General features: G+C 38.9%; 116 protein-coding genes and 1 riboswitch (1 of these 117 running past the window's edge). Of the genes, 75 read left to right on the top strand and 41 right to left on the bottom strand.

Annotation, left to right across the window (positions count from 1 at the left end):
- Nucleotides 1-175 precede the first annotated feature (175 nt).
- The 6 genes from C7B89_RS13345 to C7B89_RS13370 all read left to right on the top strand — a co-directional run bounded on the left by C7B89_RS13345 (nucleotide 176) and on the right by C7B89_RS13370 (nucleotide 6731).
- Nucleotides 176-556, top strand: coding sequence for a sigma-70 family RNA polymerase sigma factor (locus tag C7B89_RS13345; protein ID WP_115673893.1), 381 nt, complete (start codon nucleotides 176-178; stop codon nucleotides 554-556).
- Nucleotides 557-583: 27 nt separating this feature from the next.
- The gene (locus C7B89_RS23265; RefSeq protein WP_244205666.1) at nucleotides 584-1702 is read left to right on the top strand and encodes a hypothetical protein; all 1119 of its coding nucleotides are present in this window, start codon (nucleotides 584-586) and stop codon (nucleotides 1700-1702) included.
- Entirely contained in the window at nucleotides 1695-2249 is a 555-nt protein-coding gene (locus tag C7B89_RS13355) for a hypothetical protein (protein ID WP_115673894.1), read from the top strand. Before C7B89_RS23265 ends, C7B89_RS13355 begins: the two co-directional genes overlap by 8 nt.
- A 54-nt stretch (nucleotides 2250-2303) precedes the next feature.
- Nucleotides 2304-3134 (top strand): MBL fold metallo-hydrolase, encoded by an 831-nt coding sequence (locus C7B89_RS13360; protein WP_054550793.1) that lies wholly within the window; start codon nucleotides 2304-2306, stop codon nucleotides 3132-3134.
- A 407-nt stretch (nucleotides 3135-3541) separates the two neighbouring features.
- Nucleotides 3542-4744, top strand: a complete 1203-nt coding sequence (locus C7B89_RS13365) for an NAD(P)-dependent malic enzyme (protein WP_048390037.1) — start codon at nucleotides 3542-3544, stop codon at nucleotides 4742-4744.
- 238 nt (nucleotides 4745-4982) lie between these two features.
- Nucleotides 4983-6731, top strand: coding sequence for a methyl-accepting chemotaxis protein (locus C7B89_RS13370; protein ID WP_115673895.1), 1749 nt, complete (start codon nucleotides 4983-4985; stop codon nucleotides 6729-6731).
- A gap of 40 nt (nucleotides 6732-6771) precedes the next feature.
- On the opposite strand, the gene C7B89_RS13375 is transcribed toward C7B89_RS13370, so the two are convergent.
- The 3 genes from C7B89_RS13375 to gdhA form a co-directional block, all read right to left on the bottom strand.
- On the bottom strand, nucleotides 6772-7425 hold the full coding sequence (locus C7B89_RS13375) for a Yip1 family protein (protein ID WP_115673896.1): 654 nt from the start codon (nucleotides 7423-7425) through the stop codon (nucleotides 6772-6774).
- Between the two features lie 146 nt (nucleotides 7426-7571).
- Nucleotides 7572-8258 (bottom strand): phosphoribosylaminoimidazolesuccinocarboxamide synthase, encoded by a 687-nt coding sequence (locus C7B89_RS13380; RefSeq protein WP_004269355.1) that lies wholly within the window; start codon nucleotides 8256-8258, stop codon nucleotides 7572-7574.
- A 217-nt stretch (nucleotides 8259-8475) separates the two neighbouring features.
- Nucleotides 8476-9849 (bottom strand): NADP-specific glutamate dehydrogenase, encoded by a 1374-nt coding sequence (gene gdhA / locus C7B89_RS13385; RefSeq protein WP_004269356.1) that lies wholly within the window; start codon nucleotides 9847-9849, stop codon nucleotides 8476-8478.
- Between the two features lie 175 nt (nucleotides 9850-10024).
- On the opposite strand from gdhA, the gene C7B89_RS13390 reads away from it, so the two are divergent.
- A complete protein-coding gene (locus C7B89_RS13390; RefSeq protein ID WP_004269357.1) occupies nucleotides 10025-10498 on the top strand; it encodes a YaiI/YqxD family protein in 474 nt (157 codons plus the stop codon).
- Entirely contained in the window at nucleotides 10488-11816 is a 1329-nt protein-coding gene (locus C7B89_RS13395) for a D-serine ammonia-lyase (RefSeq protein WP_048390044.1), read from the top strand. Before C7B89_RS13390 ends, C7B89_RS13395 begins: the two co-directional genes overlap by 11 nt.
- A 326-nt stretch (nucleotides 11817-12142) precedes the next feature.
- On the opposite strand, the gene C7B89_RS13400 is transcribed toward C7B89_RS13395, so the two are convergent.
- The gene (locus tag C7B89_RS13400) at nucleotides 12143-13312 is read right to left on the bottom strand and encodes a pyridoxal-phosphate-dependent aminotransferase family protein (RefSeq protein ID WP_053075666.1); all 1170 of its coding nucleotides are present in this window, start codon (nucleotides 13310-13312) and stop codon (nucleotides 12143-12145) included.
- A gap of 141 nt (nucleotides 13313-13453) precedes the next feature.
- Here C7B89_RS13400 and C7B89_RS13405 point away from each other — a divergent pair, with 141 nt between their 5' ends.
- Nucleotides 13454-14503: a DUF1835 domain-containing protein gene (locus C7B89_RS13405; protein ID WP_048390048.1), complete on the top strand. Its 1050-nt coding sequence runs from the start codon at nucleotides 13454-13456 to the stop codon at nucleotides 14501-14503.
- Between the two features lie 28 nt (nucleotides 14504-14531).
- Here C7B89_RS13405 and C7B89_RS13410 read toward each other — a convergent pair whose 3' ends face one another.
- Together C7B89_RS13410 and C7B89_RS13415 are read right to left on the bottom strand one after the other, a co-directional pair.
- Nucleotides 14532-15029 (bottom strand): hypothetical protein, encoded by a 498-nt coding sequence (locus C7B89_RS13410; RefSeq protein WP_004269361.1) that lies wholly within the window; start codon nucleotides 15027-15029, stop codon nucleotides 14532-14534.
- A 350-nt stretch (nucleotides 15030-15379) separates the two neighbouring features.
- Nucleotides 15380-16006, bottom strand: coding sequence for a nitroreductase family protein (locus tag C7B89_RS13415; protein WP_016992492.1), 627 nt, complete (start codon nucleotides 16004-16006; stop codon nucleotides 15380-15382).
- A gap of 194 nt (nucleotides 16007-16200) precedes the next feature.
- Between C7B89_RS13415 and C7B89_RS13420 the strand changes: the two genes are divergently transcribed.
- Nucleotides 16201-18231 (top strand): methyl-accepting chemotaxis protein, encoded by a 2031-nt coding sequence (locus tag C7B89_RS13420; protein ID WP_115673897.1) that lies wholly within the window; start codon nucleotides 16201-16203, stop codon nucleotides 18229-18231.
- A 36-nt stretch (nucleotides 18232-18267) separates the two neighbouring features.
- Here the strand turns inward: C7B89_RS13420 and C7B89_RS13425 are convergent, their stop codons facing one another.
- Nucleotides 18268-19500: a ferredoxin reductase family protein gene (locus C7B89_RS13425; protein ID WP_115673898.1), complete on the bottom strand. Its 1233-nt coding sequence runs from the start codon at nucleotides 19498-19500 to the stop codon at nucleotides 18268-18270.
- A 156-nt stretch (nucleotides 19501-19656) separates the two neighbouring features.
- Between C7B89_RS13425 and C7B89_RS13430 the strand changes: the two genes are divergently transcribed.
- Entirely contained in the window at nucleotides 19657-20145 is a 489-nt protein-coding gene (locus tag C7B89_RS13430; RefSeq protein WP_115673899.1) for a metal-dependent hydrolase, read from the top strand.
- A 41-nt stretch (nucleotides 20146-20186) separates the two neighbouring features.
- Here the strand turns inward: C7B89_RS13430 and C7B89_RS13435 are convergent, their stop codons facing one another.
- Nucleotides 20187-21008 carry a squalene/phytoene synthase family protein gene (locus tag C7B89_RS13435; protein WP_082148098.1) on the bottom strand — a complete coding sequence of 274 codons (822 nt, stop codon included), beginning with the start codon at nucleotides 21006-21008 and terminating at the stop codon, nucleotides 20187-20189.
- Nucleotides 21009-21222: 214 nt separating this feature from the next.
- On the opposite strand from C7B89_RS13435, the gene C7B89_RS13440 reads away from it, so the two are divergent.
- The 5 genes from C7B89_RS13440 to C7B89_RS13460 all read left to right on the top strand — a co-directional run bounded on the left by C7B89_RS13440 (nucleotide 21223) and on the right by C7B89_RS13460 (nucleotide 24311).
- Nucleotides 21223-21957, top strand: coding sequence for an SDR family NAD(P)-dependent oxidoreductase (locus tag C7B89_RS13440; RefSeq protein ID WP_004269367.1), 735 nt, complete (start codon nucleotides 21223-21225; stop codon nucleotides 21955-21957).
- Between the two features lie 636 nt (nucleotides 21958-22593).
- Complete coding sequence (gene coaW / locus C7B89_RS13450) at nucleotides 22594-23430, top strand: type II pantothenate kinase (protein ID WP_036076313.1); 837 nt, start codon at nucleotides 22594-22596, stop codon at nucleotides 23428-23430.
- A gap of 125 nt (nucleotides 23431-23555) precedes the next feature.
- Nucleotides 23556-23780: a hypothetical protein gene (locus tag C7B89_RS13455; protein WP_004269369.1), complete on the top strand. Its 225-nt coding sequence runs from the start codon at nucleotides 23556-23558 to the stop codon at nucleotides 23778-23780.
- A gap of 14 nt (nucleotides 23781-23794) precedes the next feature.
- Nucleotides 23795-23926, top strand: coding sequence for a hypothetical protein (locus tag C7B89_RS23440; protein ID WP_004269370.1), 132 nt, complete (start codon nucleotides 23795-23797; stop codon nucleotides 23924-23926).
- A gap of 55 nt (nucleotides 23927-23981) precedes the next feature.
- Nucleotides 23982-24311 (top strand): DUF3889 domain-containing protein, encoded by a 330-nt coding sequence (locus C7B89_RS13460; RefSeq protein ID WP_054550802.1) that lies wholly within the window; start codon nucleotides 23982-23984, stop codon nucleotides 24309-24311.
- A 35-nt stretch (nucleotides 24312-24346) separates the two neighbouring features.
- Here C7B89_RS13460 and C7B89_RS13465 read toward each other — a convergent pair whose 3' ends face one another.
- Entirely contained in the window at nucleotides 24347-24901 is a 555-nt protein-coding gene (locus C7B89_RS13465; RefSeq protein WP_054550803.1) for a DJ-1/PfpI family protein, read from the bottom strand.
- A 167-nt stretch (nucleotides 24902-25068) separates the two neighbouring features.
- On the opposite strand from C7B89_RS13465, the gene C7B89_RS13470 reads away from it, so the two are divergent.
- From C7B89_RS13470 to C7B89_RS13480, 3 genes are all read left to right on the top strand, one after another.
- On the top strand, nucleotides 25069-25467 hold the full coding sequence (locus C7B89_RS13470; RefSeq protein ID WP_004269373.1) for a MarR family winged helix-turn-helix transcriptional regulator: 399 nt from the start codon (nucleotides 25069-25071) through the stop codon (nucleotides 25465-25467).
- 5 nt (nucleotides 25468-25472) lie between these two features.
- A complete protein-coding gene (locus C7B89_RS13475) occupies nucleotides 25473-26663 on the top strand; it encodes an MFS transporter (RefSeq protein WP_421926419.1) in 1191 nt (396 codons plus the stop codon).
- A gap of 938 nt (nucleotides 26664-27601) precedes the next feature.
- The gene (locus C7B89_RS13480) at nucleotides 27602-28855 is read left to right on the top strand and encodes an S-layer homology domain-containing protein (RefSeq protein WP_115673900.1); all 1254 of its coding nucleotides are present in this window, start codon (nucleotides 27602-27604) and stop codon (nucleotides 28853-28855) included.
- Between the two features lie 183 nt (nucleotides 28856-29038).
- Here C7B89_RS13480 and C7B89_RS13485 read toward each other — a convergent pair whose 3' ends face one another.
- The 4 genes from C7B89_RS13485 to C7B89_RS13500 form a co-directional block, all read right to left on the bottom strand.
- Complete coding sequence (locus C7B89_RS13485; RefSeq protein ID WP_115673901.1) at nucleotides 29039-29782, bottom strand: amino acid ABC transporter ATP-binding protein; 744 nt, start codon at nucleotides 29780-29782, stop codon at nucleotides 29039-29041.
- An 11-nt stretch (nucleotides 29783-29793) separates the two neighbouring features.
- Complete coding sequence (locus C7B89_RS13490; RefSeq protein ID WP_004269380.1) at nucleotides 29794-30450, bottom strand: amino acid ABC transporter permease; 657 nt, start codon at nucleotides 30448-30450, stop codon at nucleotides 29794-29796.
- Between the two features lie 67 nt (nucleotides 30451-30517).
- Nucleotides 30518-31315 (bottom strand): amino acid ABC transporter substrate-binding protein, encoded by a 798-nt coding sequence (locus tag C7B89_RS13495; protein ID WP_054550807.1) that lies wholly within the window; start codon nucleotides 31313-31315, stop codon nucleotides 30518-30520.
- A 232-nt stretch (nucleotides 31316-31547) separates the two neighbouring features.
- Nucleotides 31548-31940: a ribonuclease HI family protein gene (locus C7B89_RS13500; RefSeq protein ID WP_054550808.1), complete on the bottom strand. Its 393-nt coding sequence runs from the start codon at nucleotides 31938-31940 to the stop codon at nucleotides 31548-31550.
- Nucleotides 31941-32127: 187 nt separating this feature from the next.
- On the opposite strand from C7B89_RS13500, the gene C7B89_RS13505 reads away from it, so the two are divergent.
- Nucleotides 32128-32319: a zinc-finger domain-containing protein gene (locus C7B89_RS13505; RefSeq protein WP_004269383.1), complete on the top strand. Its 192-nt coding sequence runs from the start codon at nucleotides 32128-32130 to the stop codon at nucleotides 32317-32319.
- A 66-nt stretch (nucleotides 32320-32385) separates the two neighbouring features.
- Here C7B89_RS13505 and C7B89_RS13510 read toward each other — a convergent pair whose 3' ends face one another.
- Entirely contained in the window at nucleotides 32386-33369 is a 984-nt protein-coding gene (locus C7B89_RS13510; RefSeq protein ID WP_004269384.1) for an SEC-C domain-containing protein, read from the bottom strand.
- 227 nt (nucleotides 33370-33596) lie between these two features.
- Complete coding sequence (gene pepF, locus C7B89_RS13515) at nucleotides 33597-35411, bottom strand: oligoendopeptidase F (protein WP_066037705.1); 1815 nt, start codon at nucleotides 35409-35411, stop codon at nucleotides 33597-33599.
- Nucleotides 35412-35628: 217 nt separating this feature from the next.
- On the opposite strand from pepF, the gene C7B89_RS13520 reads away from it, so the two are divergent.
- Nucleotides 35629-36069, top strand: a complete 441-nt coding sequence (locus C7B89_RS13520) for a Dps family protein (protein ID WP_054550810.1) — start codon at nucleotides 35629-35631, stop codon at nucleotides 36067-36069.
- Nucleotides 36070-36259: 190 nt separating this feature from the next.
- Nucleotides 36260-36697, top strand: a complete 438-nt coding sequence (locus C7B89_RS13525; protein WP_115673902.1) for a general stress protein — start codon at nucleotides 36260-36262, stop codon at nucleotides 36695-36697.
- Nucleotides 36698-36812: 115 nt separating this feature from the next.
- On the opposite strand, the gene C7B89_RS13530 is transcribed toward C7B89_RS13525, so the two are convergent.
- Both C7B89_RS13530 and C7B89_RS13535 read right to left on the bottom strand, forming a co-directional pair.
- On the bottom strand, nucleotides 36813-37169 hold the full coding sequence (locus C7B89_RS13530; protein ID WP_115673903.1) for a hypothetical protein: 357 nt from the start codon (nucleotides 37167-37169) through the stop codon (nucleotides 36813-36815).
- Nucleotides 37170-37305: 136 nt separating this feature from the next.
- On the bottom strand, nucleotides 37306-38205 hold the full coding sequence (locus C7B89_RS13535; RefSeq protein ID WP_004269389.1) for a DMT family transporter: 900 nt from the start codon (nucleotides 38203-38205) through the stop codon (nucleotides 37306-37308).
- Between the two features lie 133 nt (nucleotides 38206-38338).
- On the opposite strand from C7B89_RS13535, the gene C7B89_RS13540 reads away from it, so the two are divergent.
- From C7B89_RS13540 to C7B89_RS13560, 5 genes are all read left to right on the top strand, one after another.
- On the top strand, nucleotides 38339-39220 hold the full coding sequence (locus tag C7B89_RS13540) for a LysR family transcriptional regulator (protein ID WP_048390089.1): 882 nt from the start codon (nucleotides 38339-38341) through the stop codon (nucleotides 39218-39220).
- 71 nt (nucleotides 39221-39291) lie between these two features.
- Nucleotides 39292-39966 carry a phosphopantothenoylcysteine decarboxylase domain-containing protein gene (locus C7B89_RS13545; protein ID WP_048390090.1) on the top strand — a complete coding sequence of 225 codons (675 nt, stop codon included), beginning with the start codon at nucleotides 39292-39294 and terminating at the stop codon, nucleotides 39964-39966.
- Nucleotides 39967-40068: 102 nt separating this feature from the next.
- A complete protein-coding gene (locus C7B89_RS13550; protein WP_066037708.1) occupies nucleotides 40069-40671 on the top strand; it encodes a TetR/AcrR family transcriptional regulator in 603 nt (200 codons plus the stop codon).
- The gene (locus C7B89_RS13555) at nucleotides 40655-41749 is read left to right on the top strand and encodes a DUF418 domain-containing protein (RefSeq protein WP_115673904.1); all 1095 of its coding nucleotides are present in this window, start codon (nucleotides 40655-40657) and stop codon (nucleotides 41747-41749) included. The genes C7B89_RS13550 and C7B89_RS13555 overlap by 17 nt, the downstream gene beginning before the upstream one ends.
- 170 nt (nucleotides 41750-41919) lie before the next feature.
- A riboswitch (SAM riboswitch) is annotated at nucleotides 41920-42015 on the top strand.
- Nucleotides 42016-42085: 70 nt separating this feature from the next.
- A complete protein-coding gene (locus C7B89_RS13560) occupies nucleotides 42086-42241 on the top strand; it encodes a YezD family protein (RefSeq protein WP_004269393.1) in 156 nt (51 codons plus the stop codon).
- Between the two features lie 90 nt (nucleotides 42242-42331).
- Here C7B89_RS13560 and C7B89_RS13565 read toward each other — a convergent pair whose 3' ends face one another.
- Nucleotides 42332-42817 carry a flavin reductase family protein gene (locus C7B89_RS13565; protein ID WP_115673905.1) on the bottom strand — a complete coding sequence of 162 codons (486 nt, stop codon included), beginning with the start codon at nucleotides 42815-42817 and terminating at the stop codon, nucleotides 42332-42334.
- 149 nt (nucleotides 42818-42966) lie between these two features.
- On the opposite strand from C7B89_RS13565, the gene C7B89_RS13570 reads away from it, so the two are divergent.
- Complete coding sequence (locus C7B89_RS13570; RefSeq protein ID WP_115673906.1) at nucleotides 42967-43752, top strand: VOC family protein; 786 nt, start codon at nucleotides 42967-42969, stop codon at nucleotides 43750-43752.
- Between the two features lie 367 nt (nucleotides 43753-44119).
- Here C7B89_RS13570 and C7B89_RS13575 read toward each other — a convergent pair whose 3' ends face one another.
- Nucleotides 44120-44398: an amphi-Trp domain-containing protein gene (locus C7B89_RS13575; protein WP_048390101.1), complete on the bottom strand. Its 279-nt coding sequence runs from the start codon at nucleotides 44396-44398 to the stop codon at nucleotides 44120-44122.
- Between the two features lie 145 nt (nucleotides 44399-44543).
- Complete coding sequence (locus tag C7B89_RS13580; RefSeq protein WP_004269397.1) at nucleotides 44544-44744, bottom strand: cold-shock protein; 201 nt, start codon at nucleotides 44742-44744, stop codon at nucleotides 44544-44546.
- 213 nt (nucleotides 44745-44957) lie between these two features.
- Between C7B89_RS13580 and C7B89_RS13585 the strand changes: the two genes are divergently transcribed.
- From C7B89_RS13585 to C7B89_RS13615, 7 genes are all read left to right on the top strand, one after another.
- A complete protein-coding gene (locus C7B89_RS13585; protein ID WP_048390103.1) occupies nucleotides 44958-46637 on the top strand; it encodes a formate--tetrahydrofolate ligase in 1680 nt (559 codons plus the stop codon).
- A 450-nt stretch (nucleotides 46638-47087) separates the two neighbouring features.
- Entirely contained in the window at nucleotides 47088-49124 is a 2037-nt protein-coding gene (locus C7B89_RS13590; protein ID WP_115673907.1) for a hydantoinase/oxoprolinase family protein, read from the top strand.
- A gap of 3 nt (nucleotides 49125-49127) precedes the next feature.
- Nucleotides 49128-50807 (top strand): hydantoinase B/oxoprolinase family protein, encoded by a 1680-nt coding sequence (locus C7B89_RS13595; protein ID WP_115673908.1) that lies wholly within the window; start codon nucleotides 49128-49130, stop codon nucleotides 50805-50807.
- A 12-nt stretch (nucleotides 50808-50819) separates the two neighbouring features.
- Nucleotides 50820-51572, top strand: coding sequence for an IclR family transcriptional regulator (locus C7B89_RS13600; protein WP_115673909.1), 753 nt, complete (start codon nucleotides 50820-50822; stop codon nucleotides 51570-51572).
- A gap of 22 nt (nucleotides 51573-51594) precedes the next feature.
- Complete coding sequence (locus C7B89_RS13605) at nucleotides 51595-53169, top strand: OPT/YSL family transporter (RefSeq protein ID WP_048390111.1); 1575 nt, start codon at nucleotides 51595-51597, stop codon at nucleotides 53167-53169.
- A 16-nt stretch (nucleotides 53170-53185) separates the two neighbouring features.
- On the top strand, nucleotides 53186-54229 hold the full coding sequence (locus C7B89_RS13610) for an S-methyl thiohydantoin desulfurase domain-containing protein (protein WP_115673910.1): 1044 nt from the start codon (nucleotides 53186-53188) through the stop codon (nucleotides 54227-54229).
- Nucleotides 54230-54932: 703 nt separating this feature from the next.
- Nucleotides 54933-55547 (top strand): HD domain-containing protein, encoded by a 615-nt coding sequence (locus C7B89_RS13615; protein ID WP_054550819.1) that lies wholly within the window; start codon nucleotides 54933-54935, stop codon nucleotides 55545-55547.
- A 186-nt stretch (nucleotides 55548-55733) separates the two neighbouring features.
- On the opposite strand, the gene C7B89_RS13620 is transcribed toward C7B89_RS13615, so the two are convergent.
- Nucleotides 55734-57137, bottom strand: a complete 1404-nt coding sequence (locus C7B89_RS13620) for a pyridoxal phosphate-dependent decarboxylase family protein (RefSeq protein WP_244205667.1) — start codon at nucleotides 57135-57137, stop codon at nucleotides 55734-55736.
- 104 nt (nucleotides 57138-57241) lie between these two features.
- On the opposite strand from C7B89_RS13620, the gene pdxR reads away from it, so the two are divergent.
- The 13 genes from pdxR (at nucleotide 57242) to C7B89_RS13685 (ending at nucleotide 73269) form a co-directional block, all read left to right on the top strand.
- On the top strand, nucleotides 57242-58705 hold the full coding sequence (gene pdxR, locus C7B89_RS13625; RefSeq protein ID WP_115673912.1) for a MocR-like pyridoxine biosynthesis transcription factor PdxR: 1464 nt from the start codon (nucleotides 57242-57244) through the stop codon (nucleotides 58703-58705).
- Between the two features lie 124 nt (nucleotides 58706-58829).
- Nucleotides 58830-60716 (top strand): ABC-F family ATP-binding cassette domain-containing protein, encoded by a 1887-nt coding sequence (locus C7B89_RS13630; protein ID WP_115673913.1) that lies wholly within the window; start codon nucleotides 58830-58832, stop codon nucleotides 60714-60716.
- A gap of 12 nt (nucleotides 60717-60728) precedes the next feature.
- Complete coding sequence (locus tag C7B89_RS13635) at nucleotides 60729-61856, top strand: conserved virulence factor C family protein (RefSeq protein WP_115673914.1); 1128 nt, start codon at nucleotides 60729-60731, stop codon at nucleotides 61854-61856.
- Between the two features lie 503 nt (nucleotides 61857-62359).
- Nucleotides 62360-63592 (top strand): M20 family metallopeptidase, encoded by a 1233-nt coding sequence (locus C7B89_RS13640; RefSeq protein ID WP_009374236.1) that lies wholly within the window; start codon nucleotides 62360-62362, stop codon nucleotides 63590-63592.
- Nucleotides 63589-64677: a tartrate dehydrogenase gene (locus C7B89_RS13645; RefSeq protein WP_115673915.1), complete on the top strand. Its 1089-nt coding sequence runs from the start codon at nucleotides 63589-63591 to the stop codon at nucleotides 64675-64677. Before C7B89_RS13640 ends, C7B89_RS13645 begins: the two co-directional genes overlap by 4 nt.
- A gap of 1 nt (nucleotide 64678) precedes the next feature.
- Nucleotides 64679-65425, top strand: coding sequence for an SDR family NAD(P)-dependent oxidoreductase (locus C7B89_RS13650; protein WP_115673916.1), 747 nt, complete (start codon nucleotides 64679-64681; stop codon nucleotides 65423-65425).
- A gap of 10 nt (nucleotides 65426-65435) precedes the next feature.
- Nucleotides 65436-66890, top strand: coding sequence for an aldehyde dehydrogenase family protein (locus tag C7B89_RS13655; RefSeq protein ID WP_115673917.1), 1455 nt, complete (start codon nucleotides 65436-65438; stop codon nucleotides 66888-66890).
- Between the two features lie 15 nt (nucleotides 66891-66905).
- On the top strand, nucleotides 66906-67940 hold the full coding sequence (locus C7B89_RS13660; protein WP_054550827.1) for an ABC transporter ATP-binding protein: 1035 nt from the start codon (nucleotides 66906-66908) through the stop codon (nucleotides 67938-67940).
- Complete coding sequence (locus tag C7B89_RS13665; RefSeq protein WP_048390129.1) at nucleotides 67909-68922, top strand: ABC transporter ATP-binding protein; 1014 nt, start codon at nucleotides 67909-67911, stop codon at nucleotides 68920-68922. Before C7B89_RS13660 ends, C7B89_RS13665 begins: the two co-directional genes overlap by 32 nt.
- A gap of 3 nt (nucleotides 68923-68925) precedes the next feature.
- A complete protein-coding gene (locus C7B89_RS13670; RefSeq protein WP_103117798.1) occupies nucleotides 68926-69897 on the top strand; it encodes a P1 family peptidase in 972 nt (323 codons plus the stop codon).
- Nucleotides 69898-69914: 17 nt separating this feature from the next.
- A complete protein-coding gene (locus C7B89_RS13675; RefSeq protein WP_103117799.1) occupies nucleotides 69915-71471 on the top strand; it encodes an ABC transporter substrate-binding protein in 1557 nt (518 codons plus the stop codon).
- 16 nt (nucleotides 71472-71487) lie between these two features.
- Nucleotides 71488-72429: an ABC transporter permease gene (locus C7B89_RS13680; RefSeq protein ID WP_009374228.1), complete on the top strand. Its 942-nt coding sequence runs from the start codon at nucleotides 71488-71490 to the stop codon at nucleotides 72427-72429.
- 12 nt (nucleotides 72430-72441) lie between these two features.
- Nucleotides 72442-73269 (top strand): ABC transporter permease, encoded by an 828-nt coding sequence (locus C7B89_RS13685; protein ID WP_004229583.1) that lies wholly within the window; start codon nucleotides 72442-72444, stop codon nucleotides 73267-73269.
- Here C7B89_RS13685 and C7B89_RS13690 read toward each other — a convergent pair.
- Nucleotides 73258-74895, bottom strand: a complete 1638-nt coding sequence (locus C7B89_RS13690; protein WP_004229580.1) for a PucR family transcriptional regulator — start codon at nucleotides 74893-74895, stop codon at nucleotides 73258-73260. The two genes, C7B89_RS13685 and C7B89_RS13690, sit on opposite strands and share 12 nt — an antisense overlap.
- Nucleotides 74896-75035: 140 nt before the next feature.
- On the opposite strand from C7B89_RS13690, the gene C7B89_RS13695 reads away from it, so the two are divergent.
- Nucleotides 75036-76391 carry an aspartate aminotransferase family protein gene (locus C7B89_RS13695; protein WP_115673918.1) on the top strand — a complete coding sequence of 452 codons (1356 nt, stop codon included), beginning with the start codon at nucleotides 75036-75038 and terminating at the stop codon, nucleotides 76389-76391.
- Between the two features lie 43 nt (nucleotides 76392-76434).
- On the opposite strand, the gene C7B89_RS13700 is transcribed toward C7B89_RS13695, so the two are convergent.
- The gene (locus C7B89_RS13700) at nucleotides 76435-76887 is read right to left on the bottom strand and encodes a MarR family winged helix-turn-helix transcriptional regulator (protein WP_004229576.1); all 453 of its coding nucleotides are present in this window, start codon (nucleotides 76885-76887) and stop codon (nucleotides 76435-76437) included.
- Nucleotides 76888-77012: 125 nt separating this feature from the next.
- Here C7B89_RS13700 and C7B89_RS13705 point away from each other — a divergent pair, with 125 nt between their 5' ends.
- Both C7B89_RS13705 and C7B89_RS13710 read left to right on the top strand, forming a co-directional pair.
- A complete protein-coding gene (locus C7B89_RS13705; RefSeq protein WP_115673919.1) occupies nucleotides 77013-77444 on the top strand; it encodes a GNAT family N-acetyltransferase in 432 nt (143 codons plus the stop codon).
- A 94-nt stretch (nucleotides 77445-77538) separates the two neighbouring features.
- Nucleotides 77539-78222 (top strand): hypothetical protein, encoded by a 684-nt coding sequence (locus C7B89_RS13710; protein WP_244205669.1) that lies wholly within the window; start codon nucleotides 77539-77541, stop codon nucleotides 78220-78222.
- Between the two features lie 121 nt (nucleotides 78223-78343).
- Here the strand turns inward: C7B89_RS13710 and C7B89_RS13715 are convergent, their stop codons facing one another.
- The 6 genes from C7B89_RS13715 to C7B89_RS13740 all read right to left on the bottom strand — a co-directional run bounded on the left by C7B89_RS13715 (nucleotide 78344) and on the right by C7B89_RS13740 (nucleotide 83815).
- The gene (locus tag C7B89_RS13715; RefSeq protein WP_048390139.1) at nucleotides 78344-78733 is read right to left on the bottom strand and encodes an RDD family protein; all 390 of its coding nucleotides are present in this window, start codon (nucleotides 78731-78733) and stop codon (nucleotides 78344-78346) included.
- 63 nt (nucleotides 78734-78796) lie between these two features.
- The gene (locus tag C7B89_RS13720; RefSeq protein WP_115673921.1) at nucleotides 78797-79759 is read right to left on the bottom strand and encodes a carbohydrate kinase family protein; all 963 of its coding nucleotides are present in this window, start codon (nucleotides 79757-79759) and stop codon (nucleotides 78797-78799) included.
- On the bottom strand, nucleotides 79759-80643 hold the full coding sequence (locus tag C7B89_RS13725) for a DMT family transporter (protein WP_004229564.1): 885 nt from the start codon (nucleotides 80641-80643) through the stop codon (nucleotides 79759-79761). Before C7B89_RS13725 ends, C7B89_RS13720 begins: the two co-directional genes overlap by 1 nt.
- 39 nt (nucleotides 80644-80682) lie before the next feature.
- A complete protein-coding gene (locus C7B89_RS13730) occupies nucleotides 80683-81933 on the bottom strand; it encodes a glutamate-5-semialdehyde dehydrogenase (RefSeq protein WP_112117782.1) in 1251 nt (416 codons plus the stop codon).
- A gap of 13 nt (nucleotides 81934-81946) precedes the next feature.
- Nucleotides 81947-83041 carry a glutamate 5-kinase gene (gene proB / locus C7B89_RS13735; protein WP_048390146.1) on the bottom strand — a complete coding sequence of 365 codons (1095 nt, stop codon included), beginning with the start codon at nucleotides 83039-83041 and terminating at the stop codon, nucleotides 81947-81949.
- 390 nt (nucleotides 83042-83431) lie between these two features.
- A complete protein-coding gene (locus C7B89_RS13740) occupies nucleotides 83432-83815 on the bottom strand; it encodes a hypothetical protein (RefSeq protein ID WP_004229554.1) in 384 nt (127 codons plus the stop codon).
- A gap of 215 nt (nucleotides 83816-84030) precedes the next feature.
- Here C7B89_RS13740 and C7B89_RS13745 point away from each other — a divergent pair, with 215 nt between their 5' ends.
- Both C7B89_RS13745 and C7B89_RS13750 read left to right on the top strand, forming a co-directional pair.
- Nucleotides 84031-84654: a LysE family translocator gene (locus tag C7B89_RS13745; RefSeq protein WP_115673922.1), complete on the top strand. Its 624-nt coding sequence runs from the start codon at nucleotides 84031-84033 to the stop codon at nucleotides 84652-84654.
- A gap of 12 nt (nucleotides 84655-84666) precedes the next feature.
- Nucleotides 84667-85455, top strand: a complete 789-nt coding sequence (locus C7B89_RS13750) for a DUF1835 domain-containing protein (RefSeq protein WP_115673923.1) — start codon at nucleotides 84667-84669, stop codon at nucleotides 85453-85455.
- A 142-nt stretch (nucleotides 85456-85597) separates the two neighbouring features.
- Here C7B89_RS13750 and C7B89_RS13755 read toward each other — a convergent pair whose 3' ends face one another.
- Together C7B89_RS13755 and C7B89_RS13760 are read right to left on the bottom strand one after the other, a co-directional pair.
- The gene (locus tag C7B89_RS13755; RefSeq protein WP_054550836.1) at nucleotides 85598-86164 is read right to left on the bottom strand and encodes a DUF5412 family protein; all 567 of its coding nucleotides are present in this window, start codon (nucleotides 86162-86164) and stop codon (nucleotides 85598-85600) included.
- Between the two features lie 90 nt (nucleotides 86165-86254).
- Nucleotides 86255-87136 (bottom strand): LysR family transcriptional regulator, encoded by an 882-nt coding sequence (locus tag C7B89_RS13760; protein WP_048390154.1) that lies wholly within the window; start codon nucleotides 87134-87136, stop codon nucleotides 86255-86257.
- 285 nt (nucleotides 87137-87421) lie between these two features.
- Between C7B89_RS13760 and C7B89_RS13765 the strand changes: the two genes are divergently transcribed.
- Nucleotides 87422-88174: an alpha/beta hydrolase gene (locus C7B89_RS13765; protein WP_048390156.1), complete on the top strand. Its 753-nt coding sequence runs from the start codon at nucleotides 87422-87424 to the stop codon at nucleotides 88172-88174.
- 167 nt (nucleotides 88175-88341) lie between these two features.
- Nucleotides 88342-89682 (top strand): branched-chain amino acid transport system II carrier protein, encoded by a 1341-nt coding sequence (brnQ, locus tag C7B89_RS13770; protein WP_115673924.1) that lies wholly within the window; start codon nucleotides 88342-88344, stop codon nucleotides 89680-89682.
- Between the two features lie 48 nt (nucleotides 89683-89730).
- Here brnQ and C7B89_RS13775 read toward each other — a convergent pair whose 3' ends face one another.
- A complete protein-coding gene (locus C7B89_RS13775) occupies nucleotides 89731-90489 on the bottom strand; it encodes an SDR family oxidoreductase (protein WP_048390161.1) in 759 nt (252 codons plus the stop codon).
- Between the two features lie 155 nt (nucleotides 90490-90644).
- Here C7B89_RS13775 and C7B89_RS13780 point away from each other — a divergent pair, with 155 nt between their 5' ends.
- The gene (locus C7B89_RS13780) at nucleotides 90645-91226 is read left to right on the top strand and encodes a TetR/AcrR family transcriptional regulator (protein WP_048390162.1); all 582 of its coding nucleotides are present in this window, start codon (nucleotides 90645-90647) and stop codon (nucleotides 91224-91226) included.
- Nucleotides 91227-91403: 177 nt separating this feature from the next.
- Here the strand turns inward: C7B89_RS13780 and C7B89_RS13785 are convergent, their stop codons facing one another.
- A complete protein-coding gene (locus C7B89_RS13785) occupies nucleotides 91404-92576 on the bottom strand; it encodes a YhgE/Pip domain-containing protein (RefSeq protein WP_115673925.1) in 1173 nt (390 codons plus the stop codon).
- Between the two features lie 58 nt (nucleotides 92577-92634).
- On the bottom strand, nucleotides 92635-93222 hold the full coding sequence (locus C7B89_RS13790; protein WP_244205671.1) for a TetR/AcrR family transcriptional regulator: 588 nt from the start codon (nucleotides 93220-93222) through the stop codon (nucleotides 92635-92637).
- 153 nt (nucleotides 93223-93375) lie between these two features.
- Here C7B89_RS13790 and C7B89_RS13795 point away from each other — a divergent pair, with 153 nt between their 5' ends.
- The 9 genes from C7B89_RS13795 to rarD all read left to right on the top strand — a co-directional run bounded on the left by C7B89_RS13795 (nucleotide 93376) and on the right by rarD (nucleotide 100419).
- Nucleotides 93376-93690 carry a PadR family transcriptional regulator gene (locus C7B89_RS13795; RefSeq protein ID WP_009374222.1) on the top strand — a complete coding sequence of 105 codons (315 nt, stop codon included), beginning with the start codon at nucleotides 93376-93378 and terminating at the stop codon, nucleotides 93688-93690.
- A 1-nt stretch (nucleotide 93691) separates the two neighbouring features.
- Nucleotides 93692-94228, top strand: a complete 537-nt coding sequence (locus C7B89_RS13800) for a DUF2812 domain-containing protein (RefSeq protein ID WP_115673927.1) — start codon at nucleotides 93692-93694, stop codon at nucleotides 94226-94228.
- A gap of 77 nt (nucleotides 94229-94305) precedes the next feature.
- Complete coding sequence (locus tag C7B89_RS13805; RefSeq protein WP_048390174.1) at nucleotides 94306-94836, top strand: DUF2812 domain-containing protein; 531 nt, start codon at nucleotides 94306-94308, stop codon at nucleotides 94834-94836.
- Between the two features lie 13 nt (nucleotides 94837-94849).
- The gene (locus C7B89_RS13810) at nucleotides 94850-95755 is read left to right on the top strand and encodes an ABC transporter ATP-binding protein (protein ID WP_115673928.1); all 906 of its coding nucleotides are present in this window, start codon (nucleotides 94850-94852) and stop codon (nucleotides 95753-95755) included.
- On the top strand, nucleotides 95739-96983 hold the full coding sequence (locus tag C7B89_RS13815) for an ABC transporter permease (protein ID WP_081011063.1): 1245 nt from the start codon (nucleotides 95739-95741) through the stop codon (nucleotides 96981-96983). The genes C7B89_RS13810 and C7B89_RS13815 overlap by 17 nt, the downstream gene beginning before the upstream one ends.
- A 139-nt stretch (nucleotides 96984-97122) precedes the next feature.
- Entirely contained in the window at nucleotides 97123-97380 is a 258-nt protein-coding gene (locus C7B89_RS13820; protein WP_115673929.1) for a hypothetical protein, read from the top strand.
- Nucleotides 97381-97446: 66 nt separating this feature from the next.
- Nucleotides 97447-98616 carry a toxic anion resistance protein gene (locus C7B89_RS13825; protein ID WP_115673930.1) on the top strand — a complete coding sequence of 390 codons (1170 nt, stop codon included), beginning with the start codon at nucleotides 97447-97449 and terminating at the stop codon, nucleotides 98614-98616.
- A 223-nt stretch (nucleotides 98617-98839) separates the two neighbouring features.
- The gene (locus tag C7B89_RS13830) at nucleotides 98840-99376 is read left to right on the top strand and encodes a hypothetical protein (protein ID WP_048390186.1); all 537 of its coding nucleotides are present in this window, start codon (nucleotides 98840-98842) and stop codon (nucleotides 99374-99376) included.
- 134 nt (nucleotides 99377-99510) lie between these two features.
- The gene (gene rarD, locus C7B89_RS13835) at nucleotides 99511-100419 is read left to right on the top strand and encodes an EamA family transporter RarD (RefSeq protein ID WP_048390187.1); all 909 of its coding nucleotides are present in this window, start codon (nucleotides 99511-99513) and stop codon (nucleotides 100417-100419) included.
- Between the two features lie 238 nt (nucleotides 100420-100657).
- Here the strand turns inward: rarD and C7B89_RS13840 are convergent, their stop codons facing one another.
- Nucleotides 100658-100930: a hypothetical protein gene (locus tag C7B89_RS13840; RefSeq protein ID WP_115673931.1), complete on the bottom strand. Its 273-nt coding sequence runs from the start codon at nucleotides 100928-100930 to the stop codon at nucleotides 100658-100660.
- 482 nt (nucleotides 100931-101412) lie between these two features.
- Between C7B89_RS13840 and C7B89_RS13845 the strand changes: the two genes are divergently transcribed.
- Nucleotides 101413-103317 carry an endonuclease MutS2 gene (locus C7B89_RS13845; RefSeq protein ID WP_115673932.1) on the top strand — a complete coding sequence of 635 codons (1905 nt, stop codon included), beginning with the start codon at nucleotides 101413-101415 and terminating at the stop codon, nucleotides 103315-103317.
- 40 nt (nucleotides 103318-103357) lie between these two features.
- On the opposite strand, the gene C7B89_RS13850 is transcribed toward C7B89_RS13845, so the two are convergent.
- Complete coding sequence (locus C7B89_RS13850; RefSeq protein ID WP_066037734.1) at nucleotides 103358-104611, bottom strand: helix-turn-helix domain-containing protein; 1254 nt, start codon at nucleotides 104609-104611, stop codon at nucleotides 103358-103360.
- A gap of 121 nt (nucleotides 104612-104732) precedes the next feature.
- Here C7B89_RS13850 and C7B89_RS13855 point away from each other — a divergent pair, with 121 nt between their 5' ends.
- Entirely contained in the window at nucleotides 104733-106028 is a 1296-nt protein-coding gene (locus C7B89_RS13855; protein WP_112117793.1) for an MFS transporter, read from the top strand.
- A 736-nt stretch (nucleotides 106029-106764) separates the two neighbouring features.
- Here the strand turns inward: C7B89_RS13855 and C7B89_RS13865 are convergent.
- From C7B89_RS13865 to C7B89_RS13880, 4 genes are all read right to left on the bottom strand, one after another.
- Nucleotides 106765-107481 carry a LutC/YkgG family protein gene (locus C7B89_RS13865; RefSeq protein WP_066038257.1) on the bottom strand — a complete coding sequence of 239 codons (717 nt, stop codon included), beginning with the start codon at nucleotides 107479-107481 and terminating at the stop codon, nucleotides 106765-106767.
- Nucleotides 107481-108908 carry a LutB/LldF family L-lactate oxidation iron-sulfur protein gene (locus C7B89_RS13870; RefSeq protein WP_115673933.1) on the bottom strand — a complete coding sequence of 476 codons (1428 nt, stop codon included), beginning with the start codon at nucleotides 108906-108908 and terminating at the stop codon, nucleotides 107481-107483. The genes C7B89_RS13865 and C7B89_RS13870 overlap by 1 nt, the downstream gene beginning before the upstream one ends.
- A 15-nt stretch (nucleotides 108909-108923) precedes the next feature.
- Nucleotides 108924-109640 (bottom strand): (Fe-S)-binding protein, encoded by a 717-nt coding sequence (locus tag C7B89_RS13875; RefSeq protein WP_115673934.1) that lies wholly within the window; start codon nucleotides 109638-109640, stop codon nucleotides 108924-108926.
- Between the two features lie 139 nt (nucleotides 109641-109779).
- Complete coding sequence (locus C7B89_RS13880) at nucleotides 109780-110511, bottom strand: FadR/GntR family transcriptional regulator (protein WP_048390198.1); 732 nt, start codon at nucleotides 110509-110511, stop codon at nucleotides 109780-109782.
- A gap of 512 nt (nucleotides 110512-111023) precedes the next feature.
- Between C7B89_RS13880 and C7B89_RS13885 the strand changes: the two genes are divergently transcribed.
- The 3 genes from C7B89_RS13885 to C7B89_RS13895 are packed head-to-tail and all read left to right on the top strand — an operon-like array spanning nucleotide 111024 to nucleotide 112675.
- Nucleotides 111024-111734 carry a cytochrome c biogenesis CcdA family protein gene (locus C7B89_RS13885; RefSeq protein WP_016995208.1) on the top strand — a complete coding sequence of 237 codons (711 nt, stop codon included), beginning with the start codon at nucleotides 111024-111026 and terminating at the stop codon, nucleotides 111732-111734.
- A gap of 34 nt (nucleotides 111735-111768) precedes the next feature.
- On the top strand, nucleotides 111769-112155 hold the full coding sequence (locus tag C7B89_RS13890; protein ID WP_004229473.1) for a response regulator: 387 nt from the start codon (nucleotides 111769-111771) through the stop codon (nucleotides 112153-112155).
- 25 nt (nucleotides 112156-112180) lie between these two features.
- Entirely contained in the window at nucleotides 112181-112675 is a 495-nt protein-coding gene (locus C7B89_RS13895) for a CcdC family protein (RefSeq protein ID WP_004229470.1), read from the top strand.
- Nucleotides 112676-113185: 510 nt separating this feature from the next.
- Here the strand turns inward: C7B89_RS13895 and C7B89_RS13900 are convergent.
- Nucleotides 113186-113614 carry a DUF2621 domain-containing protein gene (locus tag C7B89_RS13900; protein WP_004229468.1) on the bottom strand — a complete coding sequence of 143 codons (429 nt, stop codon included), beginning with the start codon at nucleotides 113612-113614 and terminating at the stop codon, nucleotides 113186-113188.
- Between the two features lie 121 nt (nucleotides 113615-113735).
- Between C7B89_RS13900 and C7B89_RS13905 the strand changes: the two genes are divergently transcribed.
- The 5 genes from C7B89_RS13905 to C7B89_RS13925 form a co-directional block, all read left to right on the top strand.
- On the top strand, nucleotides 113736-113951 hold the full coding sequence (locus tag C7B89_RS13905) for a DUF1659 domain-containing protein (protein WP_004229465.1): 216 nt from the start codon (nucleotides 113736-113738) through the stop codon (nucleotides 113949-113951).
- Between the two features lie 14 nt (nucleotides 113952-113965).
- Complete coding sequence (locus tag C7B89_RS13910; protein ID WP_066037397.1) at nucleotides 113966-114190, top strand: DUF2922 domain-containing protein; 225 nt, start codon at nucleotides 113966-113968, stop codon at nucleotides 114188-114190.
- Between the two features lie 65 nt (nucleotides 114191-114255).
- A complete protein-coding gene (locus tag C7B89_RS13915) occupies nucleotides 114256-114378 on the top strand; it encodes a YvrJ family protein (RefSeq protein WP_004229459.1) in 123 nt (40 codons plus the stop codon).
- Between the two features lie 104 nt (nucleotides 114379-114482).
- Nucleotides 114483-115091, top strand: coding sequence for an SCO family protein (locus tag C7B89_RS13920; protein ID WP_115673935.1), 609 nt, complete (start codon nucleotides 114483-114485; stop codon nucleotides 115089-115091).
- Nucleotides 115092-115206: 115 nt separating this feature from the next.
- Nucleotides 115207-115343, top strand: the 5' end (the start) of a protein-coding gene (locus C7B89_RS13925; RefSeq protein ID WP_081011064.1) for an RNA polymerase sigma factor. 379 nt of this gene lie beyond the right edge of the window; the window shows 137 of its 516 coding nt (coding positions 1-137); it begins with the start codon at nucleotides 115207-115209; the stop codon falls past the right edge of the window.

A 115343-nucleotide genomic window follows, 5' to 3' on the forward strand; every position in this document is an offset into this window, starting at 1 on the left:
GATAAAATTTAATGTAGCGGCTAACCTGCTCAAAGTGGCGGATAAAAATGAAAAAGTGGAGGATAGAACGTTCAAAGTGACGGATAAAATTTAATGTAGCGGATAACCTGTTCAAAGTGACGGATAAAAATGAAAAAGTGAAGGATACCCCTTTTAAAGTAGGGGATAGAATTTTATACTTGATCAAAAGGTAGATGCACTCGATGTCGTACAGGAAGTCGCTTACCGTAGCTTTAAATACATACATTCTCTTCAAAGTTCATCCTATTTAAAAACATGGTTAATAAGGATGGTCATAAACTGTGCAATAAATTTGCTAAAAAAGCGTGAACCGATCGTCGAGTTTGAGCTGGAGTCAGAACTAGGTGAAGAACCGCATGAAGAACTTCCGGAGAGGTGGGCGTTGGAAGATGTGATGACAAAGCTCACAAAGGAGGAAAAGGATATTATTTTGTTGAGATTCTATCATGATTATACATTGTCTCAGGTGGCTCAGGTATTGCAGCTTAAATCAGGGACGACGAAAACCATTTTGTATCGTGCATTAAAAAATTAAAGCAGGCACTGGAACAGGAGGGGCAGGGTGAACGATCTAAAAAAGCAGATGGATCAAATAGACATTCCAGAATCGTTACATCAGCGTAGTCTACAAGGTATTGAACAAGCAACAAAAGAGCAGCATAAGCCTTTGCACTGGGTACCTAAAGTCTTGACTGTTGCTGTAACACTTGCAACGGGTGGATTTGTGGCATTCATGGTGGGGGAACAACACGTAGATAATGATCGGGCTAGTGCGTTAATGTCACAATTAGATCATTTATCTTCGCCAATATACTGGATTTTGGCTATTTTGTGCGTATGCATCATACTGTACATCTCTAGGAAAAAGCTTAAAGTTGGCGCTGATCAGAAAAAGACGATTGGTGTTGCCATAGTTTTGATTTTACTGATCGGTAACAGTACGATTTTTTTACAACATCAATTCATAAAACCGATAGTGGTTCCTGCTGCAATTGAAGTTACAGATAGCTTACTGAATGCTTTAGAGGTACGCTATATTACAAACAAAGATGACCATCGATATGTGAAATATTTACAGGCAGAAGACGTGCAATTACCAATAGTATATGATCAAACAGAGCAAGCAAATCTAGTCAATGGCTTTTATTATCCATTGGATACTTCTCAAGATTTACGCTATCAAAATATTCGATTAGCTTTTTTTCAGCTTGATTTAAACACGATGAAAAAAGTGATGGCAAGTAAAACTGTTTATCTTGTATTAAATGACGGGGTGAAATTACCTGCCCCAATTCATTTTACGAGGGAAACCTTCATTGATGAAAATCAGATCATGAATCATAGCTATAGTCAGTCACAAAATGATTCGGAACAAATCATATCATTTACCCTTCAGCAGGATGCAGTTTTTGATGCATTTTATGTTCCAGCTACATTAGAGGATAAAATACTGTTGAAAGAATGGCGATTAAACGATCAGCGCTACACAGCAAGTGATTTCCCTTTTTCAGTGACGAAAGGTCAACGCTTGGAGCTGACTATTCAATTGAAGGAAGCTCCTTTAGATATCAATACGTCCATAGGTTTTAGTGGCCCCGATGGTTATTTAACTAAAAGAGTATATTCGCAAGCGTATTTTACGTCGAATTTGGTAGAAAAGGTGCGTGAAAACAATGAGTGAATCTAAACAACAGGTAAAACTTTTACAATGGTTTGCAGTGGCGCTCTTTTTTCAATTTATCTATTTAAATGTTTTTAAATACGCTAATCTTCTACAAGATATCCTTGTTTATGGGGCCTATTTAAAAAGTCTTTCATTCTATAAAGAAAAAACACCTATCAGCAAATATATGGCTTGCGCTATGATTCTTGCCTTGATGAGTACTTTCTTTTCTTCACATCTTCTCTTCTATTGGAGTACGGTTTTAATTCAAGGAATTAAATTGCTGATTATAATGGAATTTGGAAAAATTTTATTAAGCATTGAACAAAAACACGATATACAGGGTTCCACTACAAGAGTGATGAAAAAATATATAGCGATTTCCTTTGCGGTCATTATTAGTTGGACGCTGGTAATGAATGTTACAAATGATTGGCAGATGGGATTATTGTTCCTAGGCGCATTGCTTTTATTGGCTGTAAATATACGATTATTTCTTCATGTGTTAGCACTTCGTAAACATGTAAAAAACAAATCCTTTGTTGTTACCTACTTACAAAAATGACTCACCATTCATTTTATGCTACACTTTTTGTACAAGGGGCAAAGGGGGAGCAGGATGTTTAAACGGGAGAAAAGTATCGAGATTCAGCATCATCGCGGTGTACAATGTGCGCATGGGAAAGTTGCGGTGCAGGGGGTTGGTATGAGTGTGTACAGCTTTTTTGTGGATGGGTTACTGATTGATACAGGTTCCTACTCACTATCGCAGGAATTTCAATCCTTTTTTAAGGATATACCGATAGAGCAATTGGCATTAACGCATTCACATGAGGATCATGCAGGAAATGCAGCGTGGATTCAACATCATAAGAATGTACCTATTTATATTCATCGTGATTCAGTCAATCTTTGTGCTGAAGATGGAGACTATCCACTCTATCGTCAGGCATTGTGGGGGGAACGACCCGCGTTTGTTGCCCAACCATTTGGTCAAACCTTACAAACGAACGCAGCAACATGGGATGTTATTGAAACACCTGGGCATACTACAGATCATCTTTCTTTTTACAATCGGGAAACAGGCGCTATGTTTACAGGTGATTTGTTTATCCAGCCAAAGACAAAGGTTGTGCTTGATGAAGAAAACATTGTCCATACCTTGGCGTCTTTAAGGAAAATAGTAAACTATGATTTCGATGTCGTCTATTGCTGTCATGCAGGCTTTATAGTGGATGGTCGAACGAAAATACAAGAAAAAATTGCTTATTTGGAAGACATGCAAGGAAAAGTGAAGCAATTATTTATGCAAGGTTATTCTGTTGAGGAAATCACCAAAACAATTTTTCCTCGTGATTATCCGATTACAAAAGTTTCGGGAGAGCAATGGTCTTCCAAGCATATCATCACGGCCTTTATTAATCATTTTACTGAAGAGTCCTTTATATAGGGCTCTTTTTTGTTTTGTTAAGAATTTCACAAATACTTTGATCTGTATAATAAAAAACTTTGTGAAAAAATGTGAATAAATTGTGACGAAGTCAATCAGGGCAATGGATGCGCTTACAAAAGTTTGTGAAAAAATTCTCATTTACATAAGAAAAATACTATGTGAAAAGTTGAACAGGCTAAATGGCTCTATGTGTACACTTTATAATGTGTTAACAATCGCATTAATTATCTTAAAATAATTGATTGTGAAATGTTTAATTTGACAGAAAAATGTAATGAAAGTCATTAAACATTGAATTATTGAAGTTAAAAATAAATTGACAGAAAATTCGTTGACTATATTTTCACAAAGTATTATGATTCTGAAATATAATAAAAAAATCAAAGGGAAAAGGATGGGATGGAATGGACGTAATGAAAAAGGCTTTAGAAATGCATGCACACTATAGCGGGAAATTAGAGGTGAGCTCAAAGGTACCTGTACAAGATTCCTATGATCTTAGCTTGGCTTATTCACCAGGGGTAGCAGCGCCATGTGTGGAGATTGAGAAAAATCCTTCGCTTGTGTACGACTATACAATGAAGGGTAATATGGTAGCTGTTGTGTCGGATGGGACAGCGGTTTTAGGGTTAGGAGATATCGGACCGAAAGCGGCATTACCTGTAATGGAAGGGAAGGCGATTTTACTAAAGCGTTTTGCCAATGTTGATGCTTTTCCAATATGCTTAGATACAAAAAATACGGATGAAATCGTCAGCATTGTGAAGGCGCTTGCCCCGACATTTGGTGCGGTAAACTTAGAGGATATTTCAGCACCAAGATGCTTTGAAATTGAAGATCGCCTACGTCAAGAATGTGATATTCCAGTTTTTCATGATGATCAACATGGAACAGCAATTGTTGTAGGAGCAGCGATGATTAATGCCAATCGTATTGTGAAAAAGGATATTGCAACGATGAAGGTTGTGATTAACGGTGCTGGTGCTGCGGGCATTGCGATCTTACGTATACTTGTACAAATGGGCTATAAGAATATTTATATGTGCGATACAAAAGGTATTATTTATGAGGGGCGTACAGAGGGGATGAACCCGATTAAAGAAGCGGTTGCTCATTTGACGAATCCAGAGAAGCAACATGGTACACTAGAGGATGCACTAACAGGTGCAGATGTCTTTATTGGAGTTTCTGTAGCCAATCTATTAACAGAGGCACATATTGCGTCCATGAATGAAAATCCAGTTGTCTTTGCCTTAGCCAATCCAAATCCAGAGATCACGTATGAAAATGCCAAAGCATGGGGGGTACGTGTTATGGGAACTGGCCGTTCAGATTATCCAAATCAAATTAATAATGTTCTTGCATTCCCTGGTATTTTCCGGGGAGCTTTAGATGTGCGTGCTACGGATATTAATGAGTCGATGAAGCTAGCTGCTGTAGAAGCCATTGCCTCCCTTGTGAGTGATAAAGAACTAAAGGAAGAATATATTGTGCCTAAATCTTTGGACGAACGCGTTGTGGCAATCGTCTCACGCGCAGTAAGTGGGGCAGCTGTAGAATCTGGCGTATCTGAGCTATTCCAGCAAAGTACAGCACTATCTGTTTAATAAAATTGAATAGGGAAGTTAGAACAGATAGGGAAAAGTGTATTGCTTTTTCTCTATCTGTTTTTTATCAAATATGCTCGAAATTTGTTGTTTTTTGGTGTTTTATGTAATAAAATGATTAAGTAAAATGGAATGTTTTACATAGTTGATTGAAGAGAAGAAATACTTATTGATGACAGATTTAGGTTAAAAAATAAGTCTTAAGTCCATTTAAAATTGAAAGAAGTGATGAGGGAAAATGACATCAATCGTACAATTTCGATCTATTAAAACGAAGCTAATCGCTTTTTCATTGCTGCTTTTAATGATTCCGTTACTTATCTTAGGTTTTATAAGCTATCAGCAAAGTAAATCAAACCTAGAAACAGTAGGGAAAGAAAATCTAAAAAATAGTGTCGAAATGACGATTGCTATGATTGAGCAATTCAATCAAGAGGTAGAAGCAGGCAATTTATCATTAGAGGAAGCTCAGGAAAAAGTAAAGATTGCTATTTTAGGAGAAAAGGATAGTGAAGGAAAGCGACCGATTAATAAGGACATTAAACTTGGCGACAATGGTTATATTTTTGTTGTTGACCAAAAAGGGATGTCCGTTGCCCATCCAAATATAGAGGGTACGAGTGTTTGGGATGAAGAGGATGATAAAGGCGTTAAGTACATACAAGAAATCATTGCTAAAGGGAATGAAGGTGGTGGATTTGTTTCATATTCGTGGCCGTTACCCAATTCAGGTCAATTAGAGGACAAAGGGGTTTATGCAGAAACAGATCCATATTGGGGTTGGGTCATTGGTGCGAGTACCTATTTAATGGACTTCAATAAACCAGCACAAAGTATTCTTAAGATAACACTTATAGTAATTGGCTTGGCCATTATTGTGGGGATATTAATCATTTGGCAATATGCGAGTAGTATGACGAAGCCTATTAACCAAGCGGCTCAAGCCATGGAGCGTTTTGCAGAGGGAGATTTATCTCAAGAAAGTATGGCTATACGTTCAAAAGATGAAATTGGAAAACTGGCAAACGCCATGAATCAAATGCAAATAAGGTTGAAGGATATGATTCATAATATTGCCCAAGCATCAGACTTAATTAATACATCTAGTAAAGAGCTAACGCATTCAGCAAATGAAGTCAATATGGGAGCGGAGCAAGTTGCGATTACGATGCATGAATTAGCATCGGGTGCTGAGGGACAAGCTCACCATTCTAGTGCATTAACTTCATTAATGGAGCGCTTTACAGCAGATTTACAGGAAACGAATCAGCATGGTGCACATATTCATCAATCTTCAGTAGAAGTTTTAACATTAACGAATGAAGGAAGTCAGCTAATGACATCCTCTAATTCTCAAATGGAAAAGATTGATAGCATCGTGCAAAATGCAGTTGAGAAAGTGAAAAGATTAGATGCTCAAGCACAGGAAATTTCTAAATTAGTCGTGGTCATTAAGGATATTGCAGATCAAACGAACCTGCTGGCTTTAAATGCTGCGATTGAAGCGGCAAGAGCGGGAGAGCATGGCAAAGGATTTGCTGTAGTGGCAGATGAAGTACGTAAGCTTGCCGAACAAGTAGCCTTTTCAGTAAACGATATTACATCCATCGTCACGAATATTCAGCAAGATTTTGATGTGGTCACGAACTCTTTAGAGGATGGTTACCAAGAAGTAAAAGAAGGAACGAATCAAATAAAAGCTACTACTGAAACTTTTAACACGATTAGCCACTCCATTAATGATGTAGTGGAGAGTGTCCAATTAATTTCAACGAATTTATCGAAAGTTACAGAAGATGGCCATAAAATGAACAACTCTATTCAAGAAATTGCTGCGGTGGCAGAGGAATCTGCTGCAGGGGTCGAGCAAACAACAGCTACGACAGAAGAGACAAGTAGCTCAATGGAGAATATGGCTGGAAAGTCTGCTCAACTATCAGAATTAGCATTACAATTGAAAGCTCTCATTGCTCAATTCAAACTATAAAAAACATCTCCCACTCTCTTAAATGAGAGGGGAGATGTTTTTACATCATGCCAACACCAATAATTCCGATGAGTATGACAAAGAAAAGAACAAATAATACGATGAAGATAATAATGGCTGGAATAAAGATGGTGAAGAAAGCCATCCAGTTTGAAATTTGATGTGCTTCAGCGACTACACCTACAGAAATAACAAATGACCAAATCGTCACAATGATGCTTACTAAAATAGTTGGCCAAAAAATCCACGGTAATGAACCCATAAAATTAGGATCCAATAATGAATCGGGTGAAGTCATTAACCAAATAATATAAAGTGGAATCAGTACGATATATGGGATTGCAGTTAAGCTTAACCCCTTAAATAAGTCCGAGTAAGTCCCAGTACCTTTAAATAATTTCCCGAATAGCCAAGAGATGAGTGCAGAAATAGCTGTGCCAATTATACCTGCGATAGGAGCAAAAATGACACATAATAGGACTAAAAGCCATGGCGAAAAATCAGGAAGAAATTCTGAATCAATTAATCCAGACATAAGGGAGCCAATATAACCAATAGACAAAACCAAAATTGCAAAGCCGATAGATTTTTCATTAATCATATAACGAGTCGTTTGCTTTGGATGCATCCAAACCGATAAAAATGGATTTAGTTTTGACCTTTCTTCTTTTGATGTCTCATTCAAGTTTTCCATCAAACTACCTCCAAAATAATAGAATAATTGCTTGTTACATATAGTTAATATACGAGTGAAGTAAAGAAAAGTTTCATGGAAAATAAAAATAAGCCCACACATAAAAAAAGAGTCGTAATTGTCGACTCTTTTTAGGGTTGTTTCTATTATTCAGCTAACATAATTTTCTCAAGTTCTAACGGCTCAATATACTGATCACCTTTGTAAGCACGCATATTACCGCCTGAAATTTCATCGATTAATAAAATTTCATTCGTTTTCGCATCGCGGCCGAATTCTAATTTAATGTCATAAAGCGTTAAGCCTTTTTTAGCAAGCTCTGCCGCTACAAATTTGGAAATTTCAATTGTACGTTGTTTTAAAATGGCGTATTCTTCATGAGTTAACAGGTTTAACATCGCTAAAGCATCTTCAGAAATTGGAGGATCTAAACGATCATCATCTTTGATTGTTACTTCTACAAAGGAGTCTAAATCTTGTCCTTCCTTTACATAGGCACCATAACGGCGTAGGAATGAACCAACTGCCTTAAAGCGGCAAATCACTTCTAAACCGTTACCGAAAACAGTTGCCGGTTTTACTGTCATTGTTGCATCTTCAAAGTTAGCATCAACGAAATGAGTAGGAACCCCTTGTTCGTTTAATTTTGAATAAAAATAAGAAGTTAAACGTAAACCAGCCAAGCCAGCCCCATCAATTGTTAAACCAACAGTATTTGCACCTGGATCAAACACGCCGTTTTCTCCTGTAACATCGTCTTTAAATTTTAATAAATAATGACCATCTTCTAATTTGAACACATTTTTTGTTTTACCTGTATACAATAATTCCACAAAAAACCCTCCAATATTTTTCATAGTACTCTAAAATTATAACACGAATGTTCTAAATATTTAATGATAAAAATGTTCGTTTAAAACGTTTATTTTGATGTTTTATAACGGAATTGCAGATAAAAAATAAGGTGATAACGAATGTTCGTTACCACCTTGGTTGAAATTAAGAATATTCCGAAATCAAATCCTAGGAAACATTGAAAATAGAAGGTTATTAATAGACGCCTTCAGTAAGCATTCCATCTGCTACTTTGATAAAGCCAGCAATGTTTGCACCAACTACTAGGTTACCTGGGAAGCCATATTTTTCTGCTGCCGCTTTGCTGTCTGTATAAATATTTTTCATAATTTGATGAAGTTTCGCATCTACTTCTTCAAATGACCAAAATACGCGACTAGAATCTTGTGCCATTTCAAGAGCAGATACTGCAACTCCACCAGCATTCGCTGCTTTTGCTGGACCAAATAATACGCCTGCCTCTAGGAATTCATTGATTGCTTCAAGGTCTGATGGCATATTAGCACCTTCACCGATTGCTTTCACACCATTCGAAATTAATGTACGAGCTGACTCACCGTTAATTTCATTTTGCGTAGCACATGGTAGGGCAATATCACAAGGAATCGTCCAAATTCCTGTACAACCTTCTGTAAAAGTAGCATTTGGTCGGTAATTAACGTAAGTTGAGATACGGTCACCTTTTACTTCTTTAATTTCTTTGATAGCATCTAAATCTAAGCCCTCTGGATCGTAGATATAGCCTGAAGAGTCCGAGCAAGCAACCACTTTGGCACCATACTGTTGCGCTTTTTCAATCGCATACGTAGACACATTACCAGATCCAGAAACAACTACTGTTTTTCCTTCGAATGAGTCATTTGCATCCTTTAGCATTTCGTTCACAAAGTAAACAGTACCGTAACCAGTTGCTTCTTTACGTGCTAAAGAGCCACCGTAGCCAGGAGTCTTACCAGTTAATACACCTGATTCATTTGCTTTTGTTAAACGCTTATATTGACCCCATAAATAACCTACTTCACGAGCACCTACGCCAATATCACCAGCAGGAACATCGACATCTGGACCAATATGACGGTATAATTCAGTCATGAATGCTTGGCAGAAACGCATAATTTCTGAATCTGATTTACCTTTCGGATCAAAGTTTGAACCACCTTTACCACCACCGATAGGTTGCCCTGTTAAAGCATTTTTAAAGATTTGCTCAAAGCCTAGGAACTTAATGATGGATTCATTTACGGAAGGATGGAAGCGAAGACCGCCTTTATATGGGCCCATGACATTGCTGTATTGTACACGATAGCCACGATTCACTTGCACTTGATTGTTATCATCTTGCCATGCTACACGGAAAGAAATAATACGATCTGGCTCCACAATACGAGATAAAATATTGGCCTTAATATATTCAGGATGTTGCGCGAATACAGGTACTAATGAGATGAAAATTTCTTCAGCTGCTTGTAAAAATTCCGCTTGATGACTATTCTGTTGTTTAAGTTGCTCAAATACGCCATCTACGTATTCTTTTGCTAATTGTTCATTGCTAACAGTTGTAATTGTCATAAATAAAACCCCCATTTAGTTGATAGATGTATCGTATATCTATTTTTCAAACTATTCAATAAAATACTTTTAAAGTTTGTGAAAAATTGAGCAAGAGAGGTTGTTTTAAAATTATATTAAAATAATTTAGTTCTAAGTGATTCATCTAATTACGAGAAAGGAATGATGCCTTATTGTGAAGGTTCTTATAGACGCTGATGCCTGTCCAGTAGTGGATTTAGCGCTATCTATATCATCTGAGTTTGAGATAGAAACTATCTTGTTTTGCGATACATCACATCGTGTTGAACGTGATAATGTAATAACAATTATTGTACCCAAAGGTCCAGATTCGGTTGATTTTACGCTAGTGAACGCGCTTTCAAAACACGATATTGTTATTACACAGGATTACGGATTAGCAGCCATGGTTTTAGCACGAGGAGGGTATCCGATTGATCAAAATGGACGAGAAATGTCTAATGAAAACATCGAACGTTTGCTCGATATGCGGCATGTTGGTCAAAAAATTAGAAGGGCAGGTGGACGAACAAAGGGACCTAAAAAAAGAACACAAGAAAACAATATTTCGTTTGAAATGAAATTTCGACAAATTTGTGAACGAGCAATTTTAGCCCATAAACTGGAGGAATCTACAGGTGAAAAATGAACATAAACACGAACTATTCGAACAATATCCGCAGTTGAACGAACTAGCAAAAAAGGCTACTGTATTGTGGGAAAATACAAATTGGATGAAAAATCCTGAAACAACGCTCTTTACTATGGCTGAAGTGGATGATGCGGAAGCAACATTACAACGTTTTTCTTCTTATTTAAAAGTAGCATTTCCAGAGCTTCTAGAAAGTGATGGTTTGATTGAATCAACGATCAAGGAAATTCCTGCAATGAAAAGTGCTATTGAACAAGCATATGGTGTGGCGATTCCCGGCCAATTGCTTTTAAAATGTGATCATGCATTACCGATCTCTGGCTCGATCAAAGCACGTGGAGGAATTTATGAGGTATTAAAACATGCAGAAAGGCTAGCTTTGGCAAGTGGAAGACTTAAAGAAGTGGATGATTATGCAATTTTAGCAACAGAAGAATTTCAGTCGTTCTTCCAACAATATACGATTGCAGTAGGCTCTACGGGGAATTTAGGATTAAGTATCGGCATTATGGGCAAGAAGCTCGGCTTTAATGTCGTTGTACATATGTCGAGTGATGCCAAGGAGTGGAAAAAAGCCTTACTGCGTGAAAAGGGTGCGACAGTGATTGAATATGAAGCTGATTACAGTGTAGCTGTTGAGCAGGGGCGACAGGAAGCTGAGCAAGATCCAAAATGTCATTTTATTGATGATGAAAATTCTAAGGATTTATTTGCTGGCTATGCCGTAGCTGCCAAGCGTTTAAAGGAACAGCTAGAAAGGACGAATATTTCAGTGGATGAAGCACATCCATTGTTCGTCTATTTACCATGTGGCGTAGGTGGAGGACCCGGTGGTGTTGCCTATGGATTAAAAGAAATTTATGGTGAGCATGTGCATATTTTCTTTGCAGAACCTGTCACTTCGCCTTGTATGACGATCGGGCTGATGACAGGCTTACATGACGCAATTAGTGTAGAAGATATTGGCCTTGACAATCGAACAGAAGCGGATGGGTTAGCTGTTGGTCGTGCCTCCAAATTTGTAGGAAAAGTGATGGAGACGTATATAAGTGGTTGCTATACTGTATCAGATGAAGAGCTGTTTACATCTCTGGGATTAGCGATGGAAAGTGAAGGTTTATTTTTAGAGCCATCTGCACACGCAGGCATGTATGGAGCCATTCGTTTATTACAACAAGGTCAATCCTATCTAGAAAAGAACGCGTTAGTAAACCATCTACCACAAGCCACACATCTTGTATGGGCAACTGGCGGTAGTATGGTCCCACCTACGATGCGAGCTGCTTATTTAGCAAAGGCCAAGGAATTTAATTAAAGACGATGTGAAGCTATGTTTGGATGGAAGCTCGACCTCTACTAGTGATATCCCGCTCGAGCATGCAGCAAAGCATTCGAATAGTGAGATGACCCGCTCCAATAGGAGTCCAAAGCGCTCGCAAAATGTGTGGACCTGCTCAAGCAGGAGTCTCAAGCGCTCACAATATGTATGGACCCGCTCAAACAAGTGACTAAAGCGCTCAAAAAGTGAAGCAACCCGCTTAGATTAGCGTCCACAAACGTGCAACGCAATTTCAAGTTTAGTTGAAACAAAATCAAATTAAAAAACAGGTGGAGTCATTTTTCTCCACCTGTTTTTGCTGTTTAACGTTGTAGTGCTTTACGTTGTGCGGCTAAGTATACTTCTTGTGCGGCAAGGACGCCTGCTCCTGGTTCGAAATCATAGGAGAAGTCTTGTAGGGCAGCCTCGAGTAGGGAAACGGCTTGTAAAATGTCACTTGGGAAACAATAGCCCATATGGCCGAATCTAAAAATTTTACCCTGTAGATGACCTAGACCGCCTGCGAAATCTAAATGATAGTGTTGCTTAAGGTGCGTCAAAAATTCACCAAGATCAATTCCTTGAGGTGTTTTAATTGCTGTAATAGTTGGAGAAGCGTATTGATCTTCAGTTAATAGCTCCATGTGTAATGCTTTCATTGCATTTCGCACCATGTTTTTCATGAGGTCATGGCGGGCAACTGTTTGCGTAAAGCCACCTTCCTGTTCGATTAACTTACACACCTCATGCAGTCCATAAATCAGTGTGATAGCAGGGGTATTAGGAGTCATGCCCTTTTCCGCCCAGCTACGATAGCTTTGAAGATTTAAGTAATAAGCAGGTGTTTGATTTTCTTCAATGACTTCCCAAGCTCTTTCGCTTACGCTGACAAGAGAGAGTCCAGGTGGGAGCATCATGGCTTTTTGAGAGCCTGTCACCAGAATATCAATGCCCCAAGCATCCATTTCAGCAGGAGCGCCACCAATACAGCTTACACCATCAACGATAACGAGGGCATCTGTTTCTTCACGGATCACCTGGGCTAGTTCAGCAACAGGGTTTAAAATACCTGTGGATGTTTCATTGTACGTCACAAAAACGGCTTTAATAGTTTGTAATGGCTGTAAAAATGCTCGAAGCTCTTCGGCTGTACAAGCTTGTCCCCATTCTTTTTCGAGCTTATGTACATGGAAGCCATATTGCTCACAGATTGAAACAAAATAGTCGCCAAAAGCTCCAACTGTGATGACGACAACCTCTTCACCAGCAGATACAGTATTAACAGCTGCAGCCTCAAGCGCGGCTGTCCCACCCGAAGGTAAAAGTAAGATGTCCTGTGTCGTACCGAAAACAGGCTTTACTAATTCAATTGTTTCTCGGTATAATTCTACAAATTCCTGACTACGATGACTAAAAATATCCCGATTCATCGCAAGCTGTACCTTTTTTGGAATCGGTGTTGGCCCCGGATGTCTTAAAATATTTTCATACATATTCATTTATCCCCTTTGCTAGAAATTCAAAATTTTCTAACTATAATAATAGCATATTTATGGTGCTAGCTAACTACTTTTTTGAAAAATGATGGAAGAGATTGTCATTGTGGTACAATTTTTAAAAAGGAGGCAGTGCGAATGGAAACATCCATGCATTATCCATTTATCTATTTCTTCTACGACACAAACCAGGTGCTAGTATATAGAATTCAAGCGTTAGAGTATATCACAATAGCAGAGGTGATGAGGGAGGGGGAATGGCAGGGGTATGAGCTTGAGCCATCTGAATCTTTTACAGCATTTCATCATGAACAAAGCACACCTCAGCAGGGATGGTCTTTCTTTATGGGGCAGGAAGAGCTCTATCAGTTGGTAGAAATTATTAATGATTATATTCAACAGGTCATAACTACTACTTCAGCACAGATGGTACATATTGTTTGCTCGGAATCTGCAGCAGGCTCCTTACGAGCGACACTTGCTCCACCGAAATATGTGATCGGGTTTCCAGAGGATTTGTCGATTGGACCATTGTGGAAACTCGATGAAAAAAGAGGACAGGCATTCCGTGATGAGTGGCTAAGAGAAAATATTAATGATGGAATGGATGATTTTGTAAATCGAAATAAATTAATGAACACAATCAGAGAGATACAGGATATTCCAAGCAACCTGCAGATTTACATTTGGTGTGGGTACAATGCAGAAGAACAGTGTGGTATTAGATTTCTACTCTATTTATTACGTGATAAAACCAATGAAGTTGTTCTTATCAACACAGGTGAACAGCGGGCTATCAACCACCAATGGAACATGGAAATGTATGATATAAAGCGAATGTCCGCAAAGGAGCGTCTAATTTTTCAGCAACAGTGGGAAAGTTTAGCACAGACAAAGGATGTTTGTCGACTATGGCTACATCGACAAATTCAAGCAGTACAAGAGAATTATTATGATAATTTGATTATGTCAACGATTGAACAACTTCATAAGGAGCAAGGGGGTACTGATTTTATACAAACAGGTGAATTCATCTCAGAGCTATTAACAAGAATGGATGCCCCCCCAAATATCTTCTTTTTAGAATATAGAATTCGCTATTTAGTATATAGCGGGGTTTTTGAATTAAAGGGAATTCCTAAATCCATGCACCATTACTCTGTGAAATTACGTAAAAAACCTCTTTAGCCTAAGGGCATAAAGAGGTTTTAAACAATTAAGCAACGAAAGGTCTGTTCATACGCATTAAGCCGTAGATGGCAAAGAACAATCCACCTGTTATTACCATTAAAATTGTGTATAATACTGCCTTACCTGTTTCGCCACACCAGCGGTAGAATAGGCGATACGTGAAATACAGTGTAAAGCCTGCCGCTCCTAAAGAAGCCAGAATACCGATAAATGGAATAAACGAAACAATGATCAAGCCTGCATAAATAAGGGTATTTTTTAAAGCTGTTGCACGTATTGTTTCTCGAGTATCCCCACCAGCTGTCAGCAGGAAGAGACTATATACATTAATAATGGGAATCCAAGCAATATAGGCTACATCTCCAAAACCATTTGTTTTAGATGTCATAAAATAAATAAGTGCACTAATAATGTAGGCAATTAAACCAATAGCAAGAGCGGCTAGTATAAAGATAAAAAATAAACCACCCATGGCTGCATCTAAATCTGAGTAATAATAAGAATCATTATAGTCATAATTCATCAGAAAAACCTCCCTTCATATGAAAATACCTCCTAATCATAACAATCCTCAAGTGTTTAAGCTACAACAATTTAGATGTAATATTTAGTAGAAATCGCACAAATGTACTAGAATGAAGTTGATTATTTAAGACTTTAATGATGATTTTTTGAGTGCCTTGTGATAAAAATGCAAAAAATATCCTTGGGAACATTATTATGCTAGTTTTTGAGAATCATTTTCCGTTTTATTAATTTCAAAAATTACGTACAAAAACATTACTATCCTATGATGGTTGATGCACAAGAAATGCCACAAAAAATAAAAATAGCCATCTTAACTACATTGTAAGATGACTATTTTCACGTGTATTAAATGAATTTGGCGATGTGCTCAAGTTCAATGCGGGAAGAATTGTAAGCAGGTGCGGCTGCCTTACCAATTGCAATTAAAATAACTGGGACGATATGGTCAGCTAATTCAAAGCGTTGAGCAAAGGCTTCTTTATTAAATCCACCCATTGGCACTGTATCATAGCCCATGTCTTTAGCTAGTAGCATAATCTGCATGGAAATTAGACCAGCATCAAATGTAACGATATTTTTTAACACTTCTTGGGGAAGTTGAGAATATAGATTGATTGAGTTGTTAATCATTAAATCTTTTGTTGCCTCATTGATATAGCCAAGATCGAAGTTCTTTGTATAGACAGCCTCGGCATTTTCGTACATCTTTGTATCACCTAAAACGGCAATAATTGCTGAGGAAGTTTCTACTTGTTCTTGGTTATTGGCAATAGCACGTAGCTCTTTTTTGACCGCTTCATCCTGAATTACTAAAAAGCGCCAAGGCTGTAGGTTACTAGACGATGGAGCAGACGTTGCTTCTACAAGTAATTCTTCTAATTGTTGCTGCGGGATTTTAAAGTTTTCATCGTATTTACGAACGGATTTACGCTCGTGCATAACTTTAGTTAAAGAACTTTTTGTCACTGTCATTATTTTGTCTCCTTCATGGTATGATGCGTTTTTTACTATACGATAAATGAATTCATTTTCCAAGTAAATTGCTCGAATTAAAGAGTCTTGAATCTAGGATTTAAAAGTTACAAAAAAAACATATTTTTGTAGGTATAATCCATTTATACTAGAGATGGAATAGAGCAATAATAATAGATATGGAGTGAAGGTGAATGAAAAAGCTATTAGGAAATTTAAATATTATGGCAAAAATCGCAATGCTTATTCCTGTCATCACTGTTTTTTTAGGTGGTATGACCTTCCTTAACTATTTGAACGTATCCAATGAACTTGAAAGCTCTATTGAAAATGAAATGTCTATACTAGCGGATGATGTTGCAGGTTCCGTTGAGAGCAAATTGCATGCACACATTCAGCTCATAAATAGTGCAAAGACAACAATAGAATCGGCTGACAGTATGATGACCAGAGAGCAATTTATTCGCTACGTACAGCAGCTATTGCCTTTCAATAAGGAAACGTATGGTATGGGATTATGGCTAGAGGAGGATGTGGCAAAAGGAGAAATTTTCGGGCCTTATGCCTATAAGGAAGAAGAAAAAATTGTCTCTACGGATGCTTATGAAGATCCTGCCTATCATTTTCACGAGCAAGAATGGTATCGCAATAGTATCCAATCTAGTAAGGTAGTTCATACTGCACCTTATTTTGATGAAGCTCTTGGGGAAATGTTTATCTCATTTGGTACACAAATTGTCAAAGATTCTAAGCCCATTGGCGTTATTACAGGGGATTATGTATTAGATTCAATTCAATCCATTGTTTCTGACGTGAAAATTCGAGAGAGTGGTTATGCATTTTTAATTGATGATAGTGGCAAAATTTTAACGCACCCTGATGTAAATAAAGTGAATAAAGAAACGATCCAGCAGTTATTGAACATGCCTGTGGAGCAGATTTCTGAGCAAAAAAAGTTAATACATACAAGCAGTCAGGGTAGTGATTTTACCTTACAATTTATGCAAATACAAGATATGCCGTGGAAGTTAGTTTTACTGGTTCCGACAACTGAGCTTTACGGCGAAATACAGGCAATGCTTCAACAGCAAATCGTGATCAGTGTCGTTCTAATTTTACTTATCGCAATTAGTATTTATTTCCTTGCTCGTTATATCCGTGGGGAAGTGAAAACAATGAATACTCATTTAGGCTATCTTGCTACAGGTGATTTAACGCAACAAATGGCCGTTCATACGAAGGACGAATTTGGTGAAATGGCGCAGTATTATAATGACTCTGTGGAAGCATTAGGTTCGATGATGCAGCGCATTGTAGCTGAAACCGAGACAGTTGCTTCTACTGCAGAGGAATTAACGGCAAGTGTGCAAGAGGTTAATAAAACTGTCACAGAAGTTGCGATTTCTATGCAAGAGGTGGCAGAAAATACGAGTTCACAACAACAGGTGAGTGGGGAGTTAGAGGGTGTAACAACACAACTAGGTGGGGATATGAAGACCGCCATGGACGATTTACATGAAGCAGTCCAACAATCACAAAAAACCTCTGAACTTGCTACTGGCGGATCACAAAAAATACATGGTTTCGTGAATGATATTGTCCACCTACATGCACAGGTTGACAGTAGTGCCAATCTGGTGAATGGCTTGAAGGAGCATTCGATTCAAATAGAGCAGATGAGTCAGCTCATTTCGGCTATTACCGACCAAACTAATTTACTATCACTTAATGCTGCCATTGAGGCAGCACGAGCAGGGGAAGCAGGGAAAGGCTTTGCCGTTGTTGCAGGAGAGGTTAAAGCACTAGCTGAACAAACTAGCCGTGCTTCGTTAGATATTGCAAAGGTTGTGCAGACGATTCAGGAACAAATGAATGACGCAGTAGAGATGATGGAGCAAAGTCGAAAAATAGCTTATCAAGGCATTGGCTCTGTTCAACAGGCAGGCATGACCTTCGATACAATTGCCAGTGCAACTGAAGGTCTCCAAAACACCATGCAAAAGACAAGCAAAACGACATCTGATGCTTTTGAAAAGTTGCAGGCAGTAACCGAAAAAGTACAGGCAATTAGCAAACAGGCACTTGCAACAAATGATCATACATTAAATGTATCGGCCATCACGGATGAGCAGGCATCGACAATGAATGAGATGTCTGTAGCCTCTGAGCAGTTAGCACAACTTGCTCAAAATCTGCAAGAAGAAGCAACTAAATTCACGATTTAGTGCAAGGTGTACATCTAGATTTAGGTGTACACCTTTTTAAGATCTAAATGAAAAAGCTTCCCATTTTACATTTTTCTTAGGTGCAGCCGATTTGAAATGCTTGATCATTTTTTCTGGTCCACATATATAAATACTAGTTTGTGGAGAAAAGGATAACTCATCAACAGAGAGTCTATTGCGCTGTGTTGTATCAATAAATGTGACAGTAAAATGGTCATTTGCTTGTGCATAATCCTCTAAAAAATCTTTGTAGATGACATTGTCTTGCCCGTGAAAAGAATAATATAAGTCAATTTTCTTATCAGGCTGCGTGTGTAAATAGGCAAGAAATGGGGTGATGCCCATACCACCTGCAATCCATAGCTGCTGTGCATTCCCGTTGCCGAAGTCAAAATGACCATAGGGGCCATCTACAGCAACCTCTGTATGAACCTGAATAAGGTTGTAGACCTGTTTGGTATAATCTCCAATAGCTTTCATTGTAAGATTGATTTGTTGTCCACACCCTCCAGAAATAGAGAAGGGATGTGGTGCTTTTTCGATACCCTCTTGAAAGACTTTCAGAAAGAGAAATTGTCCTGGTCGATAATCCAGCTGTTTTGTAAGCTTCAACTTAATTTCCAATATCTCAGGAGTCAGCCTTTGAATAGATGAAATCTGACCTTTATAGGGAAAGAACATATCCTGATACATTGTCAGCATATAAAGGGCTGACATAAATCCAATTGTAGTTGTTAATGCTGTAAAAATCCCTAAAGCTGAGGGTTGTAATAAATCATAGTGGCTAGAAAAATAAGCATGATAAATACCCAATGTATAGGGTACAAGTAATAAGCGATGAAGCCAGCGCCAATGCTCGTACTTCAGGAATTTTGCAATAAAGGCAAGAATGATTAGGAAGATAAAGCCGTATTGAGCAAGCTCGCCAAGATCTTTTGCGAATTCGTTGAGTGGTGTTTGTTGCGTTAGCTCTTCATCAGGAATCATTTTTTGTAATTGCCCGTGAATAAGGATCAATACAAGTGAAAGGATTGCTAGTAATTTATGATAAAAATAGACATGCTCAAGACCACTAAACCATCGCTCTAACATTTTTATTCGTGTAGCTAATAAGAATACAAGAAATAAACAAGTTATGGCTAAGCCACCAATGACATGACTAAGTGTGTTCAACGGATGAATCGGTGCCATCGGTTTGCTAAAATACCAAAGCAAAGCACTACCACACAAAATGATGAAAATAAAAAGTATTCCTTTATAGGCTCTCATATTTAACCTCCATCACTATGTTTATCCATAATTTAACTAGCTATACAATCAGAGTGGAAAAAGTTTCGAGCGTACGTTCGGAATGTATGTTCCCTTTTGTGTCGAATTATGTTACATTAAGAAGGAAAAATAAGAGAAAAGGAGTGGAAGTAATTTATGCAAGGGAATACCCATATCGTTGGGGGCATTACAGCAAGTCTTGCCTTTGCTCAGTTTTCAAATGATAACCCACTTGTCTTAGTTGGTGCGGGGGTTATTGGTGCATTACTTCCAGATATTTGTCATAGAGGTAGTAAAATAGGTCGAACATTTCCCCTCATCGCGAAGCTAGTGAATACAGTATTTGGACATCGTTCCTTTACACATAGTTTGTTGTTTTTAATAAGCATGATGGTTTTATTACATATGTTGATTCCCTATCGAGCGATATCTATTGGAATAATTATCGGGATGGCTAGTCATATCATACTTGATATGTGTACAAAAAAAGGGGTTAAACTATTTTTCCCTGCGACTGTCTCCATTCGTTTTCCACTTACAACGAAAACTGGTAGCAAGGTAGAAGGTATCGTACTGATGTTGTTATCGATGCTATCCATCTATTTCAGCTATGAATTAATTGTAAGATTTATTGATGCGATATAAATAAGAAAAGCCCCAGTAATCGTTTACTGGGGCTTTTCATGTTAGTCTGCCTGTACCTCTTCAACAGTTTGCTCTACCTCAGCACGAGTCATTTTTTCTCGTCCTTCTTGCATTGCCTTTAGTGTTTTGTGGGCTAAGGCAAGTGGTAGGCGACAGAATAGCAGAATAGTACGTTTATTGATATCCTTCATATATAAATCTGCTTTGGCTAAATTTTCTTCTGCATACGCAAATAAATCCTCGCGTGTCCATCCCTCTGGTACGAAACTTACACCACGTTCATCTAAATCCTCATGCTGATTACGTAAGATGTTGACAGCCTGCAATCCACGGCCATAGCCTATTGCTAGCTCGCGATCCGTTTGAACGCCTGCACCCCATGCCCAAAGCTCAGACAGCATCGTCCCTACAAGCCCAGCCACGTAGTATGTATAATCGTCTAAATCCTCACGTGTGCGGACCTGCCAATTCGCCTTTGCCCATTTTGCCATCCCAAAAGCCATTTCACTTGTGGAAGCCTGTACAATTTTTCTGGATTCCTCAGGGCAAAATGTCAGCCAATCTGCTAAACGAAGGGATACTTCAGGTAATAGCTCTGCATAAGGTGCGAGTAATGACTGATAGGCTTCGTTATTGAAATTGTCCTTTAGTAATTCACTCGTAGCTGACAGTAAATCAAATTTTACATCATTAGAAAGTTCTTCATGGTCTTCAATTTCATCAATAGCACGCATTGCTAAATAGGCTGCAGCCACTGATATCTTTAAATCATTTTTTAAAAATGTAATAGGTATATAAAACGTGCGGCTTGTATCTTTCAAAACCTGCATCGCTTCTTTGTAAAGTCTTTTTTGCTCGTTCACTTGTATTCCTCCGTTCAAATGGTTCCACATCTATAGTATATCGTATCGTAAAAATAGGGAAAGATAAAACAGATTGTTCATATTTAGAGAGATATTCTTTGAAAACGTTTCCTAAAAGTGATATAGTTTAATAGTAAACTATTTAAGCTTATACTTTCTTTGTGGACGAAAGTATAAGTTAAACCACATTACAGAAGAGAGGAAGTTTAGAAAAATGGGACGTTTAGATAACAAAATTGCGATGATTACTGGTGGCGCATCTGGTATGGGTGCAGCAATGGCGAAATTGTTTGCCCAAGAGGGTGCTACGGTAATTGCAGCTGATATTAATGAAGATAACCTAGCAAAAATTTCTGAGCTTGACCATGTAGAGGGGATGAAATTAGATGTTTCCTCTGACGAAAACTGGGCAGAAGTGACGAAAGCCATTGTGGAGAAATATGGTCGCATTGATATTTTAATTAACAATGCTGGTATTTCATCCGAAAAAGGGCCAGATCAAATTACACAAGCGGATTGGTCAATCATGCATAATATCAATGCCTTTGGACCTTTCCTGGGCATTAAACATGCCTCTAACTATATGAAAGAAGCTGGGAAAGGCTCTATCGTTAATACATCCTCTTACACTGCAATTATTGGCGCTGGCTTTAATGCCTATACAGCCTCTAAAGGATCTTTACGTGCGATTGCTCGTGCAGCGGCATCAGAGCTTGGTGCTTTCAATGTTCGTGTCAATACAGTATTCCCTGGTGTCATTGAAACACCAATGACTGCTAAATTATCAGAAGCAAAAGAAGCAATGGATATGTTAGTAAGAGCAACACCAATGGGTCGCCTTGGTCAACCAGAAGAAGTAGCGAATGCTATTTTATTTTTAGCATCTGATGAAGCTTCTTACATTACAGGTGCCGAGCTTGTCATTGATGGTGGCTATTCAGCACGCTAATTAATCGTTTTAGGAAAGTGAAAGTGCCTGTTCAAGCAGTGCATTTTCACTTTTTTTTACATTTCAAGATTTAAATAGTGGAACGTCCGATTTGGACTCTCCCATCACTATTTCATGAACCACCCAAAGCGCCTTAATATGATAGGCATCGTGCATAGCTAATCTCTTCATTTCAAGCACTAATGAGTGCTCTCCTGGAATCTGTTTATATAAATCTTCATATTCCGCTTTAGAATATTCGTTAAATTTCAAAAACAGCATTATGCTTTAACAAAGCTTTATTTTTTTAGTAGAATGATAATAAAGCTTTAGAAATGCATTAAAATTCAGCTATCATATAGAAAAAATTTGATATTTTCCATGATTTTTTCATGAAAGTTTACGAAGTTATTGCACAATCATTTCAACAGCGTTAAAGTTTAGAAAGGGCGAAAATGTCATTACACAATTTGGGGGATTGTACTGAGCGTTTAGCTTTTGTACGAACAAATTAATTGGTCAGGATTTTGGCACACAAAACTCCTTGCAAAATCCTTCGTACCAAAGAGGGCATGTACTTTAATAGTTGCCTTAATCTTCGCGTAAACTGCAATCATTATATGACAAAGTTGCGTAATAAAAACAAAGGAGAATTGTATGCCAAAGGCTATAGGTATTGATGCAGGCGGCACATTGACAAAGGTTGCTTATTTAGATCAACACAATGAACTTGTTTTAACAACCTTTCCGTCTAATGATCTGCAATCTGTAAAAAAATGGATTATCGATCATCCAGATATTGAGGATATTGGTGTTACGGGGGGACGTACAGAGCAATTACTTGATGTCATTAAAACAATGAAATCGATTCATTATATAGTGGAATTTGAAGCAACATTAAAGGGTGTCCGATTTTTACTAAATAAAGAAGGCTACTTTTTTGAGCGTAGCATGATTACCAATATCGGGACAGGCACTTCCATTCATTACATGGAGGGCAATACCCATATTCGCGTTGGCGGGACAGGCGTTGGTGGTGGGACGTTAATTGGATTGTCAGCGCTTACAACAGGGATTACAGATTACAATGAAATACGAGAAATGGCTGACAAGGGCCATCGTGAGAGCATTGATTTATTAGTTAAGGACATTTATCAGGGCATGGATACACCTATTGATGGTCATTTAACTGCAAGTAATTTTGGGAAAGTAGGCATTACCCAGTCCATGAAACATCCTGCAGAGGATATTATAGCGACTGTTCAGGGTCTAGTAGGTGAAGTTATTACCACGCTTAGCATTCAATATGCGGAAGAAAAAAAGGCTCAGCATATTGTCTATATTGGATCAACTCTCAGCAATAATGCTCATCTTGCCCGTGTGATTGCAAATTATACACGCACAAAGAAGCATACACCTGTCTTTATTAACGATCATGGTTTTTCAGGTGCTGTTGGAGCATTGCTGAACATTACAGAATATACAATTGTCTAGGACGGATAAGAATGAACATGACTAATGCACATTAGTCATGTTCATTTTTTTTACAATTAGCGAAGAAACTGATCTACATAGTAACGCCTCTATTTGAACAAATTATGTGCAGGAGGTGATGTTACGTGGGCAAACGTAATAATCGGAATAACAGTAAAACCATGAATATGCGAACGCATAATCCTTTTGGTACCTACAAAAGCAAAGATCTTGATCGAAGTAATAGCAATAATAACAATCCGAATGACAACTTAAACGAAGAATTCGCAGCAGAATTTGATGCGAAAGCTAAAAATAAAAACAATAAAACGAATCATGATAAAAACCAGCAGTCCAATAAAACGAAATAACGGAGGTACAAATCATGGCAAAAAAGAGAAAAACAAGCTTTAAAAAGAAAAAGAAGGAAGATACACATAAAAAGAATGATCGTGAGGAGTACTCAGCAGAGTTTAACCAAGTCATTCATAATAACCCTCAACAGCCAAAGCAATAAAGACAAGCTGCTCCAAATCTTTTTGGAGCGCTTATTTTTTAAAGGAGTGATTCAAGTGAGGAAGTTATATTTACTTGGGATTGTGCTTGTTTGTCTTACTGTGTTCATACAAACAGCAATGGTTGCAAATGCACAACAAGAAGCACCTCCAGCCTATGCCAAATGGGGACAAATGGCCATCAAAGAGGTAAAGGCAAAATATCCTTCAGCCAAAATTATCGATTATTTGCATGAGGGTAAAGAAGTACATGGGGCGTCAACAATCGAAAAGTTTAAGCTCTGGCTCAAGCAACCCGATAAGGAATTTGGTGTCTATGTAAGAATTAGTTATCAAAGTGCAACACAAAAGGTAGAAAAAATTGAATTACAAGAAAGTACGTCATGAAAAAAAGGATGCCCAGAAAAGGCATCCTCATTCATTTAACTTTCAAGCTTTTGAATAAACGCACGCATCAAGCCTGGTAAATCAGGCCAGGCATGTCCACTTACTAAATTGCCATCTGTATGAAGATTGGCATCAATATAAGTAGCGCCAGCCACTTGCACCTCTGGCTTGCAAGCAATATAGGCTGTCAGCTCACGTCCTTTTAGCACTTCAGGAATCGTTGCGAAAATTTGTGCCGCATGACAAACGGCTGCAATCGGTTTATTCGCTTCGAAAAAGTGGGATACGAGTGTTGGCACATGCTCATTTAAACGAATGTATTCTGGCGCACGACCACCAGGAATAATCAATCCATCAAAATGGGTTGGATCAACATCAGCAAAAGAAGCATGTGCCTCTAAACCATAGGCAGGTCGCTCGATGTATGTATCCACGCCATCTACAAAATCGTGTAGTACAGTTTGTAATTTCTTAGCTGATGGTGCTGCAATTGTGACATCATAGCCTGCCTCAAGACAACGATAATAAGGATAAAAAATCTCTAAAGCCTCTACGGCATCTCCTGCAAGTATTAAAACTTTTTTCCCCATGATTCCATCTCCTTTACATTGAAAGTTTATTAACTTTTATTCGACACATGCAAAAAATTTCCTGCTGCTGGTCAAGCCATCTTGGCAAATTACTTCCTTTACAAAGAAAAAAATGAAGCGTATAGTATTTATTTAGCTAGGTAAATAATTTTAGGAGGTTGATAGTGATGAATCCAATTTTCCATGCTTTATTCCAAAAAAATCGCTATTTAACTAATTGCTTAAATGAAGTGCTGAAACAGCATCATTTATATAGTTCTCAGTGGACCATTTTATATTGCTTACATAAAAATGGACCGATGACACTGACGCAAATTTGGAAATATTTAAATGTGGAAGCGCCAAGTATCACCAGAGCGATTACAAGGCTTGAGGCATTGGGCTGGGTACAACGATTAGATGGTGAGGATAAACGAGAAAAGATAGTGACTTTATCCACACAAGCAGAGGAGCGCCTACCAGCCATTACAGCGACTATTCGAGCGTTTGAGGAGGAAATGGTAGGTTCTTTAACTGCCGAAGAACAAGAGCAATTTCTGAAGCTATTGGAAAAAATGAAAGGTTGATGGACATGCAGCAAGAAGAGAATACACAAATATGGACGAAGCGTTTCATTAGTCTATTTTTAACGAATATCTCAGTTTTTTTTGTATTTTATGGACTTGTAACGACTTTGCCGCTTTATGCAATAGGGGAGCTACATCAGACAGATAAGGAGGCAGGGCTTCTATTGTCTGGCTTTTTATTGTCAGCTATCATTGTACGCCCGTTTTCAGGAAAACTGTTAGATGTATTTGGTAAGAAAAAACTGTTAGTCCTCTCAATCGGGGGCTATTTTATATGTACCGTCTTATATTTATTTATTCATCCATTCGGCCTTTTACTTGTTCTACGTTTTATACAAGGGATTTTCTTTAGTATTATTACAACAGCTGCAGGATCTTTAGCGGCTGATATCGTTCCAGCTAAACGAAAAGGAGCAGGCCTTGGCTATTTCACGATGTCTACAAATCTAGCTGTCGTTATTGGTCCATTTATCGGACTATTATTAATACAATATAGTACCTTTAACGTATTGTTCATCGTTATGAGTATCTGTATTCTAGCAGGAGGAATTCTAGCGTTAACGGTCAATACTGATGATTTACCGAAACCTGCACATGAAGGAAAACTAACCTTTAAATTTGATGATTTGTTTGAGCGAAAAGCGTTACCTGTTGCTGCGATTGCTAGTTTAGTAGCCTTTTCGTATGCCAGTGTTTTATCCTTTTTATCGGTCTATGCACAGCAAAAGGATTTAATGGCTGTGGCCAGTCTTTTTTATGCGGTGTTTGCTGCATCCATGTTAATTACGCGTCCGTACACAGGTAAACTTTATGATACGAAGGGACCACAATTTGTTATTATTCCCGGCATTATCTCCTTCGCCATCGGGCTCGTTATGCTCGCTTTTGTAGAGGGGCCCGTATTATTTTTGAGTGCTGCTATTTTTGTAGGTTTCGGCTATGGTGCTGTGACGACAAGCTTGCAAGCATTAGCCGTTCAATCCACAGCCATCCAGCGAAGTGGCTATGCTACAGCAACCTATTTTACGATGTTTGACCTTGGAATCGCACTAGGTTCTTATATTTTAGGAATGGTAGCCGTGCAGGCAGGCTATGCTTCAGTCTACCTGTCAGGTGCAGGCTTACTAGGGGTTGTCTTTATTATTTATCTATTACGACTTGCAAAGATGAAACCGAAAAAAATAGTGAATATATAGTAAAACAGTTGGGCCTGTCCCAACTGTTTTTATGATTATAGGCAATCATGTAGCGTGGCCGTTTTAGACCAAAATATGGTATAATAAGAGAGTAACTAGATAGAGGTTTCATGGGCGGTTGGCACAATATTAACCTATCTCATTCAACTTATGGAAGAGAAAGGAGTTGATGCCTTTGACTATTTTTGAAGCAATAATGGTTGCGATAAGTCTTTCAACACTTATTGTTTCTGTACTTGCATTGTCATTTACTTTTACACAAAAAAAGTAAACCGCCCCTGCCTCGCCAGCATGTGAGATGGTTTACTTTCATCACTTTGCAAATCGCCTTTGAAGCGATTCATCTTGTTACTAGGACCATTGGTGTTCCAGCACCAATGGTCTTATTTACTTATATACATCTTCACTAAGAATTATAACATGGATAAACGGTTTTTTTCAAATAATGTAAATTTAATTGTCATGGATAGAAACCACAAGTAATAGAGTTCAGTTATTTAAGATGTGTATTCAAAAATGCTTATTAGTTAAATGAAATAGGAACCCTCATTGAAATCTAATAACATAGTCAATATAACAATTCTCTTTTAATAGCTTAATTTCAAAGCTTTCAATATCCACTCTGATTACGTTACTTACACTCATCTATAATACCTCCAAAATTATTATGATTTTTCTAATCAAGATTGTTCAATTTTAAAAAACTATGAAACATAATAGTAATTTAATTAATGGGAAGAACCCACTTCAAAAATCACTATTTGTCGTAACTTTTGTGTTATGGCTCATTGATGGTTTTTTGAAGCGGGTTTTTCATTTTATTAAAATCTTTTTCAGGAATAGGGGGACTAACTAATGACCTTGGGGAATTTGATAGATCCTCTAAAAATGGTAAAATTATAGTATAAAAGAATCTAATTCATTTGGAGGTAAAAAATATGAAACGTGGTACTTTTAGAAAGAATTCAAACAAATTATTACTTGCGACTTTAGCTCTAGCTGTGGCGACGCCTGTTTACGCTATTCCTGCTACTTATTCGGTTGCAGAAGCGGCAACAAAAACGACATTTAAAGATGTGCCTAAATCGCATTGGGCTTATGAGTCTATTAAGCAAGTAGCAGAAAAAGGGCTTGTTGCAGGTTACAGCGATGGCACATATAAACCATCTGCTCAAGTAACACGTGCAGAGTTTGCGACATTCCTATCACGCGTATTCGATGGCAACGACCGTACACCATCTAAATTTTCAGATGTTGGAGCTTCACATTGGGCAAATGACGCTATTCAAGAAGGACTAGCTGTTGGTTTCATTAAAGCTAGTGATTTCTCAAATAACAGATTTGAACCAAACAAAGCAATGACTCGCGGTGACATGTCTCGCTGGTTAGCAAATGGTTTAGCACATGCGAATGCTGATTATGGCAAAGCGATTGAGGAAATGGCGAATTCAAGCCTTACACTTATCCCGATTCCTGAGTTTTATGGTGGCGGTGTAAACAAGAAGGATTTACCGTATATTGGGGTAGCACTTGGTACTGGCTTGCTGACAGGCTATGAAGATTTCACATTCAAGCCTAATGGCAATTCAACACGTGCCGAGGTAGCAACTATCCTTATCCGCTTCATGGATGCTATGAAAAAAGCCCCATCTGATTTCACAGGGCTAAAAGAACTTCGTGAAGTTGCTAGCACAGGAACGAACATCTTAACTATTTCCAACTTTAAGAAATCAGAATACGGTGGATATGAAGATGTTCTGGGTAAACCACATACGTATTTAAATAACACTGGTATTGCGACAATTGAACATGCTGTTTTTGTGGATACAACTGGCTCTAAACCAAAAGGTATTTTTAAAGATATGTTTTTTAATGAAAGCAACAATATAGCTTTTCTGAATAAAGGAGTTTACGCTATCTACTATGAATACACATTCAAGCCAAGTAGAGACGTAAGTCTTCTAAGTGTTAGCAATGGTTCTGACATGCACTTTGCTTCAAACTTAGTTGTAGATAAAAGTAAAGTTGCACAGTTTCATATAACATCCCCAACAGGTTCATCAAAAAATGAATTTACGAAGGGTGAAACCTATCGCTTTTGGGCTTTAAATGGAGTAAAGGTTAAATCTGATGAAAAACTAAGAGGAAGAACAGATGATGGAAGTATGTTCATTTATGAAGTAGCGAAATAGGAGTTGATAATTCCATTGAAACTAATAAAAAAGGTACGATTGCGATCGTATCTTTTTATAGGTCTATACATAGCAGTGGGAAATATAGAGATTTTAAAAAAACTTAACGAGTCTATAAAAAATTTATTTCGAAGCACACACAAGTAAGAAAAATAAAAAGTAGAGCAACAAAAAGCCGCTCTACTAAAGATTCTTTTGTAAAAATGCCTTTGTACGGTCGTTTTGAGGGTTTGTAAAGAAGTTGTTTGGATGATCAGATTCGATAATTTGACCACCATCCATAAAGACGACCTTATTTGCTACCTCTCGTGCAAAGCCCATTTCGTGTGTTACCACAATCATCGTCATCTGATCCTCTGCTAGGCTTTTCATAACCTTTAATACTTCGCCTGTCAGCTCAGGATCTAAGGCAGAGGTAGGCTCATCAAATAATAAAATTTGAGGATTCATCATAAGGGCACGTGCAATTGCTACCCGCTGTTTTTGGCCGCCAGAAAGATTAGCTGGATAAGCCTTGGCCTTGTCGGCAAGACCAATTTTTTGTAGTAAATCTTGACAGCGTTTTGTAATGGCTTCTGTCGATTCTGTTTTTAATAAGCTCGGTGCCATTTCAAGGTTTTGCTGAACGGTTAAATGGGGGAACAGGTTAAAGTGTTGAAAGACCATCCCCATTTTAGCTGTGATTGCTTTGATGTCTTGTGGCTTTGTATATCGACCATCTTGCACTAAATAATCGCCATCTACTACAATACTGCCACCATCGATTTCTTCTAAATGTATTAAGCTTCGAAGCATTGTACTTTTCCCAGATCCAGAGGGACCGATAACTGCAATGACATCATTCTTCTCTACTGAAAATGTAATTTGTTTCAGAACCTCCACCTGATCGAAAGATTTCTTCAAATTTGTTACTTCCATTAATGCCATATGTGTCACCTCTATTCGAATTTAAAGCGTTTTTCTAGCCATTTAAAGAACACGGTCAATACAAGGGTCATGACTAAGTAAATTGCTCCAGCAATAAAGAACGGTGTAATTGTGAAGTCACGATTGACAGCTGTTTGCGCAAAATGTAGTAATTCTGGAACAGCAACTGCATAAAGTAGGGCTGTATCCTTAATTAGTGTAACGGATTCATTTGATAATGCGGGTAAGGCGACACGAAACATTTGTGGCAAAATAACACGTGTCGTCGTTTGCCATTTGGATAAACCGAGTACCTGGGCTGCCTCATATTGTCCTTTATCGATGGCAAGAAGACCACCACGGAATATTTCTGCAAAGTAGGCAGCATAATTTAAAATAAAGCCAAGACAAGCGGCCACAAAACGATCGAGTACTAAATATTCACCGATTACTGGCAGCATAGGTAAACCAAAGCAAATTAATAATAATTGTAGTAATAGTGGTGTACCACGCATGATATAAATATACGTATGTGCAAGCCAAGCAAGTGGTTTTATCCGACTTTTTACGGCGAGTGTTAGTAAAAAGCCAAATGGAATCGATACCAGAATGGCAATGAAGAACAGTAAAACTGTCATTTTTGCCCCTTCTAGCATCGGTAATATCATAGTTTGCCAGTAATCCGCCATAACGATGTCCCTCCAAAAAGAGTAAGAGTTCCGCTAAGGAAACTCTTACAGTTGATGTATCCTGTCATTATTTTAATACTTTATCTTCACCGAACCATTTTGTTGAAATGTCAGCCGCAGTACCGTCTTCATTCATTTTGTCTAACGCGGCTTGTAGTTTTTCTAATAAGGCTTCATTTCCTGGTTTCACACCAATACCGTATTGCTCAGGTGCGAGTGATTCCTCTAATAATTTGAATGTGTCAGGCTCTTGTGTCATGTAATATTCTGCAACTACAGCATCAATTACCACAGCATCAACACGGCCTGTTTTTAAGTCTGATAATGCTAAAACATTATCCGCAAATTCTGTAATTTTTTTCACTTCTTTGTGAATTGGATTACCGTTTAATGCATCGGCTGCAGAAGAAAGGGATTGAATACCTACTTCTTGTCCAGCTAAATCACTTAGCTTCGTAATCTTTGAATCTGCCTTTGTTATCACAACTTGAGAGTTTTCAAGATAAGGCTTTGTAAATAAAACCTTTTCCTTACGTTCATCTGTAATGGTATAACCGTTCCAAATTAAATCAATACGTCCACTTAATAATTCAGCCTCTTTTGTTTTCCAATCGATTGGTTGGAATTCTGCTTCAACGCCCATATGCTCTGCTGCAGCGCGAGCTAAATCAATATCGAATCCAACGATGTCGTTTTTATCATCGCGGAAGCCCATTGGTGCAAATTTATCGTCAATTCCGATAATAATTTTTTCTTGATCTGCTGCTGTTTCGTCTTTTTCTGCTGTCTTTTCTTTTGAAGTACCGCATGCTGCTAAAACGATGACAGCTGTCAGCATCATAAATAAAGTCAATACACGTTTCATTTTAGTTTCCCCCTATAATCTAACGCTTTCGTTTGCTAAACTACTAATGTGTTAAAGGATAACATCGTACTCTAACAATGTCAATATCGTTTTCGATTAATCAGAAAATGAGCAGCGTTATCTAGCATTTTTTTGAATATCATAAAATTATGAAATTGGGGGATAGTAAGTAACTAAAGAATAGGGAAAAGAAAAAGGGACTGCTCCTATAGAACAGTCCTGTGAAATGAGGCTAGCCATTTTTGCTTTGGATTGCTTTTCGTGCCAAGGCATCGGCCGCTTTGTTTTGTGAGTCGGGCACCCATTTGATAAAGAATAAATCAAAGCTAGTGGCAAGCGCTAAAGCTTTTTCTAAATAAGGTTTAAATTCCTCATTTTTCACATATTCTTTTTCCATAGAAGCAACAACGATTTTGGAATCTGAACGCACCGAGACAAGAGGGGAGCCTAGCTTTTGTGCTTCTTCAAGACCACGAACCAATGCCGAAAATTCAGCAATATGGTTGTTTGTTTCACCAATATACTCGCTGATTTGGATCTGGTGACCTTCACCTTTAATAAATACTCCTATCCCACTTGGCCCGGGATTTCCTGCACTGGCAGCATCTATATAAACCTCTAACATATCATCCCTACTTTGCGTTTTGACTTCTCTATAATTGTACAACAAGGCTATGGGCAAAGCATCCTTGTGGGGCAATTGGTGTTTGAAAAAAATACGTAGGAAGTAAACAAAATAGTTGCTTGTTGAAATTGAACGCTTCATAATAGTAGGAAGTGAATTTTGGACGTGAAAGGAGCGAGAGTTCAACATGGATAAAGTGACGGTTATGAAGGATATTGATGAACTGCATGATACGTATTGTTCGGATTGCTTAGTGATTAAGCAATTACGTAAAGAACGTGGTAAACCAGGGGCTCATCGTTTCTGCATTGAAGCCTGTTCAGTTGGAGAAAAGCTACAGTTCCTAGGGGAAGAACTTTTAAAAGTTTATAGCAAATAAACACATGAGAAAAAGCTACATGTATTAGCAAAACGCTAGTACATGTAGCTTCTTTAATTGTCAAGATTATTTCGTTTCAGCATAGCTGCTTAGATCTTGGTAATACTTTGTAAGAGAGGAAGCCGAAATATCGAATGTCGCAGCGATTTCTTTTACCGTCATAGAAAGGGACTCAAACAGCTCCTTTTCCTGACCGTAACGAATCGCACCAGCTGCAATGGCCGCTTCTTTACGCGCAGTCGGTTGACCTTCAATTAAATAGTCTTCTAAAAGCTCAAGCATCGGTGCTGTTTCACGCTCATTTTGCTCTAGGAAGTCTTTTACTTGTGTCAGGACATTGCTCTCAAAGTTTGAGAATTCCTCACCCTTATAGCCATTTGATACTAATAACTCCCAAAATGCTAGGTGCTCTTCTTTTAAGAAGGAGCCAACCTTCTTCTCTGAAGCCTCAAAGCGCTTCTTAAATTCTTCAAAGACCTTCGCATGATCCTCTGGGAAGAAAATCAGTGTAGACACAGCTAAATAATGAGCCGATTTCTTCGTGCCATCTGGTAAAATGAAGGCAAATACATGCATACCTTCAGGAATCGGTTTGTTATTTTCACGTCGAATATAAAGCTCATCATTTGTAAGTATATGATTAGCCTTGAAATATTTTTCCTCAACAACAGACACCGTACCAATAAATAAAGTAGGCTGAGACCAATCTTCAAGTACTTTGACTGTAGAAGGTCTTACCGCTTTTTTCTTCGTTTTCTTCAAATAATTTTTCCAAATAGATGGCTCTTGATGGAAGAAAAAGTCGTCTAAAGCGATGGCTTCAATAAGCTCTCGCTGTAAAACGCTCTCTAATTTAGGCTGCCATGTGCCCACATGCTCAATATAGGCACGAACATCTTTACGTTCTGGATATTCTAAGTAAAATGTTTGTAGCACACGCTCTAATTCTTCGATTTGTACTGCTTCCACTGTTACTTGTTGTTTGCCTTCACAACATTTTTTATATTTTTTGCCGCTACCGCATGGGCATGGATCATTACGTTTTACCATAATTAGAACACTTCCTTTAATCATTGTTAATCGTATATTGCTAAATAATTTGCGTACTCTTAATAATAACGGTACTTTTGTATGAAGAAAAATGATTGTCTATTTTGAAATATCTAAAAAATATAGAGGGACGCCCTGATTCTAGTATATGTACGTATTTTTCTACTTAGAACTAAAAAAAGAAAACGATCTATACCTTGAATAGGCAGGACCGTTTTCTAGTTAAATTATTGCTGAACCGCTTCGATTTCCACTGTTAGACGTTCAAGCTCATCAATTAAATGGCCAATGTAGGCAATTGTATCACGAAGTGGTTGGTCAGTCGTAATATCAACACCAGCCATTTGCGCTAACTCCACTGGTGATTTTGTACCGCCAGCCCGAAGAACTGCTAGCCAATCTTCAACAGCTGGAGCGCCCTCTTTTAAAATACGTTGAGACACTTGTGTGGAGATGGTTAACCCTGCACTATATGTGTATGGATAAAGGCCCATATAATAGTGCGGCTGACGCATCCATGTGAGTTCAGCACCTTCAGAAATAGCGACTGTATCGCCCCAGAAATCTTCCAACACGGAACGTTTTAATTGATTGAGGATGGTTGCATTAACTGCTTCTCCAGCATCAATTAATTCATATACTTTGCGTTGATAGGCAGCTTCTAGTAAATGTGTAACAAAGTTATGATAATATGTTTTCGCTACAATATTGGAAATTACCCAACGTTTAAAGCGTAGATCTTCATTATGTGTTAGTAAATAATTTGCTAACAGCATTTCATTCATTGTCGATGGCGCTTCAATAAAGTATAGAGATGGACGACTATTAAGATAAGATTGATGTTCATACGTATTTGCAAAATGCCCAGCATGACCAAGCTCATGAATAAGTGTAAAGACTTCATTCATTTGTTCATTCCATGACATTAAAATATAAGGATGGCTACCATACGGGCTTGAACAAAATGCCCCTGTAGATTTTCCTTTGTTTGGCGCATAGTCAATCCAGCGTTCATTAAAAGCTCTCTCCATTAATTGATTATAGTCTTCACCCATAACGGCTAATGCCTTTTCAACATATTCTTTTGCCTCAGCCATTGATAATCTTGGATCATACTCAGGATCCAGCGCAATTTTTAAATCTGCAAATGTCATTTGGTCGATTCCGTTGGCTTTTTGAATTAACGTTGCATAGCGACGCATATGCGGGGCAAGCTCTTTTGTAATTAAATCAATTTGACGATTATAGAGCGAACGATCGACATCTTGATCAAATAATAAATAATCAATGACAGAATTAAAGCCTCTTAGGTCAGCCATTGTTTTTTCTTGTTGAATATGTGTGTTATATACTTGTGCCGTTGTATGCTGGTAATCGCGTAGCTTGCTTGAAAAGGCTTGAAAGGCAGCACGGCGTACATCTGTATTTGCTTCAAACTCCCAGTCATTTTCGTACAGCACAAAGCTAAGAGGATGCTTTTCGCCATTGGCTTCAAATTCGCCAAAATCCATGTCCACTAATTTTGTCGTATTGTACGTTTTATATGGCGCGTCAAATGTGGCACTGAAGGCTGCCAGCGCTTTTTCCACTTCAGGATGGAGCTGGTGTGGTTTTTGTTTTAATAATTCCTCTAGATATCGTTTGTAAAGAGGGCTTAATGTCGCTGCTTCTTGTAAAACAGCTTCATCCAATGCCAGTAACTCGCTGCGCACGAAGGATAGTGCACTGCTGACTTTTCCGATAGCTGTACCAAACTTTGCTGCACGCATTTGTGCTACATCATTTGTGCGATCTGTCTCAAGATTTAAGCTTGCATATGTGCCAATTGGAACAAACTTTTTTTGTAGCTCTTCAAAGGCTGTTAACACGTCGATTACTTTTTGTGCATTTGTAATCGTACCTTTGTATTGTTGCTCGAAGCTAAGTGCATCTTCCACTAATTGTGCTAAGGTAGGTTCAAAATCAGCCTCATTGCTCAATAAATCTGTTAAATCCCAAGTTTCCTCTACTGCAACATCTTTTCGTAATGGTAAAACTTTCATTTATGGACACCCCTTTACATATAAGTGATTTCATTATAACGAAACTATTTCGGAAAGTGAAATAATTTCGTAGAATAGTTGAAATATTCTTACTCTAAATCGTTTCTCATGAAGGATGTTTGAAATATTGTCGGTCGGGAACAATGAGTGTATAGCCAACATCTTTTATTACTCATACTAATGGCTAGAACAAGACATATTGGAGGAGAAATTAATTATGACACAAAACTTAAACAAACAATTAAATAAGCTAGTGGCGACATGGTCTGTGCTTTATACAAAGCTACACAATTATCATTGGTATGTCACAGGTCCAGCCTTCTTTACACTGCATGCAAAATTTGAAGAGCTATATAATGAAACAACATTGAATTTAGATGAAATAGCAGAGCGTATTTTATCAAAGGATGGCAAGCCAGTGGCAACATTAAAAGAGCATCTAGAGCTATCCTATGTAGATGAAGCAACAGGTGAAGAAACGACAGAGGACATGGTTGCAACGACAATCTCAGATTTCCAAAAGCTGATGAAAGCTTTAAATTCTACAATGGAGCTAGCCGCAGAAGAAGGAGACGACCGTACAGAGGATCTACTCAATGCCATGTATCAGTCTCTTGAAAAGCATACATGGATGTTAAAGGCCTTTCTTGACAAGTAAAAATTGACAATTTGCATGCTGAAGAAGAAATTCTCTCCAGCATGCTTTTTTTCTGCCCTGAACTTATTATGTCAAATCAGCAACGTAGTTTAAGGCAATTTAACAATTATTACAGTTTAGTAAAATGGGTTTGTTTGTGTGTAGTGCGGGTAATTACCTAGTAAGCCATACAACATAGGAGGAATTGAACATGATGAATGAACAAAATCCAAAAATTGAGGTGGCCCATACAAGGGATGAAATGCTTCACATTTTAGAGAATATGCGAATGGAAGGTTATCACCAAGACGATATTCATATTATTGCGAGAGATCCCCAACAGTTTGAGGATGTAAAATGGGATGCCGATGTGCAAACGCATGAGGCTGGAAATTGGGTAGATCAATTTAAATCTTGGTTTACAGGCGACTCAGCCGTTACAGAGGGTTTAAAACGATTTAATCTGACAGAGGGACAAATCGCTTACTATGCGCATCTTGTAGAACAAGGAAGTATTGTCTTATATGCAGAACATGAGGATGATGTCGATACACTCCAAACATATCCAGAGACTGCTGAAGAGCAAGAGGAGCGTTTAAGAAATCAACAGCGTATGGCAGAAGCAGAGCAATATAGAAGATTTTTATAATGAATCAAACTAACGAGATATGACTATTCCTTGCTAGTTTGAATATAGACAAAGTCGATTGTTTCGACTTTGTCTATTATTTTATCTAGCATTTCTTGAAAAGAAGGGCTATTTTTTAAATGCCATCTTTATATTTAGAAATGTTATTTTTCGTATTTAGTATTGAGAGAATAGGATCACTTGTTTTCTTTTTAAAAGGTTGCGAAAGCAGGTCTTGTAAATTAGTAGATTCTCTCATATCAAGGCTTTGTTTGGTTTCCATGAGGAGAACCCTTTGTCCTGTTGGTTTGACAAGGTATTGACGTACATAGCCATTTTCGTATCTGACCTCAATTTTCGATTTGTTCTTTATTTCGTCTTCCTCTTCACGGCCACCGACATGTCTCATTAAATCCAGTAGGTTTTGTGTTTGAATTGGTTGATTATCCTTGGTTGGTAAATAATATGACGTATGTAAGGTTTGAATTTGCATGTATGAATCTCCTTTATTTTCGTCCCTGTAAAAATTATACTATTTTACATGTAATCGTGCTATAAATTCAATACATAGTAGAAAAGGAAGCTTGAGAAATAACTCTCAGCTTCCTTTTTTATTCATATGCACTATATTATTGTATGACTTTTTCCTGTGCATCCTTTTTCATAAAACGTAATACATGGAAATGCTCTAATTGTGCTACTAAATTCCCTATAAGAATGAAGCTGCCACCAATCATTAATTTCATTGTTATGCCTTCTCCGATAAACATCATGGCAAACATAGCGGCAAAAATTGGTTCTAAGGAGAATATAAGACCTGTATGTGTAGCAGAAGTATACTGTTGTGCAACAGTTTGACCAACAAAGCAAAACGCACTACAGATGATGCCAAGCCCTAAAATAGCAATCCAGGATATCGCTGAATTTGGCATTGTTGGTGTTTCGAATAGAAAGGTTAACACAAGTGCATAAATTCCAGCAAAGCCAAGCTGATAAATTCCGTATGAAATGGACTCTACATTTCGTGTGAATGAGCTATTTAAAAGTAAATAAATTGAATAACATAACGCAGCAATTGCTACTAATAAATCACCTTTATGGAATGTGAATGAGCCGTGTGCTGTTAAGACGGTAATACCAATCATGGTACAAATGATCGCAAAGCTAACTGCTCGAGAAGGTAATTTTTTTTCAATAAAGCTGCTGAAAATCGGCACTAACACGACCGTTAGGCTCAAGATGAAGCCAGCATTTGAAACAGAAGTAGATTGTAAACCAAATAAACTTAACGCGAACACAATGAATAATAAAAATCCTTGAATAGCCGCATATTTTAATGTTTTACCATTTACTTTGATCATCCGTTTGTAAAAAATAAGTCCTGCTACAAAAAATGCGATGATACAACGTAATGCCACCACATTATAAACTGCCAACGTTTCTAGCCCCATGACCATAAAGGTATAAGAGAGCCCCCAAAACATTGTGACAATAACCATCAATACATTTGCTTTTCCTTGGATACTCATTATGTTCACCTACCATCTGTGTACTAAAACAGTTTTATACTAAAAATTACTATATATCTTGTATTGTGATTAGTAAAACGAATGTTTATAATGAATAGGATTAAAAAAATTCATGTATATAGAGGGATTGCGGATGAGCTTAGTGAAATATGAGATTTTAACAAAGGTGGCAGAGGTGGCAAGCTTTACAAAAGCAGCTGATGCGCTAGGGTTAACACAATCTGCTGTGAGTCATGCCGTGTCGAGTTTAGAAAAAGAGTTTGGCTTTGCGCTCATTCATCGAAGTCGTGTGGGTGTGACATTAACGAGTGAGGGACAAACAATGCTAAGGGCAATGCGTCAGGTTTTGGATGCTCAGGAATTATTGCAACAGGAAGCAGCTCACATTCATGGCGTGACACGAGGTAAGGTTCGAATTGGTGTGATATCGAGTATTTCTTCCAATTGGATGCCAGAAATTGTTCGAATTATGGATAATCAATTTCCAGGGATACAGGTGGAGTTACGAGAGGGAGATTACTATGAAATTGAACAATGGCTTTTAAGTGGTGAAGTAGAAGCAGGATTTTTGAATGGTCAAAAGTCAGAGCAATATCAGTTCACTGAGCTCCAACAAGACCCATTATTATGTATTGTTTCGGATAAAAGTCCATTGTTTGATAAGACAGAAATTGATATCGTAGATTTAGAGGATATGCCATTTATTATGACTTCCTATAAAGGGACAAATGATGTCAAGGTGCTATTAGAGCAATATCATGTTAAGCCGAATATCCGCTTTGAGCTTTCCGAGGAGGTAGGGATTCTTTCCATGATTTCTCATCATTTAGGGATCAGTATTTTACCTCAGTTGGTTATTCAAAATTTACCGCCAACATTGAGAGCGATTCCGTTAAAGCAAGGTGGCTACCGAACGATTGGTATTGCCATGAAACACCATGCTTCGCCCGTCACAAAGAAATTTGCAGAGATATTAAGTGCTTGGCTAAAAGAACAAAACAGCTCCCTAAAATAGTGGCTATTGAAGCCTATCCTTACATTACGTTAAAATAGTATTTGTATATATTTAAGAAAATAGGTGAGTGTATGGGGACATTACAGGGCAAAACCGTACTCATTACAAGTGGGGGAACACTTGAAAAATGGGATCGTGTACGAGGTCATACGAATTTATCAAAAGGCACAATGGGGTGTTATTTAGCAGAGGCGGCGCTGGCTGCTGGCGCTAACGTAGTATACATGCATGGTTACTTTGCACAGCTTCCAGAAAACCAAAATGATATGACATTGATACAATTTGAAGGCATAGAGGATTTAGGACAAAAGGTGCGTCATGCAGTTCAACAACAACATGTCGATATCGTCATTATGGCGGCTGCGGGCTCTGATTGGGTCATTGACAAAGTATATGATCAATCAGGTAATTTAATGGAGGAAACGGGGAAAATGCCTTCTGACGAACCACCTATTATTCATTTTAAAAAAGCACCAAAAGTATTAGGACAAATTAAGGGATGGCAACCGAATGTAACGTTAGTAGGCTTTAAGCTCGAAGCAACGAATGATGAGGAATTCTTGTTAGCTCGTGCCAGACTGCGTATGGAAACAGCCAATGCACAATTTATGGTAGCAAATAGCTCTCAGTCTTTATATGGGGGGGATGAACCTCATTGGATTGTACCTGCTGATGGACAGCCTCTTAAAGTAATGGGCAAGCAAAAAACAGCAGAAGCTTTAATGATGTATTTACAAAATCAATAAATGTGAACTGTGTAGAGAAATATTTCTACACAGTTTTTTCTTGTCTAAAAGGTTAGCATCCTATAATATTTACTTAACGGTCGGTAAAAAAGGAGGGTAATAATGGGAAATAAAGAACAAACTTTTCACAAGATTATAGAAATTGCTTATGGGATGTTTGCGGAAAATGGATTTGAAAAAACAAGCTTAGCAATGATTGCTACAGAGGTCGGTATTTCAAAACCAGCCATTTACTATTATTTTCAATCAAAAGATCAATTAATCGCTTTCATATTTGATGAATTGTATAAAGAAATTCAACATGATGTTGCTGTGGATTATAAAGAGCTTTCTTCTGCTAATTTTAAGGAGGAATTACTTAAGCTAGGCTATAAATCTATTGAGGCACAGGACAAGGACCCTTATTTTAATAAAATATTTAATCAATATGTACTATTAGCGGCCCGCGATGAAAACTATAAAAGACAATTAGTAGAGCTAGAAACCAGCTTTTTAACGAGCTTTGTTGCTATACTACGATATGGCGTACAGCTAGGCGTGCTAGAAGATACTCCCCATATAGAAGCGAAGGCACAAATGCTAGCCCTCGTCTATGATAATATCGGTAATTTCATGTTAACAGGCAACCAATTGAACTATAGGGCTATTTGGAAGGAGGCTGTACATAGCGTTATCCAAGGGGGCAAAGATGACAAAAAGAAATGATGATCGGCGCATTGAAGGTCTTGATTTTGCAAGAGCTCTCGCCATGCTTGGCATGTTCATTGTCAATTTTGGCGTCATAACAGGTTCTACAACGAATGGTTCAACATGGTTAATTGCCTTCCAACATCTTTTCGAGGGACGTGCTTCGGCCGTATTTGTCATGCTAGCAGGAATAGGGACAGCCTTAATGACTCGTCAGGCTAGAGAGAGTAAGGACCCAATCCTTCTTCGTCAAAATCGACTTACTTTGTGGAAGAGGGCGCTTTTGTTATTTACGATAGGGATAATATTATATGCAATCGGCTGGACAGGAGATATCTTACATTATTATGGCGTGTATATGTTTGTTGCTGCTTGGTTGATTGCCCAATCCAAGAAAATGATAATCTTCATAATTGGTGCCACCCTTATCCTTTCACAATGGCTTCAAATTCAATTTAGTTACCTTGCTGGTTGGCATCCAACATATGTGCTACTAGAGTATCTTGATTTTTGGACACCAGCAGGATTTATAAGAAATTTGATGTTTAATGGCTATCATCCACTATTCCCCTGGATTTGCTTCTTTCTGATAGGTATGGTAGTGGGCACATTAGATTTAACAAATCATACTTTAAGAAAAAACTTACTGGTGATAGGTTTATTGTTAGTCATCATGACTGAGACTTGTTCAACGTTATTCATTAAGATGACAACCATTCATTTATTAGATGTAGAGAGTGCATTGTATTTATTTGATACAGGACCGATTCCACCGAATATGATGTATGTCCTATCTAATTCGGCTTCGGCTATTGTCATCATTGTTGGCTCCATCTATCTTGTAGAGACATGTAAAAATAAAGTTATTCAATCTTTCATATTAACAGGACAAATGTCTTTAACGCATTATGTTGGCCATGTTGTTATAGGCATTGGAATACTAATTATTTGCCAAAAGCTGGAGAACCAAACACTTGCTTTTTCCATGCTGTATGCCTGCTGTTATTTTTTAGGATGTGTCGTTGTTTCTGTATGGTGGAGGACTAAACATCATCGAGGCCCACTTGAATTTATGATGAGGAAATGGAGCTTGTAATAAATTAATGGATTGCCATCTATTTCTCACTGACTAGGCATAAAATACTTTAGGTTTAGGGAGTCTTTTAATCTAAACGACATATTGCATAGTATTCAACTAGGTTTTCTAATATTTTGTATTGACATTCCTATAGCAGAATTATAGAATTATTTTCAAGAAACGCAGTACTCTTATCAAGAGAGGTGGAGGGACTTGGCCCAATGAAGCCTCGGCAACCGAACAACAGGTGCCAAATCCAACAGATGGTGTCTGAGAGATAGGAGGGGCTATCAATCAGTTTGATGCGTTGGCCTCTTTATGAACAATAAGGATAAAAAAGAAGGGGTGTATCGTATGGCTCAGTCAGTAAAAGTAGATGATAAGAAACTAGAGGCAATTGCGAAGGCGATTCAAAATCTTGAATTTGGTGAAGTGCATATTACGATTCAAGATGGTGTGATTGTGCAAATTAATAGGCTTGAAAAGCAGAGATTTCCGCAGAAAAAATAACAATGATTTCAGTAGAACTTATGTCAAACGGCCACCTATAAGCATGAAGGATTTCCTGTGCTTACAAGTGGCCCTTTTTTTGTGTAAAGGCTAGCTATAAAAGCTTTTTGGTATGGGACCGATATGACGGCGATGATAAAGCAAAGGCTCTTTTTGAGCATTTGTAATGTCTACGACCTGCCCAACAAAAATGGTATGGTCGCCAGCATCGATTTGCTGAAATGTTTTACATTGTAAATTAGCTGCTGTATCATGTAAAATCGGTAGTCCTAAAGAGGAAGTTGACCATTTTGCTTGTGCAAAGCGATCAGGGATTTTACTGGCAAATAGTGTACATAAATGCTCTTGATCACTCGCTAAAATATTGACCGCAAAATTTGGCGCAGTCGTGAAATAAGGATGGAGCTGAGATTTTTTATCGAGTGACCACAAAATAAGGAGCGGGTCGATTGAAACAGATGCAAAGGAATTGACGGTTAAGCCAATCGGTTTTGTGTCATGACATGTCGTGACAACTGTTACGCCTGTAGGATAATTACCTAATGCCAATTTAAAAGCAGCTACTAAATCTGTCATTCAAATCACCTCTTTATGAAATTAGTGAACGGAGTTTGTAGGTAAACGAAACTTTTTTTCATATCCTACTAGTAACTCCTTTTCTTGAGTAAATTTTAAACTAATCAAACATACAGGTAAAGGTAATGGGGAAAGAAAGGGGAATGGCCATGACTTTATATTTTGATCATTTGGTTCATCAAGTGGAATCACCAGAAAATATAAAGGTTTTCTTCAATAAACGAAATGTCCATACAGTGAATGGTGGGCAGCACACGATGTGGGGGACTTATAATACGTTAAGCTACTTTGGCTTAAGCTATATTGAACAAATTGCTATCTATGATCGTGATTTATTTGAGCAAGCGGCACAATACCCATATTCCCTACATTATACGTTTAAACGTGATCAAGAGCGCCAGGGATTTTCTCGAATTGCTCTGCGCACAAAAAATATTGAGGAAGAGGGTCGACGCTTGCGAGCATTGGGCTATGAAGTATATGGACCAGATGCATGTAGCAGAACAAGACCAGATGGCACTGTGGTAGAATGGAAGCTACTGCATTTTGGTAAGCCAGATCTGCCAATTGATTTTCCATTTTTGATTGAATGGGCGGAGGAAGATGAAGAGCGTTTGGTTCAATTAAAGGCAAGTGGTGCCATTGATGTCAAACAGGCTATAACGATGGAATCCGTCCAATTCTACGTCAAGGACATGCAGGCAACAGTTAAGCTGTGGCAAGAGGTGTTACAGCTACCAGTGCCTACGCAATATGAGCAGTATATGTCACTACAGCTACCGAATATGCGTTTAGATTTCTATGAGGAAGAGAGCGCGATGACAATGACACTTGGTCATGTCAAAGAGGGACCATTTGGTGTGACATTAAAGGATCCTAAACGAACAAAGGAAACTTTAGTTTGCCCTGGTGCTTTTTATTGGATAAATCGATAATGAGAAAAGGCTGGGCCATAACTAACTGGGACCTTCATAAAGCCGAATAATCTTTAAATTAACAAACATGATAACTAGAAAAACCGAGCTATTCCGAAACACTTCGTAAGCGTTTTAGTGGATAGCTCGGTATTTTTATGGGCTGAAACACTGTTGCTCCAGCCTCTTTACATAAGTATTGAAAAACCATCAATAGAATTTCTGATGCTGGCTACTTGCTTTCCTGTGGATTTAGCGTTACAGAGGAGACCATGGAGCGAAATCACCTCCTCACCTTGCTAGAAAGTTTTAGCTAGTGACATGATCTTTAATTCAACAATATGGAAAAATCCACTTCATCAGAGAAGTGGATTTTCGTTGCCAATTATTATTCAATTGTCATTTTTTTCGGTGTTTCTGTACCTGTATACCAATCAAATTCAATTTCAAATGAATGCTTGTCGCCCTTTTTTGTATAGGAGTATTCGATTTTGAGCTGTTCACTTGGGCTGACAACTGTTGGCTCTGTGTCTTGAACAAAAGTGAATTCACCATTTTCTTTAAGCTTTTTTGCAATCGTTTCCAGTGTTGCTGCAAATTCTGCTACACTTTGTCGTTCTTTATGCTTCAAAATAACTTCAGTCATGGGTTTATTTTGTTTTTGCATCGAAATCCCTCCTTACGTCTTGTTACTTCTATTATAACATGGAGGGGGCATTCAGCTTATAAAACAATACAAAAAGCGGATGAAGGAAACGATGCATTTCCTAATCCGCTGCTAATCTGGAACTACACGGATAGTCCCATTACGCTTATAGTTTTACAACATTTGATGCTTGGGGTCCACGATTGCCTTCCACAACATCAAATGAAACCTTTTGACCTTCTTCAAGTGTACGGAAGCCTTCCTCCTGGATGCCCGTAAAATGAACAAATACATCTTCGCCATCATCACATTCAATAAAGCCATAACCTTTTTCATTATTGAACCACTTTACGATCCCCTGTTGCATAAGCATTCGCCTCCAATGCGCTTGAATGTAAAATAAAGTTAAATAAATGGTGCACTCATTGAGAAAATGTGAAAAAATTGCATTTTCTCTTAGAACATACAGGAATTGAACAAATAAGTCAATTGATTGACGAAATGCTTGCATATCTGGCTTTCTTTTTTTTCACAATTAAGACTATAATGGAAATGAACAACATAGAAAGTAGGATGCCAAATGACAACGAAAAATCAACCATTATCAGATTTAGAAATCGCTAGTCAAGCAGTGATCAAACCTATTACGGAAATTGCCAATGCTGCGGGTATTCCAGAGGATGCTCTTGAGCAGTATGGACGCTACAAAGCAAAGATCGACCCATTAAAAATTACTGCTCAGGGCGAGGATGCAAAGGTAGTATTAGTATCAGCTATTAGTCCAACCCCAGCTGGTGAAGGAAAGTCGACTGTGACTGTTGGACTAGCAGATGCCCTTCATCAATTAGATAAGAAGGTGATGGTCGCATTACGTGAACCATCATTAGGTCCAGTCATGGGCGTAAAAGGTGGCGCAACTGGCGGAGGTTACGCACAAGTTATACCAATGGAGGATATTAATTTACATTTTACTGGCGACCTTCATGCGATTACAACAGCTAACAATGCTTTATCCGCATTTATTGATAATCATATCCACCAAGGAAATACACTTAACATTGATCCACGACGCATTATTTGGAAGCGTGTCATGGACTTAAATGATCGTGCCCTTCGTAAGGTAGTGGTGGGATTAGGTGGTCCTGTTCAAGGCATGCCGCGTGAGGATGGCTTTGATATTACGGTTGCCTCTGAAATTATGGCGGTATTCTGTTTAGCAACAAGCATTGAGGATTTACGTGAGCGTATCGCTAGTATCGTGATTGGCTATACTTTCGAGCGTGAGCCTGTCTTTGTGCGTGATTTACAGGTAGAGGGTGCCTTAACACTATTATTAAAAGATGCCTTCAAGCCAAACCTAGTTCAAACATTAGAGGGAACACCTGCTATTATCCATGGTGGTCCATTTGCGAATATTGCCCACGGCTGTAATTCTATTATGGCGACACAAACCGCTCGTAAGCTAGCTGATATTGTGGTGACAGAAGCGGGCTTCGGCTCTGATTTAGGTGCTGAAAAATTCATGAACATTAAAGCTCGTAAGGGAGGCTTTAAACCAAGCGCAGTTGTCATTGTAGCGACAATTCGTGCATTAAAAATGCATGGTGGTGTACCGAAAACAGCGCTTGTAGGTGAAAATGTGGAAGCACTCCTACAAGGAATTGAAAACTTAGCTAAACATGTAGATACAGTTCGTACATTTGGCGTTGAACCAATTATTGCCTTAAATCGTTTTATCACGGACACAGAGGCTGAACTAGAAGCCGTTCTGAACTGGTGTCAAGAAAATCATGTTCGCATTGCCCGTACGAATGTCTGGGAAGAGGGCGGTAAAGGTGGTCTAGCCTTAGCTGAGCAAGTACTAGCTGTGCTAGAGGAAGAAAACAACTTCTCTCCTTTATATGATGTAACAGAGTCAATTGAAGAAAAGGTACGTACGATTGTGCAAAAGGTATATGGCGGGAAAGATGTACAATTTACAGACCAAGCCAAAAAACAAATTGCCCAAATCGAAAAATTTGGTTGGGACTCCCTTCCAATTTGTATGGCGAAAACCCAGTATTCTTTATCAGACCAACCAAGTTTACTTGGTCGTCCAGAAGGCTTTACCATCACAATTCGCGAAGTTATTCCAAAGCTTGGTGCAGGCTTCTTAGTTTGTCTAACTGGCGATATTATGACAATGCCAGGACTTCCAAAAGCACCAGCTGCGCTACGCATGAATGTCGATAACGAAGGACATGCGGTAGGATTGTTTTAACAGAATATTAAAAGCTGCCTACTTAAATGGGCAGCTTTTTTATTGATAATGGGTAAACATGGTTTGTAGGAGGTGACCCAATTCATCGTCTATCTACAATGCAAATATGGTATAAAAGTAAAATTTCGGATGATTCCTTCATCCACCTCTTGAGTAAAAATTCATAAAAATTAATTTTTTTAAAACGATTTTAAGATTCTAGTGAAAACTAGGATCTTTTTTATGTTGCACAAAAATCACGAGAACCTTCCTTATATAAATGTGTTTGGTATTTTTTATCAATAGTTCTCTGATATTGGAAAGATAGAGCGGGTTTTTACAACGAAGGACAATTGTCAAATGAATTTTTATTTAAAAAATACATTGAATTTTCTTTTTCTTTTAAATATAATTTATTTAATTCTAATTCGGAACACTGTACCGATAATAGGAACACGGAGGGATGAAGTCTTGAAAATCGCAACAGATATTGGCGGTACTTTTACTGACCTAGTTTTCACAGATGAAAAAGGAAATCTTCATTTTGATAAGGGACATACGACACCTGGTCACTTTGAGGATGGCATATTAAATGTATTAGGACGACATGTAACGGAAGATTCTTTCATTGAATCATTTATTCATGGATCGACGGTTATCATCAATACATTAACGGAAAGAAAAGGGGGCGTAGTTGGGTTAATTACAACAAAGGGTTTCCGTGATGTTATAGAAATTGCTCGTGGAAATCGACCAGACTTATATAACTTTAAATATAAAAAGCCAGAACCATTTGTAGAGCGTTATTTACGTCAAGAAATTGATGAGCGAATTGATTTTAAAGGAAATATTATGAAAGCGCTTAATACCGAGGAAGTTGACGAGATCGTTTATAAATTTAAGGAATTAGGTGTTGAGGCGATTGCCATTTCCTTAATACACGGCTATAAAAATCCAATTCATGAACAACAGTTAAAAGAAGCCATTTTAAAAATTTGGCCGGAAGTATATATCACACTTTCAAGTGAAACGATTAAAGAATACCGTGAGTATGAAAGAACAAACACAACAGTCCTTAATTCTTATGTAAAGCCAATTGCACATGCCTACTTAAAAAGCCTAAAAGAGAAATTAAGCACAATTGGCATTACAGACCATTTAAAAATTATGCAATCGAATGGCGGAACTACAAGCTTTGATAAAGCAATGGAGCTACCAATCAACCTCGTTGAATCTGGACCTGTAGCAGGGATGTTTGGGGCAGCTAAATTAGGCCAACTTTTAAATGAATCGAATATCATAGCTTTTGATGTTGGTGGGACGACAGCAAAATGTTCGCTTATTACAGATGGCAAAGTCAATGTCACAACAGATTACTATATTGAAAGAAATGAAAAATTTGCGGGCTATCCAATTAAAACACCTGTAGTGGATATTGTGGAAATCGGAAATGGTGGTGGCTCTATCGCACGTGTAGATCAGTTTGGCTCATTAAAGGTTGGACCAGATTCTGCTGGGGCAAAGCCAGGGCCTGTAGCATATGGCTTAGGGAATACACAGCCAACAATTACAGATGCCAATGTTTATTTAGGAAGATTATCCTTAGCAAACTTTGATAACCCAGTATCCATTGACAAAGTGGAGGAGGCTCTTGTTGAAGCAATTGCGAAACCATTTAATGTGTCAGCAGAAGAAGCAGCACAGGGTATTTTAGATATTGCAAACTCCAATATGTTAAATGCACTGAAGCTGATCTCTATTCGTAAAGGCTATGATCCTGAAGACTTTACAATGGTGGCATTTGGTGGTGGTGGTCCACTACATGCGATTAATTTAGCAGAAGAGCTTGGTATGAAAAAAGTCATTATTCCTTATGGCTCATCCGTCTTCTCAGCATTAGGAATGATGATGACCGAATATCGACAAGATTACATTCAAACAAGTTTAATGAACTTTGACAAAGACCATCTTGCGGCTATTCAAGAAAATATTGATCAAGTCATTGCTAATGCCTATGCAGATGCACCATTATCAAAGGATCATTATTATTTTGAAATTAATTATGATTTACGCTACAAAGGTCAAGAGCATACCGTTAAATTAAATGCATCAGCTATTACGCTTGATGAAGAGGGGCTACTTGCATTAGCAGAAGCCTTCCATATCAAACATAAACAAGAGTTTTCTTTTGATTTACCAGCTACACCAATTGAGTTAGTCAACTTACATCTTACAATCTACGGGAAAGATGAGGCGGTTCAATTTAAAGAGCTAGACTTCTCTCATATCGACAATTCTACATGTATCAAGGCACAACGCAATTTATATGTGAAGGGAACAGGTTGGGTAGAGGTCAATGTCTATGACCAACAAAAATTAGTACCTGGCTATGTCATTACAGGTCCTGCAATTGTGGAAAATCCAACATCTACGGTCGTAATCAATAATAATCAATCAATTGAAATTGATAAATACGGCAATTTGATAGTAGAGATGGAGGGGAAATAAAACATGAAAAAAGATGTTTTTGCAGTAGAAATTATTCAAGATTCATTGCTAGCTATAGGCGATGAGATGTTTATAGCTCTAGCACGCTCTTCTATGAGTCCAGTAATCTATGAAGTATTAGACTATGCTTGTGGTTTAACAGATGCCAAGGGTAATTTAATTAGTCAAGGAAACGGTGTAACGAGCTTTATTGGGATGTTAAGTCCAATGGTACAGCATGTAATAGAGAAGTTTGATAATGGGAAAAAACTACATGAAGGTGATGTCATTATTATCAATGACCCTTATGTTGGAGGTGGCTCGCATTTATCGGATGTGGGCTTAGTTCTCCCAATTTTCTACAACGGTGAAATTATTGCGTACTCTGCCAATAAAGCACACTGGACAGAGGTAGGGGGCATGGACCCTGGTTCGTTTACAAGTAATTCTAATGAAATCTATCAGGAAGGTTTACAGCTACCAGGTGTCAAACTTTATCATCAAGGTGAGTTGAACGATGCAGTCTATGAAATCATTTCTACGAATGTTCGTTTACCAGAGCTTTCAATCGGTGATATGTTTGCACAAGTAGCCGCCTTAAAAACAGGTGAAAAACGAATCGCAGAGCTTTGTCAGAAGTTTGGTGCGGAATCGGTGAAATTGTCCATTCAAAAATTATTGGACAAGGGTGAGAAAATTGTAGAGTATGAGCTTCAACACCTACCTAAAGGTGAATTTTATGCGGAGGACTTTATTGAAGGGGACCCATTAAAGGGTGGACCTTATCCAATAAAAGTAAAAGTCACAATTAGTGATGAGGCGTTTATTTGTGACTTCAGAGGCTCACATCCTGCAGTCAATGTGCCAATGAACTGTTCTCAGTTTGGTTTAATGGCAAGTGTGCGCGTTATGTTCCTAGCATTACTTGGCGATATTGACGTAATTAACGAAGGTGTCTTTAAACGCTTAACGATTATCACAGATGACAATTCGATTGTTTCAGCTAAACGCCCACATCCTGTGTCTATGAATTTTGAGGCACGTATTGGGGCAGCTGATCTAATTTGGAAAGCTCTTGCGCCGCATTTACCAGAACGCTTATCGGCAGGGCATTTACAATCTGTTTGTACGTTTATTCTCACTGGGAAAAATCCTGAAAATGATGAGTCATTCCTAATTGTTGAGCCATCTGTTGGTGGCTGGGGAGCGGCGAATGATGAGGATGGGCAAAGCGGGCAATACTGTATGGGAGATGGTGAAACATATAATCTTCCAGTTGAAATTGCAGAAACAAAATACGGTATTCAAATTGATGAATATAGCTTAAATTGTGACGGTGCTGGTGCTGGTCAATTTAGAGGTGGCTTAGGTGTTCGTCGCGTTTATACAGTCAATCATGATGGTCAAAAGGTTTCTGTGAACTTAGGTAGACATCAATTCGCGCCATTCGGCTTAAATGGTGGAGGAGAAGGCTCTCACAACTATTTAATCATTCATAAAAAGGATGGAACGAAAATTGGACCAGTGGGCGTACTTGCCAATTATGAATTGCAAAAAGGCGACCGTATTGAGCTTGTGACTGCTACTGGCGGTGGTTATGGTCCTCCACACGAACGAAGCTTAGAGGCCATTGAACGTGATCTATTAAATGAATATATTTCTGTAGATGTAGCGAAAGAGCGATACGGTTATCAAAACGCTTAAAGGGAGAAATAGATGACTGTCAAGACATTAAAAAACTCATTGGATATACTAGAATGCTTTGCAACGACAGAAAATGCATTAGGTGTTCGTGAAATTTCACGCATGATGAAACTGCCGACAAGTGTCGTGCAAAGAACCATTAATACATTTACAGAAGCGGGTTATTTAATACAGGATGAACACACGAAAAAATATAAATTAGGTTATAAAATGTACCTTTTTTATGATGTGTTATCGAATTCAAAAGACCCTCACTCGACCATTTATGAATTGATGCAAAATCTTGCCAGTGAAATCAATGAATCAGTATTTCTTACTTATATGGACAATGAATACGGTGTCACAACGAAAATAGCCGAAAGCAATAAAAATGTAAAGTATGCGGTGTCTTTAGGAACAAAGACACCCCTTTACATCGGTGCTTCCTGTAAGGTCATGTTTGCTTATTTAGACGAGGACAGGCAACTGGAATTAATGGCCTTCTTTCATGAGGAACAATCGAAGGAAGAGCATGTTTCTTTCCTAGCGTCATTAAAGGAAGAGCTGCAACAAATTCGCCAAAACAACTGGTGTGTTACCATCGGGGAGTATAATGAACATGCATTTGGCATTAGTGTACCGTTATTTAACTATAAAAAGGAAATCACTGCATCTCTTACAATTTCTGGGTTAGTATATGATTTAGATGATCAAAGGGAGAAAAATATGCTTGAACAGTTAGTGAAAGTAGCTCAGCAAATACAATCACACATTTCAAAATTATAACAACAATAGGGGAGCTGACACTATGAATAATAAAGTATTACATCCAAGGGCTTTAGAGCCTGTAACTCTACTAATGATCGTCTTAACATCTGTTGTGGGGGCAATTATTGGGATACAGCTAATTACGACTTTAGGGATTTCTGCCAATACATCAATCGTTGGGGCAATATTTGCGATGATTCTTGGAAGAATACCGATTGGCAAGCTAATTGCCTTTAAATCTGTACACAGACAAAATATTATTCAAACTGCCATTTCGGCAGCAACGTTCAGTGCAGCAAGTAGTTTAATGTTGCCAATTGGTATTCCATATGTATTAGGCTATGAAAATTTAGTATTACCATTGTTTATCGGTGTTATTTTAGCGATGTTTGTTGATGCTTTATTATTATATAAATTTTTCGATACAAAGATTTTCCCAGCAGCAGGTACTTGGCCACCAGGGATTGCAACAGCTGAAGCCATTAAGGCGGGCGATAAAGGCGGTAAAAATGCAAAGGTATTAATTGGTGGTGTGTTAATTGGTATCGTGGGATCTGTTTTGAAAATTCCAATGTCAGCTTTTGGGGTAGCGTTCATCGGTAATATTTGGGCACTGACGATGTTTGGGATTGGGCTTTTATTAAGAGGCTATTCTGTTCAATTATTTAATGTTGACTTAAATGCTTACTATATTCCACATGGCGTTATGATTGGTGCTGGGATTGTAGCACTTTTCCAAGTAGCTTTTGCCTTATTGAATAAAAAGTCGGCTAAAAAGTCAGAAGAGTTAAGCTATTCAAAAGATGCAAAAGAAATTCGACAAGCATTTGGTGTTGGGTTTATAGCATATTTAGCCATTGCTCTATTAATCGCTATTTTAGGCGGTATAATTTCACACATGTCTTTCGGTATGTTAATAGGATTCATCATCTTTGCAACGATTGCTGCATTTGTCCATGAGCTAATTGTAGGTATCGCAGCGATGCATGCGGGTTGGTTCCCTGCATTTGCAGTGGCATTTATTACACTGATTGTTGGTATTTTAATTGGTTTCCCAGCTCCAGCACTTGCATTACTAGCAGGGTATAGTGCTGCTACAGGGGTAGCATTTGCGGATATGGGCTATGACTTAAAAACTGGTTTCATTTTACGTGGTAATGGTAGTGATGTTGCATTAGAAAAAGAAGGTCGCAAGCAACAATTGATTGCTGGTATGCTAGCTTTTGCAATTTCCGCAGTTGTAGTATTGCTATCCTATAAATCTTATTTTGCACAGGATTTAGTAGCACCTGTTAACCATGTGTATGCAGCAACAATTCAATCAGGCGTTACAGGCGATGTAGCGAAACAATTAATGATTTGGGCGATTCCAGGTGCATTAATTCAGCTAATTGGTGGTTCAAAACGTCAAATGGGTATCTTATTCGCAACAGGTTTGTTACTTGTCAATCCAATTGCTGGCTGGGCTGTATTAGTTGGTATCATACTTCGTGTTATTTTCACATATGTGACGAAAGGTAAGAGAGAATCTGAAATGACGGTCTTTGCAGCAGGTGTCATCGCTGGAGATGCGCTATATAGCTTCTTCTCTTCCATTCTAAAAATAGGGAAATAGAAAGGAGTCATGCTGAATGGCGAAAGGATTATCGTATGAGGATGGGATTGCTGCCGTTTATGGAGGAGCAATCCTTGGCGGAGGCGGCGGTGGTCTCCTAGAGGAAGGACTCAAGCTAGTGGAGGAAATCTTTGCAGCAGGCGAACCTCAAATCGTGGATATTACCGAATTAGACCAAGAAGATTTAGTTGCCTGTGTGGCAATGGTAGGTGCGCCATCAGCGGCCGATCAATATATTTCAAATGAACAGCTTTGTTGGAGCTATCGTAGTATGAACAACTATATCAATCGACGTCTAAAGGGCATCATTACCAATGAAAATGGTGCCATCACGACGATCAATGGCTGGTTGCAGTCAGTCTTATTAAATGTACCTGTTGTGGATGCTCCCTGTAATGGACGAGCACATCCAACGGGAATCATGGGTTCTTTAAATCTCCATGAACAACACGAATATCAATCCGTACAATTTTATGCAGGAGGAAAAGGTGACTTCGCCGTCCAAGGCTTTGTGGAAGGGAATTTACACAGCACCGCAAAGACAGCACGCCAAGCTTCTATTTTAGCAGGCGGGCTAGTCGGGGTCACTCGAAATCCTGTGACGATTGACTATTTACAAAAACATGGCGCACCAAATGCGATTACCATGGCCATAGAGCTTGGCTATTGCTTCTTAAATGGGCAAACCTTTGAAGAAAAGCTAGCCCATGTGTTGCAGTATTTGAATGGCGTGCACATCGTATCAGGCGCTGTCACAAATTATTCGTTAACAAAGGAAAATGGCTTCGATGTAGGGGAATTATCAGTGGGTGATTACCATCTGACGTTCTGGAATGAATATATGACATTATCGAAGGAAGGGCAGGTACAATCCAAATTCCCAGACCTCATTATGACGTTCGATACAGAGAAAATGATGCCAGTTCCAAGTGCAAGTATTGAAGAAGGAATGCATGTTGCAGTGATTCATGTAGACCAATCTAACTTAAAATTAAGTACAACCATGCAAAACGAAGCACTATTGCGGGAAATTGATGAAGTGATCAAAGGCGTTCTATAAATTAAGAAAATAAAACAGTAAAAGCTGCCATCATCTACTTGAATGTAAGATGGGCAGCTTTTATTTGTCCTTCAGCGGGATGGTAATACATTTTATCACAATCGTTCCTACTTCCTTTTTCACTTCATACATTGATGGCTTAAATGAATTTCTTACTGATTTGCACAACTCATCGAACGTGGTATTCACAAGCTGTAAGCAATTATCGTGTACGATTTTCATTAAAGGGAGGAGCTACGTTCATACATAATCAAGGTATTGACTAGAAGAAGGTAACAACCAGTAATGAAAAAACAATGCACTTCTGCTACAACTGGCGAAATCCTTTTGGTCATGCAACAAACTAACTTGTTGTTCACATTTTCGGCATGTACATTTGGCTATGCGGGTTAAACAAAGAATTTCTAAGGGAAAGTGTTCACTTTTATTTGTTTAGATGAATGGTTTTCAATACGCACGTCATCTTTTAAACAGGTTATTCAATTGTAAGCCCGCTGAAGTTAATGTTAAATCTGTTAAACACACAGCTGTTGTACATTGCTGAAAAATATGAGGTACAGAACAAATAGCTGTTCTGTACGTTTATCATACAATATTCTGAAAAATTAGTCAATTGAAATGGATTTGATTTTTAATTTTTCTAGATTACCTCTTATGTAATAAAATACAGTATAATTTTGTAGGAAAGGAATGAGTGAAGACTATGAATCATTTAATGAATAAAGTACGTGAAATATATGATCAATTTGATGCTAGTCATGATTTTCAACATATTGAACGTGTCTATCAAAATGCATTAGCTATCCTACATAGCGAGCCAACAGCAGATGAAGAAGTTGTGAAAATAGCGGTACTTTTACATGATGTCAGTGACAAAAAGTATACCGATAGCAAGGAAAAGGAAGAACAGCTTATTGCGGAATTACCTGTTAGTGAAGGTAAAAAGCAGCATATTCGAGATTGCATTGCTCAAGTGTCATTTAATGGTGGGAATGAGCTAGAAGCAACATCATTGGAAGCAAAAATCGTCCGAGATGCAGATCGTTTAGATGCGATTGGTGCTATTGGCATTGCCAGAACATTTGCTTATGGTGGCGCAAAAGGTCGCAAGCTTTATGATAAGGAAGAAGAAGCACGCACAAATATGTCAGAGTCAGAATATCGTCAGAAAAATACCTCGTCTGTTACTCATTTTTATGAGAAATTATTATTGCTAAAAGATTTAATGGTGACGGAAAAGGGCAAGCAAATGGCACTTGAACGTCATCAATTTATGGAAAGTTTTTTAAAGCAACTCCAGCACGAAATCGGTCAATAGCACATAGCACAAAAACCGCCTTTTCAAATAGAAGGGCGGTTTTTGTGCTTCATTCGGGTATGGTCTTCGTACCACCAAAAGGATGTATGGTAAGCTAGTATTTTAGTTTTGTATTGACTATCAAATAGATTGGAGACGCACAAATGAGGAATCCTTCATCATGCTACTCCATTACCATTTAATAGCTTAGATGGATTCATTAAAATAGGAGGATATCGCTGTTGTTAATGCTTCCCAAATGATTGTCAGGTCTGCTTGGGAAGTACGCCAATTACTGAAAGCCGCACGAATAGCTGGCATATCTTTGTAGACAGTTGGCGTCATGTATACTTTGCCTTGTTGATTTAAAGTAGTTAAAAATTGTTGGTTCATTTCAGCTGTCAGTGCCTCATGATTGACGGCGAAGCACACGATATTCAGTCGAACAGGTGCTAGCAATGTAAAGTAGGGACTGTCATCTATTTTTTGACCAAGCTGTTGTGCGAGTAATACATTTTCTTCTATTAATTGTTGGTAGCCCAATTTACCATAGGCCTGTAAAGAAAACCAAGCAGGTAGCGCACGAAAACGACGTGAATTTTCAGGTGTAAGATCACAGAAATCTGGATTTTCAAGGGAACTACCAAGATAGGCAGCATTATTTTGAAAAACGGTTGCTTGCAACGATTGATGACGGGTAAATTGCATAGCGGCATCATAAGGGACGTTCAGCCATTTATGTGCGTCAATTGTAATAGAATCTGCATAATTCATGCCCTCAACAAAGTGACGATACTTTGGTGAACAGGCTGCAAAGCCACCAAAGGCCGCATCGATATGAAGCCAGAAAGGGTATCGCTTTTTTAGCTCGCCAATTGCTTGCAAATCATCAAAGTCAACCGTATTGACAGTTCCCGCATTTGCTACAACTATACAAGGTTCATGTAGGTTTTCTTCAAGAAACTGCTGTAATTTTGTGATATCAATGGCTTCTCGCTGTTCTAGGCATAGCATAGTATGAATGGAATTTCTCCCCATGCCAAGCATAGAGGTTGCTTTGATTATACTTGAGTGGGGCGTTCCGCTAACAATCTTTATTGGAGGGATACCATATAGACCATCCAGAGCAGTGTTTTTTCCATAGTATTGTGCAATCCATTCCCTTGCTTGAGCAAGTCCTACAAAATTAGCCATCGTAGCCCCACTGACAAATGTTCCTCGATAATCATCGCTTAATAGCAATAACTCCTTTAGCATGTCAATTGTCGCAAGCTCCATTGAACCTGCAATAGAGCCCTTAGAATGGGATAAATTTTGATCGTAAACACTTACTAACCAATCTCCGACAATCGAAGCAGGGGTAGATCCACCTGTGACAAAACCTAAGTACCTTGAGCCTACACTACTATTTAAGCCTTCAGCAAATTGCTTTGTAAAATATTGAAGTGTTGCCTGAGCACCCTCACCCACTTCTGGAAGTGTAGGAGTAGGAACACTAGAGGAATGGTTCGTTACAGCTCTATGCTCCAGATTAGTAAAAAAATTGGCTGCATGGTCAACTACATCCATTAAAAGCGTTTTTATTTTTTCCTGATCTTGCTTCATGTTCATCATGTATCATCATTTCCCTTCATTTTAACTTAGCTATTTCTGCCTCTACACTATATAGTGATATATATAACAGTCAAATGAAGACTATAACAGTTGGAGGTCCAATGGAAATAAAGCTGAATCGTCAGTCCGATCAATCTTTAATTGATCAAATTTCAACTATCCTTGCAGAAAAAATAAGGTCAGAATTTTTACAGGAAGGGAGCCAATTACCTTCTATTCGGAGCTTTTCAAAAGAAAATCAAGTGAGTCCTGTCACAGTCAGTAAGGCATATGCCTTATTAGAAAGAAATGGTTATATTGAAGTGATACATGGCAAGGGGGCGTTTGTTCGAAACAAAGAACAAAGAAGCTCAAATGAGAGCGGTAGTGATTATAATTGGCAACTAACCATTCCTGATTACATTCAACGTTCACAATCTATGTTAAATAAAAGAATGGAATATGCGATGAAATTCTCCAGTGCGACCATCCACCCTGGATTATTACCCTCTGTTTATTTGGTGAATGAAATTGTGGCGATATTACAGGCAGATCCTCAGATTGTGGCTCGTTATGGAACGGTACAGGGGGATGAAGATGCACGAAAGGCAATCCGAGACTATGTCAAAACATATAGTAATATTGCCACAACACCGCAGGAAATTATTGTGACAAACGGTGTACAACAAGGTATAGATTTAGTGGCTAAAACATTTATTGGACCTGGAGATATTGTCATTACCGAAGCCCCTACATATACAGCAGCAATCGATGTCTTTAGAAATCGTGGGGCCCACATTATTCCCATACCAGTAGACGAGGAAGGAATGCAGACAGCTCTTCTAGCGACACTCTGCCTAAGCAAACAGCCAAAGCTTATCTATACAAATCCTACCTTCCATAATCCTACAGGCACAGTTTTAAGTGAAGCAAGAAGGAGAGAATTACTGGATCTTGCCCAACAATATGGCTTTCTTATTGTAGAGGACGATTCATGGAATGAAATTTATTTTGACGATAACCCACCACCACCACCTCTGAAAGCTTTAGATACAAGTGGTCATGTTATTTATATAAAAGGCTTTAGTAAGACGTTGGCCCCAAGCTGTAGAATCGGCGCTATCCTTTCAAAAGGTACCGTTCATCAACGACTTTTATCTGCCAAATCCAGTGCCGATTCGGGTAACCCCTTATTAACACAAAAGGCACTGATTCCATTTTTACGTTCAGACCGAATGCATGCCCATTTAGAAAAACTGCGCATTGCACTTGAGATAAGAAGGGATCAGACCATTGCATTGTTGAATAAGCATGCACCAAAGGGCGTTACGTGGATCGAGCCAAAAGGTGGACTTAATATTTGGGTGTCTTTACCTAGTAATGGCAATACGGATGAGCTGTTATGGAAGGCTCAACAAAACCAAATTACCTTTTTACCAAGCTCAGCTTGTTATCCAGGAGAGCCACAATATCACCATCTAAGAATTAGTTACTCTTATCCTGAACCTCACGACTTAACACAAGGAATCATCAAGCTTTGTCAGCTTATGGAATCCTATTTACAGGACATGCCACCAGTTCGTTGATAGTTTGTTGTTCTTTGTTTACCTGCGGTTTGATGTTATGATGAATAGTGGATATCAATAATCGTCTACATAAAAATCGTGTGGGCATGAACAATACCTAACATGAAAGAGATGGAATAGTGGAATGAGTCATTTAATTGTACAAAATTTAACCAAAACAGTGGGCGATAAAACGCTTTTTCAAAATATTGAATTTACCATTTATGAGGGAGAGCGGGCAGGCTTAATCGGTATAAATGGAACGGGAAAATCAACCCTGTTATCCATTTTAGCTGGGGACATGGAAGCGGATTCGATGACAGTAGATCGCCCGAATAAATACCGTGTCGCTTATTTACCACAGGAGCCTACATTTCAGGCAGGTGAAACAGTTTTACAAGCTGTCTTTTCAGGCGATTCGCCCATTTTACAGCTGAATCGTCAATATGAGGAAACGGTTGCTGCACTAGCAAGTAACCCAACATCCGAAAGTTTACAAAAGACGTTATTTAGTCTGCAACAGCGCATGGATGAAGAGCAGGCATGGGATGTCAATGCCCTTGCAAAGACGGCCTTAACAAAGCTTGGGATTGAAACTTTTGAAAAAGAGGTACTAACGCTATCAGGCGGTCAGCAAAAACGTGTAGCATTAGCGAAGGTGTTAATTGAACCAGCGGATCTTTACTTATTGGATGAGCCCACCAACCATTTAGATGTACAGTCTACAGAATGGCTTCAAGAGATGGTCTTACGATTAAAGGGTGCAGTGATTTTCATCACCCACGATCGTTATTTCTTAGATGAATTATCAACACATATTTACGAGTTAGCAAATCAAACCTTGTATCGTCATACAGGGAATTACGGTGATTATTTAGAGGCCCGAGCTATTCGTGAGGAGATGCAAGCTGCTTCTGCACAGAAGGATCGCAATCGTTATCGTTCAGAATTAAAATGGATACGTCGTGGTGCGAAGGCGCGTTCAACTAAGCAAAAGGCTCGTATTCAACGCTTTGAAAAGCTAGAAGAAAACCTAGAACGCAAAACAGAAGATGTTTCCTTGGATATGGGACTTGCGACAACACGTCTTGGACGTAAAGTGCTGGAGGCTGAGAAAATTTCGAAAGCCTTTGGCCAGCAAAAAATCCTTGAAAACTTCTCATTTCTACTACAGCAAGGTGATCGAATTGGCATTATCGGCGCGAACGGTGTAGGGAAATCAACTTTGTTGAACATGCTAGCAGGAGAGCTGACACCCGATCAAGGTGAAATTCTTGTTGGGTCAACGGTCAAGCTGGCACATTTCAAGCAAACATTGCCGAAAATGAATGAAAATGAGCGCATGATTGAATATATACGTGAGGCTTCAAATGATATTACCGATGCAGAGGGTGTCCGTTACTCAGCTGCTCAAATGCTGGAGCGCTTTTTATTCCCGTTGCATGCTCATGGTACTCCAATTGGAAAATTATCGGGCGGTGAGCGCAAGCGTCTTCATTTATTACGTTTATTGATGGAGCAACCAAACGTCTTATTATTGGACGAGCCAACGAATGATTTAGATATTGAAACATTAGGTGTGCTAGAGGATTTCATCGAGCATTTCCCAGGCGTGGTTATCACGATTTCCCATGATCGTTTCTTCCTCGACCGTATTGCGAAAAAGCTATGGATACTAGATGGTCAGGGACAAGTAGAGGAAACACTGGATCTATACAGTGAGTATCTGGAGAAACGTGAGCAGACAGCTACTGTCAAAGGAGAAACGTCAAAAGTAGAAAAGCCAAAATCAGAAAAGCCAAAATCAGACAAAAAAAAGCTATCGTTTAAAGAGCAAAAAGAATGGGAAACGATTGCAGACGAGATAGAGAAAACAGAAACTGCTATTATGGAGACCGAAGAAGGAATCGCCAATGCAGGTTCAGATTTTACCAAGCTACAGGAATTAACAGCTAAGTTGGATGAGCTAAATGCACAGTATGAGCATCTAATTGAAAGATGGTCGTATTTAGATGAAATAGTTAACGGATAAGGAGCGATAGACATGAAGATTATTACCATTGAACCGACGCCAAGTCCCAATTCTATGAAGATTGTTGTTGATACAGAGCTACCATTCGGGAAGAGCTATAATTTTACAAAGGATAATAAAGACGAAGCAACAGGCGAGGCGGCTGCTATTTTAGCGATTGAGGGAGTAAAGGGCGTTTACCATGTAGCCGATTTCTTTGCTGTTGAGCGCAATGCCAAATATGCATGGGAAGGCATTCTAGCAAGTATTCGTCAAGTGTTAGGGGAAGATGTCCAAACACAAGAAGAAACGGTTGTGGCCAATGAATTTTATGGAGAGGTTTATGTCCATGTACAATTTTACAAGCAGGTGCCTTTACAAGTAAAAGTTTTTGATAACCAACGTGAATATCGTATTAGCTGCGGAGACCGTTTTGTCGATGCTTTTAATCAAATTATTGAGTCAGCAGTAGATGAAAACTATATTTTCCAACGTAAGTGGATTGATTATGGGGTTCGATACGGTGAGCTTGAGGAAATTGCTGAAACAATCAAACAGGAGATTGATGTCACTTATTCTGCAGACCGTTTAGCAGAAATTGTCACAGCTATCAATAATGATGGTGAAAAAGCCGCTGTGAAAACGGACAAACTCAAAGTGACAGTAGAACAGTTCAAGCAACTTGAATGGGAGAAACGCTTCCAACTGCTCGATCAAATGGCTGATCCTGAGCTTGACGATCTACCGCTATTAGATTTAGCCTTACAGGATGAACAAATGTCTATCCGTCGACTAGCGACGGTGTACTTAGGCATGATTGAGGATGTGGCAGTTGTCCCTTATTTAGAAAGAGCCCTACAAGATAAAAGTGCAGCAGTACGTCGAACAGCAGGTGACTGCATGAGTGACCTTGGCTTTGTAGAATTTGAAGAAGCCATGCTGCAAGCCTTACAGGACAAAAACAAATTGGTTCGCTGGCGCGCAGCCATGTATTTATATGAGGTCGGCACAGAACAGTCCTTACCAGCATTGAAGGCTGCCGAAGATGACAAAGAATTCGAAGTGAAGCTACAAGTGAAAATGGCCATTGCCCGTATCGAACAAGGCGAGGAAGCAAAAGGCTCGGTTTGGAAGCAAATGACCGAATCCCGTCAACAATAATCAGGAAAAACCAGCAAATGCTGGTTTTTTTCTATTTTGTAATGGTTGGCATTCGCCCTAATAAATGGGTAAGGTGCTTCTGAATGGTGATAGGTCCTCTCCAAGAGTGAGCGAACCACTCCAAAGAAGTGTGGACCCACTCTTAAAAAGGGTGAATCGTTTCAAAGAAGCGGATACCCGCTCTAAAAAGAGATGAAGGTCGCTCCACAGAACCAAAAACCCTTTCTCCAAATTAAAGAAATCCCGCTCAAAAAAGTGTTCCCTCTTCCAAACTATAATTATCTAACCACCTGAAAATCAAAAACAATACTCTCTTGCATTCGATGAATTGATCGAAAAATCGTGTAAAACAGAAAAAAATGTTGTTTTCTAGTGTTTTATTGCTAAACAAAAAGTTAAAGGCGTTCTTTGAATCATTAACATATTGTCTAGTTTCATAGAGAAAGGACAATGTTAAAATAACATAAATTCAGAATATTCTTTAAAAATAGGAGGTCCTTTGCATGACAGTAACTAGTTTAAAGACAACAAAATCGTATGTGCGAGATCGTGAGACGGTCATTGCCTTAACACAGAAGCTCGTGCGCATTGAAAGCGTTTACCGTGAGAACGATCCGAAGGGCAATGAGCAAGAGGTGGCAACTTTTGTAGCGGCGTATTTACGAGATATTGGCATCGAGACGCATATCGAGGAGGTTGTGCCAGGGCGACCAAATGTCATTGGTATTATTGATTCGGGCAAGCCTGGGAAAACATTACTTTTCGAAGGACATACGGATGTGGTGACAGAGGGCAATCGAGAGGCTTGGGCCTATGATCCATTTGGAGCAGAAATTGTAGATGGGCGTATGTATGGCAGGGGAACGAATGATACAAAAGGGAATCTTGCTTGTATGATTACAGCTTGTCAGTCATTGCTACTAGATCAAGAGGCGTTTACGGGCAAAATTATTTTATGTATTCCATGTGATGAAGAAGGGCTTATGCTAGGCATTAAGCATTTTATTAAGAATGGCTGGGCCGATGGTGTGGATGGTGCGATTATCTGTGAGCCACAGGAAAATAATGTGTGTATTGCACAACGCGGGGCTATTCGTTTACAGGTAGATATTTTCGGTAAAATGGCGCATGGTGCGATTTCGTGGAGTGGCATTAATCCTAACTGGCGTATGGCACGTTTCATCGTAGAGCTTGAAAAATTGGAAAAAGAGGAGCAAGCACGATTAGGGCGTGATCCAATGCTGAATTGGCCATCTATTACACCAACGATTTTACGAGCGCCTGTAAAGGGAGATGCACAAATCAATGTCATTCCTGATCACTGTATGACAACACTCGATATTCGCACGGTGCCTGCGCAGGACCATGATGAACTACTGGGCAAGATTGAAGCGATTATTAAACGATTACAAGCAGATGATCCTGATTTCAAAGTAGAACTGACGGTTCTTGATAACCGACCTGCAACAGCAACAGCGAAGGAAGACCCTGTTGTACAGGCAATATATGAGGCTGTGGCAGAGGTAACAGAGAAGGAACCAAAATATAACGGTGTTCCAGGTGCGACAGATGGGACGTTTCTTCATGTGCATGGTATTCCAATTGTAACGGTTGGAGCAGGAGATCGAGAAATTCCTCATCAAATCAATGAGTATGTGGACATTGAAGAATTGGCAGAAACAACGGCCATTTACCGTTTAGCAGCATTAAAATTTTTGGCGGGTGATGCACAATGACAGCTTTCAAAATAGCAGTAATACCAGGAGATGGCATAGGAAAAGAGGTTATGCAGGAAGCGTTAAAAGTTTTAAATTGTTTGCAAGAACAACATAGCTCCTTACAAATTGAAACAACCATCTTTCCTTGGAGCTCCGATTACTACGTGCAGCATGGCTGTATGATGCCTAATGATGCACTGGCAACACTTCAAACATATGATGCGATTTTATTTGGAGCTATTGGCGATGCTCGTGTGCCTGATGATGTTACCGTTTGGGAATTAATTATGCCCATTCGAAAGCATTTCCAGCAATATGTGAATTTCCGTCCTATTAAATCACTACCTGGGATAGCGTCGCCCTTGGCTAACGGCAAAAAAATTGACTTTGTGATCTTCCGTGAAAATGCAGAGGGTGAATATTCGGACAGCGGTGGTCGACTGTACCAACAGCAGCCGCAGGAAATGACGATTCAAAATACAATCATGACGCGCATTGGGATTGAAAAAATTGTCCATGCTGCCTGCGATTATGCGAAGCAACACGGTAAAACCAAAATAACAAGTGCGACAAAATCGAATGCCATTATTCATTCGATGAAATTCTGGGACGAGCATACAAGCAAAACGGTGAAGCAAAGTTCACCAGCACTACAGCTCGAATCCATTTATATCGATGCACTCGTCGCCTATTTCGTAGAACGACCACAGAATTTTGAAGTGGTAGTAGCGTCCAATTTGTTTGGCGATATTTTATCCGATTTAGGCTCTGCTATTGTCGGAGGACTTGGTCTATCACCATCAGCCAACCTGAACCCCGAAAAGGATTTTCCATCGATGTTTGAGCCTGTTCATGGCTCAGCACCAGATATTGCAGGCAAGGGCATTGCCAATCCAATCGCTCAAATTTGGTCGCTTGCCTTACTGCTTGGCCATCAAGGCAGACCAGATTTAGAACAGCTCATTGTTAAAGCCATTACAGCTGTGCTGCAAGAAGGCGTTGTGAAAACAGCAGATATTGGTGGACAAGCGACAACAGCACAAATGGGCGATGCGATTTGTCAGGAAATTATTAATAGAACTTTAACAGCAGGAGGTGTTTAGCATGGCAGTTGAGCAACAGGTGATTGTGGTTACTGGTGCGGGAGGCGGTATGGGAAAGGCCATTATTCACGAGCAATTAAAGCTGGGCAATCGAGTTATTGGACTTGATCTATCCATAGATGCCTTATCAGATATTGCACAGGATGCCCTTCAATGCTTTGAAGTCAATGTGTTACAGGAGGAACGTGTGCAAGACATCTGCCAGCAGGTTTTTGATAAGTATGGCAGAATAGATGGTCTTGTTAATGCACTGGGAATTGCCCAGTCAGCTACGCCGATTGAAGAGGTCACAATGGATGAATGGAATCGTTTAATGGATGTTAATGTGAAAAGTTTATTTATCACGACAAAGGCAGTTGTACCTTTTATGAAAAAACAGCAAAGGGGTTCTATTATTACAATTGCCTCGATTTCAGCAGTGCGACCAAGACCGGGCTTACAGGCTTATATTGCATCGAAGGGTGCAGCAGAGAGCTTTACGAGAGGACTAGCAATTGAACTAGCATCTAGTCAAATTCGGGTTAATACGATTCATCCAGGACCAGCAGACACACAAATGCTTGGTCAATTTGCCGCACAGGGTGCAGACGTAGAGCAGACGAAGCAAAGTGTCTTTGTGCAATCTGTGCCATTAGGACGATTAGTGAAGCCAGCAGATATAGCAGGAGCTGTTAGTTATTTACTATCAGATGCAGCAAGTATGGTCACAGGAACGACATTACATGTAGATGGTGGCCGTGGATTATAGGAGGGGTACAATGAAAAAAATTCCTATGTTGATAGATGGTGAGTGGGTTCACGGTGATGCTCAGACATACCTCGATGTTAAGAATCCCTCAACGGGTGAAGTGATTGCACAAATTAGCAACGCGAGTAAAGAACATATAGAAGAGGCAGTACGTGCAGCCCGTGTAGCCTTTGAACGTGAGGACTGGCGTCAATGGAAAGCCTATGAACGTGGGCAGTTATTGATCGAATTTGCTCATTATATTCGTAAGCATGCAGAGGAATGGAGTTTGCTAGAATGTCGGGATGTAGGAAAGCCCTTATCACAGGCAAGAGCAGATATTGAAGCAGCGGCACGCTATTTTGAATTTTATGGTGGTGCAGCGGATAAGGTGATGGGAGATACAATTCCGATTGAGGATGGACTTTTAAATGCAGTAGTGCTAGAGCCAGTGGGCATTACGGTACATATTGTGCCATGGAATTATCCGATTCAAATTACGGCAAGAAGTGTAGCAGCCGCTATAGCAACTGGTAATGCAGTCATTGTGAAAAGTGCGGAGGATACACCGCTAACAACACATGCCATTGCAGAATGGTTCGCCGATAAGTTGCCGAAAGGGATTTTCCAGCATATTACGGGCTTGGGACGAGAAGTTGGTCCTTATTTAACTTCACATCCCGATATTAATCATATTACGTTTACAGGTTCTGTTCCCACAGGAATTGCGGTGATGAAGGCGGCTGCTGAAAATGTTGTGCCTGTGACATTAGAGCTTGGTGGTAAATCTCCTAATATTGTTTTTGCGGATGCTAACATGGAGCAGGCATTAGAGGGAGTTGTACGTGCGATTATTCAAAATGCTGGTCAAACTTGTTCAGCAGGGGCACGTTTACTCATTGAGGAACGAATAAAAGAGTCCTTTATTTCCCGATTAGCCCAAAGGTTCCAAGTGATCCAAGTAGGACCAGGTGAGGCAGATATGGAGATGGGACCGTTACTGAATGAACAACAATATACAAAAATCACTGCATTATTACAGCAAGCAAAGGTAGATGGCTATGTTGTGACGGGTGGGGAACCATTGACATTGGCAGGCTATGAGAACGGCTTTTATGTTCAGCCAACTATACTTGATGGTGTTGATCCAAATGATCCATTAGCTCAGGAGGAAATTTTCGGTCCAGTGTTAACCGTCTTGACATTTTCGACTGTAGAGGAGGCCATCGCATTAGCCAATAGTACGGACTATGGCCTAGTGGCGGGCATTTGGTCACAAAATATCGATACGGCTCACTATGTGGCAAGTCGTGTGCAGGCGGGACAAATATTTGTCAATAATTATGGGGCTGCTGGAGGCATTCAAATGCCATTTGGAGGCTATAAAAAAAGCGGAATTGGTCGAGAGAAGGGCTTTGTTGCACTGCGAAACTATACGCAAATGAAAAATATCGCTATACGCTATGCACCACCTAATCAACACTGAGATGGAGGGACGCATATGGAACAGCCAAAAGAAAAAGATGTGCTTTTAGAGGTCAATCACTTATCAATTAAATTCCATTTAAAAAATGGCAAAGAGGCAAAAGTTGTGGAAGATGTGAATTTTACTATTCATAAAGGAGAAACCGTTGCACTGGTTGGTGAATCGGGAAGTGGCAAAAGTATTACATCCTTAGCCATTATGCGGTTGCTGCCTATACCTCCAGGAGAAATTACGTCAGGTTCTATCACTTTAAACGGTAAAAATCTACTTACCTATAAAAATAAAGAAATGAGCCGTATACGAGGCAATGAAATTAGTATGATTTTTCAAGAGCCCATGACCTCTTTAGATCCCGTTTTTACGATTGGCAATCAAATGATTGAAGGCATACGAAGACACCAAAGGGTATCGAAAAAAGAGGCATGGAATAAAGCGCTACAGCTATTAAAAGAAGTCGGGATTGCGAATGCAGAAAAGGTCATCGCTGAATATCCTCACCAACTCTCAGGCGGGATGCGACAACGAGTTATGATTGCCATCGCAATGTCGAATAATCCGCAGCTATTGATTGCGGATGAGCCAACTACTGCACTTGATGTCACGGTTCAGGCACAGATTTTAAAGCTGATGCTAAAAATGAAGGAAGAGCATCGATCAGCCATTTTATTCATTACCCATGATATGAGCGTTGTTGCAGAGACAGCTGACCGCGTTATGGTGATGTATGCGGGACAGATTGTCGAGGAGGCTCCAGTAAGAGAGCTCTTTTTAAATCCACAGCATCCTTATACCACAGCGCTTTTAAAGACGATGCCAAGCCTTGAAACAGATGTCAAAAGGCTACCATCGATTCCTGGTACTGTGCCACCTGCGTATGCATTACCTGACGGCTGTCGCTTTGCGCCACGCTGTCCCCATGCGCTGGCACATTGTCATCAGGAGCAACCTGCTGTTCATCACATTCAGGAGGCACATAAGGTACGCTGTCATTTATTCACGGAGAAAGGAGAGCTGGCTCATGACAGAGAAAGAAGTTTTGCTGGAAATTAATCATTTAAAAGCCTACTTTCCTGTGAAGCGTAAATCGATGAAGGAAGAGAAAAAGGTCATAAAAGCGGTTGATGATATTTCGATTGAGATTTATAGAGGGGAAACACTTGGAATTGTTGGTGAATCAGGCTCAGGAAAATCCACCTTTGGGCGAACAATTTTAAAGCTCGTTGAACCAACAGCAGGCGAAGTGCTATATAAAGGACAACCCATCCAGCATTTAAAGGGGAATAAGCTACAAAGTTACCGCAATCAAATGCAAATGATTTTTCAAGATCCCTTTGCCTCTCTCAATCCTCGGATGCGAATCGGTTCTATAATCGAAGAGCCGATGAAGCTACAATTAACCTTGACGAAGGAGCAACGCAAAGAGCGTGTGAAGGAGCTATTACAAAAGGTAGGGCTACCTGAGGATGCCATGCATAAATTTCCACATGAATTTTCTGGTGGGCAGCGGCAGCGTATTGGGATTGCACGGGCATTAGCGATTCATCCAGAATTCATTATAGCCGATGAGCCCGTTTCAGCATTGGATGTGTCGGTGCAATCGCAAGTGCTCAATCTCATGATGGATTTACAGGATGAATTTCAATTAACCTATTTATTTATCTCACATGATTTAAGCGTTGTGAAGCATATTAGTGACCGTGTGGCAGTGCTGTATTTAGGTAGAGTAGTGGAGATTGGGACAAAGAAGGAGCTATATGCCAATCCGTTGCATCCCTATACACAAGCATTACTATCTGCAATACCAGTTGTTAATTTTGATGAGCCTAAGCAAGAAATACTTTTACAGGGCGAGTTACCAAGTCCGATGAATCCACCTGTTGGCTGTGTCTTTCATACACGTTGCCCGCATGTGATGGAAAGATGCCATCAGGAGAGACCGAAGCTTCACAATGAAAATGATCATCAACGAGTAGCCTGTTTTTTATATGATGAAAAATCAGAAAATTATAATTATTTAAAAAGTGAGGTGTGAAGAATGTTTGGCAATATAACGGATGTGCCAGGTGTTAAGGTAGGACATCGCGAGAACAAGGAGGGCATCACAGGCTGTACGGTGCTAGTAGTGGAAAACGGAGCAGTTTGTGGAGTGGATGTTCGAGGCTCTGCACCAGGTACTCGTGAAACAGATGCGTTAGATCCCATCAATGAAATTGACCGAGTTCATGCTATTTGTTTAGCTGGGGGTAGTGCGTTTGGGTTAGATGCTGCTACAGGCGTCATGCAATTTTTAGAGGAGCAAGGGATTGGGGTAGATGCAGGAGTAGCGAAAATACCGATTGTACCAAGTGCTGTACTCTTTGACTTGTTTATCGGTGATCCACATGCACGACCTACAGCACTAATGGGCTATGAAGCGGCACAAGCGGCACAAGTTGGCTCATTTCCAAATGGCAATGTAGGCGCGGGCTACGGAGCAACTGTAGGCAAATTAGCTGGTCCAGAATTTGCAATGAAGGGTGGGCTTGGTAGTGCTTCCTATGCGGGAAAAGATGGTCTTGTAGCAGGTGCTATCGTGGCTGTCAATGCAGTTGGAGATGTCAAGGACCCTACAACGAGGAAAATTTTAGCTGGAGCAAGAGATACGCATTCTGGTCAATGGGTGGATTGCTGTGCCTATTTAGAGCAACATGCACAATCAGAGGCTTTAGCGGGAACTAATACAACCATTGGTGTTGTGGCAATGAATGCCAAGCTAACGAAGGCTGAGGCTAAAAAGATTGCGCAGCTTACGCAAAATGCCTTAGCACGCACGATTTATCCTGTTCATACGATGCTGGATGGCGATACGATTTTTGTGCTTGGTACAGGGGATCAATCCTATGCACTTGATTATTTAGGCCAGCTAGCGACAAAGGTGATGGAGGAAGCAATTCTGGCTGGTATTAAAGCCGCTGAACGATTGGCGGATGTTGAGAGTTATACAAGCATTCAAAAGTCAAGCACTTAGAAAAAGGGGGAACAGCCATGCAATGGAAAAAAAGCGGATTGATACTACTAACAGTGTTAATGGCAATCGTTATGGCAGCGTGTTCAAGTGATGGAGAGAAAACGACGACTACTTCAGGTACTACAGATGGTCAAGCGGCAACAGATGCTCCACAGGAAATTGTTGTACGTGTGAATGATGATCCAGATTTTTTAGATCCACATAAAGCTACAGCGTCCATTTCTTATCAAATGATTCTAAATATCTTTGAGGGGCTAATGGCTCCTGAAACGGATGGCTCCTTAAAGGAGGGACTTGCTGAAAGCTATGAAATTTCTGAGAACGGCTTAACCTATACGTTTAAAATTCGCCAAGGTGTGAAGTTTCATAATGGTGATGATTTAACGATGGAGGATATTCAATATTCCTTTGACCGTTTAATGGGGAAAAATGGTGGGGAAAAAATGTCCAATAGCTTTGATAATGTAGCATCTACAGAGGCGCCTGATGCAAGTACATTTGTGATTAAGCTAAAAGAGCCAAATTCAAATTTCTTGTATTCATTAACAGGCAGACAATCAGCTATTATTCCAAAGAGCAATGATGGGAAGCATAATGAAAATCCAATTGGTACAGGTCCATTTGCCTTTGTGAAATATGCACCAGGTACAAATTTAGAGCTTAAGAAAAATGAACAGTATTGGCAAGAAGGATTACCTTATTTGAATAAAGTAACCTTTGCCTTCCAATCAGATGATCAGGCAGCCATTATGAGCTTAATGGCAAACGAAGTTGATTTAACGAGTGTTCCTTGGCACCGTGTGAGCGAGGTAGAGGGAAGCTATAATTTATCACACCAAAATAATAACTCTTCTCTTATTGTTACATTTAACGAAACAAAGGCACCATTTGACAATGTGAAGGTTCGTCAAGCAATCAATTACGCAATTAGTAAAGCCGATATTATTGACTCTGTGTTTGCAGGCTATGCTGTGCCACTTGGCTCTAATATGAGTCCAGCGATGGGCGATTTCCAAAAGAAGGGCTTAGAAAGCATGTATGAGCGAGATGTGGAAAAAGCGAAGGCGTTATTAGCAGAAGCAGGATATCCGGATGGCTTTAAAACAAAAATTACAGTGTCTTCACACAATGATATTTACTCAAATATTGCACAAATTGTCGTAGCTAATCTACAAGAAATCGGAATTGATGTAGAAATTGAAGTAGTGGAATGGGGAATTTGGCTAGATCGCGTTTACTTTGGTCGTGACTATGCAATGACAACGATTGACTTAACAGGTCGTGCATCTGCTTTTGAAGTGTTGAATGATTACATTTCTACAAACGATAGTGAAAACTTCTTCTTATTTAAAAATGAAGAATACGACAAAATTATGGCTGATGTTTTAAAGGAAACCGACCAAGCCAAGCAAATAGAGTACTATCATCGTGCACAGGAAATATTAGCTGAGCAGGCAACAGCAGTGTATATTGCGGATTATCAAATCGTTTGGGGATCTGACAAACAGGTGACGGGGCTCAAGAGCTATCCATTCTGGTTCCACGATATGTCAGAGGTCAAGTTTTCAAACTAGAAAGGGATGAGTGCTTATGATGTATATCCTACGTCGAATCATCCTGTTAATAACAACCATCCTTCTAGTATCCATTATTACATTTGGTGTTTTTCAAATTTTACCTGGTGATCCAGTTCGCACAATGCTAGGAACAGAGGCGGATCCCACTCAAATTGAAAATTTACGATCTGAGCTTGGCTTGGATCGTCCTCTTTATGAACAATATGTGGATTGGATGAAGGGCTTATTGACAGGGCAATTAGGGAATTCCATTCGATTTTCCATGCCAGTAAAAGAATTACTATTTGATCGACTTCCTGTCACCATGTCATTAGCAGGACTCACCCTTATCATTGTCTTAATCATCTCATTACCTTTAGGGATGTTTGCAGCAAGAAGACAAAATAAATTAAGTGATGTGTCATTATCGACTGTAACCCAGATCGGTATGGCAGTGCCTTCCTTTTGGCTAGGGATGATGCTTATTCTTTACATTGGCCTACAGTTCAGCTTCTTTAAAATAAGTGGCTATATACCTTGGACACAAAGTGTAGCAGGGGCGCTCAGTACCCTAATACTTCCAGCCTTAACGATTGCGATTCCACAAATTGCGGTGAATTTTCGTTATGTTCGTACAGCCATTTTGGAGCAGGTCCAGCTCGATTATGTCCGTACGATACGCAGTAAAGGGATGTCTGAACAAAATGTAATGTATAAGCATGTTTTGAAAAATTCCATGATTCCGATATTGACGGTTTTTGGGTTGATTATGGCGGAGGTTGTGGCAGGAACGATTATTGTGGAGCAGGTGTTTTCATTGCCAGGGATTGGTCAGTTATTGATTACGGCTATCAGTAATCGTGATTTTCCACTCGTACAAGGGATCGTTATGTATATTACAGTAGCTGTCGTCATGATTAATTTTATCGTCGATGTTTTATATTCTGTGTTGGACCCTAGAATTCGATTACGTTAAGAGGTGACTACCATGAAACAATTACAGCGCTATACTAAAAAAATCAATTTAGTCATTGGTCTCCTCGTCATTGTTGGCTTTCTGCTCGTCATGATTGTTAGCTTTTTTTATACACCCCATGATGTCAACGCGATGAATATACCTGAAAAATTGCGTGGTCCAGGTGGTGCCTATATGTTTGGAACAGATGAATTTGGGCGAGATATTTTTAGTCGCATTATGAAGGGGACACAAACAGCCTTTGCCGTGGGTCTATTAACGGTTGCGATTGGAACGATATTTGGTATTCTCATAGGCGGAATTGCAGGCTATGTTGGTGGCTGGGTCGATGAAATATTTATGCGTACGATGGACGCTTTAATGGCCTTTCCAGGAATCATCTTAGCATTAATGCTTGTAGCAGTATTCGGCCCAGGAATAACGAATACAGCGATAGCGCTGGGGATTATCGCGATACCTGCTATTGCGAGGATTGCCCGCAGTGGCTTTGTGCAACAACGTGACTCGGAATATGTGCTCGCAGCGAAATTAATTGGTGTTAAGCCTTATAGCATCATGTTTCGTCATATTTTGCCAAACATTTCGTCGCAAATTATTGTGGCAGCAACCGTGACTTTTGCAACAGCCATGTTAGCCGAGGCAGCACTGAGCTATTTAGGGCTTGGGGTACAGCCACCAAACCCTAGCTGGGGCAGAATGTTAAAAGATTCACAAGCCTATTTAATCGGTGCCCCTTGGTATACGTATGCCCCTGGAGGAGCCATTACGATTCTTGTTTTAGGCTTATATATGCTCAGTAATGCTTTACGAGATTTTATGGACCCGCGTTCAAAATCGTAATAGATCAGGTGCTGTCTTTTGCAACAGTTCATATGCCTTAACTGCCATCTCAATATTGAGGCGATGGGGAGCTTGTAAAAAATCAGCACCTAGTATACTTTCTAAGCGTTCTATTCGTTTGTAAAGTGTTTGACGGACAATAAACAGCTGTTCTGCTGTATCATTTTTAGCTCCATTACAGGACAGATAAACAGCTAATGTTTGAAATAAATCATGGCTACTTTTTTGATCTAATACTAAAATTTCCTGTAAATAATCTTTTACAAATTGTAAGAGAGCTGTTTGATCCTGCTGTAATAACAATCGATAAACACCTAAATCCTTATAATAGATGGAGCTCGTCAATTGATGATGCTGCATTTGGATGGCTGATTTGGCTTCCTTATAGCCCAGATGAACACTTTCGATCGTTTGATAGACATTGCTAATACCACAGCTAAGGGTAAGTTGCTCAAAAAATTGTGCTGCTTTTCTTGCAATGATTTGTGAAATTGCTTGATCAAAAGCGTCGCGATTGTCTTTCATATAATCTGCGGCAATGAAAAAGGCTAAAATAATTATCTCGTGCTGTCTTACTGAAACAGTAGGGAAAAATCCAAGCTTTTTCAGAATCGAACGAACATACATGGCATTTTGTAACTGGATTTCCTGCCATTCTTCTTCAGGTACAGTATTGGCTTCATCATGTAGATTGAACACGACGACTCGGTAAAATAAATTACGACTTTCGATTGGTAAATAGCTTTGGTAGTATTGAATATCTACTGGCTGACCTTGAATTAAGGCTAGTATGAATTCATCTTCCCGGCTTTGCTGTCGCTCCTGAAGCATGCGGTTACGCATTAAAATATGGGCAATCGACATAGTTGCTCGTTCAAGATTTAACAAGGTGTAATCACTCTGCTTTGGCAGTTCAGAATGCATACATAAATAGCCCCACACTTGTCCAAGTCCATTAACAGGAATAATGACAAAATGGTCTTTACCCAAGGATAGAAGGTGCAAGGGCTCTTGTAGTTCTAACTGCTGACAATGCTCCTCCATGACACGTAAATATTTTTTAGCCTCCATAGGATAATAAAAGCTTTTTGTATCTTCTGAAACAAATAGAAAGGGAGCATTTGTATCTTGATGGAGCACTTGTAATATTTTTAAAATACCATTTGGCATTAATGATAATTCCATAAAAGTTTTGGATAGTGTATCTAGCTGTGTAAGTGCCTGCTGGTGTTGATTAATTATGTACGTGTGCAAATCTTGCGTAATATCAATAAATCGTACAATTTCTTCAAAGATGATGATAGGGAAATGATGGGCATTTGCCATGGCAATCAATTCTACGGGAACATGGTCAAAATAGTCGCCAATTTCTATACAAAGACCAGCTGCCTCATTACGAATAAGGTTTTGTAAGTAGGCTATTTGTGTTTCTCGTTCTAGCTGTAAACCGACACCCGTGGTTAAAATTAATTCACCACCATTGATTAAGGTTTCAAAATCTTTAATTTCTAATATATGTGTCCACAATACTTGGCGATCTAGGCCGTGCTGCCCTGCAATAAGCTTCGCCGATTCAAAATGCTTGCGCTTGAGGACATCACGTACGAGTAGAGGATGTTTCGACATCAATTAGCACCTGCCCTTCGAATGTACAATGTCTATTTCATTATGTTAGAGAAATCAGAAAATTTCAATATTAACTAGCTTAATAGGGAAAATGGTGATAGACAAAAAGACACCGATGATACACGATTGGAGGTCATGATATGGAGCGAAACGATCAGTTTACACATATTTTACAGCAAAAAGATCATGAAAACATTTGGCATCACATGTCTATCTATAACGACAAAGCACCTCCCATTATTGAGCAGGGAGAAGGGGCATGGATTACAGATAGTTTAGGCAATCGCTTTTTAGATGGCATGTCAGGCTTATGGGCAGTGAATGTAGGGTATGGGCGTGAACGTCTTGCTAGGGTTGCGTATGAGCAGCTAAAAAAGCTTTGCTATGCTCCTTTAACACAAAGCCATGAACCTGCCATCAGGCTCGCTGAAAAAATAAACAGCTTACTTGATGATGACTATATGATGTTTTATTCCACTAGTGGCTCAGATGCGAATGAAGTAGCGTTTAAGTTAATACGTCAATACCATCAACAAAATGGGGAAGGGAACCGCTACAAAATCATTGCTCGTTATCGGGGCTATCATGGCAGTTCACTTGGGGCATTAGCAGCTACAGGTCAGGCATTACGTAAATTTAAGTACGAGCCGCTGACACCGGGCTTCTTACATGTTGCTCCACCTGATCACTATCGTCGTCCAAAAGGGCAGTCAATTGAGGCATACAGTCTAGCACTTGCCCGAGAAATGGAAGAAAAAATTATTTGGGAGCAAAAAGAAACCATTGCGGCTGTCATTATGGAGCCACTCATCACGGGTGGTGGAGTGCTTATTCCACATCCAACTTATGTCAAAGAAGTCGAGCGCATTTGTAGAAAGCATGGAGTATTACTCATCATGGATGAAGTCATTTGTGGCTTCGGACGGACAGGTAAGCTATTTGGCCATCAGCATTTTGATATTCGACCAGATGTCATTACCATGGCGAAAGGATTAACGAGTGCCTACCTACCACTATCCATTACAGCTATACGGAAAGACATTTATGAAAAATTTAAAGAGACGGACGGCTATAGTCATTTTCGCCATATCAATACGTTTGGGGGCAATCCAGCAGCTTGTGCAGTGGCCTTAGAAAATATAAAAATCATGGAGGAGGAAGGACTTGTGCAGCGAGCAAGAGATTTGGGTATTCAATTCCTACATGATTTGCAAGACCTATTAGAGCTGCCTTTCGTTGGCGATATTCGTGGGCTTGGGTTACTCATTGGCATCGAGCTGGTCGAAGATAAACAATCTCAAACACCTGCTAAGCCTGAGCTAATCGCGAAAATCATGGCTGATTGTCAAGCAAATGGCTTAATTATTGGAAGAAATGGTGATACAGTTGAAGGCTTCAATAATATCATTACGTTAAGTCCACCGCTGTGCTGTACAGACGAGGACTTTGATTTTATGGTTGCTGTATTAAAACGAGTATTTGCAGCCAATGTCTAGCCTAAGGCGATTCCAAATGTGCGAAAAACACGAGGAATCGCCTTTAATACTGTCGTTTATGCCCTTTCTTCACCTCTTCCCAGTCAATTTCGATGTTATGCAACACACGTGTTAGAAGACTGTGAATGCAGTTAATCTCCTCATTAGAAAACCCCTCAAGCGCACGAGCATTGGAATATTCGCCCTCCCGTTTTAAAAAAGGATAGATGTCCATGCTTTTAGCTGTAGGAAAAAGTAATTTATTTTTCTTATTACCTTGTTCAATTCGTTTTTCAATAAAGCCTTTGGTCTCCAATTTTTGAATAGCTCGTGAAGCCGTTGTACGGTCTACCTTCAATAGCTCTGCGACTTTCTCTTGAATAATACCTGGATGTTCACAAATACGGATGACATATAAATATTGCCCCTTTGTCAAATCCAATTCCTTGAATTCAATATTGCTTATCGAGTCTAATGCCCGTGCTATGGCACCTATTTCACGTAAGATTTCTTTCATGTTCGATCCTCCTGAGATTTTTGTTGTAATTGCAATAAAAATCATTCTATACTAATACTATCATCTTCAAAGTGAAATTGCACCTAGAGAAGATGATAAGGCAGGAGAAACTAGGAGGAATAGTAATGACTATAAAAAAAGTGACAACTGAAGCAGAATTACAAACAGCGTTTGATTTTAGACGAAGCGTTTTTATTGAAGAGCAGCAAGTCCCTGAGGAAGAAGAATATGATGAATTTGATGCACTGGATGCTCCATGCGATCATATTTTGGTGTATTACAATGAGCAACCTGTTGGAACAGGGAGACTTCGAGTTGTAGAGGGCTATGGCAAATTGGAGCGTATTTGTATATTAGAAGAATACCGCAAATATGGCCTTGGTAAGGAAGTTATTGTAGGCCTAGAGCAAATTGCTCGAGATAAAGGGCTAACAAAAGCAAAATTAAATGCTCAGTCCTATGCAGAAGGCTTTTATGAAAAATTAGGCTATCAGCGTGAAGGTGAAGAATTTATGGATTGTGGCATCCCCCATATTTTAATGAAGAAATACTGGTAGCAGACGAAATTCACACGATTATAGAAAATGCCAGACTTAGCGTCATACGTTGTAACTTTTTAATCGTTGCTCGGGTCTACTGCTGAAAGGGGGGATGTTGTTGAAGAAATGGATATGCCTTTGTATCATGTGTTTGTTGTTACTGACTGCTTGCGGTAGTCAATTCATCATCGAATGGGTTGATTTAATCAAATGGGATGGTAAGCAATATGAAGCTGTATATGAAGTAGCGTTAGCCGATCGTTCATTCATTGATAAGGAAATAGGGGAAGTTGATTTTAAAGTGGCAGATCATATCAAAAGAACTTCCTATCGCTTTAAGGATGGCGATGCAGCATTCCATGAGAAGGGAACAAAGCTTTATGCGATAAAGGGTCTTGACGATGCCATTGCGGTAGAGGATCAGTCGGTTATTAATGGCTATCGAATTTATATGATAAGAGCTGAAGCTCCGCCGCGACGGAATTTTGATCAGGTTCCATTAGAAGAAGTGAAGAAAATAGAATTCTACTCATCTACGGAAGAAGGCAATCGGAAAACGGCTAGCTATACAAACCAGTCTGACATGGCAGATATAAAGGCAATTTTAGTCAATAGTAAACCAGCCCCATCCTTTGAGCCAAACGGGGATACGAACCGTTATGATGTACTCCTTTATACAGACGATGCCATTGCTTTTCAATATGGCATACAATTTGATGGTACTACTTATTTTTGGTTTCCGTCAGAAAACGCGATTTTATCGAATGATATACAGCAGTTTATTTCCAAAGATTAGCATACTTCTCTAAAGAGAATTCCATACTACTTTCTGTAATGGTTAGGCGATCAGGAAGATTAACACTTTAGCAAAATGCGCCAATTAAAGAAAGCTGCCCAAACGATAAGGCAGCTTTCCTTTATTTTTTCTTTACAACCGTACCTGCAAAGCTATCATGAGGAAGACGTTGACCATGCTGCTGCTCAAAGGCTTGGCGATCTTTAAGATAATCGAACGTACTGATAGTGTCTCGATAAGCCATGCGTTTAATAATTTGACATTCTGATAATGGACGACCATCTTCATTTTCGAGTGTCAATCCCATTGCTTTGTAGCCAATCGTTTGTCCGTTTTTACGGAGTTGTGCATATTCTAGCGCCCACAATACCACGGTTGGCGTAACGAGTGCATGAACAGCCTCATTTTTTACTTTTTTTCGTAGGAAGTATTCAACCCCAAACGTGACAGCTGTTGAAACAGCTGTATCGATTAAAAATGCAGCTGTGCGTTTTTTTGTCATCGATTCCATATAAGCCCTCCTTTAATGACCTGTCACTAGTACATACGAACAATAAGAACAAAAAGTTTCGATTTATCCTAGTTTCATATCTAATGAAAGTACAGGATAGGATGGAATCGCCCCATGCTTTGTTGTTGAAATGCCCGCATATCCGTTTGCAAAAGATAGCAGAGACATTGCATACTGTTCACAATGAGCTGCCACTTGATCTACTGTTAGTTGATGATGAAGAAATTGACTTAAAATCGCGCCAATAAAAGCATCACCAGCACCAGTTGTATCAACGGTTTGTACCTTGTTAGCAGGAGCCTTCACATGATGTTTTTTCGTATATAAGGTAGCCCCAGCAGCACCATGTGTAATGATAATAACTTCTACATATCCCTTGAATAACGTTTGAACAGCTTCCTGTTCATCTTCTAGAGTTGTTAAAAACAACAGTTCTTCCTCTGAAAGCTTGACAATATGGGCTTTTGGTAAAAAGGCTAGAATGGTTTCACAACACGCCGTCTTATCCTGCCATAAAGGAAGGCGCACATTCGGATCGAAGGATATAAGGCTTCCTGCTTGATGTGCCTGTTCAATAAGGGCAAGATGTGCTTGTTTCATAGGACTCTCTACAAGATTAACAGAGCAAAAGTGAACGATATCGTGCGCTGTTAATAGCTGCGAGGGGAGGTATTCCTGTTTGTATAAGAGATCTGCAGCATGTCGGCGATAAAATTGAAAATCTCGTTCGCCATGTTCATTTAATGAAACAAAGGCAAGACTTGTTTCACCATCCGTTGATTGACGAATAAACTGTGTATCTACACCTGCTTGCTGCAACGTTTTGATTAGGAAGTCACCAAAGGCATCCTGACCGACTTGTGTGAGAAGGGCCGCCTGCTGTCCTAGCTTTGCACAGACAGCGGCTACATTGGCAGGTGCTCCTCCTGCATGTTTAGTAAAATGCTCAATGTTGGCTAGGGAGCCGTGCTGCTGTGTCGGTGTAAAGTCAACTAATAATTCTCCAATTGTGAAGAGCTTGCCCATTATGAGACCTCCTGTGGTAGTCGCTTTTTCTTAGGAACATAAATGGTATAAAAAATACCAGCGAAAATGAGAAGGATCCCCATCGTTTGCGTAAAGCTTGGCATAAAATCAAGCAATAGCATATCCAGTAAAATGGCGACAACAGGGTCGACAAAAACCAATACAGAGACAAGAATCGTAGACAGGCTACGAATACTATCAAAAAATAAATAGTAAACAAATCCTGTATGAATAAAGCCTGTGCCGAGTATATAAAACCAATTAGTTGACGTTAATCCATCAAACAGCGAGAAGTCGATAAAAGGCAGTAGTATCACGATTCCAACTGTTGTTTGAATATAGGTTAACGCATACGAGCTAAGCTTCGTGATGGTTTTGCTTGTTAGCATTGTAAGGGCATAAAATACTGCTGACAGTAATGCCCAGATAAAGCCAGATTGCATAAATTCTGAGAACGACACAAAATTATTGAGACCGATGATAAAAATACTACCGATAAAGCAAGTGATTGTTGCGACAAGTGCCTGAATGGTCATTTTTTCCTTCAAAAAGATAGCGCCTAAAATTAACACAAATATGGGGGCTAAATTATAGATGGAAATGGCAATTGAAATGGACATTTCCTCAAAGGCTTTAAATAAAAATACCCAGTTTAACACAATAAAGACACCGCAAATAAGCGTTTGAAAAATTTCTTTCTTATCCCATACCTCTGTTTTATGTCCACCAGTGATGAGCCACATACCACCTAGAAAGAGGGTTGCGCAAATGCATCTAACAAAGACAAGCTCTGTAGCGGGAACACCAGTGTGAACGGTAAAAAAGCCGATGGAACCAAACAGTGCCATGGAGACTGTTAGTTTAATGATTGCTGAGATGTTCATACGAAACCTTCCTTCTATTATTTTATGAAACTATAAGAACTATTCACGAATTTGGCCGTTGCCATGAATAACATATTTTGTTGATGTTAATGCAGGCAAGCCCATTGGTCCACGGGCATGTAGCTTTTGTGTACTAATACCGATTTCTGCACCATAGCCAAATTCAAAGCCGTCTGTGAAACGGGTGGAGGCATTATGATACACTGCTGCTGCATCAACATTGTTTAAGAACGTCTCGGCGGTTAATTGATCTTCTGTAATGATGGCCTCAGAATGATTTGTGCCAAAGTATTGAATATGCTCAATCGCTTCATAGACATTTTCCACCAATTTAACGCTTATTTTTAAATCAAGGAACTCTGTCGCATAATCTTCCACCGTAGCTGGAAGGGCAGCTGCAAATTGCTGACATACTTGCTCATCACCGATGATGGCTACACCTGCATGATGAAGGGACGTTAAAAGCTGGACACCATGTTCTTGAAACCAAGTAGGATGAATGAGTAAGCTTTCTGCTGCATTACAAACAGAAGGACGCTGTGTTTTAGCATTCAGACAGATTTTTTCTGCTTTTATGTAATCCGCCATTTCATCCACGTAAATGTGACAGTTGCCTGCACCTGTTTCCAGTACAGGAACAGTCGCTTCATTGACAACTAAATCGATCAGAGCTTTGCCACCGCGAGGAATGAGCACATCTAAGTACTCTTTTAAATGGAAGAGTTCTTTGGCTGTTTCGCGGCTTGTATCCTCAATTAATTGAACAGCATCTGTAGGGATGGATGTTTTAGCAAGCGCGCGATGAATACTTGCAACAAGAGCCATATTAGAAAACTTAGCAGAGGAGCTTCCACGCAAAATAACTGCATTGCCCGTTTTTAGGGAAAGTGTTGCTGCATCGATCGTGACATTTGGTCGAGCTTCATAGATCATACCAATAACACCAAGTGGCACAATTCGTTTTTCAATGCGCAGCCCATTGTCTTTTTCAATGCGTTCAACAATTGTACCTACTGGATCGTTTAAGGAGATGAGTAAATGAATGGCATCGGCCATTGCCGCAATCCGTTCTTCATTGAGCATGATGCGATCTAACGTAGACGCAGGAATACCTTGCTGCTCACCCTGTGCCAAATCCTTTGCATTTTCAGCCATGATATCAGGTTGATCGATTAATAGCTGTTCTGCAATTTTTTTCAGTGCCTCATTTTTCTCGCAGGTTGTTTTAATATTTAACATGTAGCTTGCGGCTTTTGCGCGTTGTCCTTTTTCTTGAATTTCACTTGTCATTTGTCATTCCTCCTTAATTCGTTTGAATTTTCAGCCATTTGTCTCGGTGAATTACCTCAATAGGGCTTTTCAGCAATGTATCAGTCCGTTTTCCCATGGCAGAGATAAGCTCTTGGGATGAGTACAGTACTTCGCCGCGTCCTAGTAAGTCCTTCTCACTATAGACTTCAACAACATCACCATTTACAAAATCACCTTCTACACGATAGACGCCAGCAGGTAATAGACTTTTCCCATTATTCATTAAAGCCTGTTCAGCACCACTATCTATAAAAATTTTACCAGAAATTTCCGTAAGTGCAATCCACTGTTTATGATTTGTTAACACAGCAAGCTCGTCATGCTCCACATAAGTGCCATCACCATGTCCTGCTAAAATATCGACGAGCTTCTGTGCACCATGACCTGTTCCGATAAATACCTTCACTCCTGCACGTAGCGCTGTTCGGGCAGCCAGAAGCTTAGAGGCCATGCCACCTGTGCCAACCTTTGATCCTGTACCATCCGCAAAGCTTAGTAGATCATCTGTAATAGCTGCTAATCGATCAATGCGCTCTGCCTGAGGGTTTTTATTGGGATTGGCATTATAAAGGCCATTGATATCTGTTAAAATGATGAGCTGATCTGCGTGGACAAGTCCACTGACGAGTGCTGAAAGCATATCGTTATCTCCAAAGGTTAATTCACTAATTGACACTGTATCGTTTTCATTAATAATCGGTAGCATGGATCGTTCTAACAATTCCTCGAAAGTCGCATAGGCATTTTTATAGCATTCTTTTTTAGAAAAATCTGTTCGTGTCAATAATATCTGTGCAGGCATGATATCGTAAATACTAAATAAGGCACTGTACGTTTGAATAAGTAGGCTCTGTCCTACAGCAGCAGCTGCCTGCTTTCCTTTCACTGTCACAGGGCGAGCAGGGTAGCCTAGTTGTTTAAAACCCGCCGCTACAGCACCTGACGAGACAAGCAACACTTCATGACCCAATTTCTTCAACTCGGCGATTGCCTGCACATGGTCCATTAAGCGAACTTTATCGATTTCACCCTTCACATTCGTTAAAGAGCTACTACCAATCTTAACAACAATTCTTTTTCTCTCCATCTCACTACCTCCATCATTGCTGAATCAAGATAAAAAAAGCCTTTTCATCCTAAAAATTAGGACGAAAAGACTTGCCTTCCGTGGTACCACCTACATTGAATATCATGCGACATTCCACTTTTCTCATAACGCTCGAGACTGCGCCTAGTTTGGCTAGGACGTTTCACGAAGTAGGTTTCATTAGTCTTTCTTGTACAATGCCTTTCAGCCGATGGGCATCGCTCTCTTTTCAAGCAGTGGCTAACTACTGGTCTTCGTTCGTTTTCTCATCTATTGACTAAAGGATGCACTACTTCTATAAGTCTGTCAAGCTGAATGGATAAATTACTTGAAAGTTTTGATAAATTAAGAAAGGGATGCGCTAAAACGCTAAAGAGATCGCTTATTCAATTATTTAAACCACCAAATCGCAATGAAAAGGGGAAGCATAGCCAGTACAATGACAAAGAAACTCCAAATGACTTGTTTCCCCGAAGACATATTTTTGGGTTTAATGCTCATTTGTTCATACAGCTGGTTAATGGCCCGTTGCTCTTTCGCATAAAGCATTGCTTGAAATTCTTCGTAATCTTGTATATAGCTAGATGGGGCACGTGGACTGAAGCGTAAATTTCGAATGGAATCTGTAATCTCTTTGTCAGCCATCCAATACGTGATGACAGGTGCTAAGCCTGCGTTTTGTGTGGCCTTTACTTCAATGTCATGGGATTTCATTTTATAGTAAACCTGTCCATGCTCATCCTCATATTGCGTGACAATATCACTTACTGCCATTATCAATCACCTCTTATGGAAGTTATCTGGTTTATCATGAGTTTCTACTATTATAATGGATTAGGGAAGAAAAGTATCGCTTGAGCGAGCATAAATTGTGAAACCAAAATTTAAAAAAAGTTTTGGATAAAGTCATAAACTTACATCTAGTGAGAACAACGTCATGTAGTATAATGTATATAGTTTTTTAAAAGAAGTTGAAGGAAGGGAAAGTTTTGGACATCTCAACGTTATTTGCGTTTTTAGGGGCTGCGATGATTTTAACCATTATGCCAGGGCCCGATAATTTATTTGTGCTTGCCCAAAGTATTACACAAGATAAAAAAGCGGGTATTGCCACATCTCTTGGATTGTGTACAGGGCTACTTGTTCATATTAGTGCAGCAGTACTTGGTATTTCTGCGATAATTTATCAATCGACCATTATTTTTACCATCGTCAAATTTGCAGGAGCAGCGTATTTATTATATCTAGCTTGGCAATCATTTCGTGCTAAAGGAGACCCTTTTACGTTGCAACAGCAAAATACGCAAGCCTATATTAAATTATATAAAAAAGGAATATTAATGAATATTTTAAATCCTAAAGTATCGTTATTTTTCCTAGCGCTGTTACCACAGTTTGTTAATCCATCGGAAGGACATGTGGCGTTTCAAATGCTTATTTTGGGTATTGTATTTTTAATACAAGCGCTTGTATTATTTTCATTGTTTAGTATATTTGCAGGGAAAGTTAGACAAGTCATTATTGGTAAACCTGCGATTGCTAAACGACTAAATACAGTTCAAGGTATTCTATTCACATTTATCGGGATACAGATTGCCATCAGCAAACAGTAGGGAGGAATGGACATGGCTATTTTACATATTACCTTTAGCTTAGCAACGCAGGGTTCTATGAAACTTGCAATTCGTCAACATCGTTTGCAGCGAAATGAATCAGTTCTAAGTGTCCATGATGATCTCTCGATTGGACCTCTTCAAAACTTTGAAGAACGTAAAACTTGGTTAGCCACGCATATTTTAGATGATGATGACCAGCAATTGTATGATGAGATGTATGAAAACTGGAGGAAAAAAATCGCTAATTTACCTTGTGATGTGGATGTGTGGATTTGGTATAGTCACAACACACATGAACAGATAGGACTGCGCTATGTGATGAGTGAGTTAATTCATAAATGCAGTATGGTGTATGGTATTGATGCAACGGAGAATCTGAAGAGTATTCACCCCAATTTAGACATTCGCCATACAGGCGAGCTTTCCTCGGAAATGCTAATGAAGCTTCGCCCTAGTGCAAAACGATTCTCTGTGCAAGAATGTCAGCAACTCGCTAAGGAATGGGAAAACATTAAAGAACAGCCAAGTACATTACGGTTATGGAAAAGTGAACTATTGCATGTAGAGGAAGATGCAATGGATGCATACATTATCGCCAGTGCAAAAAATTTGCATTTACAGCAAAATGAAGAGTGGCTAATGCCTACGCATATTTTGGCACAGACATTTGAAACATTTGTCCATTATGTAGGAAATGATTTTGTAGAGTATCGCTTACTGACGCTCGTCGAACAGGGAGTATTTGCAATGAAAGGCGATACAAATGATATTTTTTCTTATCAGGTTAAATTACTTTAATACATTTAAGAGAATGAACAGTAAAAAATCAGGCGAGCAAAGCCTGATTTTTTATTGTGCCAAATGCTTGAAGCCGTTTGTATTAGTAGTGCTCAAAGTCAGTCGTTTCAACATAATGATTCAGCACAGTAACTTAACCTTTTTAATTTTGATAACACTTTTCATATTCATCTTTCATTAACAAACTTTGACAAGCCAAGCCATTTTCATGATAAATCTCTTTATCAATACTTAATACTATACTTCTATTTGAATTGGTATAATTAGGCTCTTTATTAACAATGGATAATTTTTCTTCGTCTAGCCATTCCATCGAGAATTGACTTTTTGCCTCTGCATAATAGACGATTTTGTTTGTGTGAGCATTATTATTTAAAATTTCTATCCATACATGAACACCACCACTTGGACCTGCACCACCATATGGTTCATAATAAGCGTGCGCTGTATATTCCCCTGTAGGAGATGACACAGATTCGGGCACCTTTTGCGTATCTTTTTTATCTAAAGTACTAAACGTAAAAAAATATTGGATATATATAAATATTCCCAAAAACAGTACTAAACCTGTCAATAGTGCTGTTAGTGTTTTTTTAGGGAAGTTTTTCTGTTTAAAAAAGAAAATCATTAATTTGATTACAAAAATGAACAATACGATCAAGGTAAATAAAAATACAAAGAAACCTAATGTATTAAGTAATAAATTCAAATTATTACCTCCCTAGTATGGTAAAACAGTGCCTTTTAGAAAATAAAGCGAGTAACAAGGACATCTAGATGATGTTGTTACTCGCTCTTTCTATTTATTGTCATAAAAATCAAAGACAAATTGTTTAAACTGACGTGCAGATGGCGATAAATAACGATTTTCTATCCAAGCCATGCCTATAATTCGTTCACATACCATATCCTCAACATGAATTTTAACGATTTTTTTGGGATTTAAATCCTCATCATCGGGTAGTAAGGAAACGCCAAGCCCCGCACCAACAAATCCAGCGATTGTCGATACTTCATCACCTTCATAAGAAATTTTAGGCTTAATGCCCGCAGCATTTAATAAGCGATCAGCTGAGCGGCGTAATGCATAGCCTTTTTTCATTAAGACAAAACTTTCATGCTCTAATTCTTTCATTTTGATGCTTTTACGATGGGCTAATGGATGGTCAATTGGGACCATTATAAAGAGCTCATCTCGCCATAATTCCTTCCAACAAACTGGCGGCTCTGTATCGATCGCGGCTAGTAGGCACAAGTCTAACTCACCTGCCAGTAATTGTTTTAACTGTGAATGGGAGTAGTTTTGTGTGAAATGAAAACGGATATGGGGATGTTTTTGACGGAAGGCACGAATCAAGTCGGGTACAATACTCGTTCCAAGTGTATGTAAAAAACCGAGTGATACATCTCCAAGTTCTGGATTATTAAGCTCCTGTAATTCTAAAACAGCCTTTTCATATTCTTTACGCATGCGCTGGACACGATATAAAAATAGCTCTCCATATCGGTTTAGCATAATCGAGCGCCCTTGTCTGTCGAAAAGCGGTACACCTAATTCTTCCTCCAGCTTTGAAATTGAACGACTAAGTGCTGGCTGTGAAATCGCTAATGCTTCGGCAGCCCGTGTCATATGCTCTAACTTTGCAACGGTTACAAAATATTCTAATTGTTGCCACTCCATTTTTTTCACCTCTTTTCTTGTGATTTTTAAGTTATCTGCATTATAACGGGAAACAGACGGGAAGTATAGGTAACAAAAAATTTTTAAAAGGACGTTGCAATTATTTAGCAGAAAGGAAAAGTTAAGTAGCAGAAAGTGTGATAGTACAGCCGTTAAGTTGACATCATTCATGCACAATAAACATTGATTTGATAAAAACTATAAATTGTACATTATGAATAAAGGGTGATAAGATAGACACATAAAATACACAATTATTAATTTCCGTGAAGGGGATATCATAAAATGAAGTTAACAAAGCCACAACCTCTAACAATCGAGGGAGGCAAAAAAGCCGTACTATTACTGCATGGATTCACAGGTAGCACAAAAGATGTGAAAAAGCTAGGAGAATTTTTATCTCAACGAGGTTACACTGTGCATGCACCAATTTATAGTGGGCATGGCGTAGAACCAGAAGCATTATTAGAAACAAAACCAGAAGATTGGTGGAACGATGTAGTAGAAGGTTATAACTTCCTACAAAAGAAAGGCTATGAAGAAATCGCTGTTGTTGGGATTTCACTTGGAGGCGTCTTTTCGTTAAAGGTCGCAGAGACATTCCCAGTGAAAGCATGTGTAGCGATGTGTGCACCGATTACACGTGATAATTCAAAAGGCTTATTTACACGTTTGTACCACTATGCTCGTTTATATAAACACTTTGAAAATAAATCAAAAGATCAAATTATTTCAGAATTACATGAATTACGTATTTCACCGAAGGATTCATTGGACGGCGTAACACGTTTAACAACAGAAACGCGTGAAGAATTATCAACGATCAAAGCACCAACTCTTGTGTTACAAGGCTCACTAGATGATGACCTATATCAAGAAAGCGCACCTTTTATTTTAAATACTGTGGAAACAGACGACAAAGAAATCATTTGGTATGAAAACTCTGGTCACATTATTACATTGGACAAAGAACGCGATAAAGTGTATGAAGATGTTTATAAATTTTTAGATCATATTGAATGGTCAGTTGCAAACTAAGAAGGGGCTTGTCAGTAGACAGCTCTTTTTTTGTTGAATCTCACTGGATAAACGAAAAAACTATTGTAATTATAATAAATGCTTGATAACATGATGAAATTGTAGTGAAAAATCATTCGATTAAAATAATTTGCTATAGTCTAAAACTTCTAAGGAGCACATCAATTATGCAACAAAAAATACCTTTTTCAACTTACGCAGTCATTGGTACCATGTTATTTGGACTGTATTTTGGAGCAGGGAACCTAATTTTTCCTATTCAAATGGGTCAGTTTGCTGGGACTAATTTTTGGTTTGGATTAATCGGATTTTTAGTGACTGCTATCGGCTTACCATTCCTCGGAATTTTGGCAATTGGCTTATCAGGTAGTAATGGTTTACGTGATCTAGCCAATCGTGTTCATCCTATATTTGGTATTATTTTTTCATTGGCACTGTACTTAACAATCGGACCATTCTTTGCCATCCCACGTACAGCAACTGTACCTTTTGTAGTAGGGTTTGAGCCATATATTCAAGCACAGCATGCAACACTGCTACTTGCTGTATTTAGCTTTATATTTTTTGCCATTGTCTACTATTTTTCTTTAAATCCAGCGAAAATAATGGATTATATCGGTAAATATTTAACGCCTGCATTTTTAGTTGTTTTATTTATTTTAATTATTACAAGCATTACGAAGCCAATGGGCCATTTCCAGCAGCCAATTGGTGAATATATGGATGCCGCCTTTATGACAGGCTTTAAAGAAGGCTATAATACGATGGACGCCCTTGCCTCACTAGCTTTCGGGATTGTTGTCATTAATGCAATTAAAAGTGCAGGGATTACAGATCGTAAGGAAATTGCCAAGGCTACATGGACATCAGGTATTTTTGCGATGGCTTTAATGACGCTGATTTATGGTCTCATAACATATATGGGCGCTTCCAGTATTAATGCTGTCGGGACTTTTGATAATGGTGGTTTAATCTTTGCGGCAGTGGCCGATCATTATTTCGGCTCATTTGGAGCTATTTTATTGGCGGTCATCATCGTGCTCGCTTGCTTAAAAACAAGTATCGGCTTAATTACATCTTGTAGTGAGTTTTTCCATGAGGTATTTCCAAAAATTAGTTACAAATGGTTTGTGTTTCTGTTGTGTGCTGTATCCTTTACGATTGCGAATTTTGGTTTAAACAATATTATCAAATATGCTATTCCAGTTTTAATGTTCTTATATCCATTAGCAATCGTCCTAATCTTGCTCGCTCTAAGCTCATCCTTCTTTAAGAATAAGCAAACAGTGTATGCCATAGCGATGATTTTTACATTTTTCATTAGCTTGATTGATGGCTATAAAGCTCTGGTAGAAAGTGTGCCAGATGCGAAGTTAGGTGTATTGGATGCAGTAGAGAAATACTATTCTGCGGTGCTACCTTTTTATGATATTGGCTTAGGATGGATACTGCCAGCGTTAATAGGGGCAGTAATTGGAAGCATGATTCCGTCTCGAAAAGTTATATAATGAAAGAAACACGCACAGAAAATGTCTCTGTGCGTGTTTCCTTATGGATTAGTAAGCTGTCCAGCCGCCATCAACAGCAATAACTTGTCCATTCACAAAGCTAGCCTCATCTGAGCCTAGGAAGATCGCTAATTGAGCGATTTCTTCTGGCTGACCAGCCCGCGGATTGATGGAAAGTCCTAGTGCTTGTCGTGCAGCACCTGTTTGGCTCATATTTGTCATAGAAGAGGCGATATTGGTCATCACTGCTCCTGGCGCAATACCATTACAGCGAATATTTTTATCAGCATACATAAAGGCTGTATTTTTTGTTAAACCAACTACCGCATGTTTTGAAGCTGTATAAGCAGCCCCAGCCCGTGCACCATATAAGCCACCTGCAGAAATATTATTGACAAAGACACCGTGACCTTGTGCAAGGAAAATTTCGGTAGCCATACGCATAGAGCGCATAACAGCTGTTGTATTCACTGCAAATACTTTTTCCCATCGTTCATCAGAAATTTCTCCAACTGGCTCCATACCATCCATAATACCTGCATTGTTGACTAATATATCTAATTGACCATAATTCGTTTTTGTTTCATCAAATAAGCGTTGTAAGTCTTCTGTTGATGCGACATTGGTTTGAATGGCAAATGCTGTTCCTCCAGCAGCTTGAATACCTTCCACAACCGCTTGGGCACCCTCTAAATTTAAGTCTGAAACGGCAACCTTAGCGCCTTCTTTTGCATATCCTTCTGCAATGGCTTTCCCCATACCTGAAGCTGCACCTGTCACAATGGCTACTTTACCTTCTAATCTCATCTCAAAGACCTCCTCATAGTAATTTCTTTACTTATTGAACATCTGTTCATTAAAATCATATAATAAAGATGAAAGCGATTTCAATATGCAAAAAAATGGGATGTGTTGAGTAATCAACACATTTGGACAATCTGTTTATTAAGGAGTTGAAAAAATTGCGTACTACGGATTTACGGATTATTAAAACGAAGCAAGCTCTCCACGATGCTTTATTGACATTGCTTAGCCAAAAACCATTGGAGCAAATCTCCATTGCTGAAATTTGTAGAGAAGCAAAGGTCAATAGAGGAACCTTCTATTTACACTACGAGCAAAAAGAGGGGCTCTTTGAAGAATATTTTCAGGAGATAATGGAGGATTTATATCAATCCTATGAAGAACCCTATCGTGCCGTCACGACATTGGATACAAATCAATTAGATCCCAATACTATCCGTATTTTTCATCATATTGAACGCTTTAAAATGTTTTACCGTATCGTCTTTTCTAAAAATGTCCCGCTGACCTACTATTACATGCTATTTGATGGGATTTATTCCCTGCTAAAACGCGATATTACCACACAGCACATACATCAAATGGAGGATCATATCTCGATCGACTATTATAGTGCCTATCAAGCAAACGCCATCATCGGACTCATCATCCAATGGTATCGCGGCGATTTCAGCGATAGCGTGACCATGTTAAATCAACAGCTAGCAGCTATTTTAAAGAATGTGAGGAGTGGGGGATAGAGTAGAGCAGCTGGTGGATAGGACGCCAGAATTGAAGGTTAGAAGAGAAAAAGTGGCGGATAGAACGCTCAATTTGAAGGATAGAGAGAGAAGTGACGGATAGAAGAGAAAAAGTAGCGGATAACCACTCAAAGAGAAGGTCTACATCAACTTGTAGACCTTCTCTTTTCTCTTAAATCATCGAACTGGAGCTGGCTTAAATGTGACGATCAACGTAGCGATGGCTAGTGTCACAAAGATGATGATGGCCAATGAGCTACTGTTTTGCAGGAGATTATCAGAACTACCACCAAAGATGATTGTGTAGTAGCCATCTGCTCCATACGAGGCAGGTAGCATGGCAGCGACCTGTTTGTATCCTTCAGATAGCATGGTTTTTGGAACAAGTACACCTGATGTTACTAATTGGAGTGAGAGAGCACAAATATTAAATATCATCCCCATATTCCCAAAGGCAATCACAAATACTTGGGCCAAGCTAAGGAAAGCAAGATACATTACAGATTGGAAGAGATAAATCGACAGCAGGCTTTCTTGACTATCGATATTAAAAAGGTGCATCAAGCCAATTGTTATGAATGGCAATGTAAAGGCTACGCCCACATTGAGTAGCTGTCGTGCGAGAAACAATTGCCATTTTGATAGGCTGTCTTGAACGAGCTGTGCTGCTTGCTGGTGTTGCATAATCATAACCATCGCTCCCACAAAGGAGGAGATGATGACCATAAGTGGGACAAAGTTTGCAGCAAATCCCTTTACATCATTGGTTTTTACAATCGTACCATCGACGGGATGGTCTTTGACATTCATTACAGTCGTTTTGACAGAAGTGGTAATTTGTTGGGCAGTGTGTTGCTCGAAGGGAAGCTGAGCAAATTGTTGAGCAAAGACTGCAACCGCTTGATTTTGTTGCATTGGATAGAGGGCTTGATTGATTTCTTCTGTTAATTGCTTTGCTACACCCTCCATCATATTTTTCGCTACACTTGCATTGGCTTGATTAATCGCATAAATAATTTCAGCCTCTTTCCCTGCTTGAATTTGATTTGTAAAATCGGGTGGAATTTGCATAATCATATTAATTTGTCGTTCGTTTAATGCGCGCTCAGCTTCCTTCATCGAAGAATAGTCCTTCATTGCAAAGGGGATGGAGCCTTTGATGTTCTGTGCTACCTGTTGACCCATTACAGAATCTTCCACAACAATACCAATGCTTAACTGTTCCGCTCTTTCATTGACACCATCATAGGCAGTCATCCAAATTGTAAAGAATATTAATTGGAAGGCAATGGTTGCAACAATGCCGATATAGGTTTCACGAACTCGCAATAGTGCTTGTAAACCTGTCATTTTTTATTCCCCCTAAAATTAAGTAAGTACTTACTTGCATTGATTAGAAAAATTTTTTCTAGGAAACGAGTCCCCTAGAAAAAATAGCAACACTAGTTTGTAAAAGTTCTTCAGTTGGTAAGTCAGACACGATAGTTCCAAGGCGAGCACGTGACATAAAATGACCAAAATTCAAAGCTATAAGCGATAACGCTGCTGCTTCAAAATCAACTTCTCTTATTTTTCCTTGTTGATGCATCTCTTGAAAATAGAGAATGAGCTCCTTTTTTATGAGGAGCGGGAGATTGGCGATTTCCTCACTAATTTCAGGAAATTGAATAGATTCCTTAAAGCCGATCATGACAAAATCTTTAATCGACATTAAAAAATGAAAATGCTTCAGTGAGAAATTCAATAAATCCTTTTCTAATTCCCACGTTACATTTTGATTGATCTCCTGCTGTAGAAGAGGATAATAAGAAAATTGCTCAATAATGGCTTTTAATAAACCACGTTTGTTGCCAAAGTGACGAAAAAGAGTGACCTCATTGACACCTGCTAATTCTGCAATGGTTTTGGTAGTTGCAGCTGTATAGCCTTTTTCACTAATCAATTGTAGAGCAGCTTCGATAATTCGTTGCGCAGTTCCTTTCGTTGTCAAGAACATACTTCCTTCCATGCAAGTAATTACTTACATCCTAGCATAGTGTACGAGGATCTGCAACACTGTGAATGAGCGTTGACAATTATATCGACTGCTGATATATTTTGAATATATCGACTGGCGATATATTGATAGACGATATAAAGGAGGATTTGTATGACACAGGAGCATCCGCCATTAACAGAGGGCGTTTATTATATTTTATTAGCATTATATGAGGCGAGGCATGGCTATGGCATTATGCAATTGGTGGAAGAAATGAGCAATGGAAGAGTGCGCTTAGGGGCCGGAACCATATATGGTGCGATTAAAACATTGTTGGAACGAGGATGGATAGAGGCACTTGATGGAGATGGCAGAAAGAAAGAATATATTATTACTGAAACTGGAAAAACAGTGGTGGAATATGAAATTTTACGATTAAGGGAACTTTTTGACAATGGTATCCGTATAACGAGAGGAGTTGAATAATATGCATAAATATCGATTGATGATTAATCCCTATGCAATAGAGAAGTGGGTCAATGACATGGCTAGTCAGGGCTGGCACTTAAAAAAATTTACATGGATTCGTTTTACGTTTGAGCGTGGAGAACCAAACAGCTATATTTATCGCCATGATGAATTAAAGCGATTCGGTACGCACTATGAAGAGGAATTTCTCGAATTTCTCAAATCCTCTGACATTGAACAAGTAGACCGCTCTGGAAATTTTGTATTTTTCAGAAAAGCAGCACAGGAAGGTCCATTTGAGCTGTATACAGATAAAAAAACGAAAATTGGTAACCTGTCAAAAAAGATGAGGATCCTGCTTTCTCTTATTCTACTTAATTTGTTCATTGGACTGATCGGTTTAATTGGCGATTTTTCGGAGCAAACAACAGACTGGATTGGTTTTGCGTTAAATACGCTGAATCTTGTGGTTGTTGTATTATTTGCCCTCCCATTCTATAAGCTTATGCGTATACGTAATCGATTAAAGAGAGAATTAAATGTATTTTCGGATTAACGAAGCGTCTATTATTTTCCGGGAAATCAGAAAATAATGAAAAAGGAAGCATGATTTTATAGTAGGAGTGATGCAAAATGAAAAAAAGAATGTATCGTTTTTTTATTGATTACGAAAAGGAAGAACGATGGGTCAATGACATGGCAGATCGGGGGTGGAATCTTAAAAAGACAGTAGTAGGCTACTTTGTTTTTGAAAAAGGGACACCAGGTCAATATATTTATCGAAATGAATTTATCAATAGAAAGTCGAAGGATTATTTTGAGTTTCTAGACGAAATGAATATCGAGTGTGTGTCTAAGTTTGGTGGGTGGGCCTATTATCGAAAACCGAAATCGGAGGGCCCTTTTGAGATATTTTCAGATGCTTCCTCGAAAATAAACTATATTAAATCCATGAATCGCATTTTTATATTCGTGCTACTATTAAATTTAATCATTGGTATTTATAATCTATCGCTAGGTTTACGGGAATTCGTTGTAGGATCTATGAATACAAGTGTGGGGTGCATGAATTTGATTGTCGCCTTACTGCTATTCATTCCTATAGTAAAAAATGAAAATCGTAAAAAGGGCTTGAAACAAGACTTACATATATTTGAAGGATAAGGAGGAAGACAACATGACATTACAGTTACAGCATGTCACAAAGAAGTACAAGGATTTTACAGCTGTAGATGATTTAAATTTTACCATTGAAAAAGGGGAAATTTTCGGTCTAATTGGTCAAAATGGTGCAGGAAAAACAACGACATTCCGAATGATTTTAGATTTACAGGAGACGACAGCGGGGACGATTACTTGGGATGGGCAGCCAGTTAATGCCATTAACCGAGATGTCCTTGGTTATTTACCAGAGGAGCGTGGTATTTTCCCAACAATGAAGGTAGAGGAGCAGCTTAACTTTTTTGGTGAGCTACGTGGCATGAAACGAGCAGAGCTGAAAAAGGAAATAGATTTTTGGATTCAACGCTTTGAACTGGAGGAAAAACGCAAGGATAAGGCAGAAACACTGTCAAAGGGGAATCAGCAAAAGGTACAGCTAATTGCAAGCTTTATCCATAAACCTGCGTTTTTAATTTTAGATGAGCCGTTCAGTGGGCTAGATCCCGTCAATAAAGATTTACTAAAGGATGCTATTTTACTATTGAAAGAGCAAGGCACGACGATTTTGTTCTCCAGTCACCAAATGGACAATGTCGAGGAGCTTTGTGATCATTTGTGTTTATTAAAACGAGGTGTTTCTTTATTTTCTGGAAGCTTACTAGATTTAAAGAAACAATATGGTAAAACAAAGCTTGCTGTCCGTACGGATTGGTCAACAACACAATTATTGGCACTTGAGGGTGTCAAGGATGTGCGTGTAGAGAAGGAGCAAACAGTGCTTACATTAGTGGACGAAAGCTTTGCTCAAGGTATCTTTGAGCAGCTATCCAATGGGAAGTATATTGAAAAATTCAGCTTAGATTATTTATCGTTAGATGAAATCTTTAAAGATAAGGTAGGTGGCCATGTTGTCGAAGTTTAGTTTATTAATGAAGCAATTATATAAAGCTAAAATTAAATCAAAATCCTTTATCTTAATGACTTGTTTATATGTAATTGTCATGTCAGTGGCTGTCTTCTGGTCAGAAATTAAGGAATTATTCACAGGTGATGATGAAGCACAGCAAATCGCGATTATTAATAAAACCTCTGCTGATCTAAGTGGTATTTTTGTCTCGAATGGAGATATGAATTTTATTCAAGATGAGCAAGATGTATCGACCCTTGAAAAAAGAGTAAAGGACGGCAAGCTGGATGCGATTGTGACGATTAACGACCAAAATGGTCAATTACATGCTGAAATTGCTACGTTTACACCACTGAAATTAAACGATCAATCTACATTATCATCCTTATTACAATATGCAGGACAACACTATGCCGTACAACAATTATCGCTTTCACCTGAGCAAGCGGCACAAATTATGGCAGCTCAAACAACAATTTCAACGAAAAACTTAAATGAGGCATCAACAGGTGGAAAAAGTGAAGAAGAAAAGCAATCAGGGCTAGTAGTTTCCTATGCGGTAGGGATTTTAATCTATTTCTTTATTTCTACTTTCCTATCGATGATTACGACTGAAATAGCCTCTGAAAAAGGCTCACGCGCAATGGAAATGCTGTTAGTTAGTGTCAAACCTGGGACACATTTTAAAGCAAAAATCGCTGGAGTTTTATTGCTCGCTTTAACACAGATGGGTATTATTGCGATCGTGTTCCTTATCTATGCGAAGTTTATCAAAGGTGGAATGGTTTGGGATGCAGCTGCTAGCATTGTCAAGGAATTGTCCGTTGGCTATGTCATCTATGCTATCGTATTCCTACTGTTAACAGTTATCCTTTATCTTATTATCGGTGCATTATTTGGCTCTTTAGTATCGAAAGTAGAAGAGGCGGGTCAAGTATTAATGCCTGCGATGATTATTACGATTATTGGCTTCTATGTTATGCTGACAGGCATGGGGAATCCAGATACAATTATCATTAAAATATTCTCTTATATCCCACTAACTTCTGGAATGATTATGCCAATGCGTATTGGCGCTACAGATATCGGTGGCATTGTACCATTACTTTCTTTAGGAATTTTAGTCGTAACGATTGTTGTCGTATACCTATTCAGTTTATCGTTCTATAAACGTAGTGTATTGACATATAGCTCTGGCGGCGTCATTCAAAAAATTAAAACGGTATTAAAGGTAACAACATAACATAATGGCAGCTACATGGATAATGTAGCTGCTTTTTTGGTGTCATGGTGCCATTGTTAGCAAACAATGTAAAGGAATTTACGGAATCAGTCGAATTTTGGCTAGAAAGAAGCTATAATTTATAAAAGGGGATGGGATGATGTTAGCTAAATCAGAGGTGGAGGCAATTCTTGACCGATCATCAAATCAGCATTTAGCAACAATCGAAGAAAAAGCGCAGCTCTTTCAAAAGCTTCAACAGCTGTGCGCTACTAGTAAAGAAATAGCAGAAATTCTTCACTATTGCACTGAAGTGGAAATTTTTGTTGATAATGCTCACCCTAATCAATATAGTTTGCAATATAAGGTACACCAGAATGGCTATTGTATAGCAGATTCGTATTTTTTCATCCTATAGAAAATGAAACTTTTTTACATGGTAATCGTAAGTAATTAGTAGAGATAAATTGCAGGGGGTAAACATATGTCTGAATTCAACAATGATCTTTTAAAATCCAAGGACCCATTCGCTTCAGAAAATCCTTTATTACAGCCAAATCCACTTTTACAGCAAACGGCTGAGCAAAAGCCAGTACTTGTATCTGAGCAGGAACTATCACAAATCGCTCAAAACCAGCTAATGTTAAAGCAGGATCCAGAGGTTCATACACTTGCACAAAAAATTGATGTCAAAGATCAAATTGCCATGCTAGAGCTCGGTAAAGAAACGGCAAGTGGCATTTCAACCTTTTCTGATAAAATGCTCGCAACGATGAAAGCTAGTAAGCTGGAAGAATCGAGTGTGCTTTTAAATAACCTGAATAAAATTATGGATAAATTTGATCCACAGGATTTTGCGGAAGAGAAAAAGGGCGGTTTCATCTCCAAGCTCTTTAACAAAGGAAAAGAGCAATTGGAAAGGTTCTTATCTAAGTATGACAGCATGAATAAAGAAGTGGATGTCATTTACCGTGAAATCCAAAAATATGAAGGGGAAATGAAGCGTAATACCATTGACCTTGAAAATTTGTATGATCAAAACTTAAACTACTTCCAATCATTAAGTAAATATGTTGCAGCTATTGAAGTGAAAACAGAAGAGGTTCGTGCGTCTTTACCAGCACTTGAACAAAAGGCTCAAAGTGGTGATCAATTGGCAGCTATGGAATATGAAACAATGCTACGCGCTGTGGAATTATTAGAGCAACGTCGCTATGATTTAGAAATGGCACAACAAGTATCATTCCAATCAGCACCACAAATTCGCTTAATGCAGCAAGGGAACAATCATCTAATTGCCAAGATTAATTCTGCCTTTGTCACAACGATTCCGATCTTTAAGCAGGGGCTTATTCACGCAGTGACATTAAAGCGTCAAAAGTTGATTTCTGATTCTATGGTGGAACTAGATCGCCGTACGAATGAAATGCTTGTGCGTAATGCTGAAAATATTAGTAAGAACAGTGTGAATATTGCTCGTCAAGCTGGTAGCCCAAGCATTAAAATCGAAACCATTGAAACAACATGGCAAACAATTATGGCTGGTATTCAAGAAACAAAGCAAATTCAAGCAGAAACAGCAAGAAACCGTGAAGAAGGTCGTAAACGTATTGAGCGTTTGCAATTGGAGTATGAGAAACTGAAAAAAATGTAAGGCTAAAGCTTCTTGCAGCTATTGTTGCAAGAGGCTTTTTTTATGGAAAGGGTAGGCAGGTAGAGGCTCCTTCCACACAAGGGAAATGATCTTTGACAAAAAGCAAAAAAGTGATTATGATAATGTTAAATGAGAATGATTATCAAATAGAAAAGGAAGCGGAAAGATGCTACACAAAGGTATTCGATTACATGTAATTATTCGTGGAGGTGTGAAAAAATAAATGGCAAATAAAATAAATCCCTCTACATTGTCGTATGAGCCGTTTAAAGATGGAACGCTTGCTCTATACACGACAGATAGCTTAATGATTGTACCGCAAAGTCGCTATCTAGAGCTTCTGCATATGGAAGAGTTATATAATGCTATGTATAAGGATTTAGATAACAAGCAAAATGGTTTAGAACGAGAACGAAAAATGCTAAAAAAACAAAATGCACAGCTAACAGAGGATCTACAAAAGTTAAAGCAGCAAAACACGGTCTTGCAGAAAAAGGTCACTGAATATAATTGTGTGGTGGAGGAGATGAAGGTGCTCCGTCAACAAAATACAGATCTTCTCATTGAACTGAGTAAATATACAGCGATGTCAAGAGAGTCATTGACGGGGCCCTTGAAGTCGATGATTCGAGATATGCGTGAGCAAGGGGTTGGAATTAAAGAAATCCATATTCGCATCAAGCGCCAAATCAATCCAGAGATTAGCTATAGTACTGTACGCAAGTATATTTCTGAGCTAGAGTCGGAACAAAAAGGTTAACAGCTTTTAAAAGGAACTAGAAATTTGGCATTTACAGCAGCTACTCAAAGTCCTATAATGAGTCTATTCTTTAACTAGTTTAAGATTATAGGAAATCGTTAACCGATTTCAGTAAGAGTAGGAGCGTTAATATCATGTCAAATGAGAAAAAAGGAGTTTTGGCAGCCTTTTTTGCCTATGCCTTTTGGGGAGCATTCCCTCTATATTGGAAATTACTTGAGCATGTACCAAGTATGGAGATTTTATTATCCCGTGTCATTTGGTCCTTTGTCTTTACGGTGCTGGCAGTGCTCGTATTTCGAATGCGTCAGGATCTCGTAGCAGATTTAAAATATTTATGGTCACATCAAAAGCATTTCTGGCAGCTTGCGGGTGCGTCCTTTGTCATTTCAATGAACTGGTATTTATATATTTGGGCAGTGACGCATAATCATCTCATTGAAACGAGCTTAGGTTATTATATTAATCCGCTATTGTCTGTAATTTTCGGGGTGATTTTCTTTAAAGAATCGCTGAGTCGTGCACAATGGGTAGCAACAGGAATTGCTTTTATTGCGGTGATTATTTTAACGATCAATTACGGCTCAGTACCTTGGGTAGCTTTATTGATTGCGCTATCTTTTGCTATTTATGGTGTGCTGAAAAAGAAAATTACACTGGATGCTACAAGAGGCCTAGCCATTGAAACGTTATTGATTTTACCCTTTGCTTTAGGCTATTATGTCTATCTTTTTGCTACACATCAAGCCTCGTTTTTACATGTCGATGTTAAAACAGATATTTTGATGATCTTTAGTGGTTTAGTAACAGCCGTCCCGCTTATTTTATTTGCGAAGGGGGCACAAAATATTCCTTTATATTTACTAGGGTTTATCCAATATGTATCGCCAACGATTGTCTTGATTTTAGGCATCGTGCTATACAAAGAGCCATTTAGTCAGGTTGAGCTCCTTGCATTCAGCATTATTTGGGCAGCTTTACTTTTATTTTCTGGTTCGAAAATTATAGAAACAAGAAAAGCCCATCATAAATCAGTTTCGTAAAAGACTTGTAGATTTTTCTACAGGTCTTTTTTGTAACTTTTACCACTTCGCTTTGTAATGCACAAAACTTTTTTATTCCTTATCGGATTGGGCTGCTAGATTGTCTGCTATTTTGTTTAATCGTATCCGAAAGATCGATAAAATTCCTCCACTAACATGGTGAAAAATATAGGTAGCTTATTGAGATGAAGTGACTGTTTGAGCACTATTAAAATCGCTAGAGTGAATGGCAGAACGATTACAACACTGCGGGGTTATTCAGCTCATGCTTTTGCCTTCTAAAAAATAACCAACAAATAATGGTAGCCATTATGAGTGCACTGAGTAGTATGAGGCTAACAATGAATAACTCATTCACCGCTGCTTTATATTGCGCTAAATGCAAGACTGCATAATGAAAGCCCATAGCGTTTATTTCACCACTCACAGTTGATGTGGCAGAGACTGTAGGGATTATAAAAATAAATAAGAAAATGAAGGTAAACAGGCAATGGGTAGTCTTTTGTTGCATTTGGGTACTCCCTCCAAATAGAGTCTTTTTGATAGATTCGACAAAATAGGAGAAAACCTTTTGAAGGTAGGTACCTTTACTTTCCTGTTAGCATATAGTAAAATGTCAATAATTAGATAACAATGATCAATTAATGAGAGGTGCTTTTTGTGAGTGCGGTAGGTTCTAACTAGGTAAAAATTGAATGAAATAGTGGCGATGACGACAGCAGGGGATACATGTTATAAACACCCCTTATTTTGTCATGGATCTATTTCAACAACCTATGTAGATACCTACAATACTTTATTAAGCGTGGCAGATAGGATAGAAACTTCAATTAGCTGAAGTTTTATTTGTGATGCCAGGAAAACGCGCCTTTTAAAGATAGAGCTGTGGGGATTCCTCACAGCTTTTTTATTTTGTTTAAACCATCATTGCTATCTATTATTGGGTAGGTATCTTCATGTATGATAAAACATTACAATGAGGAGCAAAAAGAAATGAATAATACTACACTTGAAAAATTACAATATCATGAATTAAAGGACATCGTTAAATCCTATTGTGTCAGCGGGTTAGGCAAACAGCTTTTAGATAAATTAATGCCAAGCTCAAACTTAACAGTGGTAAAAAATCGGTTGAATGAAACAACAGAAGCTCGTGCAATATTGGATGCAGAGGGGCATGTTCCGTTTTTAGGGGTATCGAATATTGAGCATATTATGACAAAGCTTGAAAAGGGAATGCTTCTAGATCCCAGTGAGCTAGTGAGTATCTCTGATTTTTTAAGAGGCTGCCGCAACATCAAAAAATTTATGTTAGATAAGGCATTTTTTGCGCCTGTTCTTTCCTCTTACGCTCATTCTATGGCTGAATTTAAAAGCGTGGAGGAGGAAATTAATTTTGCGATCAAAGCCAATCGTGTAGATTCGGCCGCTAGTCGTGAATTAAAACGCATCCGACATCATATGGAAACGACAGAGGAAAAAATTAAAGAACGTTTAACGAAATTTTTAAATAACAGTGCTAATAAACCGTATATTCAGGAATTTTTTATTAGTCAAAAGGATGATCGCTATACGATTCCGATTAAGGCGACCTATAAAAATCATGTACAGGGTACGGTCGTTGAAATTTCCTCAAAAGGGGCAACCGTTTTTATGGAGCCAAGTGTTGTCGCTAAATTAAATGTAGAATTAGCTACCTTAAAGGCTGAGGAAGCCGTGGAGGAATACCAGATTTTAGCGTCTTTATCAGGGCTATTGATGGAACATCTTCATGCCATCACCATTAACATGGAGTTGATTAGTCAATACGATATGGTTTTTGCCAAAGCGAAGTTCAGTAGACAAATTGGTGGTAGGGAGCCACGTATAAATGATTACGGTTATATTCAACTAATCAATGGTAAGCATCCATTACTACCAGGAAATGCGGTACCCCTTCAATTTTCCATTGCGAAAGACTACCGTAGCTTAATTATTACAGGTCCAAACGCTGGTGGGAAAACAGTTGTGTTGAAAACCATTGGCCTTTTAACATTAGCTACGATGTCGGGCTTCCATATTGTAGCGGACGAAGGAACGGAAATGGCTGTATTTGATCATATCTTTGTTGATATTGGCGATAATCAAAGTATAGAGAATGCACTTAGTACGTTTTCTTCTCATATGAAAAATCTTTCCGATATTATGAGAGCTGCTAATAATCATACACTCTTACTGTTTGATGAAATTGGCAGTGGAACAGAGCCAAATGAAGGAGCTGCACTAGCCATTGCGATATTAGAAGAATTTTATCAAATGGGCTGTATAACTGTGGCAACTACACATTATGGTGAAATTAAACGATTTTCTGAAATGCATCCTGATTTTATGAATGCGGCAATGCGCTTCCATGCTGATACATTAGAGCCTTTGTACCAATTACTCATCGGCACCTCTGGAGAAAGCAATGCCTTATGGATTTCTAAAAAAATGAATGTCCGCGAAGCGGTTTTACAAAGAGCAAAGGATTATATAAATAATAAACAATATCAACTGACGATCGTTCAGGACAGTAAAATTCGAAAGCCTAAAGAAGAGAAAAAAAGCTTGGCAGCAGCTTATACATTTGCAAAGGGGGATCGTGTGAAATTATTGGACTATGATGATGTGGGATTGGTATATGAAGAAATGAATCCGTACAATAATGTTAGCGTATTCTATCAGGGGCAAATACTAGAGGTCAATGTAAAGAGGCTTGCCCTTGAATTACCTGCAACAGAGTTATACCCTGAAGGATATGATTTAGAGACATTATTTGTAGACTATCAGGATCGGAAGCTTCAGCACGATATCGAACGTGGGTCGAAAAAAGCGTTACGCAAGATCCATAAACAAATAAAGAGTGATCGTCAGCAATAAAAACAAGGGATTGCACAGCCTCGTGCAATCCCTTTATTAATTAATTTATGGAATCAATCTGTGCCTTAATCGTTCGATAGACTTCCTCAATTTTTCGTTTATAGGGCAAATCCACTAAATCCAGTGAATCTGTATAGGCCATTTTTGCAATTTCATAGGCTGTTGTTAGCTCACCAAAATGTGCATAGCAAAGGGCTTTATAGGAAAAGCATTCATTTAAGCTTAAAATATCATATGGATGATTAATATAGATCGGTCTGTGTTTATACTGTTCGAATGCAGCCTTCGCCTCCTCATATTGTCCTAGTAAATATAAGGATTTTCCTTTTTCAGCATAGTAAAAGTTTGGATCTAGCTTGTCTAAATAATCATCGTGTCTAAGCTGATAAAAACGTTCTATTTCCATCAGAGCCTGCTCATAATTATTGCTGTAATTATTACAATAATGTGCCTTCAATACAAAAATAAAAGCATCAACCTCAACACGTTCAGCAAATGCCTGATATTGCTCCAGTTTCATAAACATATGATTGGTTTGTTCAAAATCACGATCAATCATGGCACAATAGGCACCAATTCTGTACATATTATCAATCTGATAGAACAATTGGTTTTTATGAGCATTGGCAATCGTCTCTTGAATTAATTTTTTCCCTTCCTCATGCTCACCAATTGCAAGTTGGAAAATACTTGTATAATAAGTCATTAATAAGGCATCACGAGAATCGAGCTGATAGTCCTCTTGTTCGATAATTTCCTTTGCCTGTAAGATACGATCGTACGCCAATGTATATTGACGTTTTGCTGCTAAAATAGCCATCTCGAGGATAAAGGTTTTGAACCAATGGCTGAGTAAATTAATTTCCTTAAAAATAGTGCGGGCTTGCTGAAGCGGGACTTCCCATGTTGTTAATCCAGCTTCATACTGGGCATCTGCGTAAATATACAATAAACGGCCAGCTTCATAACTTTGAGGCAGGCCCTCCACAGACGGCTTAATTAAATCGACAATTTCTTGATGATGATGAGCATCACCACGTTTTACTTCTGCAAATAAACTTTCCACCTGCTCTAATAGCTGGCGTATGGAGGATGGGGTTACTTCTTCCAGTAATTCACTAGCTTTTACACCTAAACGTTCAGCAATATAGTCAAGGCTTTCCATAGAAGGCTTAGCCTTATCATTTTCTATTTGGCTTAACATTCCTTTAGTTAGACGATCACCGGCAAGTGCCTCTAATGTTAATTTTTGTTCTTTCCTTAATTTGCGAATTCGTGTGCCTAAAGAGTCCACTGCCTCGCCTCCTTTTGTTTAATTATATTAAACTTTCGCTTGCATGAAAAGAGGGAGCTGTGGTATATTTTGTTTAACATAATTAAACTTTTTAATTTAGTTAAATAATGGAGGGATTTAGATGAATGAAGCGGAAAAATTAAAAAAGGCGACCTATCACTTATGGACGTTCACGGCGAGTAAAATGATTGCCATGTTGGGTGCAAACGTCATGGCATTCGGTATTAGTTTGTATATTTTAGCGATGACTGGGTCGGCAATGAGCTTCGCTACCAATATGATTTGTTCAGTATTACCCCGCGCACTTGTGGCACCCTTAGCAGGCTATGTCGCAGATAATTTTTCAAAAAAACGCACAATATTAATAGCACAGGCAGGAACCATTTTGACAGTAGGGGGATTACTGCTTTATACAGAAACAGTAGGAATGTCCGTTTATGCTATATACATAGCTACTGTTTTTAATACTATTTGCTCAGCCTTTTCTGGTGTAACGTTTTCATCAGCAATTGCCACACTTGTCAATCCAGAGAGATTACAACGTGCGATGTCATTTAACCAAATGTCAATGTCCGTAGCTGCAATTGGAGGACCAGTCATTGGTGGTATGATGTATGGATTTTTTAATATGGATGTATTTTTAATGGTGAATATGGTGGCCTATGCGATTGCCTTTTGTTTAGAGGCAACAATGGATTTTAACCTTTATAGTACAAGAGGGGAAGATACGAAAAAAGAAAAGATGTGGGAAGGGCTGAAAAGTGGTTTTCATTATATCAAGCAACGTAACGTCATTAAGACCATTATGTGGGTAGCATTGTGGATCAACCTATTCTTTTCTGCCATCGCTGTTGGAGGAACGTACATCATTATTGAATTGCTAAAAGTAGAATCCACACACTTTGGCTTTATTGAAGCGTCTGGTGCATTAGGTATGCTCTTAGCATCCCTTTATTTCGCAACAAGATCTGAAGTAAAGGTACCTTTACGCTTTTCGAAAATCAGCTTATTACTATTGGCGGGAAGTGTTGGCTTAGCAGTAATCCCTTTAGTTACTGATTTTACCTATATAGCTATTGTGATCTTCTATCTCATCATTTACTTTATTTTCGCAATTTTCGAAATGGGGATTAATATGCCCATCGGGGTGTATATGCAAAAAATCATTGCGGAAGAGTACCGTGGGCGTGTTTTTGGGCTAATGGAGACGATGGCGATGTCCATGATGCCGATTGGTATGGTAGTCTATGGCATGTTATATGATACATTACCAGCAACTATTATTTTACCAGTAACGAGTGTCATTATTATTATCATTTCACTTGTGATGCTGCGCTCATCTATTTTAAAAGAGGCACATCCAGAGTATTATGAAAAAGCAGCTCTCCCAGAAGGGGTCGCGAACACAACAACTTAAAATAACGAGGCTGGGACAGAACTCGATTATATTGAAAAACAATAAAAATGGATATTAGCTTTTTCACTTTAAGAAGTTAAATATGCCTTCCTAAATCAAAAAAATGTTAGACTAATTATATCTTGGTCTAACATTTTTTCTTTTTGTCCCAGCCTCGTTCTTAGTGTTGAAAAACAAAACATTCAATTGAAAGGTAGAAATGGATTTCCGTTGCAGGCTACTTGCTTTCCTGTGGGCGAGCGCCGAATCGCTTCCTCCGCTACGGCTCCGTGCAGGGTTTCGCCTGTCTCGCTATCCCACGGGAGTCAAGTAGCCTTCCACTTCAACCCACTAACTTTTTAGCAAAGGTTTTCAAATAAAGTGAAGGTCTTCACTACCCATTTTATGGAGGGCTTTTGACACTCATTACTTCTTCGCAATGAAATTAAGAGTCTATCCTTTCTCTAATCATACAAATAATAGGCTAATTTGATTACTACGGCTAGCTAGTATGAAAGATAAGGAAAAGCCCCTTTTGCAGAATGGTTGATTGGAGTGGAGCCAGCGTCACTCCTAGGGGATTGAGCGTCACAGAGGAGACCCTGGAGCGAACGGAAGTGAGTGAAGCGGCTCATCGGACGCCCCCTGGAAAGGACGCTGGCGGAACGGAAATCAACCCCTCACCTTGCAAAGTTGCTTTTTCTGCAGTTGACATCATCTTTTTCAACAACAAGAACAGGCATGCGGTGAAATGCCTTTACTGATCATCAATAACAATATAGGTTGCTTGAATAGGGCCATGGACACCAACGATAAGAATCATTTCGATATCGGCTGAGTTACTTGGTCCCGTAACAAAGTTGATACAGGAAGCAATTTTTTCACCCTGACGGATTTTTTCACTAATCCAACGAGCTGCCTGTGTCATACGAGGCACAATTGTACTTTTAGGAATGATAATGATCGACTTTTCAGGTAAAAAGCTAATGCTTCTCCCTCTATCTTTGCTACTAAAAAGCACGGCAGTCCCCGATTCTGCTAACGTCATTTCACTAATTGTCACGCCAATATTTGCTTTTTCAGCTTGACGGATATTTTCCTCAGGTTGCTGTGAATCCCATTCATAAAGCTGAATATTGGCTTGTGGCCATTGTTCGTTCATAAGTGCAGATAATCCGTAGTCCTGGAACCGTTTATCCTTCCATGTAATAACAGACTGACCTCCATACTTGTCAACAACGTCCTGTAAATCCTCTGGAAGTGTCGCAGTATTAGAAATGACAATATTGGTATGGATGTTGGCACACTGCTTAATTAATATTTCCACCAATTCATCCTTTGTCGCATCTTTGAGCACACGATCTTGTGGCTGATACTGCCAAGTTGGTCGTGGTAGTTCTGTCTTAGGCGAACGTCCGAGCTGCTTCGCAATATTTGCTAAAAAGGTTTCTCGACGCTGAATCATACCAGTCATTATTGCCCGCCTCCTTTTGTACGATGCTTCATCCAGTCTCTAAAGCTGTCTTTACTTGGTGCAGGGAAATCCCTTGCCTCAGTCCATGCTTTTAATGGGCCCGGCCCTTTAGAAATAGTTTTGTTTTTGGTAAATGGAGACATGGCAGGTGCAGCAATTTTTGTCGCCATTTTATAAAGGGTAGGGGAGGAAGCCCCTAGACCAAATGCCTTCATTAAAAGCTTTTCAGAGATAGGTGCCTTGCCCTCATTTTCAACAATGACCTGACGATGGCGATGAATGAGCTGATGTAATGGAATTTTAACAGGGCATGCATCTGTACAAGCACCGCACAATGTAGAAGCATAGGGCAGTTCTTTAAAATCATCGTAGCCTCCTAAAAGTGGAGAGAGCACAACACCTACAGGTCCAGAGTAGATAGAGCCATACGTATGCCCACCAACATGACGATAGACAGGGCAAGCATTAACACAGGCAGCACAGCGAATGCATTGTAAAATAGGCTGGAATTCACTACCTAAAATAGCCGAGCGTCCATTATCAACAATAACTAAATGAAATTCCTCTGGTCCATCCGTATCCTCTTCGTCCTTTACGCCTGTTAACGTTGTAATATAGCTCGTTAGCTTTTGACCGACAGCACTTCTTGTTAATAAACTAACAAGGACCTCCATTTCTTCAAATGTAGGAACTATTCTTTCCATTCCCATAACTGTGATTTGTGTTTTTGGTAGCGCTGTTACTAAATCAGCATTGCCCTCATTCGTAACGAGTGTAATGGATCCACTTTCAGCAATAGCAAAATTACAGCCTGTAATACCAATATCGGCTGTTAAATATTCCTGTCTTAATTTTTCACGTACATAAAGGGCAAGTTCCTCTGGTTTTTCTGTTTGACTGTAGCCTTGTTTTTCCTTAAAAACATCTCGAATTTGCTCCTTATTTTTATGCAAGGCTGGCGCCACAATATGCGAAGGGGGCTCGTGATCTGCCACCTGCAAAATATATTCACCTAGGTCTGTCTCAATCACTTCACAACCAAGCGCTTCTAAAGCCGTATTTAAGTTAATTTCTTCTGTCACCATTGATTTGGATTTCACAATTTTTGCCGCATTTTTCTTTTTAGCAATGCTTTGAATATAGTCGGTTGCTTCCTGTGCAGTTTGCGCAAAGAACACATGCCCACCTCGTTTGGCAACATTTTCACTTAATTGATAAAGGTAATAATCAAGATTTGCTAAAACATGCTTGCGAATTTCCTCTCCATGAGAACGCCATTCTTCCCAATGTCCTAATTCCTCTGCTTGTTGAAGGCGACGTGTTTGAAAACGTTCTTGGGCACTCGAAACCGCACGACGCATAAACTGATTATCTAGCTCTTTCGTGACACGTTGTTGAAACCGATCATCACTTGTTTTCATGGCCATGTTTATTTCCCCCTTTTATCGGCAATTTAACACTTCTGCAATATGCATCACTTTAATTGGCTTACCCTGACGTTGAATGCGACCACCGATATTCAATAAGCAGCCTGCGTCAGCTCCTATCAAAATGTCAGCGCCTGTTTCTTCCACATTCAGTACTTTTTCATTGACCATTTCTCCAGAAATATTGCCCATTTTAACTGAAAATGTACCACCAAATCCGCAGCATCGATCCTTACCAGGGAGATCCACATAATGCAAGCCCTTGACGTTCTTTAATAATTGGAAGGGTGCCTCTGTCACACCAAGTAATCTTGTCATATGGCATGACGTATGATAAGTAGCTTTACCTTCTAGATACGCTCCAACATCTTCTATCTTTAATACGTTGACAATAAACTCTGTGAATTCATAGGTTTTAGCTGCTAATGCTTGCGCTTTTGGCTCCCATATAGGGTCTCCTTTAAAAACTTCTGGATATTCCTTCAACATATAAGCGCAGGAACCAGAGGGAGAGACTACATATTCAGCATGCTCAAAGGCTGTGATCATTTTTTTCATCGCATTTTTCGATTCTTCGACATAGCCGCTATTGTAAGCAGGCTGTCCACAGCAAATTTGATCCTCTGGAAAGTCGATGTCACAGCCAAGTCTTTCTAATACTTCAACAACTGCTTTTCCCACATCCCCTTGAAACATATCCACTAAGCAAGTGGCGAATAGTGTGACTTTCATATTCATCGCTCCTTTTATAAACAACTGGTCATCTGATGACTTGTCAATAATTTAATCTTACAACAAATTTGAAAAAGTGAAAACGTTTTTTTATGAATTTTCAGAAAAGAAAAACTACCTAGCTTGTACTAGGTAGTTTTTAGTGTGAATTGGATTCTGTTGTTTCGAAATATTGTAATAGCACTTTTTCAACGTTGCTTAAATGAGATGCCATTGCATGTTTGGCTAGCTCTTCGTTTTGCTGTTTAATCGCGAGGAAAATCTGCATATGTTCATCATATAATTGTTCGCTCGTTGTTTTTTGTGAATACAACCAAATTCGCCGTGTCTCTTTCATCGTTTCGATCATTAAACCAGAAATTTGATCTAAAATTGTAGTGAGTAGGGGGTTTTGAGAGGCATTGGAAATAGCTGCATGAAATTGATAATCTGCTTTTTCACCAAGCTCGCCATCACCATGTGCCTGCTTCATATCCTCTAAAATTTGTACCATTGCCTGAATATCCTGATCTGTACGTTGGAGGGCTGCACGTCCTGCCGCTCCCACTTCAATAATTTTGCGCACTTCTAGTAAATGAGCAATATCCTGTTTATTCGTTAACATAGCGGTGGATAAAGGAAAGTCAAGCTGATGGGCTGGCACACTTTTGACAAACGTTCCAGAGCCTTGTTTGATTTCAATCAATCCCATTGCTTTTAATGCAGATAATGCCTCCCGTACAGCAGAACGACTCACTTGTAATTGCTCCGCAAGCTGCTCAACTGAGTCAAGCCGATCACCTGGCTTTAGGACACCAGCTCGTATTTTTTCATGTAAGATTTCGGATACTTCTTCATAGATCTTTTTTGGTCTAATCTTTCTTAATTCCAAGGGCTACACCTCTTTTTTCGCTCATTTGCTATCATCATTATACATGAAAATAAGTCATTTACTCATGGTTTACCATGAACACTTTGTGTAGAGTAGAGGACTGTCGAAATTTAAAGAAATCATAATGGAAACATATAAACATATAATAAGGTCATCTGATGAATGTATATCCAGATGATTTAAAAGATGAGTGTAAAATAAATAGTTTCTTACTATAACATGGGCGTGATAGTGTCTATGAAAAACAGAAGCTTCTTTCAACATTAATGACAAGTAATCGACACTGTCAAGAAAAAGGTAGAAAAATTAGCTATACTCCTTTTGAAAAAGGGGGAAGATTGGCGGATTTTGTTGACAGAAAATCAACAGGAGCGCATAATGCAGAAGTAGCTTGGTGGGACTTCTCAAAAATCTCATCATTTTGCCATGAAACGTTCACAAACTAGAAGGGCGCTTTTTATTTTGTTTTTTGGTACGATGGATGCAGTAACTGTAAGGAGCGAATAAAAAATATGGGATCTGATATTAACGTATTTTTAGCTTTTGGTGCAGGGTTCTTAAGTTTTATTTCACCATGTACTCTTCCACTATATCCAGCATTTTTATCGTACATAACGGGTATGACATTAGATGAGCTAAAATCAGAAAAAGGTATGCTACAAAAACGTGCCATTTTCCACACACTATTCTTTTTACTAGGCTTTTCCATTATCTTTATCATTATTGGACTAAGTGCTTCATATGCAGCAGAATTCTTCCTGAATTATCAAACATTATTACGACAGGTTGGGGCTATTTTAATCGTCGTATTCGGTTTAATGATTGTGGGATTATTGCAGATAGACTTCTTAATGAAGGATCGAAAGTTCCAATTTAAAAATAGACCATCTGGCTATTTTGGGTCTGTCTTAATTGGTATTGCCTTTGCGGCAGGCTGGACACCATGTACAGGACCAATCCTTGCATCGATTATCATGTTAGCAAGTACAAACCCAGGTGCGGGCTTTAGCTATATGTTTGCGTATTATTTAGGATTCGCCATTCCATTCTTCGTGCTATCTTTCTTCATTTCACGAATGACTTGGATTCGTACACACAGCCAGAAAATTGTAAAAATCGGCGGTTACATCATGATTGCCGTTGGGATTTTATTATTCTTTGATGGCTTAACGTATATTACACGCGTTTTACAGCCTATTTTCGGTGGATTTACAGGGTTTTAATTTGTTAAACTAAAGAGGCATACCGAACTTTAACGTGGAGGGAGATGAACATGTGCCTACAGTTTTAGTAGTAGATGATACGCTATTTATGCGTGTTGCAATCAGTAATATGTTTACAGAATGGGGCTATGAGGTAGTCGGTAAGGCAGTAAATGGTAAAGAAGCTGTGGCGATGTATCGTGAGTTACAACCAGATTTAGTCACAATGGATGTAACGATGCCCGTTATGACAGGTATTGCAGCCGTAAAAAAAATCATCCCAGAATTTCCAGATGCAAAAATCATTATGGTAACAGCATTAGGGCAGCAAAAATTAATCGTAGAAGCGATTGAGAGTGGGGCAAAGGATTTTATTACAAAGCCTTTCGAGCCAGAACGATTAAAGGCTGTTGCTGATCAATTACTTGGACAAAATTGTTAATTAGACATTAGAGGAGGATTTTTTTATGTTAAGCAGCATCCCTTCTCACTATTATGTTATAGGGTCGACCATTATGGCCATTCTTATGGGGAGCTTTGTGATGGTCATACGAATGAGAGCTTCCAAAATGCCGACAAATGAGAAGAAAATTATTATTCCACCAATAGCGATGTCCTCAGGTGCACTGATGTTTTTATTCGAGCAATTCCGTGTACCACCGATGCAAATCTTAGAGGCGGCAGCTGTAGGAATGGTATTCTCGACAATATTAATTGCTACTTCTAAATTTGAAGTAAAGGGTCGAGATATTTATTTAAAACGTTCAAAAGCATTCGCTTTTATATTAATCGGATTGTTAATATTCCGAGTGGTGGCGAAAATGATTTTAAGTAGCTCCATCGATGTCGGTGAATTAGCAGGTATGTTCTGGATATTAGCCTTTGCCATGTTAGTACCATGGCGTATCGCAATGCTAATCCAGTTTAAACGCGTCAAAAAAACAATTCCAAAACTACACTAGTGCTGAAGCTAGTGTAGTTTTTTTATGCATTTAAGCGCTGGAGGAACTGGATAGCCTTATAAAAGTGACGGATAAAGCAGCAAAGCGCGGATAGAAGTCCAAAAAAAGAGGATAAAGCTTGCAAAGTGCAGGATAGCCTCATAAAAGTGGCGGATAAAAATTCAAAAGTAGAGGATAGAGCAGCAAAGCGCGGCTAGAGGTCCAAATAAAGAGGATAAAGCTAGCAAAGTGGAGGATAGCCTCATAAAAGTGGCGGATAGAACCTCAAAAGTAGAGGATAGAGCAGCAAAGCGCGATTAGAAGTCCAACTAAAGAGGATAAAGCTAGCAAAGTGCAGGATAGCCTCATAAAAGTGGCGGATAGAACCTCAAAAGTAGAGGATAGAGGCAGCAAAGCGCGGTTAGAAGTCCAACTAAAGAGGATAAAGCTAGCAAAGTGCAGGATAGCTTCTTAGGACAATAATCCCATAACTAAGTAAAAACGCTGCACAAAGATTTGTGCAGCGTTTACTCATTCGAATAGATGTTCATAGGGGGAGATGTCAATTTGCATTTGCTCTAATTTTTTGCGTAAAAATTTGTGATCGCGTTTTGGTGTTGCTTGGATATAGCCGCGAATAATGAGGTCATTGTTAATAGCAGCTGCTTTTTCTTCTAATGCGAGCTCGCCAATTTTTCCTGCAATTTTTTCCTTCGCCACTTGTCTAAAAAGCTCAGGGACGGGGCTTACGAGTTCATAGAGTAATTCTTTTTCAGCTTGTCCCCACAAGTGAACGGTTTTATCTAAATAATATTCTTGCCAATCTAAATCTGATTTTCCATCCTGCTTTGGGAGTGCCTTTAAAAATTTGCGGAACATGAAGAATCCGCCAATAGCCATCAATGAAATGAGGACGACAACCCAAAATAAAATAAACCATAAAAACCAACCTTGTAACAAATCGTTCACCTCTTTGCCTTCTCTCACTCTATTATAAAAGCTTCCGAAAAAAAATTCATCCTTAATGTCCCTTTTTTAGCAATTCGCCTTTATATAGTGTGCAGAAAGGAGGTGATGCTACATGGCTAATGTTAACTTTGTAAATGCTACACTGCGTCTCAAGTATGTGGATGGCTATGATGAGAACAATGAGCCTACGTTCACCACGAAATCGTATCGAAATATTAACAACACACATAGCGCGGACGATTTGTTAGCTGTTGCTTATGCTATTGCTAGTCTTTCATCACAATCACTGGCTGGCATTGCGAAACAGGAAACACACGATTTATCTTAAGGAGGGATCACAGAATGACACAAGTTCTAGAATTGCAATTTGCCACAACTGATGGGAAAACGACAACCCTTTCGATTGATGCACCGAAGCCGAATATCACGGTGACTGACATTCAGCAGGCAATGGGAACGATTATGGCTAAAAATGTTTTTACTGGGCAAGGTGGTGCACTGTCAGCCATCAAGGGAGCTCGTATTGTAGATCGTCAAGTCACAGAATTTGAAGTAGTAACAGAATAATTCAACAATGGTCTTTGCTACGAGAAGTGCAAAGACCATTTTTAACGTGAGAGAGGAGGAGAAGGATGGAACAGTGGTTGAACATGATATCCGATATCGGTTTTCCGATTTTAGTGTCATTTTATTTATTACACCGCGTCGAAGTAAAGCTTGATGCGATTCATGCTGCACTCGTTTCATTAAAATGAAATGGATTTCACAAAGATGTACGAAAGCTGTCACTTAGAAGTTCTTGTCAACGCTTACAACCTACGTTAGGATGGGGATAGTGTAGGTTAGGGAGAGTGTTGACATGAAACGTAAATTAATAGGGCTAGTGCTGCTGTTAGCCTGTGCATCTGTGCTAGGCGCATGTGGAAACTCAAAATTTAAAGCAGATTATAGTCTAGAAATACCCGATTTTGAACATGTTAATCAACGTGGTGAAACGGTTTCGCTTGAAAACTTAAAAGGTAAGCCTTGGATTGGTATGTATATTTTCACAAACTGTGTGTCCATCTGCCCGCCCATGTCATTAAACATGGCACAAGTCCAAGAAAAGCTTCAGAAAAAAGGAGTAGAGGACTATAACATCGTTGCCTTTTCAGTAGATCCAGATGTTGATCAACCAGATGTGTTAGCGGATTATCTTAGTAAATACAATGTTCCAGATGAATCTAAATGGAACCTTCTTACAGGGTATTCACAGAAATATATCGAACAATTTGCGGTGAAAAATACAAAGATTTTAGTGAAAAACGACCCTAACAGTGACCAAGTCATTCATGGTAATCAATTTTTCTTAGTCGATAAAGATGGTGTCCTCGTCAAAATGTATAATGGTTATGCTGAAAACATTGAAGATGTACCGATTGATACGATAGCTTCTGATATCGAAACATATATTGATGAAAATTTATAAAGTAACAGTAAACCGTCTCAAATGGTTGAGGCGGTTTTTTTATGTATTTTTCTATCTGGAAAAATAATCTTTTTCTGGTTGTGAGTCGTTTATAGTGTAGAAGGAGGATGATGGCGTGTCTGATCATGAAAATTTCGAGCAGTTAATGGCTATACATACGGAGCAATTGTTTCGAATTGCTTATTACTATACAAAGGATTTACAAATAGCCGAGGATATTGTACAGGATGTGTTTATTAAGTTCTATCATCA

The organism is Lysinibacillus capsici (genome assembly GCF_003367505.1).
Taxonomy (GTDB): Bacteria; Bacillota; Bacilli; order Bacillales_A; family Planococcaceae; genus Lysinibacillus; species Lysinibacillus capsici.

Bases quoted from the DNA above. Each gene is read 5' to 3' on its own strand.
- C7B89_RS13355 (WP_115673894.1), top strand. From the start codon at position 1,695: ATGAGTGAATCTAAACAACAGGTAAAACTTTTACAATGGTTTGCAGTG.
- C7B89_RS13360 (WP_054550793.1), top strand. From the start codon at position 2,304: ATGTTTAAACGGGAGAAAAGTATCGAGATTCAGCATCATCGCGGTGTA.
- C7B89_RS13365 (WP_048390037.1), top strand. From the start codon at position 3,542: ATGGACGTAATGAAAAAGGCTTTAGAAATGCATGCACACTATAGCGGG.
- C7B89_RS13370 (WP_115673895.1), top strand. From the start codon at position 4,983: ATGACATCAATCGTACAATTTCGATCTATTAAAACGAAGCTAATCGCT.
- C7B89_RS13375 (WP_115673896.1), bottom strand. From the start codon at position 7,425: ATGGAAAACTTGAATGAGACATCAAAAGAAGAAAGGTCAAAACTAAAT.
- gdhA (WP_004269356.1), bottom strand. From the start codon at position 9,849: ATGACAATTACAACTGTTAGCAATGAACAATTAGCAAAAGAATACGTA.
- C7B89_RS13400 (WP_053075666.1), bottom strand. From the start codon at position 13,312: ATGTATGAAAATATTTTAAGACATCCGGGGCCAACACCGATTCCAAAA.
- C7B89_RS13405 (WP_048390048.1), top strand. From the start codon at position 13,454: ATGGAAACATCCATGCATTATCCATTTATCTATTTCTTCTACGACACA.
- C7B89_RS13410 (WP_004269361.1), bottom strand. From the start codon at position 15,029: ATGAATTATGACTATAATGATTCTTATTATTACTCAGATTTAGATGCA.
- C7B89_RS13415 (WP_016992492.1), bottom strand. From the start codon at position 16,006: ATGACAGTGACAAAAAGTTCTTTAACTAAAGTTATGCACGAGCGTAAA.
- C7B89_RS13420 (WP_115673897.1), top strand. From the start codon at position 16,201: ATGAAAAAGCTATTAGGAAATTTAAATATTATGGCAAAAATCGCAATG.
- C7B89_RS13425 (WP_115673898.1), bottom strand. From the start codon at position 19,500: ATGAGAGCCTATAAAGGAATACTTTTTATTTTCATCATTTTGTGTGGT.
- C7B89_RS13430 (WP_115673899.1), top strand. From the start codon at position 19,657: ATGCAAGGGAATACCCATATCGTTGGGGGCATTACAGCAAGTCTTGCC.
- C7B89_RS13440 (WP_004269367.1), top strand. From the start codon at position 21,223: ATGGGACGTTTAGATAACAAAATTGCGATGATTACTGGTGGCGCATCT.
- coaW (WP_036076313.1), top strand. From the start codon at position 22,594: ATGCCAAAGGCTATAGGTATTGATGCAGGCGGCACATTGACAAAGGTT.
- C7B89_RS23440 (WP_004269370.1), top strand. From the start codon at position 23,795: ATGGCAAAAAAGAGAAAAACAAGCTTTAAAAAGAAAAAGAAGGAAGAT.
- C7B89_RS13465 (WP_054550803.1), bottom strand. From the start codon at position 24,901: ATGGGGAAAAAAGTTTTAATACTTGCAGGAGATGCCGTAGAGGCTTTA.
- C7B89_RS13470 (WP_004269373.1), top strand. From the start codon at position 25,069: ATGAATCCAATTTTCCATGCTTTATTCCAAAAAAATCGCTATTTAACT.
- C7B89_RS13475 (WP_421926419.1), top strand. From the start codon at position 25,473: ATGCAGCAAGAAGAGAATACACAAATATGGACGAAGCGTTTCATTAGT.
- C7B89_RS13480 (WP_115673900.1), top strand. From the start codon at position 27,602: ATGAAACGTGGTACTTTTAGAAAGAATTCAAACAAATTATTACTTGCG.
- C7B89_RS13485 (WP_115673901.1), bottom strand. From the start codon at position 29,782: ATGGCATTAATGGAAGTAACAAATTTGAAGAAATCTTTCGATCAGGTG.
- C7B89_RS13490 (WP_004269380.1), bottom strand. From the start codon at position 30,450: ATGGCGGATTACTGGCAAACTATGATATTACCGATGCTAGAAGGGGCA.
- C7B89_RS13495 (WP_054550807.1), bottom strand. From the start codon at position 31,315: ATGAAACGTGTATTGACTTTATTTATGATGCTGACAGCTGTCATCGTT.
- C7B89_RS13500 (WP_054550808.1), bottom strand. From the start codon at position 31,940: ATGTTAGAGGTTTATATAGATGCTGCCAGTGCAGGAAATCCCGGGCCA.
- C7B89_RS13505 (WP_004269383.1), top strand. From the start codon at position 32,128: ATGGATAAAGTGACGGTTATGAAGGATATTGATGAACTGCATGATACG.
- C7B89_RS13510 (WP_004269384.1), bottom strand. From the start codon at position 33,369: ATGGTAAAACGTAATGATCCATGCCCATGCGGTAGCGGCAAAAAATAT.
- pepF (WP_066037705.1), bottom strand. From the start codon at position 35,411: ATGAAAGTTTTACCATTACGAAAAGATGTTGCAGTAGAGGAAACTTGG.
- C7B89_RS13520 (WP_054550810.1), top strand. From the start codon at position 35,629: ATGACACAAAACTTAAACAAACAATTAAATAAGCTAGTGGCGACATGG.
- C7B89_RS13525 (WP_115673902.1), top strand. From the start codon at position 36,260: ATGATGAATGAACAAAATCCAAAAATTGAGGTGGCCCATACAAGGGAT.
- C7B89_RS13530 (WP_115673903.1), bottom strand. From the start codon at position 37,169: ATGCAAATTCAAACCTTACATACGTCATATTATTTACCAACCAAGGAT.
- C7B89_RS13535 (WP_004269389.1), bottom strand. From the start codon at position 38,205: ATGAGTATCCAAGGAAAAGCAAATGTATTGATGGTTATTGTCACAATG.
- C7B89_RS13540 (WP_048390089.1), top strand. From the start codon at position 38,339: ATGAGCTTAGTGAAATATGAGATTTTAACAAAGGTGGCAGAGGTGGCA.
- C7B89_RS13545 (WP_048390090.1), top strand. From the start codon at position 39,292: ATGGGGACATTACAGGGCAAAACCGTACTCATTACAAGTGGGGGAACA.
- C7B89_RS13550 (WP_066037708.1), top strand. From the start codon at position 40,069: ATGGGAAATAAAGAACAAACTTTTCACAAGATTATAGAAATTGCTTAT.
- C7B89_RS13555 (WP_115673904.1), top strand. From the start codon at position 40,655: ATGACAAAAAGAAATGATGATCGGCGCATTGAAGGTCTTGATTTTGCA.
- C7B89_RS13560 (WP_004269393.1), top strand. From the start codon at position 42,086: ATGGCTCAGTCAGTAAAAGTAGATGATAAGAAACTAGAGGCAATTGCG.
- C7B89_RS13565 (WP_115673905.1), bottom strand. From the start codon at position 42,817: ATGACAGATTTAGTAGCTGCTTTTAAATTGGCATTAGGTAATTATCCT.
- C7B89_RS13570 (WP_115673906.1), top strand. From the start codon at position 42,967: ATGACTTTATATTTTGATCATTTGGTTCATCAAGTGGAATCACCAGAA.
- C7B89_RS13575 (WP_048390101.1), bottom strand. From the start codon at position 44,398: ATGCAAAAACAAAATAAACCCATGACTGAAGTTATTTTGAAGCATAAA.
- C7B89_RS13580 (WP_004269397.1), bottom strand. From the start codon at position 44,744: ATGCAACAGGGGATCGTAAAGTGGTTCAATAATGAAAAAGGTTATGGC.
- C7B89_RS13585 (WP_048390103.1), top strand. From the start codon at position 44,958: ATGACAACGAAAAATCAACCATTATCAGATTTAGAAATCGCTAGTCAA.
- C7B89_RS13595 (WP_115673908.1), top strand. From the start codon at position 49,128: ATGAAAAAAGATGTTTTTGCAGTAGAAATTATTCAAGATTCATTGCTA.
- C7B89_RS13600 (WP_115673909.1), top strand. From the start codon at position 50,820: ATGACTGTCAAGACATTAAAAAACTCATTGGATATACTAGAATGCTTT.
- C7B89_RS13605 (WP_048390111.1), top strand. From the start codon at position 51,595: ATGAATAATAAAGTATTACATCCAAGGGCTTTAGAGCCTGTAACTCTA.
- C7B89_RS13610 (WP_115673910.1), top strand. From the start codon at position 53,186: ATGGCGAAAGGATTATCGTATGAGGATGGGATTGCTGCCGTTTATGGA.
- C7B89_RS13615 (WP_054550819.1), top strand. From the start codon at position 54,933: ATGAATCATTTAATGAATAAAGTACGTGAAATATATGATCAATTTGAT.
- C7B89_RS13620 (WP_244205667.1), bottom strand. From the start codon at position 57,137: ATGAACATGAAGCAAGATCAGGAAAAAATAAAAACGCTTTTAATGGAT.
- pdxR (WP_115673912.1), top strand. From the start codon at position 57,242: ATGGAAATAAAGCTGAATCGTCAGTCCGATCAATCTTTAATTGATCAA.
- C7B89_RS13630 (WP_115673913.1), top strand. From the start codon at position 58,830: ATGAGTCATTTAATTGTACAAAATTTAACCAAAACAGTGGGCGATAAA.
- C7B89_RS13635 (WP_115673914.1), top strand. From the start codon at position 60,729: ATGAAGATTATTACCATTGAACCGACGCCAAGTCCCAATTCTATGAAG.
- C7B89_RS13640 (WP_009374236.1), top strand. From the start codon at position 62,360: ATGACAGTAACTAGTTTAAAGACAACAAAATCGTATGTGCGAGATCGT.
- C7B89_RS13645 (WP_115673915.1), top strand. From the start codon at position 63,589: ATGACAGCTTTCAAAATAGCAGTAATACCAGGAGATGGCATAGGAAAA.
- C7B89_RS13650 (WP_115673916.1), top strand. From the start codon at position 64,679: ATGGCAGTTGAGCAACAGGTGATTGTGGTTACTGGTGCGGGAGGCGGT.
- C7B89_RS13655 (WP_115673917.1), top strand. From the start codon at position 65,436: ATGAAAAAAATTCCTATGTTGATAGATGGTGAGTGGGTTCACGGTGAT.
- C7B89_RS13660 (WP_054550827.1), top strand. From the start codon at position 66,906: ATGGAACAGCCAAAAGAAAAAGATGTGCTTTTAGAGGTCAATCACTTA.
- C7B89_RS13665 (WP_048390129.1), top strand. From the start codon at position 67,909: ATGACAGAGAAAGAAGTTTTGCTGGAAATTAATCATTTAAAAGCCTAC.
- C7B89_RS13670 (WP_103117798.1), top strand. From the start codon at position 68,926: ATGTTTGGCAATATAACGGATGTGCCAGGTGTTAAGGTAGGACATCGC.
- C7B89_RS13675 (WP_103117799.1), top strand. From the start codon at position 69,915: ATGCAATGGAAAAAAAGCGGATTGATACTACTAACAGTGTTAATGGCA.
- C7B89_RS13680 (WP_009374228.1), top strand. From the start codon at position 71,488: ATGATGTATATCCTACGTCGAATCATCCTGTTAATAACAACCATCCTT.
- C7B89_RS13685 (WP_004229583.1), top strand. From the start codon at position 72,442: ATGAAACAATTACAGCGCTATACTAAAAAAATCAATTTAGTCATTGGT.
- C7B89_RS13690 (WP_004229580.1), bottom strand. From the start codon at position 74,895: ATGTCGAAACATCCTCTACTCGTACGTGATGTCCTCAAGCGCAAGCAT.
- C7B89_RS13695 (WP_115673918.1), top strand. From the start codon at position 75,036: ATGGAGCGAAACGATCAGTTTACACATATTTTACAGCAAAAAGATCAT.
- C7B89_RS13700 (WP_004229576.1), bottom strand. From the start codon at position 76,887: ATGAAAGAAATCTTACGTGAAATAGGTGCCATAGCACGGGCATTAGAC.
- C7B89_RS13705 (WP_115673919.1), top strand. From the start codon at position 77,013: ATGACTATAAAAAAAGTGACAACTGAAGCAGAATTACAAACAGCGTTT.
- C7B89_RS13710 (WP_244205669.1), top strand. From the start codon at position 77,539: ATGTTGTTGAAGAAATGGATATGCCTTTGTATCATGTGTTTGTTGTTA.
- C7B89_RS13715 (WP_048390139.1), bottom strand. From the start codon at position 78,733: ATGGAATCGATGACAAAAAAACGCACAGCTGCATTTTTAATCGATACA.
- C7B89_RS13720 (WP_115673921.1), bottom strand. From the start codon at position 79,759: ATGGGCAAGCTCTTCACAATTGGAGAATTATTAGTTGACTTTACACCG.
- C7B89_RS13725 (WP_004229564.1), bottom strand. From the start codon at position 80,643: ATGAACATCTCAGCAATCATTAAACTAACAGTCTCCATGGCACTGTTT.
- C7B89_RS13730 (WP_112117782.1), bottom strand. From the start codon at position 81,933: ATGACAAGTGAAATTCAAGAAAAAGGACAACGCGCAAAAGCCGCAAGC.
- proB (WP_048390146.1), bottom strand. From the start codon at position 83,041: ATGGAGAGAAAAAGAATTGTTGTTAAGATTGGTAGTAGCTCTTTAACG.
- C7B89_RS13740 (WP_004229554.1), bottom strand. From the start codon at position 83,815: ATGGCAGTAAGTGATATTGTCACGCAATATGAGGATGAGCATGGACAG.
- C7B89_RS13750 (WP_115673923.1), top strand. From the start codon at position 84,667: ATGGCTATTTTACATATTACCTTTAGCTTAGCAACGCAGGGTTCTATG.
- C7B89_RS13760 (WP_048390154.1), bottom strand. From the start codon at position 87,136: ATGGAGTGGCAACAATTAGAATATTTTGTAACCGTTGCAAAGTTAGAG.
- C7B89_RS13765 (WP_048390156.1), top strand. From the start codon at position 87,422: ATGAAGTTAACAAAGCCACAACCTCTAACAATCGAGGGAGGCAAAAAA.
- brnQ (WP_115673924.1), top strand. From the start codon at position 88,342: ATGCAACAAAAAATACCTTTTTCAACTTACGCAGTCATTGGTACCATG.
- C7B89_RS13775 (WP_048390161.1), bottom strand. From the start codon at position 90,489: ATGAGATTAGAAGGTAAAGTAGCCATTGTGACAGGTGCAGCTTCAGGT.
- C7B89_RS13785 (WP_115673925.1), bottom strand. From the start codon at position 92,576: ATGACAGGTTTACAAGCACTATTGCGAGTTCGTGAAACCTATATCGGC.
- C7B89_RS13790 (WP_244205671.1), bottom strand. From the start codon at position 93,222: ATGTTCTTGACAACGAAAGGAACTGCGCAACGAATTATCGAAGCTGCT.
- C7B89_RS13795 (WP_009374222.1), top strand. From the start codon at position 93,376: ATGACACAGGAGCATCCGCCATTAACAGAGGGCGTTTATTATATTTTA.
- C7B89_RS13800 (WP_115673927.1), top strand. From the start codon at position 93,692: ATGCATAAATATCGATTGATGATTAATCCCTATGCAATAGAGAAGTGG.
- C7B89_RS13805 (WP_048390174.1), top strand. From the start codon at position 94,306: ATGAAAAAAAGAATGTATCGTTTTTTTATTGATTACGAAAAGGAAGAA.
- C7B89_RS13810 (WP_115673928.1), top strand. From the start codon at position 94,850: ATGACATTACAGTTACAGCATGTCACAAAGAAGTACAAGGATTTTACA.
- C7B89_RS13815 (WP_081011063.1), top strand. From the start codon at position 95,739: ATGTTGTCGAAGTTTAGTTTATTAATGAAGCAATTATATAAAGCTAAA.
- C7B89_RS13820 (WP_115673929.1), top strand. From the start codon at position 97,123: ATGTTAGCTAAATCAGAGGTGGAGGCAATTCTTGACCGATCATCAAAT.
- C7B89_RS13825 (WP_115673930.1), top strand. From the start codon at position 97,447: ATGTCTGAATTCAACAATGATCTTTTAAAATCCAAGGACCCATTCGCT.
- C7B89_RS13830 (WP_048390186.1), top strand. From the start codon at position 98,840: ATGGCAAATAAAATAAATCCCTCTACATTGTCGTATGAGCCGTTTAAA.
- rarD (WP_048390187.1), top strand. From the start codon at position 99,511: ATGTCAAATGAGAAAAAAGGAGTTTTGGCAGCCTTTTTTGCCTATGCC.
- C7B89_RS13840 (WP_115673931.1), bottom strand. From the start codon at position 100,930: ATGCAACAAAAGACTACCCATTGCCTGTTTACCTTCATTTTCTTATTT.
- C7B89_RS13845 (WP_115673932.1), top strand. From the start codon at position 101,413: ATGAATAATACTACACTTGAAAAATTACAATATCATGAATTAAAGGAC.
- C7B89_RS13855 (WP_112117793.1), top strand. From the start codon at position 104,733: ATGAATGAAGCGGAAAAATTAAAAAAGGCGACCTATCACTTATGGACG.
- C7B89_RS13865 (WP_066038257.1), bottom strand. From the start codon at position 107,481: ATGACTGGTATGATTCAGCGTCGAGAAACCTTTTTAGCAAATATTGCG.
- C7B89_RS13870 (WP_115673933.1), bottom strand. From the start codon at position 108,908: ATGGCCATGAAAACAAGTGATGATCGGTTTCAACAACGTGTCACGAAA.
- C7B89_RS13875 (WP_115673934.1), bottom strand. From the start codon at position 109,640: ATGAAAGTCACACTATTCGCCACTTGCTTAGTGGATATGTTTCAAGGG.
- C7B89_RS13885 (WP_016995208.1), top strand. From the start codon at position 111,024: ATGGGATCTGATATTAACGTATTTTTAGCTTTTGGTGCAGGGTTCTTA.
- C7B89_RS13895 (WP_004229470.1), top strand. From the start codon at position 112,181: ATGTTAAGCAGCATCCCTTCTCACTATTATGTTATAGGGTCGACCATT.
- C7B89_RS13905 (WP_004229465.1), top strand. From the start codon at position 113,736: ATGGCTAATGTTAACTTTGTAAATGCTACACTGCGTCTCAAGTATGTG.
- C7B89_RS13910 (WP_066037397.1), top strand. From the start codon at position 113,966: ATGACACAAGTTCTAGAATTGCAATTTGCCACAACTGATGGGAAAACG.
- C7B89_RS13915 (WP_004229459.1), top strand. From the start codon at position 114,256: ATGGAACAGTGGTTGAACATGATATCCGATATCGGTTTTCCGATTTTA.
- C7B89_RS13920 (WP_115673935.1), top strand. From the start codon at position 114,483: ATGAAACGTAAATTAATAGGGCTAGTGCTGCTGTTAGCCTGTGCATCT.